Annotated in this window: 109 protein-coding genes, 1 tRNA gene and 1 other RNA gene (2 of these 111 running past the window's edge); 67 read left to right on the top strand and 44 right to left on the bottom strand. The window is 33.2% G+C overall.

Annotated features, from left to right (window positions below):
* The 12 genes from GQ47_RS08835 to GQ47_RS08785 form a co-directional block, all read left to right on the top strand.
* Positions 1–553, top strand: partial view of a hypothetical protein gene (locus GQ47_RS08835; protein ID WP_035647376.1) — the 3' portion only. The gene continues 170 nt to the left of window position 1, outside the view; only the last 553 of its 723 coding nucleotides appear in the window; its start codon lies off the left edge, out of view; the stop codon is at positions 551–553.
* Between the two features lie 3 nt (positions 554–556).
* Positions 557–889, top strand: a complete 333-nt coding sequence (locus GQ47_RS08830) for a hypothetical protein (RefSeq protein WP_152561012.1) — start codon at positions 557–559, stop codon at positions 887–889.
* Positions 855–1,073: a hypothetical protein gene (locus tag GQ47_RS08825; RefSeq protein WP_035647372.1), complete on the top strand. Its 219-nt coding sequence runs from the start codon at positions 855–857 to the stop codon at positions 1,071–1,073. Before GQ47_RS08830 ends, GQ47_RS08825 begins: the two co-directional genes overlap by 35 nt.
* Before the next feature lie 3 nt (positions 1,074–1,076).
* Complete coding sequence (locus tag GQ47_RS22845) at positions 1,077–1,775, top strand: helix-turn-helix domain-containing protein (RefSeq protein WP_051951446.1); 699 nt, start codon at positions 1,077–1,079, stop codon at positions 1,773–1,775.
* A 73-nt stretch (positions 1,776–1,848) separates the two neighbouring features.
* A complete protein-coding gene (gene dnaB, locus GQ47_RS08815; protein WP_371199626.1) occupies positions 1,849–3,339 on the top strand; it encodes a replicative DNA helicase in 1,491 nt (496 codons plus the stop codon).
* 2 nt (positions 3,340–3,341) lie between these two features.
* Positions 3,342–3,647, top strand: coding sequence for an HNH endonuclease (locus GQ47_RS23855; protein WP_051951444.1), 306 nt, complete (start codon positions 3,342–3,344; stop codon positions 3,645–3,647).
* 99 nt (positions 3,648–3,746) lie between these two features.
* Positions 3,747–4,190 carry a P27 family phage terminase small subunit gene (locus tag GQ47_RS08805; RefSeq protein WP_035647369.1) on the top strand — a complete coding sequence of 148 codons (444 nt, stop codon included), beginning with the start codon at positions 3,747–3,749 and terminating at the stop codon, positions 4,188–4,190.
* A 15-nt stretch (positions 4,191–4,205) separates the two neighbouring features.
* Complete coding sequence (locus tag GQ47_RS23620) at positions 4,206–4,364, top strand: hypothetical protein (protein WP_193745218.1); 159 nt, start codon at positions 4,206–4,208, stop codon at positions 4,362–4,364.
* Complete coding sequence (locus GQ47_RS08800; protein WP_035647368.1) at positions 4,361–4,615, top strand: hypothetical protein; 255 nt, start codon at positions 4,361–4,363, stop codon at positions 4,613–4,615. The genes GQ47_RS23620 and GQ47_RS08800 overlap by 4 nt, the downstream gene beginning before the upstream one ends.
* A 1-nt stretch (position 4,616) precedes the next feature.
* Positions 4,617–4,826 carry an AP2 domain-containing protein gene (locus GQ47_RS08795; RefSeq protein ID WP_035647364.1) on the top strand — a complete coding sequence of 70 codons (210 nt, stop codon included), beginning with the start codon at positions 4,617–4,619 and terminating at the stop codon, positions 4,824–4,826.
* Positions 4,823–5,707: a phosphoadenosine phosphosulfate reductase family protein gene (locus GQ47_RS08790; RefSeq protein ID WP_035647362.1), complete on the top strand. Its 885-nt coding sequence runs from the start codon at positions 4,823–4,825 to the stop codon at positions 5,705–5,707. The genes GQ47_RS08795 and GQ47_RS08790 overlap by 4 nt, the downstream gene beginning before the upstream one ends.
* Positions 5,708–5,898: 191 nt before the next feature.
* On the top strand, positions 5,899–6,144 hold the full coding sequence (locus GQ47_RS08785; protein WP_035647357.1) for a hypothetical protein: 246 nt from the start codon (positions 5,899–5,901) through the stop codon (positions 6,142–6,144).
* Between the two features lie 262 nt (positions 6,145–6,406).
* Here GQ47_RS08785 and GQ47_RS08775 read toward each other — a convergent pair whose 3' ends face one another.
* On the bottom strand, positions 6,407–6,622 hold the full coding sequence (locus GQ47_RS08775) for a helix-turn-helix domain-containing protein (protein WP_051951442.1): 216 nt from the start codon (positions 6,620–6,622) through the stop codon (positions 6,407–6,409).
* Between the two features lie 109 nt (positions 6,623–6,731).
* Between GQ47_RS08775 and GQ47_RS08770 the strand changes: the two genes are divergently transcribed.
* The 27 genes from GQ47_RS08770 to GQ47_RS08640 all read left to right on the top strand — a co-directional run bounded on the left by GQ47_RS08770 (position 6,732) and on the right by GQ47_RS08640 (position 27,338).
* Positions 6,732–8,465 carry a terminase large subunit gene (locus tag GQ47_RS08770; RefSeq protein ID WP_035647354.1) on the top strand — a complete coding sequence of 578 codons (1,734 nt, stop codon included), beginning with the start codon at positions 6,732–6,734 and terminating at the stop codon, positions 8,463–8,465.
* Positions 8,466–8,483: 18 nt separating this feature from the next.
* Positions 8,484–8,735, top strand: a complete 252-nt coding sequence (locus tag GQ47_RS08765; RefSeq protein WP_035647352.1) for a hypothetical protein — start codon at positions 8,484–8,486, stop codon at positions 8,733–8,735.
* Between the two features lie 182 nt (positions 8,736–8,917).
* A complete protein-coding gene (locus tag GQ47_RS23615) occupies positions 8,918–9,070 on the top strand; it encodes a hypothetical protein (RefSeq protein WP_193745217.1) in 153 nt (50 codons plus the stop codon).
* 108 nt (positions 9,071–9,178) lie between these two features.
* Positions 9,179–10,411, top strand: a complete 1,233-nt coding sequence (locus GQ47_RS08755; protein ID WP_081909333.1) for a phage portal protein — start codon at positions 9,179–9,181, stop codon at positions 10,409–10,411.
* Complete coding sequence (locus GQ47_RS08750) at positions 10,389–11,009, top strand: HK97 family phage prohead protease (protein ID WP_035647346.1); 621 nt, start codon at positions 10,389–10,391, stop codon at positions 11,007–11,009. The genes GQ47_RS08755 and GQ47_RS08750 overlap by 23 nt, the downstream gene beginning before the upstream one ends.
* A gap of 1 nt (position 11,010) precedes the next feature.
* Positions 11,011–12,309 carry a phage major capsid protein gene (locus tag GQ47_RS08745; RefSeq protein ID WP_035647344.1) on the top strand — a complete coding sequence of 433 codons (1,299 nt, stop codon included), beginning with the start codon at positions 11,011–11,013 and terminating at the stop codon, positions 12,307–12,309.
* A 68-nt stretch (positions 12,310–12,377) separates the two neighbouring features.
* Positions 12,378–12,788, top strand: a complete 411-nt coding sequence (locus GQ47_RS23610; RefSeq protein WP_051951440.1) for a hypothetical protein — start codon at positions 12,378–12,380, stop codon at positions 12,786–12,788.
* A 26-nt stretch (positions 12,789–12,814) separates the two neighbouring features.
* Complete coding sequence (locus GQ47_RS08735) at positions 12,815–13,375, top strand: head-tail connector protein (protein ID WP_035647341.1); 561 nt, start codon at positions 12,815–12,817, stop codon at positions 13,373–13,375.
* 4 nt (positions 13,376–13,379) lie between these two features.
* Entirely contained in the window at positions 13,380–13,715 is a 336-nt protein-coding gene (locus GQ47_RS08730) for a phage head completion protein (protein WP_152561011.1), read from the top strand.
* Positions 13,708–14,217 carry an HK97-gp10 family putative phage morphogenesis protein gene (locus GQ47_RS08725; RefSeq protein ID WP_035647335.1) on the top strand — a complete coding sequence of 170 codons (510 nt, stop codon included), beginning with the start codon at positions 13,708–13,710 and terminating at the stop codon, positions 14,215–14,217. The genes GQ47_RS08730 and GQ47_RS08725 overlap by 8 nt, the downstream gene beginning before the upstream one ends.
* The gene (locus tag GQ47_RS08720) at positions 14,217–14,585 is read left to right on the top strand and encodes a hypothetical protein (protein WP_035647333.1); all 369 of its coding nucleotides are present in this window, start codon (positions 14,217–14,219) and stop codon (positions 14,583–14,585) included. The genes GQ47_RS08725 and GQ47_RS08720 overlap by 1 nt, the downstream gene beginning before the upstream one ends.
* 13 nt (positions 14,586–14,598) lie before the next feature.
* The gene (locus GQ47_RS08715) at positions 14,599–15,018 is read left to right on the top strand and encodes a hypothetical protein (RefSeq protein ID WP_035647331.1); all 420 of its coding nucleotides are present in this window, start codon (positions 14,599–14,601) and stop codon (positions 15,016–15,018) included.
* Complete coding sequence (locus GQ47_RS08710) at positions 15,018–15,383, top strand: hypothetical protein (protein ID WP_035647328.1); 366 nt, start codon at positions 15,018–15,020, stop codon at positions 15,381–15,383. Before GQ47_RS08715 ends, GQ47_RS08710 begins: the two co-directional genes overlap by 1 nt.
* A gap of 86 nt (positions 15,384–15,469) precedes the next feature.
* Positions 15,470–15,754 carry a hypothetical protein gene (locus tag GQ47_RS08705; protein WP_193745216.1) on the top strand — a complete coding sequence of 95 codons (285 nt, stop codon included), beginning with the start codon at positions 15,470–15,472 and terminating at the stop codon, positions 15,752–15,754.
* Positions 15,755–15,885: 131 nt separating this feature from the next.
* On the top strand, positions 15,886–18,510 hold the full coding sequence (locus tag GQ47_RS08700; RefSeq protein WP_035647324.1) for a phage tail tape measure protein: 2,625 nt from the start codon (positions 15,886–15,888) through the stop codon (positions 18,508–18,510).
* Positions 18,510–21,290, top strand: a complete 2,781-nt coding sequence (locus GQ47_RS08695; protein ID WP_035647322.1) for a PKD domain-containing protein — start codon at positions 18,510–18,512, stop codon at positions 21,288–21,290. The genes GQ47_RS08700 and GQ47_RS08695 overlap by 1 nt, the downstream gene beginning before the upstream one ends.
* Before the next feature lie 4 nt (positions 21,291–21,294).
* A complete protein-coding gene (locus GQ47_RS08690; protein ID WP_035647320.1) occupies positions 21,295–21,513 on the top strand; it encodes a hypothetical protein in 219 nt (72 codons plus the stop codon).
* A 4-nt stretch (positions 21,514–21,517) separates the two neighbouring features.
* Positions 21,518–22,033 (top strand): hypothetical protein, encoded by a 516-nt coding sequence (locus GQ47_RS08685; protein WP_035647317.1) that lies wholly within the window; start codon positions 21,518–21,520, stop codon positions 22,031–22,033.
* A 7-nt stretch (positions 22,034–22,040) separates the two neighbouring features.
* The gene (locus tag GQ47_RS08680; RefSeq protein WP_035647315.1) at positions 22,041–23,546 is read left to right on the top strand and encodes a hypothetical protein; all 1,506 of its coding nucleotides are present in this window, start codon (positions 22,041–22,043) and stop codon (positions 23,544–23,546) included.
* Positions 23,547–23,549: 3 nt separating this feature from the next.
* On the top strand, positions 23,550–24,293 hold the full coding sequence (locus GQ47_RS08675) for a LamG-like jellyroll fold domain-containing protein (RefSeq protein WP_035647312.1): 744 nt from the start codon (positions 23,550–23,552) through the stop codon (positions 24,291–24,293).
* 25 nt (positions 24,294–24,318) lie between these two features.
* A complete protein-coding gene (locus tag GQ47_RS08670; protein ID WP_035647309.1) occupies positions 24,319–24,693 on the top strand; it encodes a hypothetical protein in 375 nt (124 codons plus the stop codon).
* Entirely contained in the window at positions 24,687–25,004 is a 318-nt protein-coding gene (locus GQ47_RS08665; protein ID WP_035647307.1) for a hypothetical protein, read from the top strand. The genes GQ47_RS08670 and GQ47_RS08665 overlap by 7 nt, the downstream gene beginning before the upstream one ends.
* A gap of 20 nt (positions 25,005–25,024) precedes the next feature.
* Positions 25,025–25,558 carry a hypothetical protein gene (locus GQ47_RS08660; protein WP_035648104.1) on the top strand — a complete coding sequence of 178 codons (534 nt, stop codon included), beginning with the start codon at positions 25,025–25,027 and terminating at the stop codon, positions 25,556–25,558.
* A 2-nt stretch (positions 25,559–25,560) separates the two neighbouring features.
* Entirely contained in the window at positions 25,561–26,016 is a 456-nt protein-coding gene (locus GQ47_RS08655) for a CHAP domain-containing protein (RefSeq protein WP_035647306.1), read from the top strand.
* Positions 26,017–26,018: 2 nt separating this feature from the next.
* Positions 26,019–26,636: a hypothetical protein gene (locus tag GQ47_RS08650; RefSeq protein ID WP_035647305.1), complete on the top strand. Its 618-nt coding sequence runs from the start codon at positions 26,019–26,021 to the stop codon at positions 26,634–26,636.
* A gap of 47 nt (positions 26,637–26,683) precedes the next feature.
* A complete protein-coding gene (locus GQ47_RS08645) occupies positions 26,684–26,914 on the top strand; it encodes a hypothetical protein (RefSeq protein ID WP_035647304.1) in 231 nt (76 codons plus the stop codon).
* A gap of 139 nt (positions 26,915–27,053) precedes the next feature.
* Positions 27,054–27,338 carry a hypothetical protein gene (locus GQ47_RS08640; RefSeq protein ID WP_035647301.1) on the top strand — a complete coding sequence of 95 codons (285 nt, stop codon included), beginning with the start codon at positions 27,054–27,056 and terminating at the stop codon, positions 27,336–27,338.
* Between the two features lie 16 nt (positions 27,339–27,354).
* Here GQ47_RS08640 and GQ47_RS08635 read toward each other — a convergent pair whose 3' ends face one another.
* The 3 genes from GQ47_RS08635 to GQ47_RS08630 all read right to left on the bottom strand — a co-directional run bounded on the left by GQ47_RS08635 (position 27,355) and on the right by GQ47_RS08630 (position 30,305).
* The gene (locus GQ47_RS08635; RefSeq protein ID WP_035647299.1) at positions 27,355–28,515 is read right to left on the bottom strand and encodes a tyrosine-type recombinase/integrase; all 1,161 of its coding nucleotides are present in this window, start codon (positions 28,513–28,515) and stop codon (positions 27,355–27,357) included.
* A gap of 122 nt (positions 28,516–28,637) precedes the next feature.
* Positions 28,638–29,035: a transfer-messenger RNA gene (ssrA, locus tag GQ47_RS23160) on the bottom strand.
* Between the two features lie 67 nt (positions 29,036–29,102).
* Positions 29,103–30,305, bottom strand: coding sequence for a serine hydrolase domain-containing protein (locus tag GQ47_RS08630; RefSeq protein ID WP_035647297.1), 1,203 nt, complete (start codon positions 30,303–30,305; stop codon positions 29,103–29,105).
* 240 nt (positions 30,306–30,545) lie between these two features.
* Between GQ47_RS08630 and GQ47_RS08625 the strand changes: the two genes are divergently transcribed.
* The gene (locus GQ47_RS08625) at positions 30,546–31,754 is read left to right on the top strand and encodes an NAD(P)-dependent oxidoreductase (protein WP_035647294.1); all 1,209 of its coding nucleotides are present in this window, start codon (positions 30,546–30,548) and stop codon (positions 31,752–31,754) included.
* 105 nt (positions 31,755–31,859) lie between these two features.
* Here the strand turns inward: GQ47_RS08625 and fumC are convergent, their stop codons facing one another.
* The 3 genes from fumC to arsC all read right to left on the bottom strand — a co-directional run bounded on the left by fumC (position 31,860) and on the right by arsC (position 36,789).
* On the bottom strand, positions 31,860–33,245 hold the full coding sequence (gene fumC, locus GQ47_RS08620) for a class II fumarate hydratase (protein ID WP_035647292.1): 1,386 nt from the start codon (positions 33,243–33,245) through the stop codon (positions 31,860–31,862).
* 647 nt (positions 33,246–33,892) lie between these two features.
* The gene (locus GQ47_RS08610; RefSeq protein ID WP_035647289.1) at positions 33,893–36,352 is read right to left on the bottom strand and encodes a TonB-dependent receptor; all 2,460 of its coding nucleotides are present in this window, start codon (positions 36,350–36,352) and stop codon (positions 33,893–33,895) included.
* A 92-nt stretch (positions 36,353–36,444) separates the two neighbouring features.
* A complete protein-coding gene (gene arsC, locus GQ47_RS08605) occupies positions 36,445–36,789 on the bottom strand; it encodes an arsenate reductase (glutaredoxin) (RefSeq protein ID WP_035647288.1) in 345 nt (114 codons plus the stop codon).
* Between the two features lie 112 nt (positions 36,790–36,901).
* Between arsC and GQ47_RS08600 the strand changes: the two genes are divergently transcribed.
* The gene (locus tag GQ47_RS08600; RefSeq protein ID WP_035647287.1) at positions 36,902–37,828 is read left to right on the top strand and encodes a CPBP family intramembrane glutamic endopeptidase; all 927 of its coding nucleotides are present in this window, start codon (positions 36,902–36,904) and stop codon (positions 37,826–37,828) included.
* 10 nt (positions 37,829–37,838) lie between these two features.
* Entirely contained in the window at positions 37,839–38,882 is a 1,044-nt protein-coding gene (locus GQ47_RS08595; protein WP_035647286.1) for an AMP-binding protein, read from the top strand.
* Between the two features lie 75 nt (positions 38,883–38,957).
* Here GQ47_RS08595 and GQ47_RS08590 read toward each other — a convergent pair whose 3' ends face one another.
* The 3 genes from GQ47_RS08590 to GQ47_RS08580 form a co-directional block, all read right to left on the bottom strand.
* Positions 38,958–40,172, bottom strand: coding sequence for an RsmB/NOP family class I SAM-dependent RNA methyltransferase (locus tag GQ47_RS08590; protein WP_035647285.1), 1,215 nt, complete (start codon positions 40,170–40,172; stop codon positions 38,958–38,960).
* Positions 40,173–40,316: 144 nt separating this feature from the next.
* Positions 40,317–42,293 carry a KUP/HAK/KT family potassium transporter gene (locus tag GQ47_RS08585; protein WP_035647284.1) on the bottom strand — a complete coding sequence of 659 codons (1,977 nt, stop codon included), beginning with the start codon at positions 42,291–42,293 and terminating at the stop codon, positions 40,317–40,319.
* Positions 42,294–42,427: 134 nt separating this feature from the next.
* The gene (locus tag GQ47_RS08580) at positions 42,428–43,699 is read right to left on the bottom strand and encodes a hypothetical protein (protein WP_035647281.1); all 1,272 of its coding nucleotides are present in this window, start codon (positions 43,697–43,699) and stop codon (positions 42,428–42,430) included.
* A gap of 236 nt (positions 43,700–43,935) precedes the next feature.
* On the opposite strand from GQ47_RS08580, the gene GQ47_RS08575 reads away from it, so the two are divergent.
* A complete protein-coding gene (locus tag GQ47_RS08575; RefSeq protein ID WP_035647277.1) occupies positions 43,936–44,997 on the top strand; it encodes a WD40/YVTN/BNR-like repeat-containing protein in 1,062 nt (353 codons plus the stop codon).
* 86 nt (positions 44,998–45,083) lie between these two features.
* On the opposite strand, the gene GQ47_RS08570 is transcribed toward GQ47_RS08575, so the two are convergent.
* Genes GQ47_RS08570 through GQ47_RS08555 form a run of 4 tightly spaced genes read right to left on the bottom strand, consistent with a single transcriptional unit; the run spans position 45,084 to position 47,831 of the window.
* On the bottom strand, positions 45,084–45,542 hold the full coding sequence (locus tag GQ47_RS08570) for a sensor of ECF-type sigma factor (protein WP_035647275.1): 459 nt from the start codon (positions 45,540–45,542) through the stop codon (positions 45,084–45,086).
* Between the two features lie 17 nt (positions 45,543–45,559).
* On the bottom strand, positions 45,560–45,973 hold the full coding sequence (locus GQ47_RS08565; RefSeq protein ID WP_035647271.1) for a hypothetical protein: 414 nt from the start codon (positions 45,971–45,973) through the stop codon (positions 45,560–45,562).
* A gap of 33 nt (positions 45,974–46,006) precedes the next feature.
* Positions 46,007–46,549, bottom strand: coding sequence for an RNA polymerase sigma factor (locus tag GQ47_RS08560; protein WP_035647268.1), 543 nt, complete (start codon positions 46,547–46,549; stop codon positions 46,007–46,009).
* Positions 46,550–46,607: 58 nt separating this feature from the next.
* Positions 46,608–47,831, bottom strand: coding sequence for an SRPBCC family protein (locus tag GQ47_RS08555; RefSeq protein ID WP_035647265.1), 1,224 nt, complete (start codon positions 47,829–47,831; stop codon positions 46,608–46,610).
* Positions 47,832–48,289: 458 nt separating this feature from the next.
* On the opposite strand from GQ47_RS08555, the gene GQ47_RS08545 reads away from it, so the two are divergent.
* The gene (locus GQ47_RS08545) at positions 48,290–48,670 is read left to right on the top strand and encodes a pyrophosphohydrolase domain-containing protein (protein WP_035647261.1); all 381 of its coding nucleotides are present in this window, start codon (positions 48,290–48,292) and stop codon (positions 48,668–48,670) included.
* 57 nt (positions 48,671–48,727) lie between these two features.
* On the opposite strand, the gene GQ47_RS08540 is transcribed toward GQ47_RS08545, so the two are convergent.
* Positions 48,728–49,798, bottom strand: coding sequence for a branched-chain amino acid aminotransferase (locus tag GQ47_RS08540; protein ID WP_035647259.1), 1,071 nt, complete (start codon positions 49,796–49,798; stop codon positions 48,728–48,730).
* A 310-nt stretch (positions 49,799–50,108) separates the two neighbouring features.
* Between GQ47_RS08540 and mnmD the strand changes: the two genes are divergently transcribed.
* On the top strand, positions 50,109–50,774 hold the full coding sequence (gene mnmD / locus GQ47_RS08535; protein WP_035647256.1) for a tRNA (5-methylaminomethyl-2-thiouridine)(34)-methyltransferase MnmC2: 666 nt from the start codon (positions 50,109–50,111) through the stop codon (positions 50,772–50,774).
* Positions 50,775–50,940: 166 nt separating this feature from the next.
* Entirely contained in the window at positions 50,941–51,138 is a 198-nt protein-coding gene (locus tag GQ47_RS08530) for a hypothetical protein (RefSeq protein ID WP_026730370.1), read from the top strand.
* 29 nt (positions 51,139–51,167) lie between these two features.
* Here GQ47_RS08530 and GQ47_RS08525 read toward each other — a convergent pair whose 3' ends face one another.
* A complete protein-coding gene (locus GQ47_RS08525) occupies positions 51,168–52,112 on the bottom strand; it encodes a LysR substrate-binding domain-containing protein (RefSeq protein WP_035647253.1) in 945 nt (314 codons plus the stop codon).
* 107 nt (positions 52,113–52,219) lie between these two features.
* Between GQ47_RS08525 and GQ47_RS08520 the strand changes: the two genes are divergently transcribed.
* From GQ47_RS08520 to can, 4 genes are all read left to right on the top strand, one after another.
* Positions 52,220–52,699, top strand: a complete 480-nt coding sequence (locus GQ47_RS08520; RefSeq protein ID WP_035647250.1) for a Dps family protein — start codon at positions 52,220–52,222, stop codon at positions 52,697–52,699.
* A 122-nt stretch (positions 52,700–52,821) separates the two neighbouring features.
* Positions 52,822–53,106 carry a hypothetical protein gene (locus GQ47_RS08515; RefSeq protein WP_035647247.1) on the top strand — a complete coding sequence of 95 codons (285 nt, stop codon included), beginning with the start codon at positions 52,822–52,824 and terminating at the stop codon, positions 53,104–53,106.
* Between the two features lie 80 nt (positions 53,107–53,186).
* Positions 53,187–54,836 carry a SulP family inorganic anion transporter gene (locus tag GQ47_RS08510; RefSeq protein ID WP_035647244.1) on the top strand — a complete coding sequence of 550 codons (1,650 nt, stop codon included), beginning with the start codon at positions 53,187–53,189 and terminating at the stop codon, positions 54,834–54,836.
* A gap of 118 nt (positions 54,837–54,954) precedes the next feature.
* On the top strand, positions 54,955–55,590 hold the full coding sequence (gene can / locus GQ47_RS08505; RefSeq protein ID WP_035647242.1) for a carbonate dehydratase: 636 nt from the start codon (positions 54,955–54,957) through the stop codon (positions 55,588–55,590).
* 38 nt (positions 55,591–55,628) lie between these two features.
* Here can and GQ47_RS08500 read toward each other — a convergent pair whose 3' ends face one another.
* Both GQ47_RS08500 and GQ47_RS08495 read right to left on the bottom strand, forming a co-directional pair.
* Positions 55,629–56,831: an LETM1-related biofilm-associated protein gene (locus GQ47_RS08500; protein ID WP_035647237.1), complete on the bottom strand. Its 1,203-nt coding sequence runs from the start codon at positions 56,829–56,831 to the stop codon at positions 55,629–55,631.
* 111 nt (positions 56,832–56,942) lie between these two features.
* Positions 56,943–57,470 carry a superoxide dismutase family protein gene (locus GQ47_RS08495; protein WP_035647234.1) on the bottom strand — a complete coding sequence of 176 codons (528 nt, stop codon included), beginning with the start codon at positions 57,468–57,470 and terminating at the stop codon, positions 56,943–56,945.
* Positions 57,471–57,683: 213 nt separating this feature from the next.
* Between GQ47_RS08495 and GQ47_RS08490 the strand changes: the two genes are divergently transcribed.
* From GQ47_RS08490 to GQ47_RS08475, 4 genes are all read left to right on the top strand, one after another.
* On the top strand, positions 57,684–58,109 hold the full coding sequence (locus GQ47_RS08490) for an META domain-containing protein (RefSeq protein WP_035647231.1): 426 nt from the start codon (positions 57,684–57,686) through the stop codon (positions 58,107–58,109).
* A gap of 33 nt (positions 58,110–58,142) precedes the next feature.
* Entirely contained in the window at positions 58,143–58,664 is a 522-nt protein-coding gene (locus GQ47_RS08485; protein WP_035647229.1) for a DUF4251 domain-containing protein, read from the top strand.
* A gap of 35 nt (positions 58,665–58,699) precedes the next feature.
* Positions 58,700–59,590, top strand: coding sequence for a transporter (locus tag GQ47_RS08480; protein ID WP_035647227.1), 891 nt, complete (start codon positions 58,700–58,702; stop codon positions 59,588–59,590).
* Between the two features lie 83 nt (positions 59,591–59,673).
* Positions 59,674–60,159, top strand: a complete 486-nt coding sequence (locus tag GQ47_RS08475) for a hypothetical protein (protein ID WP_035647225.1) — start codon at positions 59,674–59,676, stop codon at positions 60,157–60,159.
* 60 nt (positions 60,160–60,219) lie between these two features.
* Here GQ47_RS08475 and GQ47_RS08470 read toward each other — a convergent pair whose 3' ends face one another.
* From GQ47_RS08470 to GQ47_RS08430, 9 genes are all read right to left on the bottom strand, one after another.
* Positions 60,220–62,727: a mechanosensitive ion channel family protein gene (locus GQ47_RS08470; protein WP_035647223.1), complete on the bottom strand. Its 2,508-nt coding sequence runs from the start codon at positions 62,725–62,727 to the stop codon at positions 60,220–60,222.
* A 90-nt stretch (positions 62,728–62,817) separates the two neighbouring features.
* The gene (locus GQ47_RS08465; protein WP_035647222.1) at positions 62,818–63,909 is read right to left on the bottom strand and encodes a glycoside hydrolase family 18 protein; all 1,092 of its coding nucleotides are present in this window, start codon (positions 63,907–63,909) and stop codon (positions 62,818–62,820) included.
* Positions 63,910–64,132: 223 nt separating this feature from the next.
* Positions 64,133–65,938 carry an acyl-CoA dehydrogenase family protein gene (locus GQ47_RS08460; protein ID WP_035647219.1) on the bottom strand — a complete coding sequence of 602 codons (1,806 nt, stop codon included), beginning with the start codon at positions 65,936–65,938 and terminating at the stop codon, positions 64,133–64,135.
* 55 nt (positions 65,939–65,993) lie between these two features.
* Complete coding sequence (locus tag GQ47_RS08455) at positions 65,994–66,344, bottom strand: four helix bundle protein (protein WP_035647217.1); 351 nt, start codon at positions 66,342–66,344, stop codon at positions 65,994–65,996.
* A gap of 151 nt (positions 66,345–66,495) precedes the next feature.
* A complete protein-coding gene (locus tag GQ47_RS08450; protein WP_035647215.1) occupies positions 66,496–67,677 on the bottom strand; it encodes a thiolase family protein in 1,182 nt (393 codons plus the stop codon).
* Between the two features lie 93 nt (positions 67,678–67,770).
* Positions 67,771–70,161: a 3-hydroxyacyl-CoA dehydrogenase/enoyl-CoA hydratase family protein gene (locus GQ47_RS08445; RefSeq protein ID WP_035647212.1), complete on the bottom strand. Its 2,391-nt coding sequence runs from the start codon at positions 70,159–70,161 to the stop codon at positions 67,771–67,773.
* A gap of 55 nt (positions 70,162–70,216) precedes the next feature.
* On the bottom strand, positions 70,217–70,675 hold the full coding sequence (locus GQ47_RS08440; RefSeq protein WP_035647209.1) for a MarR family winged helix-turn-helix transcriptional regulator: 459 nt from the start codon (positions 70,673–70,675) through the stop codon (positions 70,217–70,219).
* A gap of 221 nt (positions 70,676–70,896) precedes the next feature.
* Positions 70,897–71,934 carry a helix-turn-helix transcriptional regulator gene (locus GQ47_RS08435; RefSeq protein ID WP_035648103.1) on the bottom strand — a complete coding sequence of 346 codons (1,038 nt, stop codon included), beginning with the start codon at positions 71,932–71,934 and terminating at the stop codon, positions 70,897–70,899.
* 204 nt (positions 71,935–72,138) lie between these two features.
* Positions 72,139–72,753, bottom strand: coding sequence for an HD domain-containing protein (locus tag GQ47_RS08430; protein ID WP_035647206.1), 615 nt, complete (start codon positions 72,751–72,753; stop codon positions 72,139–72,141).
* Positions 72,754–72,875: 122 nt separating this feature from the next.
* Here GQ47_RS08430 and GQ47_RS08425 point away from each other — a divergent pair, with 122 nt between their 5' ends.
* From GQ47_RS08425 to GQ47_RS08395, 6 genes are all read left to right on the top strand, one after another.
* Positions 72,876–74,393 carry a TROVE domain-containing protein gene (locus GQ47_RS08425; protein WP_035647202.1) on the top strand — a complete coding sequence of 506 codons (1,518 nt, stop codon included), beginning with the start codon at positions 72,876–72,878 and terminating at the stop codon, positions 74,391–74,393.
* 745 nt (positions 74,394–75,138) lie between these two features.
* On the top strand, positions 75,139–76,560 hold the full coding sequence (locus GQ47_RS08420; RefSeq protein ID WP_035647200.1) for an RtcB family protein: 1,422 nt from the start codon (positions 75,139–75,141) through the stop codon (positions 76,558–76,560).
* 217 nt (positions 76,561–76,777) lie between these two features.
* The gene (locus GQ47_RS08415; protein WP_035647197.1) at positions 76,778–77,575 is read left to right on the top strand and encodes a TatD family hydrolase; all 798 of its coding nucleotides are present in this window, start codon (positions 76,778–76,780) and stop codon (positions 77,573–77,575) included.
* 282 nt (positions 77,576–77,857) lie between these two features.
* On the top strand, positions 77,858–81,607 hold the full coding sequence (locus GQ47_RS08410; protein ID WP_035647195.1) for a YobI family P-loop NTPase: 3,750 nt from the start codon (positions 77,858–77,860) through the stop codon (positions 81,605–81,607).
* Positions 81,608–82,891: 1,284 nt separating this feature from the next.
* Positions 82,892–83,377 (top strand): hypothetical protein, encoded by a 486-nt coding sequence (locus GQ47_RS08400; RefSeq protein ID WP_035647190.1) that lies wholly within the window; start codon positions 82,892–82,894, stop codon positions 83,375–83,377.
* Positions 83,378–83,571: 194 nt separating this feature from the next.
* Entirely contained in the window at positions 83,572–84,117 is a 546-nt protein-coding gene (locus GQ47_RS08395) for a 3'-5' exonuclease (protein WP_035647188.1), read from the top strand.
* A gap of 54 nt (positions 84,118–84,171) precedes the next feature.
* On the opposite strand, the gene GQ47_RS08390 is transcribed toward GQ47_RS08395, so the two are convergent.
* From GQ47_RS08390 to GQ47_RS08360, 7 genes are all read right to left on the bottom strand, one after another.
* A complete protein-coding gene (locus GQ47_RS08390; RefSeq protein WP_035647185.1) occupies positions 84,172–85,950 on the bottom strand; it encodes an AMP-dependent synthetase/ligase in 1,779 nt (592 codons plus the stop codon).
* A 183-nt stretch (positions 85,951–86,133) separates the two neighbouring features.
* A complete protein-coding gene (locus GQ47_RS08385) occupies positions 86,134–86,565 on the bottom strand; it encodes a hypothetical protein (protein ID WP_035647183.1) in 432 nt (143 codons plus the stop codon).
* 142 nt (positions 86,566–86,707) lie between these two features.
* On the bottom strand, positions 86,708–89,113 hold the full coding sequence (locus GQ47_RS08380; RefSeq protein WP_035647181.1) for a TonB-dependent receptor domain-containing protein: 2,406 nt from the start codon (positions 89,111–89,113) through the stop codon (positions 86,708–86,710).
* A gap of 205 nt (positions 89,114–89,318) precedes the next feature.
* Complete coding sequence (gene purL, locus GQ47_RS08375; RefSeq protein WP_035647179.1) at positions 89,319–92,972, bottom strand: phosphoribosylformylglycinamidine synthase; 3,654 nt, start codon at positions 92,970–92,972, stop codon at positions 89,319–89,321.
* 309 nt (positions 92,973–93,281) lie between these two features.
* Positions 93,282–95,135, bottom strand: coding sequence for an endonuclease (locus GQ47_RS08370; protein ID WP_035647176.1), 1,854 nt, complete (start codon positions 95,133–95,135; stop codon positions 93,282–93,284).
* A 193-nt stretch (positions 95,136–95,328) separates the two neighbouring features.
* Positions 95,329–95,913 carry an XAC2610-related protein gene (locus GQ47_RS08365; protein ID WP_035647174.1) on the bottom strand — a complete coding sequence of 195 codons (585 nt, stop codon included), beginning with the start codon at positions 95,911–95,913 and terminating at the stop codon, positions 95,329–95,331.
* Positions 95,914–95,925: 12 nt separating this feature from the next.
* On the bottom strand, positions 95,926–97,437 hold the full coding sequence (locus tag GQ47_RS08360; RefSeq protein WP_035647173.1) for a hypothetical protein: 1,512 nt from the start codon (positions 97,435–97,437) through the stop codon (positions 95,926–95,928).
* A gap of 124 nt (positions 97,438–97,561) precedes the next feature.
* Between GQ47_RS08360 and GQ47_RS08355 the strand changes: the two genes are divergently transcribed.
* From GQ47_RS08355 to GQ47_RS08340, 4 genes are all read left to right on the top strand, one after another.
* Positions 97,562–97,993 carry a PaaI family thioesterase gene (locus GQ47_RS08355; RefSeq protein WP_035647170.1) on the top strand — a complete coding sequence of 144 codons (432 nt, stop codon included), beginning with the start codon at positions 97,562–97,564 and terminating at the stop codon, positions 97,991–97,993.
* A gap of 3 nt (positions 97,994–97,996) precedes the next feature.
* The gene (locus GQ47_RS08350; protein ID WP_035647169.1) at positions 97,997–99,061 is read left to right on the top strand and encodes a chorismate-binding protein; all 1,065 of its coding nucleotides are present in this window, start codon (positions 97,997–97,999) and stop codon (positions 99,059–99,061) included.
* A gap of 187 nt (positions 99,062–99,248) precedes the next feature.
* Positions 99,249–99,965, top strand: a complete 717-nt coding sequence (gene bshB1, locus GQ47_RS08345) for a bacillithiol biosynthesis deacetylase BshB1 (RefSeq protein ID WP_035648101.1) — start codon at positions 99,249–99,251, stop codon at positions 99,963–99,965.
* A 77-nt stretch (positions 99,966–100,042) separates the two neighbouring features.
* A tRNA-His gene (locus tag GQ47_RS08340) sits at positions 100,043–100,116 on the top strand.
* 181 nt (positions 100,117–100,297) lie between these two features.
* Here the strand turns inward: GQ47_RS08340 and GQ47_RS08335 are convergent.
* From GQ47_RS08335 to GQ47_RS08300, 8 genes are all read right to left on the bottom strand, one after another.
* Complete coding sequence (locus tag GQ47_RS08335) at positions 100,298–101,146, bottom strand: KPN_02809 family neutral zinc metallopeptidase (protein ID WP_035647167.1); 849 nt, start codon at positions 101,144–101,146, stop codon at positions 100,298–100,300.
* A gap of 93 nt (positions 101,147–101,239) precedes the next feature.
* On the bottom strand, positions 101,240–104,923 hold the full coding sequence (locus tag GQ47_RS08330; protein WP_035647164.1) for a response regulator: 3,684 nt from the start codon (positions 104,921–104,923) through the stop codon (positions 101,240–101,242).
* A 91-nt stretch (positions 104,924–105,014) separates the two neighbouring features.
* Positions 105,015–105,806: a hypothetical protein gene (locus GQ47_RS08325; protein WP_035647163.1), complete on the bottom strand. Its 792-nt coding sequence runs from the start codon at positions 105,804–105,806 to the stop codon at positions 105,015–105,017.
* 120 nt (positions 105,807–105,926) lie between these two features.
* Positions 105,927–107,255 carry an aldehyde dehydrogenase gene (locus GQ47_RS08320; RefSeq protein ID WP_035647162.1) on the bottom strand — a complete coding sequence of 443 codons (1,329 nt, stop codon included), beginning with the start codon at positions 107,253–107,255 and terminating at the stop codon, positions 105,927–105,929.
* A gap of 78 nt (positions 107,256–107,333) precedes the next feature.
* The gene (locus GQ47_RS08315) at positions 107,334–108,023 is read right to left on the bottom strand and encodes an RluA family pseudouridine synthase (protein ID WP_035647160.1); all 690 of its coding nucleotides are present in this window, start codon (positions 108,021–108,023) and stop codon (positions 107,334–107,336) included.
* A 52-nt stretch (positions 108,024–108,075) separates the two neighbouring features.
* Positions 108,076–108,426: a four helix bundle protein gene (locus GQ47_RS08310; protein ID WP_035647159.1), complete on the bottom strand. Its 351-nt coding sequence runs from the start codon at positions 108,424–108,426 to the stop codon at positions 108,076–108,078.
* A gap of 147 nt (positions 108,427–108,573) precedes the next feature.
* Positions 108,574–109,392: a 3-methyl-2-oxobutanoate hydroxymethyltransferase gene (gene panB, locus GQ47_RS08305; RefSeq protein WP_035647158.1), complete on the bottom strand. Its 819-nt coding sequence runs from the start codon at positions 109,390–109,392 to the stop codon at positions 108,574–108,576.
* A gap of 90 nt (positions 109,393–109,482) precedes the next feature.
* On the bottom strand, positions 109,483–110,910 hold the full coding sequence (locus GQ47_RS08300; protein WP_035647157.1) for an L-serine ammonia-lyase: 1,428 nt from the start codon (positions 110,908–110,910) through the stop codon (positions 109,483–109,485).
* A 301-nt stretch (positions 110,911–111,211) separates the two neighbouring features.
* On the opposite strand from GQ47_RS08300, the gene GQ47_RS08295 reads away from it, so the two are divergent.
* Genes GQ47_RS08295 through GQ47_RS08285 form a run of 3 tightly spaced genes read left to right on the top strand, consistent with a single transcriptional unit; the run spans position 111,212 to position 114,301 of the window.
* Positions 111,212–113,359, top strand: coding sequence for a cation:proton antiporter (locus GQ47_RS08295; protein WP_035647156.1), 2,148 nt, complete (start codon positions 111,212–111,214; stop codon positions 113,357–113,359).
* 6 nt (positions 113,360–113,365) lie between these two features.
* Positions 113,366–113,920 (top strand): hypothetical protein, encoded by a 555-nt coding sequence (locus GQ47_RS08290; protein ID WP_035647155.1) that lies wholly within the window; start codon positions 113,366–113,368, stop codon positions 113,918–113,920.
* 18 nt (positions 113,921–113,938) lie between these two features.
* On the top strand, positions 113,939–114,301 hold the full coding sequence (locus GQ47_RS08285; RefSeq protein WP_035647153.1) for a VOC family protein: 363 nt from the start codon (positions 113,939–113,941) through the stop codon (positions 114,299–114,301).
* Here the strand turns inward: GQ47_RS08285 and GQ47_RS08280 are convergent, their stop codons facing one another.
* Complete coding sequence (locus GQ47_RS08280; RefSeq protein ID WP_035647151.1) at positions 114,302–114,985, bottom strand: 2'-5' RNA ligase family protein; 684 nt, start codon at positions 114,983–114,985, stop codon at positions 114,302–114,304.
* 8 nt (positions 114,986–114,993) lie between these two features.
* Positions 114,994–115,343: the 3' portion of an iron chaperone gene (locus GQ47_RS08275; protein ID WP_035647149.1), read on the bottom strand. 19 nt of this gene lie beyond the right edge of the window; the window shows 350 of its 369 coding nt (coding positions 20–369); its start codon lies beyond the right edge, outside the window; the stop codon is at positions 114,994–114,996.

The raw sequence follows: 115,343 nt of genomic DNA, 5'->3' as shown, positions 1-115,343 counted from the left end.
TTTGATTGATAGTAAGGTGTTGTCTGAATTAAATTTTTATCTGCAAAGTGGAGATATAATAGATGTTTTAGTGAGTAATCAAAAAAGAACTGGGATTCCGGTTAAAGGTTCTACATCTGTGTATTGTGTGACTGTTCTTGACGGTGGTAAAAAACGTAATTATTATTTATATGCAAATTCAGTTGATTTGGCAATGAAGATAATTACTGATTTTCTCGAGCAAAAAGTTGAAGGTTCTTTTTCATTTGTCGCAATTAAAGAAGTTGGATATAGTAATCTGATTCCGTTGGAAGATGATGATGTTGACAAGGATTTTTATAAAGTAGAAATAGAATTGGCGTATGAGGAAGATGAGCCGTATAATCAAGTCTATATTTTGCAAGCTCATGATGCTGAGGATGCAAAGGATTTGATTATAAAATTCATATCTCTAAAGCAAATAGAAGAAAACAAAGAAAAACCATTTGAAACAACTATTGTTTCAGCGCGAACAATTCCATGTAATAATATTGTGGATTATCATTTTGTGAAAGAGTATTACGATAATAATTAAATGATGAAAACAATCGCTTTTGACAACGAAAAAGCTAAAGTTGTGGAAGATGCAGTGTCAAAAATATTTGATTGCCGAGTGTCTGAAATAGTGAGTTTGAAAGACACTCTCGTTAAAAAAGTGGTTGTTTTTATTTTGTTTACATCTGAAAATTATTGTGCTCGTGCATTAGCGGTTAACTATCAAATATCTTATTTGTACGTACCAACTGTTGTTGCTGAATTGGAGTATATGAAAAAAGTTGTTCCTGGGTTTGAATTAAAAATTGAAAGTGTTTATAAAGAATTAAAATTAAAGTGCAATGACAACTATTCAATTAGAGAAAATGGGTATTAAAGTGGTTCAGGATAGGAATCCTAGGGTTTTGGATGTTCCTGGTGTTGGGGAGATAAAAGTAGGGATTGGGGAGACTTATGCAGATATTTTTGAAGCATTGTACGAATTTGGTTTTAAAGATGGTGTTTTAAAAGGTAAAAATGAAAAAGTATTGGAGATTAAAAGTTGCTTAAATATTTTATAAGATATGGATCAGCCAAATTTTTATGCTCTCATTCCGGCTAATGTCCGTTATGATCAGAATTTAAAACCTAACGCAAAATTGCTGTACGGTGAAATAACTGCTTTGTGCAATACTTCGGGTTTTTGCTGGGCTGGAAACGAATATTTTGCTAAGCTGTATAAAGTAGATCAAAAGACGGTTTCTCGTTGGATTTCTGACCTCGAAAAAGGGGGATATATTTCTGTTGAAGTTATTAAAAAGGATGGTAATAAAAGGAAGCTTTTTCTTTCAGGTTCTTTGGATCAAGTAGTGACAAAAAAATCACGAGGTAGTGACAAAAAAATCACTAGCCTATTGACAAAAAAATCACAACCTAGTGACGAAAAAATCACTCCTTATATAAGGAATAATAATACATCTAATAATACAATTAAAAATACAGAGAATAAAGAACAAACTGCTCTCGCTTTTTTTGAAGAAAATTATCCAAGTCGATTTGAGACTATGATGGTGCAGTATAGAAAACAAATTATCGATTATGACAAATTTGTGCAATTGTTTGAAGCTACTGTGTTGCAAGAAAAGTTAGAGTATGATGGTGATGTTCTTGAAGGTCGTTTCAGAAAGTTTGCAATAAACTGGATTTCAAATCAGGATAAGTATGACGGAAAAGTGATTGAGTTAAAAGCTGAAGTTAAAAAAGAAAAATTTGGAGGTTTTTAAAATGGAAAACTTTAAAAATGTAAAAGCTGTCAAAGTGGAAAAAACTAAGATAATCGATTTGGAAAAGGGAAAGTTGCCGCCACAATGTGTTGATGTTGAATGTGCTGTTTTGGGTGCTATGCTTATTGATCCTAAAGGTGTTGATGAAGCTTTGTCAATTATTTCAAAACCTGATGTTTTTTATAAAGATGCTCACAAACATATTTTCGAAGCTATTTTAAGTTTATACAATGCTGGTAATCCAATTGATTTGTTAACTGTAGGGTCTGAGCTTAGAAAATTAGGAAAATCTGATTTAGCTGGCGGTGAATTTTATTTAATCGAGCTAATGCAAAAAATTGCATCTGCAGCACACATTGATTATCACTGTAGATTGATTATTCAAAAGTTTATGGCTCGCCAAACGATTGCTTTTTCGAGTACGATTATAGCATTAGCATACAATGATACGACTGATATTTTTGAATTGATGCAACGTTGGCAATCAGAGTTTGATAAAGTTCAGGATTTTATTTCTACTGGTCGTGAAACAATGTCATTGCCAACTGCTTTACAAAGTCTTAAGCAATCTATTGAGCTTTTAACGGCTAATAAGGAAGAGGTTAAAATGGTTGGTATTCCAACTGGTTACAGGCGAATTGATAAGTACACAGCTGGTTATCGTGAACAAGATTTAGTGATTATAGCAGCTCGTCCTGGAATGGGTAAGACGGCTTATGTTTTGAAAACGGCAATTGAAAACTGTAAGGTTGGTAATCCTGTTGGAATGATTTCTTTGGAAATGTCTATGATGCAGTTGACGGCTAGAGTTGTGGCGATTGATACTCAATTTCACATGAATCAATTATTGAAAAAAGGATTTGATAAACCTGAGTATTTTATTACTTACAACGGGCATCAAGACAGGATTAAGAATTATCCTTTTTATGCTGATGATTCAGGAAAAACGGATATAAGTGATATTGTAATTCAGGCTAAAACATGGAAGCGTAAGTACGGAATTAAGTTGCTTGTGATTGATTATTTGCAGCTTATGACTGACAGATCAATTAAGGGAAATAATCGTGAGAATGAGATTAGTTCTATTTCAAGAAGATTGAAAAGATTGGCTAAAGAACTTGATATTCCTGTAATTGCTTTATCTCAGTTGTCGAGAGCGGTTGAAACTCGTGGCTCAAGTAAACGACCTATGTTGTCTGATTTGCGTGAGAGTGGAGCGATTGAACAAGATGCGGATATTGTACAGTTCTTATACCGTCCGGCTTATTATAAAATTGATGTTGATGCAAGTGATTACGATGATTCAATGAGAGCGGTTATTGAAGCTGGTGCAGATTCTGAAGTGATCTTTGCAAAGTATCGAGGCGGTGCGACAAATATGACAATGCTTAAATGGGTTGGTGATAAGACAAAATATGTTGATGTTGAATGTCCTGAAGATATGAAAGATGATGGTATTGATGATGAAGAGACTAAAGCATTGCCTGTTGTTTCGCCTAACGAAGCGTTTGATGTAGCTAGTGATTCGGTCTCGGATGAGGAAGATAAAGATACACCGTTTTAATCATGGCAAGATCTGCAAAGAAAGTAAATCGTAGCTGGGTGAGGCCTAGTGTTGCATTTGGTAGAGAAGATAAAGATGATGAATTTTATAACTCGAGACGTTGGAGAAACTTTCGTAAGTCTTACTTAGAAAGGAATCCTCTGTGTGTTCATTGTGAGAGAGATGGTTATGTGACTGCGGCAACAGTGGCAGATCATAAGGTACGAATGAAAGCGGGCGGTGAAGCGTTCGAAGAAAGCAATATTCAAGCATTATGTGAAAAATGCCATAATAGAAAATCTGCGGCTGAAAGCAGGGGTATGGGGTGAAATCTCACGAGGCTGTACATGGCGTACATCGCTGTTCAGTCAAGATTTTACTCGGAGTTAAAAAAGTGAGGGGGGGTTAAAGTTTAAAATAGTTAAGTTATGGATAATCTAGAAGTTGTATCGATTGGAAAAGGAAAAGACACTTTAATGCAAGTGCCTACACCGCCAAAATATCTAACGGATTCGGCTAAAAAACATTACAAGTTTATGGGAAATGTTTTAGCTAAAAATGACCGTATGAAAGAAACATATTTGAATGCTTTAGAAATTTATGCTGAAGCAATGGCGCAATTTCAATTCGCTCTCGAGCGTATGAAAGAAAAAAACAAAAAAGAATTTGGAACAGGTTATATCCAAACTTTTAAATCCGGTGCAAGTAATATTTCGGTTGAGCTTACTTTAAAAAATGATGCAGCCGACACTTTAATGAAATGTTTCAAGCTTTTTGGTTTAGATCCAAAATCTGACAAAGAATTAAAGTTAACGGGTGATCCGGCTCAAACTGATTTGTTCGATGCTTTCTTAAAAGCAAGTCACGGATAATAAAAAATTTCGGTCATGGAAATCGATAAAAAAACCAAGGCAAAGATTATTCTAAAATGGCGTTTCAGCAAATTAAACTCGATTCCGTCTATTGCTCAGCAATTCAATTTATCTCAGCAAAAAGTAAATAAAATTATAAATGACTATTTATCACCTAAAAACAAAAATTTATGAAAACAGTATTTGTGTCAGAAGGTAAGCCTGTCGATCCGTTAACAATGGCTGAAAGCGCTAAAGTTATGTCAAATGCTTTCGGACGCTTAAGTGATGGTTTTAGTGGTACAACTGAATATTCACGAGAACTTCACGAACAATTAAAAAGGTTAGCGACTAAAAAATCACATTTCGAAAGATTCTACGATTCAGTATCAAACTTTCTTAGTAAAGGAAAATCTTTCCTTCCAAAAGAACTAAAATCATATTAGTATGAAAAGACAAAGCTCAAGAGTTTCAAAATACACGGGTGTAGGTTGGAACAGAAGCATGCAAAAATGGCGATCAAGTGTTTCAGGACAAGGAGTAAAATACGATTGTGGTTACTTCGACAATGAACGTGATGCGGCTAAAGCTAGAGACATGAAAATCCTTGCTTTAGGATTAAAGAAACCTTTGCAAATTTTAAAACCAGCGGCATGAGGTTCATAATTCCGATTTCAGGAAAAGATAGTTTAGCTACTGCAATTCTACAAAAGGAATTAGAACCTGATTTACCATATGAATACGTGTTTAATCCCACTGGATCTGAATTACCCGAAGTTTTTAAGTGGATGCAGAACGTTGAAAAATATTTAGGTAAAAAAATTGTTCACGTTGGTGAGAATCTAGAAGCAATTATTGAAATGTATAATTACTTTTTACCAAATCAAAAAGCAAGATATTGTACAAGAAAATCTAAAATTGAGCCTTTTGTTAAATGGATTAATGGTGAAGAATGTACGGTTTATTATGGTATTAGAGCTGATGAAAATCGTGCAGGATTTAATAACACAACATCACCAAATATTCATTCTAAAATGCCTTTGTTGGAAAAAGGAATTGATTTAAAAGGAGTGTATTTAATTATCAATTCAAAAGGATTAAAGCCTCCGGTCTTTTTTTGGGAAAGTGTTTATAAAGAAGTTTGTAGAATTTTAAATTTTGATGTAAAAATACTTTTGACAGAGTATGAATTTGATATTCTTTTCGCTGGACGTTCAAGAGCAAACTGTTTTATATGTTTTAATCAGATACTTTACGAACTGGTTTGGATGCTTGAAACTTATCCTATGTTGTTTGATAAAATGGAATGGTATGAATCTCAAGGAGGAGAATATGAATATACATGGAAAAGAGATTACCCTATGCGAAAAATACGTGAAAATGCAGAACGTATCAAAACGAAAAGAATTTATTCAATCAGTAAATATATCGCAAAGAAAGTTCAGTTGGATTTATTTGTTAATCCATCGGATGAAGATGATGAAGAATTTTATGATGTTCTATCTGTTAAATCCTGCGGGTTGTTTTGTGGAAAATGATATATAAAAATATTTTAAAAATTAATTCAATAAATAATCATGTGGTCAAACGAAGAAATTGAAGCTAGAAAATTAGCAGCTTATGAAAGGGCTGAAGCATTCGAACAAAACGGAGGTGCAACCAAAAAAAATAGGCGAAAATTTCCGAGCAATTTAATACCAAAAAAGAAAAAACGTAAACGAAAATAACTATGGCACTAAAATCAGACAACCCAACAAACGCAAAAATAAATCAAAACTTCATTATACGAGTTTTAGAAAATCCGAAAGAAAAATCTGTCAAAAACACGAAATTGACCTCTGCTAACAAACTTTCGAACTACCTAAAAGATGAAGAACTTAAAATAAAGCTTTTTAAGAAGATATTATTCGGTGAGGCAGATAAATATGTGTTCAACATAAGAAATCGCCTTAGAATTGAAATTCAGTCAAAATAACTTTTAAAACATAAAATCATGATTAAAAGAAAAGAATGGAAGGAGTTTAGAGACGTTGGTCTCTTGTTTGTTATAAATCAATTTTTACACCTTTTCGGCTAGGCAATTGTATTTCGTTTTTCAGAAAAAAATGAAGTTATTGAAGTGTATCCAGCACGTGTTAAATTTAGAGGTTTTGATCAAAAAAGTACTTCGGAAGGTTATGAAAAAATTACAAAGTACCTAAAAGAAAATATTAAGGAATTAGACGAAGAAGTTAATATCAAAACAACTCACGAGGACTAACCTTCAAAGCACCACAAATTTTATGAAGCGTAACAATTTTAGCATTCGTTTCACCTCGTTCAATACGCCCGATTACATTTCTTGGAACGTCAGCTTCCAAAGAAAGATTTTCCTGAGATAAGTTTTTAGACAATCTAATCTCTCGCAATTTGTCACCAACGGACTGAATAAATATTTTTTCGCTTTCTATCACGAGATAAAATTGCGGTAAACTTTTAAAATAAACCGACACTCGTGGGTGTCATTGGAAAGCTTTTTGATGCTATATATGACCAATTAACAATAAAACGATTTAAAAAAGAATGAAAATCACAAACCAAATGCTTGCTTCAGTTCCTTTTCAATACGCAAACGACGTGCGTACAGGGAAAATAGTAACTGGAAAAAAGATAAAACAAGCGGTTGAGCGTTTTTACAGCTGGATTGAAACTGCTGAACAAGACGGTTTTGTGTTAGATCATAACAAGGGAATGCAAATTGTCAACTTTTTCCCTACTTTTTTAAACCATACAAAAGGTAAATTGGCAGGAAAGCCGTTTGTTTTAGAGCCATTTCAAGCTTTTACAATGTACAATGTCTTCGGATGGATGGATAGTACAGGAAAACGACGTATTTCTACAGTTTACGACAAAAGAGCCAAGAAAAACGGTAAATCAGCAGAAATGGCTGGTTTGTCGCTTTTCTGCATGTCTTTTGATATGGAAATGGAAGCTGAGTGTTATGTAGGTGCAACTAAAGAAGATCAAGCAAAAATTTGCTGGAGGCAAGCGGCACAATTTATACAATCGCCTGTAGCGAACAGAAATCTGCAAAAAATGGGCTTTTTTGTCCAGCAAAAAAAGATTGGTTTCACTCGTACAGCTTCTTTTATGTCTCCGTTAGGTGGTGATTCCAGTACTCAGGACGGAATTAACGCGCATCTTTCGATTATCGATGAATACCATGCTCATAAAGATGATTCAGTAAAAGAAAACTTAGAATCGTCATCTGTACAGCGTAAGCAACCTTTGCTTTGGCATATCACTACCGCAGGAAGTAATAAAGGATCAGTATGTAAAAATTACGAAGATTCTGTTATTGAAGTGCTGAACGGTCAAAAAACCGACAATCACCTTTGGATAATGATTCATGATCTTGACGAAGGTGACGACTGGCAAGATCAAAGCGTATGGATCAAGGCGAATCCATTATTAGGAAATGGCTTGGATATTGCTCAAATGCAAAGAGAGTTTATCAAAGCAGTAAATCAACCTTCTAAAATTCCAAATTTCAAAACCAAGCATTTAAATATGTGGGTTGATGGTCTTAGTGCGTGGATTCCTGCTGAAGAATGGACAAAAAACAAAGTTGAAATCGAAGATTACAAAGCATTTGTACTCGAAAAAGCGAAAGAATTTGGCTCAAACGGAGGTTTGGATTTGTCTTCCGTGGCTGATATTACCGCTTTCGATATATTGACAAATCCTGACGATGAAGGTAATCAGTACCTTATAGTATTCTTGTTTTGTCCTGAAGATAACATCGACCGCCGTAGTAAAAATGACGGTGTACCATATCGATATTGGGTAGATGCTGGTTTTATGATTGCAACACCTGGTAACCGTGTCGACTATAATTATTTAAAGCGATATATACGAGACAATTTTGAAACGTTCAATATTCAGAGAATAGATGCTGACCGTTGGAACGCCAGCAGTTTGCTTTCTGAACTTGTGGAAATGGAAATTCCAGTTTCAGAACTTTCACAAATTATGAGCCGCTTAAACCATCCAACAAAAATGCTTGAAAAATTAATCTACGACGGAAAAATCAAACATGACGGTAATCCGGTTATGGACTGGATGTTAGCGGCGTGTGTACCTATCGAAGATTCAAAAGGAAACATAATGCTTTCAAAAAAAGAAAGCCACAAAAACAAAAAACGCATCGACGGTTGGGCGGCATTAGTTAATGCTTTAGCAGCGCATTTATCACCCGACGAAGATGATGCAAACGAAAGTTACTACAATGACCCAAATCACATATTCGAATGCTAATAATTAAACCCAGTAAATATGATGACAGCCGCCGAAGAAAATGTTTTTCGACTTGAAAAAGCAAAACTTGAAAAAAAAATTGAACTAATGCAAAGTCTTTCGACACCTGCTAAATTCTACGATTATTACTTTAGTAAGTTATCTGATTTTCGATCGAATAGTGATTGTTTCAATCATGTAAACGATTTGTATCATGAATTATTTGGAGAATTTAGGTATAGCGATTACGCTTCTTTTAGGGTACAGTTGTCAAAATTTAATAAAAAATAAAATGAAACAAATTATAATAATCGTAACCGTTTTCTTACTAGCCTTTGTAACGTCTATATTGCTTGATTGGCATTTTATCGCTGAAAACACAGTAAGAAAAATCTTGGTAATTATATTGATAATAGTAGAATTTATAATAGGCTTATACATGGTAAAAGCAGAAACCTTTAAAAATAACAGCAATGAGCGATAAATTAAAAGCAAAAAATCTTAAAGCAGCAATTCAAAGATTACCTGATCCAAAAACCTACGGTGCTGATGTGGTTACAGTTGCAGTAGATAAAAATAGTTATACATTCGAGAAAAATAATAAAGAATGGTATTTTAAATTTTAAACTCCTTAACCAAAAACAATCACTTCACCACTGAAAAATAATATTGTTACCTTAGTTAACAATTACCACAAAAGGCACTATCTACTTTTACATAGTAAATTATAAGCTATGTCAATTTTCGATAGTGCCTTTTCTCGAATGTTTAGCTCACCTCAGGAAAGAGGTGTATCAACATTAATGAATGATTTCAGTCCATACTTTTCTTATGGCGGAATAGGTACTTCTAATATTAAAGTTAAAGAATCGCTAAAGTTAGCGGCTGTTTTTAATGCCGTTGAACAGATTTCAAACGACTTGGCGAAAACACCTTTTGCACTCTATCAAGATATTGATGGTAATAAAGAAAGATTGGTTAATCACAGTGCCGATTTTATAGTTTCAAAACAGCCTAATTACCTAATGACACCTTACACTTTTAAAAAGTTGATAGGTGTTTCATTGCCTTTACGCGGTAATTGTCTTTTTGAAATAATATCATATAACAATGGTTATCCTGAATCAGTAAAGTATATTCCGTGGGATGATGTTACGGATGTTGTATTGAGTAAAGGTGAATTATTCTATTATGTAAACGGATACAGTAAACCGTTAATGTCGTCTGAAGTTTTACACTTTAAGCAATTCTCTCTAAATGGTTTGGTTGGTATTTCTACAATCACATTTGCATCTATGCAGTTGGATTTAGCTTTAAAAACACAAGAGTTTGCAACTGTTAATATGAATAGCAAAGGTGTTCGTCAAGGAGTTGTAGAAACTGATAAAGTGATTAAAGATAAGAAAGGAATAACGACTGCATGGCGTAACGCAATGGGTGAAAAATCTGCTGATAGAGTAGTAGTGTTAGATGAAGGAATGAAATTTAATCCAATCACAATTACACCTCAGGAATTGCAAATTATCGAACAGCAAAAATTTAATATCGAAGATATTGCACGCTGGTTCAATATAGCGCCTCATAAAATCAAATCGCTTGAGCAGTCCACGAATAATAATATCGAACAGCAGTCTTTAGATCACGTTAGCGATACAATTCAGCCTTTAGTAACAAATATTGAACAAGAGTTTACTAAAAAACTTTTGAGTTCAAAAGAAAGAACAACTTGTTATTTCAAAGGAAATATCAATGTATTGCTTCGTGCAGATATTAAAAGCCGTGGTGAATATTATTCAAAAATGGGAACGTTGGGAGTTTACAGCCGACAGGAAATCAGAAGAAAAGAAGATGAAAATAACGGTCCTGATTTGTTGAATGAACATTTAACTCCGGCAAATACATATACAGAAAAACAGATCGAGAATAATTTAAGAATTTCTAAAAATGAAAAAAATCCAAGCACCTGATACAGTAATTCGTGAAGCCGTAATACGTGCTTTGAGTGAAGAAAATATTAAAAACAGAGAGGCTGAATTTGTTATTTCGACTGAAGCTGTTGACAGTTATGATACCATATTTAAAATAGATGGTTGGGATTTAAAACGCTATCAAAATAATCCGATTGTCGCTTATGGTCACCGCACATGGTCAGATAATCCTGATATGATTTTAGGAACTTCTGAAGTATGGGTTGAGGGTGAGCAGTTAATCGGAAAAGTGCGTTTCGAGAGCGAAGAAACAAATCCTACAGCTGAGAAAATTTGGAAAAAAGTTAAGGAAGGAACTTTGCGAATGGCATCGGTTGGAGCGAATCCGCTCGAGTGGAGAATGGGAATTGCAGCCGATGGAGAAAACCCTGGTGTATTGTATTTCACAAGAACTGAATTGTTAGAGTGGTCAATTGTTCCGCTAGGTTCAAATCCTGACGCGTTGAAACGTTCTGTCGAAATGATTGAATCGATAAGAGCGGAATTGAATAAAGAAAATAAACCTGAAGAGGTTAGAGAAAATAAAGGGCTATCAACCTTTGAAGCTCAAGTATCAATTAATAAAAATCGTTTGTAAAATGAAAAAATCTGTTGAAATCAGACAAGAGCTTAGTGGATTTGTAAGCTCGCAGGAAGCTCTTTTGGCAACTGCACAAAAAGAAAATCGAGATTTAAATGAAGCGGAAACTAAGTCGTTTAATGATTTGCAAAAGCAAATTGATGAAAAAAGATCTGCTTTAGAAATCGCTGAAAAAATGGAAGAAAACCAGCGTGATTTTGGTATTGTTAAACCTGGTAAATCTGTTAGTTCAGAAGACGGAAAGGATGGTGAGCAAAGAGAAATCGAAAAACTTCAAACACGTTTTAATATCGGTACAGCTATTAGAATGGCTGGATCAGGAAAATGGGAAGGTGCGGAAAAAGAAGTGCATGATTTAGGGGTTTCTGAAATGCGTGCATCTAATAAAGATGTTGCTGATCATTCTTTTATTATGCCTGCTACAATGGTTCGTGCTTCAGCTCAAACAGTTTCTGAAGATAGTGGTAATTATGGAGGTAAATTAGTACAGCCACAAGCTCCAAGAGTAGTAGAATCATTTATTCCTAAATTATTTATTGAGGAATTAGGTGCTACTGTTTTAACAGGGCTTTCAGGTGGGAAATTGCCTTTGCCTGTGCCTGCAAACTATGCTTTTTCATGGTACAATGAAACCGAGGAAGCTACTTCTCAAAAAGCGACTATTACCGGTCCTGAATTAGACCCAAAAAGAGCGGCGGCTGTTGTGTTGATTTCAAACAGATTGCTTAATAATTCTTCTGTTGATGCTCAGACAATGGTTATGAATAATCTTAGAAATGCAGCAGGTAGAGCTTTAAATGATGCTTCAATTAATGGTTTAGGTGTTAAAGATCCTTTAGGGTTATTAAATATGTCAGGTTTAGGTGCTGGAAGTTCTACGGCGGCGGCAACTCCAACGTGGGCGTTAATCAATGAGTTAAAAGGAAAAATTCAAGCAGCAGATTCTACAGAAGTATCTTTAGGTTATTTGCTTGATCCTACATTGATGGCATTATTAGAGACTATTCAAAAAGGAACTGGTGCTGGTTTTATTGCTGAAAATGGTAAAATAGGTGGTATTAAATCAGTAGCAACTTCTTTAGTGAAAACTATTGCAGGAACGCCTGAATTACATACTGCAATTTTTGGAGATTTTAGCCAACTGTTTGTTGGACAATGGGGCGGTATTGCTTTTGTTGTTGATCCATTAACTGCAGCAGGAGCAAACAGCGTAAAAGTTGTTGTTAATATGGAAGCGGATGTTCAAGTGGCAAACAAAAAAGCTTTCGCAGTAAATAGTTTCTTCAAAACAGTTTAATCAGTTTTAAAATAATCTGCATGCGTAAAGTTTGCAGATTATTTGTTAAACATAAAACTTAATAAAAAATGAAAAAAATTTGGTTAATCGCATTGCTTCCTTTGGCAAGATTTGATCTTCCATTTCGTGAAGGTCATGAATTTGAAATTGAAGAAAATAAAGGAAAAGAAATTGTTGACTTAGGCTATGCTAAAGAAAAAGAAGATGCTGAACAGGAAGCTAAAGCAAAGGCAGAAGCAGAAGCTAAATCAAAGGCGGAAGCAGAAGCAAAAGCTAAACAGGAAGCCGAGGAAAAAGCTAAAGCTGAACAGGAAGCTAAAGCAAAGGCAGAAGCAGAAGCTAAATCAAAGGCGGAAGCAGAAGCAAAAGCTAAACAGGAAGCTAAAGCAAAGGCAGAAGCAGAAGCAAAAGCTAAACAGGAAGTCGAGGAAAAAGCTAAAGCTGAACAGGAAGCTAAAGAAACAAAGCCTACGAAGTAATTTAAACCTCTAATTGTTTAAAAAAAATGGTTACCGATAGTTATTATAAAAATCAAGCAGTTACAGTATGTGTAACACTTGCACAGGCGAAAAAACATCTAAAGCTAAGAGTTGGAGAAAGTTCAGAAGATGAATTGATTCAAGGTTATATTGATTCAGCTAAAGAAGACAGACAAAACTACATAAATCGTTCAATCGATACACGTGATTTTGTTATGGAAGTTTCGCAGTTCGAAACTGTAAATTTTGCTGTTAATTATGATAACGACGAAGTAACAAGTGTAAAATACTATAAACAGGGCGAAACCGAACTAACTACGCTTGACGCTGATAGTTATAAAGTTCGTCCTGGAATGGTAGTAGGAACAAAAACAATTACGTTTAAAAACCCGCCTTTAACAGAAAAGCGAGACGATGCAGTGATTATTACTGTAAAACAAGGTTGGGTAACGGCACAAGTTCCAGCACCGTTAAAACAATCAATGTTGTTGCTTATTGGAGATCAATACGAGCGTCGTGAAGATCGTGCAGAAATAGGTTATAACCGTGCGGCTGATGCTTTATGTAGAGCGTACAGAAAATATTAATGTTATGCCAAATAATCCTTTTATCGGTCAAATGGATCGTGAGATTGAGTTGATTGAAAAAAAACCTATACAATCAGCCTCAGGTGCTGAAACTCTAGGTGAACAATCTCTAGGAGCAGATTTTTGGGCGAATATGCAAGAAGTCGGAGGTGGTGAAGACACTGACGGAAAAATAAAGCATTTAGTAAACCGTACATATACAATTCGTTGGGATGAAACGGTACAGCAAAAATCTAATGCTTTAATATTGGTTGATGGTGGTCAACGTTTTGAAGTTTTACATGTTATCGAAATTGGTCGTAAAAAACATTTAGAAATTAGAGTAAAGCGTTATGAATAGTCCGTTGATGCAAGTGACAGGATTTGAAGAGCTGAAAGCTAAAATTAGAGAGCTCGGAAATGATAAGGATAAAAAACGAGAAGTTCTTATTATTCTAAGACAAGTTGCAAGTCCAACTCTGCAAGCGGCAAGAAGTTTTGTTCCGGTTGCTTCAAAAAAGCATAAGGCGAGAGGTAAATTAATTGAACCTGGTAACTTAAAAAAATCATTAGGATATATCACGGGGAAACAGGAAAACCCAACAATTTATGTCGGAGCTCGAGCAAAAGGTGTTAATAATGGCTGGTACGCTCATTTTGTTGAGCATGGAGTAAATAAATACAGTAAAGGTTACAAGCGTAAACGTAAAAGAAGGGCAAACAATCATGCGGCAATTGGTAAAACAAAAGCTACTCCTTTTATGGCAACCGCTTATCAATCAACAAACGGTCAGGTGACTGCTGATGCACAAAGAAAAATGGCGGCATTTATACAACGTAGAATAGATAAATTAAGTAGATAATGTTTGAAAGTATTTCAAAAGAATTGTATAGTTTTTTTTCGGGATTACCCGATTTTAATGCGGTAATGAAAAGAAATGAAGGAGGAACAGAGAAAACGTTTCTTTTTCCGATAGTAGCTTTAGAAGGTAACACGTTGCCACTTTCGACTTATATTTTAGGAGATAGAAACCCTGAAACTAAAGATCGTTCACAAGTTGATATAATCGTCATATTTTGGTTTGATCAAAACAGTTACGATGTATGTTGTGCTTTTACTGATGCAATGGCGCAACATATTGATGAAAGATACAATTTGCTTTCGGCATCAATTGATTATAACGAAGAAAGTTTTACTTATTCGGGAATGGTGAATTTTAACTTATTATAAAAAAAATAAAAAAATGGCAAGCGAAATTTATAACGGGAAATTATTGCGATTCAAATTCAATGCTAAAAAGTTTTTACATGCAACGTCATGTAAGTTAGACTTTTCAACTAAGCTAGAAGAAATCGCAACAAAAGACACAAACGGAACAGTTGTGATTCCGTCAAATTACAGTTGGACGGGTTCTACTGAAGCTTTGTTGGCTAATTTGCCTGTGGGTGATGCCGATCATGTAACTTTTGACGACATCTTAGCATTAAAGCTCTCAGGAACTCAAATTGATGTAGAGTTTACAACTGATGTTACGGGTGATATTATTTATACTGGTAAGGCGTTTATTGAAAATGCTGGTGTCACATCAACAGTTGGTGAATCGGTAAAAGTAACTGTATCGTTTAGAGGTAACGGTGATTTAGACCGAGATACAGTATCGTAATGGATGTTTCAGTAGAAATAAAAGGGAATACTTTTAAAATGACTTTTTCTTTAAAAGTATTCCGTATTTTAGGTAAGGTTTGGAATTTGCCATCTTTACCTGAAGTAATGCAAAAAGTAGCATTAATTGAGCAAATTGAATCAGGAAATTTTGAAATATACGATATTTTGTATGATGTACTTTTTCAATCAATAGATTGTCATCCTGATAATCAGATTAAAATTTCTAAAGAAGAAATCGAAAATTTAGAAATGGAGGAATTAATGTTGTTAGCGCAAGGAATGACGGAAGGAATTTCGGCAGCGTTTCCAGATGCTAAACTTGAAGAAAATCCAAAAAAAAAGACGACAGCTCCGAAGAAATAGTTTCCGAAGAAATTGATGAAACATGGGATGCTTTGGAAGAACTAGCTTTGGGGCAGTTGAGATTAAAAGTTAAATATTTTTATAGTTTGACATATAGGGAATTTGTTAATACAGTTAATGGATTTCAAAAATATGAAGACATTAAAAGTAGGGAACAATGGTCTATGACTCGAAAAATGATGTACGCTTCTGTAGCTCCGTATGCCGATGAAAATTTCAAAGAAACGGATTTCTTTAAATTCCCTGGAGAGGAAGAAATGTTGAAAAAAATTGCAGAGAAACAGTTGCTTGTTGATCTTGAAAGAGAACGTATCAGTAAAGAGTTTTTTGCAAAATACGATGCAAAAAAGGCGGCAATGGGAAAAGCGTAATTTGTTGAGTTGTTTTATATTTTCTGTGTTTTGAATGAGAAAAGCTCTGATTAATTTCAGGGCTTTTTTTGTTACCATAGTTAACAAGTTAGGGTTTTTTGTGGTGGTATTTTTACTGAAATATTACTTCAATGTTTGGTTTAGCTAGTATCAATGTAAAGTTTCAGGTCGACTTAACTCAGTTCTCAACTGGGATGCAAAACGCTTTGCGTGATATAGATAAGTTTGGTCAGAAAATGCAAAAAATGGGGCGAACAATGACAACATTTGTCACTGCTCCACTTTTAGCGGCTGCTGGCGCATCTGTGAAATTTGCTTCAGATTATCAAGAGAGTTTAAATAAGGTTGATGTAGCTTTTGATACGTCCTCGAGTGCTGTTAAAGAGTTTGGAAAAACAGCTTTAGAGACATACGGTATTGCTGAAGGTACGGCTTTAGATATGGCGGCGGCTTATGGTGATATGGGAACATCAATGGGGTTGACAACTGCACAAGCGGCTAAAATGTCAACTGAATTGGTTGGTTTAGCTGGTGATATTTCTTCTTTTAAAAATATAGGAATCGAACAAGCTAATACTGCGTTGTCTTCCATTTTTACAGGTGAAACAGAATCTCTTAAAAAGCTGGGAATCGTAATGACTGAGCAAAATTTGCAGGAATTTGCTTTGTCAAAAGGTATTCGTACGCGAATGAAAGATATGGATCAGGCTTCTAAGGTGAATCTTAGATATGCTTATGTGATGCAAGCGACTTCAAATGCTCATGGTGACTTTGCGAGAACTGGAGGTGGTGCGGCTAATCAATCGAGAATTTTTAGAGAATCTCTTAAAGAGCTTGGTCAAATGTTTGGCACGGTGATTTTGCCATATTTTACTAAAATCATTACTTCTGTTAATGGCTTTATAAAAGGGCTTTTAGGAATGAGTGAAGGTGCAAAGGTGACAATTATAGTTGTAGCAGGATTAGCGGCGGCAATTGGTCCGTTGTTGATGGCTATAGGTGCGATAGCTTCAGGAATTCCGGTCGTAGTTGCTGGTTTTGCTGCGTTAAGAACTGCGATAATGGCAACTTATGCTGTTGTGGCAGCTAATCCTATCGGTGTTTTGGTTTTAGTAGCACAGGCGGCAGCTTTAGCGATGCTGGTTTATTCGGTAAATACAAAAAAAGCGGCTACGGCACAAGATGATTTAAATGAAGCGGTTAGGAAAGGAAATGAAAACGCAGTTACTGAAGTTGGTGTTTTGGATAAATTATATGCATCTGCTACAAATGTAAAATTAGGAACTGAAGAAAGAAAAAAAGCGGTTGATGATATGCAATCGCTTTATCCTGCGTACTTCGGAAATCTTAAAGATGAAATTATATTAAACGGAAAAGCAAAAACTTCATACGAGGAATTGCGCGAAGCCATTTTTAATAAAAGTCGTGCTATTGCGATTGATAATGAATTGCAAAAACGAGCAAATGAACGTGTTGAAAAAGAAATCGAGCTTCGAAATAAAATAGCAGCTACTGAGGCAGAAATTTTAAGATTAAGAAGAAGTACAGGTGATGTGGTTATTCAGGAAGGTAGTGCATCTGAAAGAGTGAACAGGGTGACGGAATCTAGAGCTGAGTTGATTGAAAGACAAACAAAGCTATTAGGTATTCAAAATTCAGAACTTAAAAAATTCAATGAAGATAATTTAAAAGCAGATGAAGTTTTATTTTCTGCTAAAGAAGATTATTTAAAGAAAACGGGGAAACTTGAAGAAAATGAAAAACTTAAACTTCAGGATATTAAAATCGGAACAGATGCGATAAAAGATAGTATCGATACATTAAAGCCTGGTACTATAGCTTATTACGAAAGTCTGATAAAATTACAGCGCCAAGAGCAGGAAAATAATGTAACAAGTAATGCTGAATGGCTTAAAAAGCAAGCAATTATCGATTCTTATCAAAGAAAAATTGACGAGATAATAAAAAAACAGCAAATAAAATTACCACGACCTGAAATGCCGGATGCATCAACTTTTGATGGTGTTGTTCCTGCTTTTTCTTTGGAAGATTTAAAAGGACAGTTGTCATATTTTGAAAAGCTAAGAGAGCAATTTTCAACTACTGCTGAAGAATATCAAAAATTGACCAATCAGATTAATAATACTCAAATTAAGATAAATGAAATTGAAGGTGTTGATGATCTGAATACTAAAATATTAAGTGTTGCTGACAGTCAAAAAAGGATGGCGGAAATTGCTCAGTTGACCAGTCAAAGTGTGAGTGATGCTTTTGCAGGATTAGCGGATAATTTGGTGGCGTCTTTAGGGCTGGCTCAAAATGGTTTTGGCGGTTTTATTTCCGGTATGATTCAAACGGTAACTAAGTTGATTGCAATGATGTTGGCTTCGGCTATTTCGCAATCAATTGCAGGGGCTACAGCTTCGGGTACTGCAACCGGTCCGGCGGCAGTGTTTACAACTCCGGCATTTATCGCTACTGCGGTAGGTGGGGTTTTAGCAGCTTTTGCGGCAATTCCAAAATTTGCAACGGGTGGTATTGTAGGAGGTTCGTCTTTCTATGGTGATAAAATTTTAGCGAGGTTGAATAGTGGTGAAATGATTGCAAATCAGGATCAGCAAAAAGCGTTATATGGAATGCTTTCTAATAATGGACAAACGGTTAATATTACTTTAGGTGGTGGTTTTGTTGTTGATGGAAATAAACTAAGATTAGTTCTTGATAGAACGGATAGTAAAAATTCAAGAATAGGGTAATGAGTTATTATATCGACATAATAGACCAGGAACTTAACGAAAGTAAATTTGTTATAGAAGTAGCTTCAAAGTCGGGAATAACACTTTCTTGGAATGGTGGCGACAATAAAGATGAATTAGCGATAGTGGGTTCTTCGTTAGAATTTGATATTGCACACACAGAAAATGTCGATGCAAAATTTATAAAATTCTTCACAGGAAATGAAATTCGTTTCAAAGCTGAGCTTCGTAATCAAAGTGATGATTCTTTAATTTGGAGCGGTTTTTTGCTTCCTGATACTTATTCTGAGCCTTGGACAAATGGAGTTGTTTTTGTAAAAATAATAGCTTCCTGTGGTTTAGGAAGATTAAAAGGTAAATACCTTTCTGAATCTTATTATCGTGACGAGAAAAGTATAATAGATATTATCTGTGCTTGTTTAAAATTAACAAGTTTAGGTTTAAATCTCTTTTTTAATCCAGCAATAGAAAATTCAGTGCAAAAAGACTGGAATCAAATCTTTATCGATACACTTGATTTTTATACAGATGATAAAAGAACCAAAAAGAAAGACGCTTATTCGATTTTAGAAAAGTTGATGCAGGATATGCTTTGTGTTTGTTTTCAATCTGACAATCGTTGGAATGTTGAAGGAATGAATAAGCGAAATGTTCGAAGCTATGATACCTTTTTGTATGATGAAAACGGTAATTTGATAGGTCGCTCAACTGGAAATAAGTTGTTGAAAAAAGTAACGGCTTATGTTACTCCTAATGTTACAATGATACCTCCATACAATATGATTACGGTATCACATGAAAGAAAACCTCAGACATTTCCAAGCACGATTTCAAAAGAAAGTAATGAAGGTTGGGCAGTTGTATCGGGTGTAAAAGGTGAAGTTTATGCAACTGATTGGAATGGTAATAATGAATATTACTGTAAATCGATTCAGCCGGATTATTATAACTCAGTTAAAAAAGAATATGTTAATCCTGATATTGGCGGTATTTCAGAAATTCAGCCATTTGATGAAACCAAGTTTGTAAATCTGAAAAACAAAATATTCTTATATAAAGATCAGCGAGTTACTATTTCGATGATTTTTAAAATTATTAAGTGGGCAAATGTAATGTCAGGTATTTTGCCTGGAGCATATTACAATCCATTGTTTTATGAAGTGCTTTTGAATGATGTTGTGTTGTATACAAATAGAACTGAAGTAGTTTCTGAAAATCAAGCATTGTCTTTTGATCCTGAAGATTTAACGGCTGAATTGAATTTTGATATAATAGTCCCAAATGAAGGATTGTTAGATGTAAAAATTTGGCGTCCAAGTGGAGAAATTATTGGATCAAATATTTCAGGTTTTGAAATAAGAAAGCTGGGAATAACAGCTATAAATTTTCAAGAAATAATTCAATATGTTGATTTGATAAATGAAGAATTTACAATTGACAAAGAAATTGAATTGAATTATGCCGATGATGACACGGCTTTCAGTAAAGCTTTTAGATTGGCTAAATTAAAAGAAGCTACAGAGTTTTATAATGTTATCGAAGTTCCGGTATTGTACAGATTTGAACAGAATGGACAAAAGTATTCAGTAGTTGATTTAGATGGTGCAAATCTTATAAAAGATAATATCAATACTGTTTATCACGATGGTAGTTTGCTTTCAAATTTAGAAGTTACGTACAATTTTGGAGGTGGTGAGCAAATGGTGGTTAGAACAGATTTTGCTACAACTGCTTCTTTTATGGTTCGAGTTTATAAATTCAATGATTACGAAGAAAGTCGTAAATCGTGGCTGGAGTGGACAGATTCGATTTATAAAATTGAAACTTCTCGATACGGTCAAGTAGTAGCAAATATCATTCGTCGATTGTTTGGTATAGCTTCTGAAAAAATCGATATGATTGTTGTCGGAGCAGTTAAATTTAATGATCTGATTCAGTTTGAATACGTTTATGATAAGCTATTTGTGCCGACAAATTGTTCTTGGAATTTGGATGAAAATAAAACCAGTCTAACATTATCTCGAGCAATCTATAGAGACAGTGGTGATTCAGGTGAAAACCCTGAAAACATACCGCCAATTGTTAATGCTGGTCCCGATATAGTTTTAGATAATGATCAAAATTCTATAGAAATAACAGCAGTTGCTTATGATGTTGATGGTGTTATTGTTTTTCAAAAATGGACAAAATTATTAGGTGATTTTGGTGATATAATTGTTTCGCCAAATGAGCTTAAAACTTTGTTTGAAAACTTGACTGAAGATCAGTATCAATATCAAATCGAAGTTAGAGACAACGATGGCGCAACGGCTACTGATGTTGTTACTTTAATTCGAAAAAAGGATTACGATGTTGCTTTAGATTTGATTTTTATTGAAGGTGAAGATGGCGGTGTTTTTCTGTTTGCTAAATATCAATTTTTAATCGACCCGAATATAGATCCTTCTTATAGTTTGTTGCTGAAAGGTGTTGTGAATGTCTTTTCATATAATCCTGGATTAGAAACTTCTTTTGCAAGATTTAGAATTGTAAAAAATGGAGTTGTTGTTTACAGTGGTGAGTGGAATCATGGCGACGCAATTACAATGTTTCCTTATACAATCAGCTATATATCAACGGATATTATTTTGTTTGAAATCGACCAAAACAGAGATTTTCCTGAAGGGCATTGGGGAAGTTCTTGGATAGATTTAACTAAAGTAGAATTTATAACTGGAGCGGGAAACATAAACGGATTGCCGATTTATGCTCAGCCAGTTCCTGGACCATTTGCACCTTAAAATCATGGCGAAAAATATACAAAGAATAGGAGTTGGAAACAATAGGTTTCCTGGAATCAATGAAGAAGTCGGAATTAATGAACCTGGCACTTTTACTTTCGATAGTACAACTGTGACATTTGACAGCATGGTCGATACGTTTGATTTTGACATAGTGCCGTTGCCTCCAACTGTGAAAAGAGATTATTCAAATATAGATTATTTAGAAACTGATTATAAATAGAGTTATGGCAGATATTACAGAAAGTGAAATAAGAGTGTTTATCGCTGAAAATTTGCCGGATGCTTCTGAAATTCCGGCTGAAGATCATCGTGCGGTTGAAAATAAAATAATTGATTTTTTGATTCAGGAAGTTGGTAAGACTGCAAAATCAAAAGTTTTGCTTTTAGAATCTTTTGTTCTTGATAGAAATTTTACTGTTGATACAGGATTTACAGTTGGCACTGAAATTACAAGTGTAGTTGCGATGTTGGTTTGTAAGACATCGAATAACGGTTTTTTTCCAAATGATGTTGTTACCGCTCCAACACCATATCCACAAGATTCAGGCAGAACAGCGGCGCAGGGAATAGGAGTACAATACACGAATGTAAGTCCTGATTCTATTAAGGTAATGGTGAATGATCAGCTTACTATAATGACGGCTTACAATGCAACTGTAAATGCGCCAGCAAATAATGTTTTGATTTCAGGTGTAGATGCTGCGAAATGGTCAATTAAATTAATTGTAGGATATAAATAGTAAAAAGATGAGTTTATTAAGTTGGATTTTTAAAGGAACAACCGCAAATGATAAAACAGGAACTCCTGCAAGAATAGCGGCTGATATAATCAACCAAAATTTTGCGTATTTAGATGCGAAAGTTAATAATAGTGACCATGTAGTTACGCTTGGAACTTCTGTTTTAGTTGATCAGGATTTGACAATTCACGCAGGCTGGGTTTGGCAAATAAACGGAATTGAATATACAAATCCGGTTGATGTCATTATTAATTTTCCGTTTTGCTCTTCAGGAAAACAAAGGCTTGATAGAATCGTTTTTAATACGTCAAATACCTTCACAAAAGTTGCTGGAACAGAAAGTGTAAGTAATCCGGTGGCAACTCCTGCGCCAGTCGATACAATTGAATTCGGGATTACATTAGTAACTGATGGTACTGTAGGTGATCCTTCAACACCAATTGAGGGTGGTAACTACGTTAAAAAAATGGAATCTCAGGATTTTATAGCTAGTTATGGAGTAATGGCAATAATCGAAAAAATTGATTTAATCGATGACAGAAGCTCAATCCTTTTAACTGGTGCAATCACTGATGTAAAATCGATTCAAATGTCAGGTGAATTTATTCGACCTGGTAAACCTTTCTTTATAAAAAACTCGACTGGACACGATGTAAAATTATGGCAATTAGCGGGAACTGGAAACGTAAAGATTTCTTTTCCGAATGCTTTGGATTTGATTGTAAGGGATAAAGAGGTTATTCAATTCAAACAGAACGCGAATGATTCTAGTGATGTGAGATTGGATTATATAGGTAATATTCTTGATTTATCGGGTAAAGCTGATTTGGTTGCAGGTAAAGTGCCTTCATCACAATTGCCTAGTTATGTTGATGATATATTAGAAGGTTATTTGCTTTCAAATGTGTTTTATGAAGAAATCGGTCATACTACAGTAATTCCGGCTGAAGCGGGTAAGATTTATATTGATATTACTACTGGGCAAAAAAACAAAGAATATCGTTACTCAGGATCTACTTATATTCAAATTACTAACGGTTTGATCGCTTCCGCTGATGATGTTCCTGACGGCTCAACAAATAAGTATTCTACTTTGTCTTTAGTAATGGGTTATTTGTTGACTGGAGTTTCATTTGCAACTGGAACTGCTATTACCGCAGCGGATAATATTTTGACAGCATTCGGAAAACTTCAAAAACAAATTAGCGATAATGTTGCTTCTATTGCTTTGAAGCAAGTTAAGGATGATCAGGTTGAAATTTCAGCAAATAGCAATGTTCAGAACTCATGGCACGGACAAACGATTTTGTTTACTGCTAACTGTACAATTACAGTTCCGTCAACATTGAATAATTCTTTAATGTTTCCTTTTAGAACTTTAGCAGGCGTTACAGTTACATGGGCAATTACTTCTCCGTTCATATGGGAAACAACGCCATTGGCAACAGGTGAAAAAACAGTTGGTTATTTTATGCGAAGAGGGTCAACTAATACGATATTTTTAGATGTATAAGTTATGGGAAATTTAAAAAAGTATTTTTTTGGCAGACAGAAAAACCAAGATTTGAATATTGGTCTTGTAGCTTATTATCAATTTGATACAGATGCCAATGCGTCTGTCGGTGGTGTAAATGGAACTTTAACGAATTCACCGACTTTTACAACTGGAAAAATGGGAAATGCTATAGATTTTCTAAATGATACCACGCTAAGATATTGTCAATTAGCTGATAATAATATTTTTTCATTTACAGATGGTTCTGGAAATGATATACCGTTTTCGATGTCTTTTTGGATTTATGTACATGCGTTTTCTAGTCAGTTCAATACAATAATAGTTAAAAGGTTAAATACGGCCACTGATGATGAGTATCAATGTGACTTTGTATCAACTTCAATTAGTTTCTATAAATTTTCAAGTAATGTAGCATACAAAAGATGTCAAACTAATTATGCTTTTTCTACAAGCACATGGTATCATATAGTGATAACTGATGATGGTACAAAAACCACCGGAGGCATGAGGGTATATATAAATAGTGTGCTGCAAAGTTCAACATTTTCGTTTAATAGTACATATACTGGTATGCCTAACGGTACTGGATCGGTTAGGTTAGGGTCAACAAATGTTAATGGAACAGAGGCTAGGAAGCATAAAGGGAAGCTGGATGCTTTAGGAATTTGGAAAAATAGAATGTTAAATCAAAACGCAGTAAACCTTCTTTACAATTCAGGGACAGGCAGAACCTATCCTTTTTAATAAATAATCATTAATACCACTTAAAATGATAAAATCAAATTTACCGGCTTATTGCGATCTCAGGGGGTCGAAAAAAGCAATTATTCAAATAGAAATTGATTCATTCGAAAGTACACCAGCTGGAACTAATTATGTAGTCAAGGATTATGCATTATCAGATGATGGAAATGGTAATCAAATCAAACAATTGATTAACACAAAAACAGTTTTTTACTCAGCAGAAAAGATCAACGATTTAAACCAAATTCTTGAATCTACTCATGATTATTCAGGAATGACAAAAATCGAAAGAGATTGGACTAAAGTAAAACAAGGTTTGCTGATGGATACTCAAACCAATCTCTACGATGATGATTTGACAATCTACAGATTAAATCCTAATAATTGGGAATTATGCTAGGATTTGTTTTGTTCTTGATAGCTTATTCGTTCTTTCTGCCATTATCGCTTATTAATTTTTGTTTGGTTCGTTCTCGAGGTTATTTCAGGGATTCAGCATTAACATTGGATCGATTGGCAAACAGAGAATTTAGAACACTTTGGAATAAAACATTGATTGAGAATGACGGTTATAAATTCGGAAAAATAGAAGAAACGATTTCCGGTGTTTTAGGGAAAAATGTTCAACTCAAAAAACTATCCAAAACCGGAAAAGTATTAGTTTGGATTCTCACGGAAAAACATTGCTTAGATGCGATAATAAATGTATAAAAATGAAAACTATAAAAATTATGACACTAACACTACTAAGAAAAGTTTTCTGTGGGATTCTTTTGATTTCGGATAAGCATCCAACTTTTGCGGAAAAAGTGCTTTATTATATTTCAATAATTGCAACATTATCTCCTGTGGTTTATGTTGTTGAAGGTCTTAATTGGTGGTTTCTTGGTAATATGCGATTTGTAAGTTTTATTATTTTTTTTGTGACTGCAAATATTGGTGTAGGAGCATGGTTTCATCATAAAAATAATACTTTTTCTTGGGAAAGTCTGCTGAAGAGAAATGCTGTAATGATCGGGATATTAGCTATAACCTATACAGTTTTAGAAATGCTGACATTGACTGCTGGTCAAAATGTGCTTGCAGAATCTTTTAGGGCGGTATTGCAGGTTTCAACATTGCTTTATCCTGGTTCTAAAATTTTGAAAAATGTATATGTGTTAAGCAACAAGAAATTCCCTCCTGCTTTTGTGATGGAAAAACTATACAACTTCGAAAAGACCGGAAATCTCACTGAATTATTAAATACTGAAAATAAAGAATAATTATGAAATTATCTCAAAAAATGCTTGAAATAGCGATTACGCAATTAGGGCAGCAGGAAAAACCTTTGGGTTCAAATTGGGGTGAACCTGTAAAATCTTATTTGGCTAGTGTTGGAGTTGGTTTTCCTGCTAGTTGGTGTATGGCGTTTGTGTATTGGTGTTCAAAAAAAGCTTCTGAAGTTTTGGCTGTTAAAAATACGGCAATGAAAACTGGAGGTGTTTTAAAAGCCTGGAATGATGCACCAAAAGAAATGAAATCTTTAATTCCGTCAATTGGCTCTGTTTTTATTATGGATTTTGGTAAAGGTTTGGGGCATACCGGAATTGTAGAAAAATTCGATGATGTAAATATTTATACTATTGAGGGAAATACAAACGATACGGGAAGCCGTGAAGGAATTGAAGTTTGTAGAAAAATTAGAAAAAGAAGTGCTATCAAAGGATATTTAAATTACTAGATATGCAATTATCAATCATTTTACAGAATTTAAAAAATATAGTATTTGTTGGTTTGTTGGTTTTGGCTGTATGGTTTTACCAGGATTCTAAATTCCAAAAGAAAGAAAAAGAAATTCAAACTGAAAACGCAAGTCAGTTAAGAAAAAGAGATAGTTTGCAATTTTCAAGTCAGTTGTTATCTAAAGATGAAATTAAAGAATATCTACAATATCAAAATTCAGATCTGAAAAAGAAGCTCGCTAATGCTGGAATAAAAGAAAGTCGGATTGAAAATATTGTTTCGCAAACTCTAAAATATAGAGATACGACAAAGCGCGAAACCGATGTTACCGGATTAGTTGATGCAATTAAAAATAGTATACCAAAAGAACAGTCCTGGAGTGATACAACAAAATGCATGACAATAAAAGGAATCGCTTCTTTTGATGGCGCTAAACTTAAGGTTTCGGTGATTGATCGCCAGTTTAAAAATAAATCGGATGCGGTCGCTTATTGGGAACGCCAGCAATGGAGTTTTTTTGGAATCAAAACGCGGTTTTTAGGAAAAAAGGTTTTTACTGCAAAAACATTTGATGAATGCGGAGAAAGTCAAACAATGAAAATTGAGAAAAAGAAGTAGTGGATTCCGAAAAGCTAAAGAGTAGGAAAATTTTAAAATTTATAATCATGTCTAAAGTAAGAGCAAAATTTGTATGTACTGGTGTTCAGGATAATCCTGATTATCAATCAAAATCAATTTCATTATCTCCTGTGATTAATGGTAGTGAGGAAAATAAATCATTTTCAAAATATACACCTTCAGGAAATATAAATTTGAATATCAGTTACGAGACTGAAGCTTCAAATTATTTTCAAGATGGTAAAGAGTATTATGTTGATTTTGATGAAGCGGAATAGTTTGTTTATTTGGTTAGTTAATTGGTTGGAAAAGCGGTTCAGAAATGGATCGCTTTTTTGTTTGTATGTAATGAAAAATGTTACAATTTTTAACGTGTTATAAAGCTGTAAAATTATCGGGTTATATAATTTTGCATTTATGGCATTAAGTAATATTGAAATAAAAATAATAGGTGATTATATATGGAATGAGGATTTGCAGATTTATCATGAAAAAATAAATGATGACTTTGTGTACTATTTTAAAGATTGGTTGGAGAATCTTGTTAGTATTCCAAAAACAATAAATGTAAATATCAATGTTGATTATCATGTCAATCAAGAAAGATTTGTAATTTCATATATAAGTACAAGAGAGAAAGAATTATTGCAAGCTTTAAAAGATGATAATTCTTTCTCTGATAAGTATTTTTTGAAATTATAGCATGTAATGTTTCAGATTAAAAATCGGGTGATTTTTCAAGAATTTGCTGGCGATTAACTTCTTTTACAACGGTTGCATATCTTAAGGTCATCATTTTTGAAGTATGACCGTATAATTCTCTAAGAGCGTCAAGTTCTACGCCTGCAAGGATTTTTTTATTAGCTCCAAGATGTTTTAATGAATACATATCTACATTTATTTCTAATTCTGTTTTGATTAGTTTTCTCCATAATTTAGAAGCGCAGTCTCGGTTTAATTTTCTTGGTCCTGGAACAAAGTCCAATTCTTTTTTTAATCCTCTGTTTGAAAATTCGCGATATGACCCGAAGACGTAAAAAGAGCTATTATATTTGGATAGATTCATTTCTTCAAAATATGTCTTTAAAAACGGGTTTATAGGTACAATTCTTTCGATGTCGGTTTTTGTTATTTCCGGAGGTAGAATTATTTGTGATTTTTTTAAATCAATCATTTTGATTTGAATGTGTAAAAGTTCTTCAGGTCTAATACCGGTGTGGAATATTGATATAATATAAGTGTAAAAACTTGGAAAATCTGTGAGAATCTTTTTTTTAATCAATTTAATTTCTTCATCGGTTGCTGGAGTAAATGCATTGGTTTCACTTACTTTTAATGATTTTATACCGTGAGATGGGTTGTTTTCTATAATATCCCATTGCAATAATTCGGATAGAATAGCTTTTAAGTATCCTAAATTTTTATTGAAAGTTTGATTCGACCAATTTCGGTCTTCCCTTACTTTTTCTAAAATCAATTTTATATGTGCTCTTTTTGTTTCAGAAATTAGAAGGTTTTTCATGTTGCTGCCTAGCAAAACTTTTTTAATAGAATTTACTATACTTATACTAGCGCATAATGTTTTTTTTCCTAGGTATAGGGATTTTTTTTCAATAGCAAAATCTAGTGCCTCGGAGAAGGTCATGTATTTGAAATGATTAACTACATCAGGAATATTTGGATTCCAGCCGTTTTTTAGTTTGTCATGTAAAACATCCTTTATTGAATTAGCTTCAATAAGTCGTTTTTTGTAATTGTTGATGTAGTTGATTCCGAATTTATAACGGAAAAGCTTTTGGTTGTATCTGAAATAGACAAACCAAGGCTTAGAAAGATTGTCATATTTGACAACCTTTGGAATGGTGTAAATTGATTTCATTTTAATTTGTTTTAAAATTAAAATGCTTGCGGGGACATTAAATCAATTACTTACTAAATTTGTTCACTTTTTGTTCACTTTTTTTAACTTACTTAAATAAACCGCTGATAATCAGCGGTTTATAGTGGAGTCGCCGGGAATCGAACCCGGGTCCAAACAAGCAACTAAAGAGCTTTCTACACGTTTATTTCCTGATTGAATTTTCGATGTTAAGCTAGGCCAGAAACAGCCACCGAACACTTATCTTCTTAATTTTCGAAATCTACCCGAAGCTCATAGAAATCTAGGTTTATTTTTACGGTTCCCCTGAACGGAACGCCACAAACCAAGGCTTTCCAGGAGAATCCAGCTTCCCTACCTTGTAGAGACGTGGCGCAATCTTACTATGATTCGGATTATGCAGCTAAAGCGTAATTATTTTCGCCGTGTAAAAGTTCGAGATCTTATATTTACGAGCAAGGTCTCAATGCTCGACGTGCTTACTGTTCAATTCGACTTGCTGTCAAAACCAGTCGACCCCAAAAAATAAGTCTGCAAATTTATACTATTTGAAATTACTTTCTGCTAAAATTTTCAGAAAAATTGTATTATTCTTCGTCCTTGAAATTAAAAGGATAATCGCCAAAAATTGGAGCCAGTTTACGAACCGCATAAGTGTTTCTGGTCATTTTATTTGATAACGCAATTATGGTCACATGTTCTTTCATTAAAGTAATGTAAGATGAGGTATTTCCATGCCACCAACCGTTGTGGAAATAAAAATTCTGTCCTGTTTCCCAATTAATCATTCTGATTCCAAGACCGTAGTTTTTAGTTCCTTTACGCTCGTTGCTGTAACCCGTATAAACTTGTTTTAATAAAGCCGGCTTTAAAAAGTCAGGTGATTGTCTTGCTCTGTCAAATTTCAAAAGATCGCGAACAGTTGAAAAAACATTTTTGTCTCCGTAAACATTGTCTAAATAATCGAAACCAATTTCGGCTCCGTTGCCTTTATAGGAAGGAACAATTGTTTTTCTGTCTTTATCATCATCAAAAATATAAGTATTCGTCATGCCCAATGGCTTGAAAATCATTTCAGCCATTGCTTCTTTATATTTTAAACCGGTGATTTTTTCGATAATCAACGCGAGCATTGCATAATTGGTATTGCAGTAGCCGAAACGTGTTCCGGTTTTTGCTTCTAAGCCAATATCTTTTGTTGCTAAAATATCCAGAATATCTTTATTCGTTAATTGATTATGTCTATCCCAAACCGATTTATCGTGATCTGTGAAATAAGCATAATTACGCATTCCGGTGCGATGGCTTAAAAGCATTCGAACCGTACAGTCTTCGTATGGAAAGGTTTTTAGAATCGTATTGACTTTTTGATCTAAATCAAGTTTTCCAGCATTTACTAGTTTTAAAACCGCAGTTGCCGTCAAAACTTTACTTACTGATGCAATTTGTACAGGAGTTTCGGCAGTGATTTTTGTTCCTTCATTTTTGTTAACGTAACCATTGTATCTTTCAAAAATAATTTGTCCGTTTCTTGCCACTAAAAAACTTCCATTCATGCTATTGTTTGGCCAGTTTTTATTATAAAAGTGATTAATTCTGCCTTTTACGGAATTTATGTAGGCTTGTGATATTCTTTTTTCAGGGCCTAATGGCTTCATCTTTGGCATTGTATCTTCTACTACTGAAGCTGGATCAACGCTAGTCTTTTTATCATTGCCACATGAACTTAAAACTAAAATTAGGAAAAGTATTTGTGGTATCTTTGTCATTTTAAGGAAACTCATTTTCATCATTCTTTAAAAACAAATATATAGAATTCAATATTTATGTTTTTGAAATTTTAGCGACTTCAAAAGGCTATGTTAACATAATTTTAACTAAATTTTTAGTTAGTCGATTGTTATTCAGCATTCAACGGTTTTTAAATATTCTAAATTGTAATTTTTGAACAAAACTTTAACGAAATTTGTTATATTTGAAACAAATACGATGTAAAAAGTTATATTATTAAATGCTTTAAACTTATTTAAATGAAATTTGGAATTATAAAAGAAAGAAAAAACCCACCAGATAGACGTGTAGTATTTGCTCCAGATGCATTAGCAAAATTAAAACAGCAATATCATGATGCTGTAATAGAAGTTGAGAGTTCGGATATAAGGATTTTTTCAGATCTTCAATATAAAAGTATGGGCTTAACGGTGACAGATGATGTTTCTGACTGTGATGTATTATTTGGAGTAAAAGAGGTTCCTATAGAAAATTTAATTCCAAATAAAGCGTATTTCTTTTTTTCGCATACTATAAAAAAACAGCCTCATAACAGAAAATTACTTCAGGCTATTTTAGAAAAAAATATAGACTTATATGACCATGAAACGATAGTTAATGAGTTGGATCATCGTTTAATTGGTTTTGGAAAATACGCCGGAATGGTTGGTGTTTATAACGGAATCAGAGCTTTCGGAATTAAATTCGAATTGTTCAAACTTCCAAAAGCGGAAACACTTTCTGGAAAAGAAGATTTGATAAAGCATTTAAAACGCATAACAATGCCAGCTTTAAAATTTGTTGTGACCGGAACCGGAAAGGTTGGGAGCGGAGCCAAAGAAATTTTGGATGCTATAAAAGTAAAAGAAATTACAGTTGACAATTATCTGACTAAAAAATATGCGCAGGCAGTTTATGTTCAATTGGATGTTTTAGAATATAATAAAAGAAAAGACGGTCAGGTTTTGGATTTTAAAGATTTTGTAACTCATCCTGAAGAATATACTTCTGATTTTGAAAAATTTACGAAAGTTTCGGATATCTATTTTGCTGGACATTTCCACGCCAGTGCAGCACCAATGATTTTGACTAGAGAAATGTTGAATGCTAGCGATTGCAAACTTAAAGTTGTGGCAGATATTTCATGTGACGTTGGCGGGCCAATTGCCTGTACCGTTCGTTCGTCAACCATTGCTGAACCTTTATATGGTTATTTTCCTTTAGAAGATAAAGAAGTTGATTTTTTTCATCCGGCTGCGGTTGCAGTAATGGCGGTTGATAATTTGCCATGCGAAATTCCGAAAGACGCCAGCGAAGGTTTTGGAGAGCAATTCATGGAACATGTAATTCCGGCTTTCTTCAACGGAGATAAAGACGGAATCCTAAAACGTGCTAAAATCACTGAAAATGGAAAATTGACAGAGAGATTTAGTTATTTACAAGACTACGTTGATAATGGTGAATTGTAAATTGTTAATTATAAATTTAAAAAGAGCTTTCTAAATTTTAGAAAGCTCTTTTTATATAACGTTGCAGATTAATTAACCATTAACCATTTATAATTCACAATTAATTTACACCATATCTTCCGGTTTCACCCAAGCATCAAAATCTTCTGGAGAAACGTAGCCTAAACGAACAGCTTCTTCTTTTAAAGTAGTTCCGTTTTTATGAGCAGTTTGGGCGATTTCAGCTGCTTTGTAGTAACCAATTTTAGTATTTAAAGCGGTTACAAGCATAAGAGAATTGTCTACCAATTCTTTAATACGTTTATAATTTGGTTCGATTCCCTGAGCGCAATGTTCGTCGAATGAAACGCAGGCATCTCCTAATAATCTCGCCGATTGTAAAAAGTTTGCAGCCATAACGGGTTTAAAAACATTAAGTTCGTAATGTCCTTGCATACCGCCAACAGCAATTGCCATATCATTTCCAATTACCTGCGCGCAAACCATCGTTAAAGCTTCACATTGCGTCGGATTTACTTTTCCTGGCATGATAGAAGATCCTGGTTCGTTTTCAGGAATATGAATTTCTCCAATTCCAGATCGAGGTCCAGAAGCCAGCATTCTAACATCATTTGCAATTTTGTTTAATGAAACGGCCAATTGTTTCAGGGCTCCGTGAGTTTCTACGATGGCGTCATGTGCTGCTAAAGCTTCAAATTTATTTTCGGCTGTTATAAATGGATGATTGGTGAATTTTGCAATATATTCAGCTACTTTTACGTCGTAACCTTTTGGAGTATTTAATCCGGTTCCCACTGCAGTTCCGCCTAGAGCAATTTCTGACAAATGTGCTAAAGTATTTTTTAAAGCTTTTAATCCGAAGGCCAATTGAGCTGCGTAACCAGAAATTTCTTGTCCGAGTGTTAAAGGAGTTGCGTCCATCAAGTGTGTGCGGCCAATTTTAACAACATCTTTAAATTCGGTTGCTTTTTTGACTAATGTTGCGTGTAGTTTTTCAACGCCCGGAATTGTGGTTTCAACGACCATTTTATAAGCCGCAATGTGCATTCCGGTTGGGAAAGTATCATTTGATGATTGTGATTTGTTTACATCGTCATTTGCTTTTATGAATTGTTCGCCTTCGCCAATTTCAAAACCTTTCAAAACCTGAGCGCGATTGGCAATTACTTCGTTGACGTTCATGTTGCTTTGCGTTCCTGAGCCGGTTTGCCAAATTACCAGCGGAAACTGATCGTCTAATTGTCCTGCCAATATTTCGTCGCAAACTGTTGCAATGGCGTCTCTTTTTTCAATTGGTAAAACCCCTAAATCATAATTAGCGTAAGCGGCTGCTTTTTTTAGATAGGCAAAACCTTCAATGATTTCTTTTGGCATTGAACCGGAGTTTCCTATTTTAAAATTGTTTCGGGAACGTTCTGTTTGCGCACCCCAATATTTATCGGCTGGGACCTGAACTTCACCCATGGTGTCTTTTTCTATTCTGTATTTCATTACGTTGTTTGTAAAATGTTATTTGTAAAATGTGAAATGTTGTCTGTAAAAATGAATTTCTCTTGAAAACGGGTTTCCTAGCCCTGATGGGAGCGGCATCCTTTTGTGCTGGGGTTCAGCACAAAAGATATAGCGGACAGCAGGAATCAGCTCCTGAAAATTATTATGAATTTCGATGAAGTCTTTATTTAAAAGGTTTCGCATTCAAAAAAAAGCTTATTTAAAATGAGTATAAATATACGGATAAATGTTATTTCCCGAAAATTGATTTAGATTTTATTGCAGTGGAAGAATATATAACCTACATTTGTCGTAACATTCAAAAATTCCGGAAAACATGTTTGAATTTTCACAGTACTTAGGCTTTTTACTTTTCTTAACCATACTAACTATAGGGTTTTGGTTAATGTTTTTCTTGGTTGGTTTCGTATCTTATTGGGTTACGGGAGCTAGCTGGGAAATGTTCAAAGAAAAGAGAGCTAAAAAAAGACAAGAAGAACAGTCAATTTAATTATAAATTGATTTCATAAAAAAGGACCACGATTGTGAGTCCTTTTTTTTATTTAAATTCGGATGTAAAAAAAAAATCCAAATTCCAGTTTTTAAACTTGGAATTTGGATTTTTATATATTGGGACTTTTATAGTATTATCCTGGGAAGTCTCCTCCGCCATCACCTTCTTTTGGTGCAGCATTTTTATCTCTTTCACCTTTAGGTTTATTGAAACGGTAAGTGAACGATAAATTGAATTGACGTTTACGGAATTGCATTTCGCTATAAGCGGTTTGGCTTTCAAGTGTTGTAGAATTTTGCAGATATGTATATGATCTCATAATTCTAGAATTGAAAATATCGCTGATGTTGAATGCAATTGTTGCTTTGTCTTTCATGACATCTTTGCTCAATGCTGTATTCATACCAAACATGTCTAAGTTTTTCCCTTGAGCTGTTTTTTGTGAACCATTGTAGTTTGCACTTAACTGCCAGTCAATTTTGTATGGCAAAGTTAACTTTGAGTTGATTCTTGCAAACCAAGTGTTAGCTTGATTGTCAAGATTTTGCACTACAGTATTTCCGTTAAAATCAACATAAGTGTTTTCTCCAGTTGTTTTTACGTTGTAAAAATTGAAGTTACTGTTGATTCTCCAGATTTTGAATGGCGTATAATTCAATGTAAATTCAAATCCGAATTTTTGCTCTTTTCCAAGATTGATTGGTCGGTTTAAAATAACTGGAATGCCATTTACGAAATTACCATTTGGAGTACGTACAAAACTGAAAACATCTTTTGTGTCTTCAAAATAAGCTGATGTATTGAAAGTCAATTTGCTCCAACGTTTAATATATCCAATATCGTATTTATCAGTCAATGAAGGATCTAAGTCTGGATTTCCTTGAAAAATATTGATGTTACTTGAGTAATTTACAGCCGGGTTCATGAAACGCCCTCTTGGTCTAGTTAAACGCTTGCTGTAGCTAGCAGAAAAACTGCTTTGATCTGAGATTTCATAACTAATGAAAGCACTTGGAAACAAGTTGTTGTATTTTTTAGTATTGAAATCGCTTGTCTCCAATAAATTCACATGAATATTTGTATCCTCCCAACGAAGTCCAAATAAGTAAGAGAATTTATTTATTTTGAAACCATATTGTGTGTAAAGTGCGTTGATGTTTTCTTTGTATTCTAATGTATTGGAAAGATTTGGATCTTTTAGTCCATTTTCATCTGTTACAAAATATTCATTGTTCAAATCGCCAAAACTACCTTTATATCCTGCTTCAAACTGACTTCCTTTTCCTAATGGCAAAACATAATCGGCTTGGAATAATACTTGCTTTTGAACTTGATTATTTAATGTAGTATTGTAATTTGGGGAAGCAGTAATAGTACTGTTGCTGTCATCATCGTTTTTAGAAATCGATAAGTCAGCTGTCAGTTTATGCCCTTTGTCGTTGAAGTTTTTAATTAAATTAGAAGTATACTCAACGTTTTGACTTCCAGTTTCACCATCATTTAAACGGAAAGAAGTTCCTGTAAAAGCATGCGATGCATCAAAATTGTTGTAATTGATTAAATCACGTGTATCACCTGAATTTTTTTGATAGTTAATGGCATTTGTCCAATAGGTATTTGGCGCTACAGTCCATTCGATTCCCGCTCTTCCGTTAAAACCATCTGAAGTTCTTTTAGTATCACGATCTTCATCCAAGAAACCTTTAGGAGTTCCGTCAGCATTCAAATATTCAGTGTTGGTTAAACCAGCTCCTTCGTTTGTTCTGTGATTGTATCCTAAAGTTGTGAAATAATTTAATTTTTCAGTTTTGTAGTTCAAATTTCCGCTTAAACCGTAAGTTTCAGGAATTCCCGTTGAAGCTATAAAAGTTCCGTTGAAACCTTGATTTTTACCTTTTTTAAGAATAATATTGATCAAACCAGATCCACCTTCAGCATCGTAACGAGCAGATGGATTGGTAATAACTTCTACTTTGTCAATCGCATCAGCTGGAAGCTGACGTAAAGCTTCAGCAATATTAATAGCGTTTGAAGGTCGTCCGTCAATCAGAATTCTAATATTGTCGCTTCCTCTTAAACTTACATTTCCTTCAGTATCAACAGAAACAGACGGAACATTGTCAAGAACATCACTTACAGTTCCTCCTTTTACCATCATATCCTGACCAACGCTGTATACTTTTTTGTCCAGTTTTATTTCTACAGTCGATTTTTCTGCACGAACGACAACTTCGTTCAATTGTGCTGCATCTTCTGATAAATTCACAACGCCCAAACTCATATCGCCAGAAATAGTTTTTCCTTTGATTTCAGTTGATTTAAACGAAATGAATTCTACTTTAATATCATAAGTTCCAGGTACAACGGCTACTTCAAATTCCCCTTTTGGATTTGTGATTCCGCCGGCAACAACTTTTGTGTCGTTTGGCGCCATAAACGAAATAGTAGCATATTCAAGTGGCTGTTTGCTAACCTTTTCGAAAACTTTTCCAGTAACTTTTACCTTGTTTTTACCAGGAGGCGCCTGTTGTGCATAGTTGTAAAAACTTGTAAAAAAAAGAACAAGCAGTACAGCAAATTTGATTTTCTTCATTTTATTTTTGGTTTCATTTCCTGTTTAGACCGAAAATTTAGCGTTTGGTTTAAAGGGGAAATCACAAAAAAATGTTAATTCGACTTTTAAAATTAATCCAGAAAATCGGCTACCAGATTAAGATCTCTTCCAATAATAGCTTTTCCATCTTTAACAACAATTGGTCTTTCAATTAAAATTGGATTTTCAACCATTGCCTGAATAATTTCGTCGTTAGTAAGGTTTTTTCCTTTGTAATTTTCTATCCAGATATTTTCTTTAATTCGAACTAACTGAATTGGTTCCAGATTTAATTTTGCTAGTAAATCTTTTAATTCTGAGAAACTTGGAGTATCTGTTAAATAAGGAATAATTTCATATTCTTCTTTTGACTGATCAATAAAAGCCAAACAGCTTCTTGATTTTCCGCAGCGTGGATTATGATAAATTTGTATCATTTTGTTATATTTAGGAATTGTAAGATAGTTAACGCAAAAATTAGGTATTTTCGCAGGACCAAAAATACTATTTACTTATTAAATCGAATTCTCATTTTAAAATTATATATAAATGTTTTTAGAACAAGGAATTAAGCCTCACAATAAATTTTTTCTGTATCTGATTGGTTCAATAATTATTATAGTAGCTTCGTTTATTGGCCAGATTCCGCTTTCTGTGGCGGTTCTTTACTCCAGTTTTAAAAATAAAACAGAAATCCCGACTGGTAATGACGCGGTTTTAAAAGTATTTGAACCTAATCTGACTTTGTTTTTGGTTATGATTTCTTTTGTTTTTGCGTTTGCAGGTATTTATTTGGTTGTAAAATATCTTCATCGTCAAACTCTTTTATCAGTAACGACATCACGAAAGAAAGTCGATTGGAACCGAATTTTATTTTCATTTGTACTTTGGGCAGTTTTCTCTACTTTGAGTTTTGGTGTTCTTTATTTGAATGATCCTCAGAATTTTATATGGAATTTTAAATTAGTTCCTTTCTTGATTTTAGTTGTCATAGGAACTTTGCTTATTCCGATACAAACCAGTACCGAAGAATATATTTTTAGAGGATATTTAATGCAGGGTTTTGCAAATTTGGCTAAAAACAGATGGTTTCCTTTAATGATGACTTCTCTTATTTTTGGTTCTATGCATGTTTTTAATCCCGAAGTAGCAAAAATGGGCTATATTATTATGGTTTACTATATCGGAACCGGGTTGTTTTTAGGAATCATAACTCTTATGGATGAAGGAATAGAACTGGCACTTGGTTTTCATGCTGCAAATAATTTGACTGGCGCTTTGTTGGTAACGTCAGATTGGACCGTTTTTCAAACACATTCTATTTTCAAAGATATGTCTGAGCCTTCAGCGGGTCTTGACGTAATATTACCGGTTGTAATTGTATATCCTATTTTGCTTTTTATTTTCAGCAAAAAATATAAATGGACAAATTGGAAAGAAAAATTGACTGGTGAGATAACTCTTAAAAATCTTTAATTTAATAATCATGACACAGTTAACACATAAAAATGTACATAATTATTTTAAAATCAACGGATATCATTTAAATGCGAAAGATTTATGCCGCGTTGGGTACAGTTTCATAAAAGAAGGTGATGTTTATGAGCGTGCAATAGGTGAGTTTCTTCTGGATTGGTTTGATAATAAGGATTATATCGAAATGACGACTTCGGGTACAACCGGACTTCCAAAATTGGTCAGATTAGAAAAACAAGCTATGATTCAGTCGGCTTTGGCAACTGGAGATTTTTTTGGTTTGGAGCCAGGAGACAGAGCGTTGTTGTGTTTGCCGACACAGTTTATTGCCGGAAAAATGATGTTGGTAAGAAGTTTGATTTTAGGACTTGATATTGATGTTAAAGCCCCGAGTACTGAACCATTAGCTTTTAATTCTGAAAAGTATGATTTCGTAGCAATGGTTCCTTTACAAGTTCAGAATTCAATTGAAAAGCTTAAAAATGTAAAGAAATTAATTATTGGCGGAGCAAAAATGGATTCAGCACTTGAAGCAGAATTACTAAAATTAAATGGCGAAATATACGAAACGTATGGAATGACCGAAACCATAACGCATATTGCCGCCAAAAAAGTTGGAGAAAGTGCTTTCTCAATCTTACCAAATGTAAAAATCGAAAAAGACGATCGCGGTTGTCTTGTAATTTATGTTTCGTCTATTTCTGAGGAACCAATTATTACGAATGATTTGGTCGAATTGATAAATGATAAACAATTTGTTTTTTTAGGAAGAATCGACAATGTGATTAATAGTGGAGGAGTGAAGCTGATTCCTGAACAGATTGAAGCAAAATTGGTCGGCAAAATTCCAAATCGATTTTTTGTTACCGGAGTTCCGGATTCAATTTTGGGTGAAAAATTAATTTTGGTTATAGAAGGTGAAAAACAGGAATTTGCACCTGATTTTTTTGATGTTTTAGGAAAATTTGAAAAGCCAAAAGAAATTGTTTTTGTTCCAAAATTTAAAGAAAACGAAAACGGAAAGTTATTGCGAAAGCCAACTTTAGAAGCATAAAACCCTAAAATAAAAAATCCCAAATTTCAATAACTGCGATTGAAATTTGGGATTTTAAATATGTGAATTAAAGTCTTATGCTTTACGCTCTAAAAGTGCCATATAGAATCCGTCGAAACCAGATTCAGAAGCCAGCATTTTGCGATCTTCAATAAATTTAAATTGTTTTCCTATTTCTGTTTTTAGAAATTTCTCTACTTGCTCCTGATTTTCAGAAGGCAATACAGAACAAGTTGCATAAACTAATTTTCCGCCTGGTTTTACAATTTTAGAATAGCTTTCTAAAACCTCACTCTGAACTTTACGAATGTTGTCAATAAATTCAGGCTGTAATTTCCATTTCGAATCTGGATTTCTTTTTAAAACTCCCAATCCGCTGCATGGTGCGTCAATTAAAACACGATCAGCTTTTTCGTGTAATTTTTTGATGACTTTTGTGCTGTCAATAATGCGGTATTCAATATTAAAAGCGCCATTTCTTTTAGCTCTTAATTTTAATTGCTTCAATTTGCTTTCGTACAAATCCATTGCAATCAATTGACCTTTGTTTTCCATCAAAGAAGCCATGTGTAATGTTTTTCCTCCCGCTCCTGCGCAGGTGTCAACAACACGCATTCCTGGTTTTACGTCCAGAAATCCTGCGACCAATTGCGAATTGGCATCCTGAACTTCAAACAAACCTTGTTTAAAAGCATCTGTCAAAAACACATTTGCTCTTTCTTTTAAAACCAAAGCTTCGGGCTGATCTTTCAAATATTCTGTTTCAATATTCAAATCCATCAACGTGTTTCTTAAGTTTTCTTTAGTTCCTTTAAGTGTATTTGTTCTTAAAATAACTTTTGCCGGTTGGTTTTGAGCTGCAATTTCTTTAGACCAAACTTTTTCGCCTAATTCTTTTACACCTAATTCATCCATCCAATCTGGAATAGATTCTTTTAAAGCTCTCACTTTCGAAAGCTCATCAAAACGACCTTTTATTTTTCTTTCAGGAGTTCCTTCTAATTGTCTCCAGTCCGGGATTGGGTATCCTCTTAAAACAGCCCAAACCGCAAACATTCTCCATAAATTATCTCTGTCGTATGGTTCTTTTACTTCCGCAATTTCTGCGTAAAGACGCTTCCAACGAACAATTTCGTATATTGTTTCAGCAACAAACTTCCTGTCAGAACTTCCCCAACGTTTGTCTTTTTTTAATGCTCTTGCTACCACTTTATCTGCATATTCTCCTTCATTGAAAATTGCATTTAAAGAATCGATGGTAGTATAAACTAAATTTCTGTGTAATCTCATTTCTATAATTTGAGTTGCAAAGGTACTATTAATTGATTGAAAGTTAAATTTTTAATGCTGATTGTTCATTTGACTTTCATTTAAAAAGAAAAAAACACTCTGATAAAGTTTTAAAAGAGTGTTTTTTAGAATATTTTGAAAAGGTTAATTTTTTATAATTCGGGTCAATCCGATGTTTTCCGGAGCGTGAAGCACCATTGGGAATTTCTCTATTTTAACCGAACTACTATCTAAACCAAATGCTCTTTCTTCAGACAAACTCAGTTTTTTGATAAAGAAATAAGAGTTCATGATAATATTTTCGTGCCATCTTAAATCATTGTCGTTTGATAAGAATTTCTCAGACAATACAAATTTAAAGTCTCCAATAATATTGTTTTTGTTCAATGATTCATAACGGCTGGTAATATCAACTTCACCACGTTTTACCATATCACGGATTACTTCTCTGAACATTAAATTGATTTTTGTAGGCTCTCTAAATCCTAAGTTAAAATCAATTCTGTAAATGTCATCTCTGGCAATTTCAGTAACTTTATATTCAGTTTTATAAGGCTCAGTAAGAATATTTACGTGTACAAACCAGTAAATATCAGCTCTTTTTGGGCGCTTTTGCAGGATCGAATAAATTACTTTTTCCTCTAATTCATCAACACGATTGGCATTCGTCATATATACCAAATGCGTCGCGTATTTTGGAATTGATAAATCTTTACTCAGTTCTACTAATACCTTTTTATAATCGTCAATTTTGATGATTTTAGTATAGCTTTTGTTAATTTTCTTAGCCAGATACCAAATCGTCATAATTGAAATCAATAAAATTGCAATAATCAAAGTAACATAACCGCCTTCGGCAAATTTTGTAATATTGGCAAAAAGGAAACTGAATTCAATCAATAAATAAATCGTGATCAACGGTACCATAAAATATAGTTTTACACGCTTCATGATCAAATAATAATTCAATAGAATAGTAGTCATGATCATACATAAAATAATGGCAAGACCATAAGCATGCTCCATATTTCCTGATTTTTCGAAGTGAAGTACGATTCCAACACATCCAAAAAACAATAACCAGTTAATTGACGGAATGTATAATTGACCTTTAACTTCTGTCGGATATTTGATTTTTACTTTTGGCCAGAAATTCAGACGCATTGCTTCATTAATCAAAGTAAACGAACCGCTAATTAATGCTTGTGATGCAATTACAGCTGCTAAAGTTGCTACTACAATTCCGAATGGAAGAAACCAGTGTGGCATGATTAAGTAAAATGGGTTTCCATTTTCTCCGCCTAATTGCTGTAAAGTGCTTCCTTCGTGATGTGTTAAATAAGCCGCCTGACCAAAGTAGTTTAATACTAAAGTAGCTTTTACGAAAATCCAGCTGATACGAATGTTTTTTCTTCCGCAGTGCCCCATGTCAGAGTACAAAGCTTCAGCTCCTGTCGTACAAAGGAATACAAAACCAAGAACAAAAAATCCGTCAGGATGAATAGATAATAAATGGTAAGCATAATATGGATTTACCGCTTTGATAACTTCAGGATAGTGAAAAATCTGAATTGCTCCTAAAGTTCCAAGCATTGCAAACCATATCAACATCATTGGTGCGAAAAATTTTCCAACCAATTTTGTTCCAAATTGCTGTATCGTAAATAAAATAAATAGAATGGCAATTACAATAGAAATAATGGTTTCCGTTTCCATTGTAGGATAGAAAGCTCTGATTCCTTCAACTGCAGATGAAATTGAAATTGGAGGTGTGATAATTCCATCGGCCAAAAGTGCACTTCCCCCAATAATGGCGGGCACAATGAGCCATTGAATTTTTGTTTTTTTGACTAAAGCATAAAGAGCAAAAATTCCACCTTCACCATGATTGTCAGCACTTAAAGTAATAAGTACATATTTTATTGTAGTTTGAAGAGTAAGAGTCCAAAAAACACAGGAAATCCCCCCTAAAACAATATCCGAATTTATTGCATATTCACCAAGAATGGCTTTCATTACATACAATGGAGAGGTGCCAATATCTCCATAAATAATTCCTAATGTGATCAATAGACCCCCTATAGACAACTTACTATGTAAGTTTTTATGCGCTGCGCTCATGTTTGATTTTATAAAAGACGGTTGCAAATTTACTGTTTTAAAACAAATTAGAGACAATTATAATTAAAAAGATAAAAAAAAGCACAATCCCCAAATTGTGCTTTTAATTTTAAATAAAAATTGTGATATTTTGATTATCCTCTTCTGCCGCCACCTCTAGATCCGTTTTCTCTTTGTGGTTCACTGCTTCTAGATTCTTGTCTCATTTGTGGAGCTTCAGAACGAGGTGCGCTTTGTGGTCTTGAACTATAAGATCTGTTCTCTGAGTTTCCTCTGTTTTCAGAGTAACTTCTTGATGGCTGCGCTTGTGGTGCAGGAGCAGTTCTTTCAACGCTTGGTCTGTTCATTGAGTTTCCTCTGTTTTCAGAATAACCTCTTGAAGGATTATTGTTTTGAGATGCTGGTCTGTCTGCATAATTTCTGTTTTCTGAATTTCCTCTTGGAACAGAAACAGCGGGATTGTTTCTGCTGTAATCTGGTCTTGAAGGAGTAGCAACAGGTGTGTTATTTTCTCTGTTGTTTACAGCTGGACGGCTTGTATTGTTATAACTTCTGTCTGAATTATAGTTTCTATCTGAAACTCTGTTTTCTCCATATTGAGGTCTTCCAGAATTTGATCTGATTGGATTGTCATTGTTTTGAGAAGCATTATAGTTTCTGCTTGTTGCTCTTCTTTGGTCCAAATCATATCTGTTGCTTGTATTCACGTGTCTGTCTGCAAAGCTGTAATTAGGTCTCATTCTTTCGTATCCATAAGTACGTCTTGATTCGTAAAGAACCGGAGCTCTGTAACTTCTTCTGTAATTTACATAGTTGTAACTGTAGTTTGCGTTGATGCAAATATTTACGTTGTTTCTATATCTGTAAACAGGGTAAGGTCTCCACGCTGTGTAATAAGTTGGATAATACCCCCAATTCCAAGTAGAACAGTATGGTCTGTAATTTGTTACCCAAAACGAACCGTAAATTACTGGAACAACATTGTAAACAGGCTCATAAATATAGTTTGCTCCGTATAAATAAGTGTTTCCTACAACCTGTACAGTTACTTTGTTATAGTTGTCTCTTTCTACATCTATTGTTGCAATGTCTTGGTAAACATCACGATCTAAAACTGCCTGGATAATTACAACGTGAGTTCTGTTTTCTACAGATTCGATTACACGTAAATAATCAACTTGATCATCTCCATTTAAATCAAGATTTGATATTTGATATTTTGGATCATTCAATCTTCTTTCAAAATCCTGAAGATTTGATGATTCTCCAAACATTGAAGCAACAGCTCTTAAATCTAAGTTATCGCTGATGTCTGAATTTTTTGCATAAACAGTGGCTTGATTTTGTGCTGAACAAGAACTAAGTCCGATAGTTAAAAATGCTAGTATAAGTAGGTTCGCTTTCATGGCAAATAATATTGAAAAATTAATTATTGTAGAATATCCAATTACTGTGCCAAAAAAATAATTTGTATGTCTGATTCTATTAAAAAGCTTAGTGTTAAATAGTTGTGTTTTATTGGATTGTTTTTATTTTTGCCTTGACAAAAAATAGTGTTCAAAAATTTTATTATCAAAAAAAACAAAAGCTATTTTATATGTTATAAATAATTGTATTTTAGCAAATACTAAATCTAACCTACATGAGAAAAATTATATTATTTTTTAGTTTATTTGTTTTGTTGGTGTCTTTTAAAGCATTGAAAAATAGTGATAAAGCGCCAGTAACAGGCGGTTTTGTTTCGATGCAGACAGAAATTTTGTTTCAGGATAAAATCAGCATCAGAGCTATTTCAATTGATAATAATAAAGTTTGGTACGGAGCCGATAATTCCCGTTTTGGCTGTTTTGATTTAGATAAGAGAGAGAAATTTGAAGATCATATTTATCGTGATACACTTAATTTAGAGTTTAGAAGTATTGCGCAAAACACAAAAAGCGTGTTTTTGTTAAGTGTAGGAAATCCTGCTTTATTGTATCAGGTTGATAAAAAAACTAGAAAAGTAAAATTAGTTTATAAAGAAGTTAATTCGAAAGTGTTTTACGACAGTATGCAGTTTTGGAATGACAAAGAAGGAATTGCAATTGGTGATCCTACAGAAGATACTTTTTCTATGATTGTTACTCGTGATGGAGGTGAAACTTGGACAAAGCTATTATCTGATAAATTGCCTACAAACACTCAAGGTGAAGCAGCTTTTGCAGCAAGTAACACCAATATTGTAATTAAAGGAAATGATACCTGGCTGGTTTCTGGTGGAAAAAAAGCTCGTGTTTTTTATTCTCCTGATAAAGCAAAAACATGGAAAGTCGTTGATACTCCAATTATGCAGGGCAAAGAAATGACTGGTATTTTTACAGCTGATTTTTATGATGCCAAACATGGTTTTGCAGCAGGCGGAGATTATGAATTTCCAGAGAAAAATGCTGAAAACAAAATTTGTACTAAAGACGGAGGGAAAACATGGGAATTAGTAGGACAGAATCAAGGTTTTGGATATGCGTCATGTGTTCAATATGTTCCAGGAAGTAATGCCAGAGAATTAGTTTGTGTGGGTTCTTCAGGAATCCAGTATTCTCAGGATGGAGGTGCAACATGGAAACAATTATCAGATGATTCTAAGCTTTTTACTATCCGATTCGTTAATAAAAATACTGCAATCGCTGCGGGTTATAATAAGTTAATCCGAATCACTTTTATATAGTCACACAGTATTCTTAAAAATAACAAACCCCCTAAATAATAAAGTAAGTATTATTATATAGGGGGTTTGTCGCTGTTGTACTTTTCTTAATCTTTTGCAGCTTTATCGCGATATTGTTTTAATAATTTTCGGTTAAAGTCGTCTTCAGATTTTTTAAGCTTTAATATCTTTTTGGCTGAAAGTATTTTCTTTAAGTTCGAATTGTATTTTTCGCGTAAAAGATATAATTCCTTATCAGTGCTTTCCATTTGTGCAAGCAGGACTGCAGCTTCTTTTTCTGAAATTGAATTGATATTATCATCATCCAGACGCTCTAGATAGGCTTTCATTTTTTGATGCCTCAATTCAAATTGTCTATCATCATAGGCATTGTAAATGGGCCAGAATTTTTCAGCTTCTGTGGGAGTCAGTTCTAATTCGGTTGTTAAAAAAGAAACTTTATAAGCTTTAATCTTTTCACGTTTTTCATCTGTTTTACCGCTTTGCGCATAAAATGAAAAACTTACCAGGAATAAAATTATCGGCAATATGTTTTTGATTTTCATCTTTTAAGTTTTGTTTTTTATTCAGAAATTAAGTGTTCGATGTTTGGATTTGATGCCAGGATGTCTTCAAGAGTTTCATCTTCAATAGCAACATTTTTATTTAGTTTTTGAATATCTTTTGTGTCCAGATTCTGAATCAGATCATATTGATTCAAATTAGACTGATAAGATAAATAGGTTTCTAAAGTGGCTTCGTCAAGTTCTTTAGAAGTGGCATTGTAATTATTGACTATAGGAATCATAAGTGCAAAAACAATTACTGCGGCCGCAGCGATTGAAATTACATTCTTACGTTTGTAAAACGGTATTACTTTTACTTCTTTTTCGTTAATCTGCTGTAAAACTTTTGCCGATAAATCATCAAAATAATGCTCTGGAGTTTTAAATCCAGATTTGATTTTCGGTTCGTTTTCTAATTTAAATGCTTTCATAATGTCTATAAGATAGTTTTTTTTACAAAAGGTTTAATTTGATGTAACATATAATTCAATTTTTTTTACCGCATGATGATAAGATGCTTTTAATGCGCCTACTGAAGTTCCTAAAATTTCAGCAATTTCTTCATATTTTAATTCTTCAAAATATTTCATTTTGAAGACTAATTGTTGTTTTTCGGGCAGAGTGATTATGGCTTTTTGGAGCTTTATTTGAATTTCATCTCCATTAAAATAGATATCAGATTTTAAATTTTCTATCGTTTTTGTCTGTAAAGCTTCTGATGTTAATCCGCTTAGTTTTGCTTTTTGATTTAAAAAGGTCAAAGCTTCGTTTGTTGCAATGCGATACATCCAGGAAAAAAGCTTGCTTTCGCCTTTAAAATTTTTTAAATACTGAAAAACCTTTACAAAAGTATTTTGCAAAACATCATCTGCATCATCGTGATTCAAAACAATGTTCCGAATATGAGAATACAGCGGTTTTTGATAATCAGACAAGAGTTTTTGAAACGCAGCGTTTTGCGTTTTAGGATTTAATAATTCTTGTATAAATTCCTTCTCGTCTGTCAAACTTTTTCATTTATCGTATTAGAATGAATTTTAAGCTAAAGGTTTAAAAGTCTTTATTTTAGAATTCGTCTTCTTCAGGTTTTGCTGGTGGAGTAGTGACAGGTTTTGGTGCTGCCGGTTTTGGTTTCACTGGTTTTTTTACAACAGGTGTCGTTGCTGTCGGATTTGTTGCAGCAGGATCTGCGGTTGTTGTATTTGTTTCCGTTGGCTCAGGCTGAGAACCGTAAACATCAGTAGTTGGCGCTGTTGTTACAGGAACAACTTTAGGTTTTGTAGGGAAATAAATCTCTGTAAGTAATTTAGACGAACTTTTTGTGTCTAATTTGCTTACAGTTAATATTTCAAGATGCGACCAGCTTAAATCTGGCATAATTTTTTGATTGTTTATATAAGCTGTTGTTTTAGCAATTGCTTCACTTGTATGTGAATAGTCGCCTGTTAAAGTTGTTTTTACAGCTTCAAAGCCATTTAATTTTCCTGATAAGATATCACTTCCTGAACTAATCGAAATTTCTTTATTTATTGGTAAACAGATTGAAATCTTAGCTAATCCTGTTGTCGTATCGTAAGTGTGATAAATAATGAAAGGCTTTCCTGTTGTTTGCAGCGCATTGGTTTCGCTAAAATGAATAAGTTTCGGAATGACAATTCTTGCATTTTTATTTATTTTAGAAATTTCACTTGTAAAAGTCTGTTTAATATAAGGTGTTTCGGTTTTTTGTACTACACCGTCTACTTTTATATTGTAGGTTTTAGTTTCGTAATCCAGATTTTTGTCAATGTTGGCAAGGCTTTTTTCATAAATTGTTCCAATAACCTTGTTTGAACCTCCATTTAGGGCTGTATAGATTTTGAACAAAAAGCTCATTGTCCCTTTTGCTTTCCAGGTAACTTTTGTTTTTCCCGCTAAAGTATCTTTGAAAGTCCAGTTTACGTCGGCCTCTGTACCATCATATTTCATTTTTTGCTGAATGCTTTCTCCATCTTTTGTTTTGAGAGTGATTGCATTTCCAGAACCTTCAGTTCCTGTCCAGTAAAATGATGCGCCGTTTCCAGCTGTTTTATTTGGGAAAGTAAAGTTTAATGACGGATCTTCAAGAGCCCATGATTCAAAATCTTCATAATTTCTAAAATCATTTATATAATTGTAGACAGTAGCTTTTGGTGAATTGATTACTTTGCTTCTTTCTACATCAAAAATTCCTTTTTGAGTAGCAACAAAAACGGTAAGAGCAACTAAGCTTAATAATGCTAAAAGAAATAAATATTTTAGAATCTTCATTTGGGTAGATTGTTTGGTGTCGTAAAGTTATAAATTTTTATTACTAGTAGTACTAAAAATAGCACCACGATAAAAATACACTTTATAAATTATTTTGATCAAAAAATATTCAAATTAAACGATTTTGAAAGCGTTTAATTATAATTTTTGAAATTTATTTTATGAAAGTAAAAATCGGGATTCGTTATCTATCTTTTGAAAAAGATTTTGATCACAAATAAAAGAGCAATGAAGAGTAAAAATACAAGTAAAACTTTGTAATTTCCTTTGTAGAATATTTTATGAAGCGCAAGATCTTTTCGATAAGCAAAAATCATAACGATTACAAAAGCAATAAAAAAACAGACTCCGAATATTAATTGTCCCTGACTAAACATAGTTAAAATTATTTTTGGCAAATTTAGAGAATTGTACACGAATTGTTGCTAATTTGCCAATTCATTTAATCAATTAAAAACATGAAGAAACAACTGGACGCCGTAACGGAATTTCATACGGCTTTTAAAATAGGTCATAGTCAGACTCCAATTGCTGATTTGGGAGCAACTAAAAAACTGCTTCGTTATAATTTGATGAAAGAAGAAAACGAGGAATATCTTGAAGCTGTTCAAAATAATGATTTAGTCGAAATTGCTGACGCTCTTGGAGATATGATGTATATTTTGTGCGGAACAATAATTGAGCATGGATTGCAGGATAAAATTGAAGCCGTTTTTGATGAAATTCAGCGTAGTAATATGAGTAAATTAGGAGAAGACGGACAGCCAATTTACCGTGAAGACGGAAAAGTAATGAAAGGACCAAATTATTTTAAACCTGATTTTTCGAAACTTTTATAAAACTGAAAACCCGATAAATTTTTAAATCTATCGGGTTTTTCTTTTATTGATTTTGGTTTATTGTACTTTAACTGTCCATCCATAAGTATCTTCAGAAAGTTTGTTTTGAAGACTTGTTAATTTTTCTTTTAAGAATGAAGCGTATGAATTCTCGATCGGAGTCATTTCATAATATTCACCTTTATAAGAGAAACCTTTGATTACGCTGATAACCGCTGCAGTTCCAGCTCCAAATATTTCTTTTAAAGATCCGTTTTTAGCAGCTTCAACTAATTCTGAAACAATTACAGGGCGAACTTCAACATTTAATCCTTCTTTTTCTGCCATTGCAATCAAACTTTTTCTGGTAATACCATCTAAAATTCTTTCGCTTGTTGGAGCAGTTAGTAAAGTATCATTAATTCTAAAGAAAACGTTCATTGTTCCGGCTTCTTCAAGTTTAGTGTGCGTTGCATCGTCAGTCCAGATAACTTGCTGGAAACCGTCTTTGTTTGCCAAGTTAGTTGGGTAAAACTGCGCTGCGTAGTTTCCTGCAGCTTTTGCAGCTCCAATACCACCGTTTGCAGCTCTACTATAATGTTCTGCGATAATTACTTTTACTTCACCTCCATAGTATGATTTTGCAGGAGAAAGTAAAATCATAAATTTATATTCATCAGATGGATTTGCGATAACTCCAGGTCCTGTAGCAATCATAAAAGGACGAATGTACATACTAGCACCGTTTCCTCTCTGAATCCATTCCTGGTCGATTTTTAATAATTCATTTAAACCTTCCATAAAAATATCTTCCGGAACTTCTGGCATTGCCATACGAACAGCAGAACTGTTGAAACGTTTGTAGTTTTCATCAGGTCTAAACAACCAAACATCATTGCTTTCGTCTTTATAAGCTTTCATTCCTTCGAAAATCGCTTGTCCATAATGAAAGACTTTAGAAGAAGGATCCATCAAAATAGGAGCATAAGGCTTAATGACCGGAGTCTGCCATTGTCCATTTTTGTAATCACATTCAAATAAATGGTCTGTAAATACAGCACCAAAGCTTAAGTTTTCAAAGTCTACAGAACTTATCTTAGAAGAAGTAGCTTTTCTGATTTCAATTTTGCTTGTTTGAGTTGTACTCATAATTATGTAAAGTTTTATCGAATTGAATTCTTAACAGATGAAAATATAACGTAATGATCTGATGAAGAATAGGTTTTTGTTGAATGCAAAATTACGGAAAAATATGTAATTTACTTGGTAAAACTGCATTAATTCCTGCATTTGACTGAGATTTATTTATCTTATAATAAACCTAAAATTTTGGCTAAGTTTTATAAATTATTTATGAAAAAACTACAGTTTTTTAAGGCTTTACGCATTTGTTTTGATTAATTTTGATCAATAAAACGGACTGAAAATCAGTTAAAGTGCATTGTAAAATTCGAAAATTGTGAAAAGAGAAATAATTAAAACGCTAGATGGCTCAACGACAATTCATTTGGAAGAATGGAATGAAAGTTATCACTCAAAACATGGCGCTATACAGGAAGCGAAGCATGTTTTTATAAAAAATGGACTTTCATTATTTGAAGATAAACCAGTAACAATTTTAGAAATTGGTTTTGGAACTGGTCTTAATGCTTTTATTACTTTTTTAGAGTCAGAAAATAAACAGCAAACTATTGATTATGTTGGAGTAGAAGCATATCCGGTAAATGCGGAAGAAGTTTTGGCGATGAATTATGTTGCCGAATTAGAAGCGTTGGAATTTGACAACATTTTTGAGAAAATGCATAAAAGCGAATGGAATCAGAAAACCGAACTTAGCGAAAAATTCTCGTTAACCAAAAGGAAACAATTTTTTGATGAAATCGATGATTTAGAAATTTTTGATTTGATTTACTTTGATGCCTTCGGATATCGCGTTCAGCCGGAGCTTTGGAGTACTGAAATTTTTCAGAAAATGTACAATAGTTTAAAACCGAATGGCGTTTTAGTAACATATGCCGCCCGCGGAGTTGTTAAAAGAAGTATGATTTCTGTTGGATTTAGAGTCGAAAAATTAGCTGGTCCTCCGGGAAAACGAGAGATGTTTCGCGCCTTTAAAGACGCTTAAAACGAGTTGTTTAGAATGATTCTATATTGAAGTATATATTTTAAGAAAACGTATTCGTTGCTAAAGTTTTTAAAAAAAATAGTTAAAAAGAGTTGTTATAAAGGTTATTTGTTTAAATTTGGTGCGAGTTTAAAAAATTAGATAACCCCAAAAATCTTATTTTATTATGTCAAAAATGATGTTTGATTACACGAAATCAATACTTGAAAGAGTAAGTTTCGATCCGGTACTTTTCTGCAAAGAGTTAGAAAAAGCTATCAAAACACTGTTACCTTATGAAATGGAACAATTACAAGAATGGTTGTTAAGTTTTGTAATAGAAAAACCAGAATTAAAACAAAGTCTACTACTGATAAAAGTATAAAAAAAGGAGCCAAATTGGCTCCTTTTTTATTACGCTTTCTTTTGTAGCGGACTTATGATTTGAACATTCTGAAAAACAATTGCTCCTTTTACAACGCCGGCAATTGTAGATCTGATTGCGTCAATGATTTGCATTTTTAATTCGCTCTTTGGGTAAATCAAACTTACCTCTCGAGCAGGTTTTGGTTCCTTAAAGTTACGGAGTTTCAGTTTATCGGATTCTTTTAAGTCTAAGGTGTGCAAGTACGGAAGTAATGTTGTGCCCAAACCTTCGTCGGCCAATTTAATTAGCGTTTCAAAACTACCGCTTTGAATCTGGAAATTATTTTGATCGGCATCAGAAACGCTTTTGCAAAGATTTAAAATTCCGTCTCTAAAGCAATGTCCGTCTTGTAAAAGCAAAATTTCATTTAGATTTAAATCGGCAACTTCAATTTCTTGTTTTTCAAAAATTGCATGATGCTCTGGGATGTAGGCAACAAATGGCTCAAAATACAAAACGATTTCTTTGATTTTTTCATCTTCAAGCGGAGTTGCCGCAATCGCTGCATCCAAATGTCCGTTTTTTAATTTTAGGATAATTTCTTCCGTATTTAATTCCTCAATTAAGAGTTTAACTTTTGGATATTTTTTAATAAAATTATTCAAAAACATTGGCAAAAGCGTTGGCATGATCGTCGGAATAATTCCTAAACGAAATTCACCGCCAATAAAACCTTTTTGCTGTTCAACAATATCTTTGATTCGGTCAGCTTCGTTTACAATATTTTTGGCCTGGTTTACAATCTTCTGTCCAATATCGGTAAGCTGTATGGGTTTCTTGCTTCTGTCAAAAATTAAAATATTGAGTTCTTCTTCAATTTTCTGAATCTGCATGCTTAAAGTGGGCTGTGTTACAAAACACTTTTCAGCAGCCAGAGTGAAATTTTTATGTTCTGCAACAGCTAATACATATTGCAATTGAGTTATAGTCATATTGATAGTAATTTTTGATGCAAAAATAAGAAAATATAATTTTTATTTATATAATTTTCATGAAACTTACTTTAAATTTGTAGTAAATTAGTGTAAAAAATTAGATTATGAAAACAAATATTTTAGGATTACCAGTTAAAGAATCAGAATTGTTAGTAAAAGAACTGAATATTTTGCTATCCAATTTTCAAGTATATTATCAAAATCTAAGAGGAATTCACTGGAATATTCGCGGAAAGCGTTTCTTTGATCTTCATGTAAAATTTGAAGAGTTATATACAGATTCTCAGCTAAAAATAGATATGATAGCTGAAAGAGTTTTGACTATTGGCGGAACTCCTTTACATACTTTCGAAGATTATATCAAAAACAATAAATTGACAGTTGGAAAAAATATTTCAAATGATGAAAAAGCAGTTCAATTGATTGTTCATTCATTGTCTGATTTATTAAAAATAGAAAGAGAAATCTTAAATAAGTCTGGTGAAATTAATGATGAAGGAACAAATTCTATGATGAGTGACTTCATTGCAGAGCAAGAAAAAACAATCTGGATGATGAATGCATGGCTTGAAGAAACGATTTAAGTATTTGTATTTTAATTTATTAAAAGCAGAACGACATGAAAATTGTGTTCTGCTTTTTTGTTAATGTTAAATTTCTATAAAAAAAACTTTGATTTTATTTCTTTAACGCTATTTTTGCCTCAATGAAATTAGTCGCTCGCATATTATTATTCATATTTATTGCTTTCCTGGCAACGCCAACTGTGGTGACGCTATTAAAGAAAAGTAATGATACGTCTATGTTTTTCAGTTTTTCTGAAGAGGAGCACTCACACAAAGAACTTAAGGCTGCTGTTTATCCGGCAATACTTCAACATGAAGTTGTAATGCCAGTTTATATTGAAAAAAAGACAATAGCGTCTGAAAATATTGTAAAATTAGAGAATATCTCTCCGAGCATATTTGCTCCACCACCCAACTTGGCATAATACTTCCGATTATTTTGAACTGAACTGCATTTACATAAATGCGGTCAATCTTTAATGAATAATTTTTTTAGTATTGTGTTATGACAAAAAAAATCAATCTTTTTGCTAACCTAAAATCTGACTTTGCCTCAGGTTTGGTGGTTTTTTTGGTGGCTCTTCCATTGTGTTTAGGTATAGCAATGGCTTCTGGAGCGCCTTTATTTTCTGGAATTATAGCGGGTGTTATTGGTGGAATAGTAGTAGGTTACTTAAGCCAGTCACATATTAGCGTTTCAGGTCCGGCTGCTGGATTAACAGCAATTATTTTAACCGCTATTACTGATTTTGGTGCTTTTGATGTGTTTTTGCTGTCTGTTTTTATCGCAGGAATAATTCAATTAGCATTGGGATTTTTAAAAGCCGGAAGTATATCAAATTATTTTCCTACCAATGTAATTGAAGGAATGCTGGCAGGTATTGGTATTATTATCATTTTAAAACAGTTACCGCACGCATTTGGTTATGATGCTGATTTTGAAGGTGATCAGGCTTTTATTCAAAATGATGGAAGCAATTCGTTTTCGTTTTTGTTTAATGTCATTAATCATATTCAATTAGGAGCGGTAGTAATATCAGCGATTTCATTGGTTATACTTCTTGCTTGGGATAAAGTTCCATTTTTAAAGAACTTAAAATTAGTTCCAGGTGCATTGGTTGCAGTTGTTGCCGGAGTAGTGCTTAATGAAGTTTTTGTTTCTTCAGGAAGTTCATTGGCAATTGCAAAAGAGCATTTGGTTTCTTTACCTGTTCCAAAATCTTTTGATGATTTCAAATCTATTTTGATTCTTCCAAAATTCAGCGCAGTTACAAATCCTCAGGTTTGGGTTGTTGCTATCACAATTGCCATTGTAGCTTCTATTGAAACATTATTATGTATCGAGGCTTCTGACAGAATGGATGTTCAAAAGCGTTATACTGATACCAATGTTGAGCTTAGAGCACAAGGAATTGGTAATATGATAAGTTCGCTTTTGGGCGGTTTACCAATGACATCTGTAGTGGTTAGATCATCTGCAAATAATAATGCAGGTGCAAAATCAAAAATGTCATCAATTATTCATGGCGTGCTTTTACTGATAAGTGTTTTGTCGATTCCGGCAATTTTAAATAAGATTCCATTAGCAACTTTGGCTACAGTTTTAATTTTAGTAGGTTATAAATTAGCTAAACCAGCAACTTTCATGCATTTCTGGGAAAAGGGGAAATATCAATTTGTGCCTTTTATAGCAACTTTAGTCTTTGTTGTTGCTACAGATTTGCTGAAAGGGGTTGCGTTGGGAATTATCATCAGTATTATTTTTGTGCTGAGAGGTAACTTAAAAAGAGCTTATATTTTCAAAAAAGAAGAATATGAAGATGGTGACATCATTCATATTGACTTAGCTCAGGAGGTTTCATTTTTGAATAAAGCTGCGATTAAGCAAACTTTAAGTGAGATTCCGGAAAATTCTAAAGTAATAATCAATGCTCATGATACAGAGTATATTGCTCATGACGTTTTGGACTTGATTCGTGAGTTTAAAGAAACCCGAGCTATCGACGAAAATATCAAGGTGAAACTGAAAGGTTTTAAAGAAGCATACGAATTGGAGAATACACCAGAGAACAATAATCATGTTACAATTGAACATTATTATGACGTTGCTAAAAGAGCTTTGGTAAAAAAGGAAACTTCAAAAGAACAATTTTAACAAATAAACAATTAAAGTATTTTTAATGTTGTGGGAACCGTCAAAAATTAGGTAACTTTACATAAGTTCTTTTTTGGTGACTTAAACAATAGAAATACCATTCAAAAAATAAAAAAAAATGAAAGAGTTTTATAAGCAGTTATTAGAAAACAATAAAAAATGGGTTGAGACTTCATTAGCAAAAGATCCTAATTATTTTGCTGATCTGGCAAAAGGACAACAACCACCATTATTATGGATTGGATGTTCTGATAGCCGTGTTCCTGCAAACGAAATTGTTGGTGCAAAACCAGGAGAAGTTTTTGTACACAGAAATATTGCAAACATGGTTGTTCACTCTGATATGAACATGCTGAGCGTTTTGGATTACGCAGTAAATGTTTTAAAAATAAAGCATATTATTGTTTGTGGACATTATGGATGTGGTGGTGTAAAAGCTGCAATGGGAAATCAATCAGTTGGAATTATTGATAACTGGATTCGCCATATTAAAGATGAATACCGTTTGCATGATAAATACTTGAACTCAATCGAGGATGAAACAGAGCGTTTTAATGCTTTTGTTGAAATCAATGCTAAAGAACAAGTTTATAATTTAGCTAAAACTTCAATCGTTCAGGGAGCTTGGAAAAGCGGTCAGGATTTGATGCTTCACGGATGGGTTTACGGATTAAATTCTGGTTTTGTAACTGATTTGAATGTTACAATCAGTTCAAATGACGAGCTTGATTCAGTTTATCAGCTGGATTTATAATAGAAAATAAAAAATCGCCTCAAAAGGGCGATTTTTTTTTATTCGTTTTCGTCAAGATTTTCATTAAAAGCTGACGGAAGCATTGTTGGAATAAATTTGATTAAGATTGGCAATAACAAACTTCCTCCTGGAAGCAAAAAGATCGTCAATGACGGAATCGTTTTACAGATATCTAAAAGTTGTTTTTTGACTTTTTTCTTTTCTTTGGCATCCAGATCTCTAGTTGTAGAATAAGCCAAAAGAACCATTAACTCTTTACTCTGAACGATTTCTTTTACCAATCGGTTTTTGTTTCTTATAATCAATTTTACAACAGTGTGTGTCATTTGATCGTAAAAATGCTTTACCGGATTTGAATAATTGAAATACGGAATCTTCTTTTTATGAGTAGTAATAAATGTATTTGTTGTTGCAATACTATTTGTCACAAATTCATCTGAAGTATTCATCATCGAACCTAATGAATACAAGAAATAAGCCTCTTCATTTTCAACAACGCCATCGCTCCATAATGCCATTCCGGCCATATCGATTAAATAGTAATGTTCTAATGTATTGCTATAATAATCCAGAGACAATGTTTCTAACGTTTCAACAGTAACTTTCGAAAATTTAGAATAACGAATTGAAGCTTCAAAAAGTTTTATCAATAAATCGTCGTGTTGTGATTTGACCGTTTTTGTTTTTAACGCAAGTCCTACGATTCCTAAAACAGTTTCTTCAATACGTTTTAAATATTTGTCAGGAATAGCACCGTGTTCCAGATATTGTCTAAAGGCCAAAACATCAATAAATAACAAAGCATTTGTAACTAAATGCGAAAAGTTTTTACTGATAATACTGTCATTTGTCTGAACTCTTTGATCGATTATGTTTTCTAATGAAAGAGAAGGAGTATCTTTTGGAAGTAAAATTTTAAACAAGTTGAAGCCTTCCGGATTCATCTGATTGTAAAATTTTAATGCTTCTGAAATAAAGTTATTGGGTTCAGAGCTTCTTTTTTCCAAACAAAAAACATGATACAAGGTATTTAATAACGCAACTTTAGAAATTTCGGTCTTAAACCAGCCTTTTATCGGAATTGGAATTTGCGAATCTATAGAAATGATGTGTCCATAGATAAAGCCAGTTTCTCTTACTTTATAGTAAAACGAATCTGTAGTTTCAAAAGGAATTGCTTCTGAAAACTTTTGTTCACTAAAAAACTTATCTATCCAGCCTGGTGCCGATGCGTTAATCATTAACTTTAATTTGAGGCTACAAAGCTAATTGTTTTTTCTTGTTTTAGAATTCATTTTAAATGAAATAACCACTAGATTTTGTGAAAAAATAGTGGTTATTATGATTTTTTATTATTTGATGATTCCTGCACAGGCAACTCTACCACCTGCATTTCCAGTAGGTTGTGTTGTAAAGTCATCTGTTCCCTGATGCACGATCAAACCTTTTCCTAAAACATCTTTGTTTGCATCTCCACAGCCAACGCACCATTCGTCAGTAGTTAATGTAATAGTTCCGTTTCCTTTTGCATCGGCAGTAAAGTTCCCGATATCACCTTTATGATATTCGCCAACTCCCCATTTTCCGTGTTTTTTGAAAGTTGGATTCCAGTGTCCACCTGCAGAACTTCCGTCTGCTGCAGAACAATCTGATTTTTCATGAATGTGGATAGCATGAACTCCAGGTTGTAATCCGACAACTTTTGCAACAAAGGTTACTTTTCCGTTTTTTTCGGTAAAAGTTGCAGTACCGCTAACAGTACTGTTACTTTTTGGTTCCAAATTTACAGTCAGAGTTTTGGCATCATTTGATTTTGTATTAGTCTTACAGCCAATAATTAAGGCTGTAATTATAGCGAAAGAAACAAGTGCTTTTTTCATATGTGAGGCATTTAAATTAAAGATTAAGTAAATTTAACATAAAAAAGCCGATATAATTAACTCTAAAAGTTAAATAAATCTAAAACTATTAAGCGTAAATTAATGACACTTTGAGCTCAGAACAAAAAAATATTGCTTAAATTCGTATAGCTTTTTAACGAAAAATTTCCCAAATCGCGTTTTATAATTCATTAATTTTTAATGCTTAACGTTATGATGAAGAGTTTTTTTACCCTTGTTTTCTTTTCTGCAGTGCTAATTTCATGCAAATGCCAAAAAACGGATTCAGTTTCTAAATTAGATGGAAATTGGGAGCTAAATTATATTACCGGCCCAAGAATAGCTTTTGATGGTTTGTATCCCAATAAAAAACCAACAATCAATTTCAATACAAAGGAAAATCAGGTTTCAGGAAACAATAGCTGTAATTCATTTACCGGAAAACTTAACATTACAGGAAGTAAAATTGATTTTACCCAGCCAATGGCAGTTACGAAAATGATGTGTATGGACGGGCAAGGCGAACAGGTTTTTATGAGCACGCTTCAGAAAATAACTTCTTATGACGTTACCGATGACGGAAAAACTTTAAATTTTATTTCAGGCGATATTGCTATGATGCGATTTACCAAAAAATAAAAGCATTCTATTTTAACTCTTAAATTTTATTTTATGTCAGTTAAATTATCCATTTTATTAGTGTTCGTTAGCTTTTTTAGTTTTCCGGCATTTGCTCAGGAAAAAACTAAAAAAGAACTTAAAGCTGAACAAGAATTGAAAAAACAAAAAGAAATCGAAGCTTTAATAGATTCTAAAAATTTTGTTTTTGAAGCGCAAAAAGCTACGCCACAAGGCGGAAGACTTTTGAATCTTGATTACAATACCTATTTTCTAAAATTTAATGAAACTAATACGACTTGCGACCTTCCCTTTTTTGGACGAGCTTATAATGTAGCGTATGGAGGCGATGGCGGAATCAAATTTGAAGGTGTTCCTGAAAATATTAGAATTGAAAAAGCAAAGAAAAAATATACTGTAAGAGCGACAGTGAAAGGCAAAAATGATGTGTATGATCTTTTGTTGAATGTTTTTTTTAATGGAGGTGCTTCTCTGTCAGTAACCAGCAATAACAGAGCGCCAATTTCTTATGATGGTGAAGTAGAAGCACCTAAGACAAAAGAAGTTAAAAATTAATATGTTTAATTGTTTTATTGCCAATTCTTTTATTTATGCCAAAAAAATACTTCTGTGTGACTTTATTTTTGTTTTCGATTTTATGTTATGGACAGGACTTAGAGCCAAGAGCTTATGCCAATGTTCCCAAAAAACTAAATGTAGCGGCGTTCGGATATGTATTTATGGACGGAAATGTAGTAACTGAGCCGTCTCTGCCTATTTCTGATTTTAAAATTCAGAGTCATAATATTGCGGCGAGTTATATCAGGACTTTTGGTTTGGCAAATAAACTGGCACGAATACAGGTTTCCCTCCCGTTTACTTTTATGGATGGTTCTGCATTAGTAGCGGGTGATTTAGTGACAGGTTCAAGAACTGGTTTTGCCGACACAAAAGTGCGCTTTGGTGTTAACTTGCTAGGTTCTCCTGCTCTTGATAAAAGTGAGTTTAGGGCTTTTCAGCAAAAAACAATTTTAGGGGTGAGTCTGGTAACTTCAATTCCGACAGGAAGATATTATGACGATAAGAGAGTTAATATCGGTACAAACCGATGGGGAATAAAACCTGAAATTGGTATTTCAAAACGGTTCGCTCATGTATATGCAGAGGCTTATGGAGGCGTTTGGTTTTATACCGACAATAATGATTTTTTAGGAAAAAAAATGGAGCAAAAACCAACTTATAGTTTACAGGCACATGCTAGTTATTATTTTAAAAATCAGATGTGGGTTGGTTTTAATACGACTTGGTTCTTTGGCGGAAAAACAATAATCGATGGAGTTCCTGAAGCCAGCCAAATTGATAACTGGAGAGTAGGAGGTACATTTTCGACACCTATAGCAAAAGGACAATCTATTAGGTTTCAATATCATGTTGGGGCTTTTACCAATAATGGTTTGGATTATTATGCTTTATCAGCCGTCTATCAGTATTCTTTTTTCTAAAATAGAAATTAAATGTAAAAATATTTAAAATCAGTATATTTAATAGTGCATAATTATTTAAGAACAAATTAAAAATCAAAACTATGAAAAAGTTAAGTCTTATTTTTATTATGGCAATTGCCACGTTTTCAGTTAATGCGCAATCTTCCTTCAAAGAAGATGTGGAAGTTTTACAAAGTGTGTACGGAAAATCGAAAAGTGATTTGGTGAAACAATACATGAATTTATCTGATGAACAGTCAGTTGCTTTTACGAAAGTTTACGACAATTACGAAACACAACGCAAAGCTTTAGGACAGAATAAATTTCAGCTTATCAATGATTATGCAGCTAATTATGCAACTTTAACTGATGCCAAAGCAGATGAATTGGCAAAAGGGACATTGAAAAATCATATTGCATACGAAAAACTATATGAGAAAACCTATGGTCAGGCTAAAAAAGCAATTGGTGCTATAAATGCAGCGAAATTTATTCAGCTTGAGGTTTATCTTCAAACGATTATAAGAAGTGAGATTTTAGAAGCAATTCCGTTTATTGGAGAATTAGATAAGACAAAAGTTCAGTAAACTTTTTTATAATTTATAAAATAGAAAAACGGCAACAGTTAATAAACGGTTGCCGTTTTTTTATTCTTTTTCGGATTCTTTATTCTCTTTTTTTATAATGTGAATATCCTGTTGCGGAAAAGGAATTTCAATATTGTTTTCCCTAAAGTTTTTATCGATAGAAATAATCAAATCGCTCTTTACATCATTTGCGAAGTTGATATGACTTACCCAAAACTTGATCACAATGTCAATTGCACTTGTATTAAAATCTTTAAACCAAATTATTGGTGCAGGATTTTCTAATACTAAATCATGACTTTTTAGGATCTCTTCTAATATTGTTTTTGCTTCTTCCAGATTTGTTCCGTATGCAACACCAATCGTAATATCAGTTCTTTTTTTATTATTTGATAAGGTCCAGTTTGTTAAATGTTGGTTTAATAAATCGCCATTCGGAATAATTACATCGGCACCATCAAAAGTAGCCACAACGCTGCTCCGAATTCCGATAGATTTCATTGTTACGGTTTGTCCTCCAATTTCAATTGTATCATTTATATTTACAGGTTTTTCAAAAGCAATAATAAGTCCGCTTACCAAATTGTTGACTAAAGTCTGGAGTCCAAATCCAATTCCAACTCCTAAGGCACTAATAATGATAGTCAAACGATCAACAGGAATTCCCGAAGATATAAATGCTAAGCTGATGCCAATACTGAAAATTGCAATTTGAATAAGAAGAATCCAGCTTCCAAACCGATTTTTTCGATTAGTACTAAATGAATTTGAAGAACTGCTCGTTAAAAAGGAAACAATTTTAGCAATAAGCACAGAAGTTGTAATAATGAAAAAGAAAACGATTATACTCTGATACGAGTAATTAATGTCTCCGATCGTTCTTGGTTCGTTAAAAAAACTAATAATTGGATCCAGGATTGCATGAAAAAAGTAAGAGTTTTTTACAATTGAAATGAACCAGCCAATTATAAATAAAGTATTGATTAAAGGGCTGTAATGAATGGTTTCAAGTTCGTTTGCTTCCAATGTTTTTCCTTCATTTGTCTCCTTCAAAAAATTAGAATACTTAATAATGTCAAGAATTAAACGATAGGTATTCGTAAAGAGATAGTACATTAGAATCGTAATAATTCCGTTGATCATTAATAATTTCCCCAAATTATAATTGCTGTCAAATAGAATGAAAAATATAGAGCCTAATTCGCAAATAATCATAACAATAAGGCTGTACTTGAAAAAAGGATTTAGAATTTCTTTATTCTTTTTTAGATTGTAAGTGCTGAATAGTGCAGAAGCAGCTGCAATAAACAGAATGAAATAAACTTCAGTTACAGAGTGAATTAAAATATTGTTGTCGTATAAACCAAGAAGAATTAGAAGAACATAAATTTTCCAAACAAATTTTTCTTTTTTGCAAAAATGTTCTCTGTTTACCACGGTTAGTGCGATAGCCGAAATTAGCCAAATTATTGATGTAAAGGCAAATGGCGGAAAAATAAATAGAAAATTAAATACGGTAAACGAAACTAATATAGCACAGCTGACGGGATGTACGAAAATTTGTTTTGATAAATTTATAGTATCATATAAACCTTCTTTTATATATTTATTTTTTAAAAACAGTAAATAGATTATTAAACAGAAAGTTGCCAAAAGCATTAAAATAATTGCATTAAAATGGTTTGTAATGAAAAACAACAGAATGATTAATACCTTGGTCAATGAATAAAAGAAGGCTCCGATAAAAGAATTATTGCCTTCATTTGTATTAAAAATTTCTCCATCAGAATTCAACAGGTTTTGGAATTCATTTTTTCTGATATTATCTGTTTCTATAATATCATTTTGAAGGTCATATTTAAATCGGCTTCCAATAATTTGAAGTTTACTGATGCTGTCTAATGCGTCCTTAAATCGTTTGTTGAGTTGTCCAACATCCGAATTCATCTGTGAATATCTTTCATAATACAATGTTTTTCTAAGGGAATCTTTTGGAAGCGTAAAAAGAGATTTTTTTATGTTTAAAGAGTCAATTATACTTTGCATTTCACTCAATTCTAATCTATTCTTATTGATTTTTGCAAGCTGAATTTCTACTCTTGTCTGAAGTTCTTTCAGCATTATTGATGTAACGGTAATGTTTCTAAGTGTCTGAAAATCATTTTTGTTTTTGATAATACCATCAATTGCTGTTTTTTTGAGCTTAATGACATAATCTAATTCTGAAGTAAAACCTTTATAATCAATTCCGGTTTTTAAGGTAAGATCTGCTTTTTGGATGTTTTTAGAAATGGCATCAAATAATTCTGCGCGCTCTCTGCTTATTTGATTTTCCTTGAAAAGTGTATTGCTTTTTTCTTCATCTAGTTTTAATAAGTTTTCAATTTTATTGTATTTGGAATTTTTATCTTCTGATTTTGCAGAATCAGCAGATGTTTGATTTTGAGAATACGATACATAAAATTGAAAAAGAAAGAAAAATAGAGTCGTAAATGTTTTTGAAATTAAGAACTGTCGTTTTTCAATTTTATAAATAAGACTATTTGCTATAATAGTATAAAATTTCATAACAGTTTGTTTTTGAGAGTTATATCAAAAATACTACAAAAAAAAATAACCTGAAAAAATCTTTTTTCAGGTTACTCTTTTATGATTTAATTATTTGCTTTTAACTTCATAAATGGCATTTACCATTCCGTCACGGGTTTTGTCCAGAGGAAGTTCCCAAAACATAATTCCGCCTAATTTTTTAGTTTTTACATATTCCGTTTTAGCTTTTATTGAAGCTAAATCATCTCCGGTTGCAAAAACTTTTTCTTTTTCATTATACCAATATGGCGCTTTTGCTTTATCATCCCAAAAATATTTCCAGCCATTTGCTTCAGTATAGAAAGTTGAGGAATTTTTAAATTGAACTCCTTCGGTATGTTCACCAGATTGATACAAGCCATTATTTACGTTTTCTACATTTTTCCAAGTTCTGGTATAAAATGCGCCTCCAATAATTAATTTTTCAGCAGGAATTCCTTGATTTAATAAATAAGTAACTGCTCTGTCCGTAGATTCTTCTTTTGGATTTGTGCTATACAGAGGTGTGTGATGTCCAGTAACTTTAGAATAGCCATTTACTAAATCATAACTCATAATATTAATGCGATTTACTAATGGAGTTACGGCTTTCCAATCAATAGATTCATCTAAGTATTTTTGAAAACCGCCTGCAGCAAAACTCAATTCATATTTTTTTCCTAAAGTAGAACGAAGAATTTTAAGTAATTCAGTAAAATTTGGTTTGTCTACTGCTTGATACAAATGTCCCGGAAGTCCTTCTATTGCTGGATATTCCCAGTCTAAATCTAATCCGTCAACTTTAAAATAATCGCTAACTTCTTTTACTGATTTTGCAAATTTTAATCTCCCTTCAGCTGTAGAAAAAGCAGCAGAACAAGGCTCACAACCGCCCCAGCCACCAAGTGAAAGAATAATTTTTAGTTGTGGATTTTTTGCTTTAAGCGTAACCAAATGTTTGATTGTAATAGAATCTTTAGGAGAATCGACGCTCAATTTTCCATCTTTTAAATGACAGAAACTAAAGATAATCTGATTTAGTTTATTGACTTCGTATTCGTCAATTAATTTGGAATCGCCTGTATAATAAGCGATAATGTCCAATTTTTTATTTTTCTGAGCAAAAGTTGAAATAGAAAAAACGCAGAGAAATAAAAATGCAATTAGGTTAATTTGTTTCATTTTTTATTTTTTGAAGTTTTAGAATGTTAAATATAAAGCAATACATTCAATATTTAATCATTTTATAGGTCTGCAAAAGTTGATTTTAACGAATATTTTGCAAATAGTTGCAAAAATATTGCGACGCAATTTGTCTTTTGCAACTGTTATAAAAAAATTAAACCCGCACAGTTTCGGACTTGTGCGGGTTTAAACAAATTAAAAGCTAAAAACTATTTTTACATTAGAAGCAGTAAGTATCTTCTGCTACTAATTTTGCTGCGATTTTTTCTCTTAACGCTACAACATTTGGTAAGTTAGTGTATTTTGTAAAACGTTTTAATCCCATTAACATCATACGTTGTTCGTCACCTTCAGAGAAAGAAGCAATTCCTTCTTTTCCTCTTAAGTTTACGATATCTACCGCTTTGTATAAGTATAATTTTGCCATAGCAATTTGCTCCTGAACTTTATCTTCGCCTTGAGTTTTTGCTAATTTTTCAGTTCTCAAGATTGTGCTTTCAGCCATATAGATTTCGATTAAGATATCAGAAGCAGCCATCAATAATTGTTGGTGAGCATCTAATTCAGGACCATATTTTTGAACAGCGCTACCAGCAACCATCAAGAATACTTTTTTCAGGTTAGCAACGATTACTTTTTCTTCAGCAAATAATTCAGAGAAATCTGGAGTATCAAAAGATGGAATTCCCATTAATTCTTCCTGAACTTTCATTGCTGGTCCAAGTAAATCAACGTGACCTTTCATTGCTTTTTTGATCAACATACCTACAGAAAGCATTCTGTTGATTTCGTTCGTTCCTTCGTAGATACGAGCGATACGCGCATCTCTCCAAGCACTTTCCATTGGAGTATCTTCAGAGAATCCCATTCCACCAAAAATTTGGATACCTTCATCAGAACAAGATTGAACGTCTTCAGAAACTGCTACTTTCAAGATAGAACACTCAATAGCATATTCTTCAACACCTTTCAATTCTGCTTCTTGATGGCTTGTTCCTTCAGCTTCACGAGCAGCGATTCTGTCTTCGATGTCTTTTGCAGCACGGTAAGAAGCACTTTCTCCAGCGTAAGCGTTAGTTGCCATTTCAGCTAATTTAGAACGGATAGCCCCAAAAGATGAAATAGAAGTATTGAACTGAATTCTTTCGTTAGCATATTTAACAGCTCCAGAAGTAACTCTTCTTTGAGCATCTAAACATGCAGCAGCCAATTTAATACGACCAACGTTTAAAGCGTTCATTGCGATTTTGAAACCGTTTCCTCTTTCAGACAACATGTTTTCAACAGGAACTTTTGTGTCGTTGAAGAAAACCTGACGAGTAGAAGAAGCACGGATTCCTAATTTATGCTCTTCCTCATTCATAGAAATTCCGTTTGAAGGATCGTTTTCTACGATGAAACCTGTAATGTTTTTATCATCTCCAATACGAGCAAAAACGATGAAAACGCTGCAGAAACCTGCATTCGAAATCCACATTTTTTGTCCTGTAATTAAATAATGAGTTCCGTCTTCAGATAAAACAGCTTTTGTTTTTCCTGAGTTAGCATCAGATCCTGCGCCTGGCTCAGTTAAACAATAAGCTCCAAACCATTCTCCAGAAGCCAATTTCGGAACGTATTTTTTCTTTTGTTCTTCAGATCCGTAAAGTGTAATTGGCATAGTTCCAATTCCTGTATGCGCACCAAAAGCAGTTGAGAAAGAGCCAGTTGCTCCAGAAATGTAGTCACAAACTAACATTGTAGAAACAAATCCCATTCCTAATCCGCCGTATTCTTCTGGAACTGCAACTCCAAGAAGTCCAAGTTCACCTGCTTTACGCATAGATGATTCTGTATAAGCGTAATCTTTTTTCTCAAAACGATCTTTGTGCGCCCATAATTCTTTGTCAACGAACTCTTTTACAGAGTCACGCATCATTAACTGCTCTTCAGAGAAATCTTCTGGTGTAAAGATATCTTCGCATTTTGTTTCTTTAACTAAAAACTGACCACCACGAGTCACGTTTTTTTCGATTGTATCTGCCATTTTGTTTTTGTTTTTTATGAAAGAAAATAGAAAATAGAGTATAGAAAATAGACTTTTACTTTAGCCCGTTTTGGAAACTCATTGTCATTCTTTGGAATTCTTCTATTTTAATTTCTAATTGGTTAAATTGTATCTCGTTTATATATTTTCTATGTTTAGCAATCAATAATTGTGTAACTAGTTCAAATGAAGAACCAAGAGAAATGTCTATAAAATGACTAAAAGACTTATCGGTTCTTGAAGATCCTTCCGCAATATTACTAGGCATCGAAACTGAACATCTGCTTATTTGAGAGCTCAAATCGTATCGTTCGTGTTTAGGAAATTCTATTAATACATCTGAAATTTCATTAGCAATTGAAATTCCGATCTTCCAAATCTTTAAGTTCTTATAATTATGTCTCATATTTTTTTGAGTCAATTTAAGAAATTAAAATAAAAAAGTAGGATTATTACTATTTTATTTGTTTTTAGAACATTTTATTATTCTAAAAAAGTATATCTCTTTATTCTCAAAGAAAACATCTATTCTCTATATTCTATGTTCTATTCTCTTTTTAAAGAACCTCGTAAATACCAGCACTTCCTTGTCCAGTTCCCACACACATCGAAACGATTCCGTATTTGTTACCTCTGCGTTTCATTTCGTCGAATAACTGAACAGAAAGTTTAGCACCTGTACAACCCAGAGGGTGTCCTAAAGAGATAGCTCCACCGTTTACGTTTACGATTTCCGGATTAATGTTTAACTCACGAGTAACTGCTAAAGCCTGTGAAGCAAAAGCCTCGTTTAATTCGATTAATTCGATATCGTTTAATGTTAATCCCGCTTGTTTCAAAGCTTTCGGAATTGCTTTTACAGGACCAATACCCATGATTCTTGGCTCAACACCGGAAGAAGCAAAGTTTACTAAACGTGCGATTGGCTCAAGGTTTAATTCTTTTACCATTTCTTCGCTCATGATTAAAACGAATGCAGCACCGTCACTCATTTGAGAAGAGTTACCAGCAGTTACACTTCCGTCAGCAGCGAAAACTGGTTTTAAACCTGCTAAAGCTTCTTTAGAAGTTCCAGCTCTTGGACCTTCGTCTTTATTTACAACGTATGATTTAGTTTCTTTTTTACCATTTTCATTGATGAAAGTCTGCTCAACAGTAATTGGAACGATTTGTTTGTCAAATTTTCCTTCTGCTTGCGCTTTCAACGCTTTCATATGAGAGTTATAAGCAAACTCATCCTGATCTTCTCTTGAGATTTTGTATTGGTTAGCCACCGCTTCAGCAGTTAAACCCATTCCCCAATAGTAATCTTCGTGACCTGCAGCGGCAACTTTATAATCCGGAGTTGGTTTGTAACCTCCCATCGGAATAAAACTCATACTTTCTGCACCACCAGCGATGATACAATCTGCCATTCCTGATTGGATTTTAGCAGTCGCCATTCCGATAGTTTCTAATCCAGATGCGCAGTAACGGTTAACCGTAACTCCAGGAACATCTTCCACTTTTAGTCCCATTAAAGAGATCAAACGTCCAACGTTTAAACCTTGTTCTGCTTCCGGCATGGCATTTCCTACCATAACGTCGTCGATGCGTTTTTTATCAAAATCAGGCAGTTCATCCATCATAAATTGGATCGTTTCTGCAGCTAATTCATCAGGTCTTTTAAATCTAAAAACACCTTTTGGAGCTTTTCCAACTGCTGTTCTATATGCTTTTACTATATATGCTGTTTTCATTTGTTTTTGTTTTTTAAGAGTATAGAAGATAGAGTATAGAAAATAGACTTTACAAAGTCTTAAATCTATATTCTATTCTCTTTGTTCTATTTTCTAGTTACGAAGCGGTTTTCCTTTAGTTAACATATATTGAATACGCTCCAGAGTTTTTCTTTCTGTACATAAACTCAAGAAAGCTTCACGTTCGATATCTAATAAATATTGTTCAGATACTAAAGTTGCTTCAGATAAATCACCTCCAGCCATTACATAAGCCAGTTTGTTAGCGATTTTCTTGTCGTGCTCAGAAATGTATTTTCCAGCTTCCATTTGATCTGTTCCAACTAAGAACATACCTAAAGCTTGTTTTCCTAATACTTTCACATCAGTTCTTCTGATTGGTTGTGTGTAACCAGCTTCCGCCATTAACAATGCATGTTTTTTAGCTTCAGCAATCTGACGATCTTTGTTTACTACAATAACGTCTTTTCCGTGCTGTAAAAGTCCAGTGTCAAAAGCTTCATAACCAGAAGTCGAAACTTTAGCCATTGCGATTGTCAAGAAATACTCTTGAAGAACATTCAATTCCACATCGTTTTTGCGGAATAAATCTGAAGCTCTTAAAGTCATTTCTTTAGAACCACCACCACCAGGAATTACACCAACACCAAATTCAACTAATCCCATGTACGTTTCTGCAGCAGCAACCACTTTATCAGCGTGTAAGCTCATTTCGCATCCACCACCAAAAGTCATTCCGTGAGGTGCAACTACTACTGGAATAGAAGAGTAACGAACACGCATCATGGTGTCTTGGAACAATTTAATTGCCATGTTCAATTCATCGTATTCCTGTTCAACCGCCATCATGAAAATCATTCCGATATTAGCCCCAACAGAGAAATTCGCTGCCTGGTTTCCAATAACTAAACCTTGATATTCTTTTTCAGATAAGTCGATTGCTTTATTGATTGCAGCAAGAACGTCACCACCAATTGTATTCATTTTAGATTGGAATTCTAAGTTTAAGATTCCGTCTCCTAAATCCTGAATAATTGCACCACTATTGCTCCAAACTTTTTTGCTTTCGCGAATGTTGTTTAGAATAATGAATGAATCTTGTCCAGGAACTTTTACTTGAGATTTTGTTGGAATATTATAGAAATAAGTAGCTCCTTCTTTTACAGTATAGAAACTGTCACTTCCAGAAGCCAACATTTCAGTAACCCATGCAGCAGGCGCTAAACCTTCAGCTTTCATGATTTCAATTCCTTTGGCAACACCAATAGCATCCCAGATTTCGAATGGACCATTTTCCCATCCAAAACCAGCTTTCATGGCATCATCAATTTTGTATAATTCGTCTGAGATTTCAGGAACTCTGTTTGACACATAAGCAAACATTCCAGCGAAACTCTTACGGTAGAATTCTCCCGCTTTATCTGTTCCTTTTACTAAAACTTTAAAACGATTGATTGGTTTATCGATAGTTTTTGTCAACTCAAGAGTTGCAAAATTTGCTTTTTTTGCAGCACGGTATTCTAATGTATTTAAGTCAAGAGAAAGAATATCTTTATCTACTTTTTTGTAGAAACCTTGTCCGGTTTTGCTTCCTAACCAATTATTCTCCATCATTTTGTTGATGAAATCTGGAAGTTTGAACAATTCGTGTTGTTCGTCGTTCGGGCAGTTTTCGTAAATACCGTTAGCAACGTGTACCAAAGTATCCAAACCAACAACGTCAACAGTACGGAAAGTAGCCGATTTTGGACGACCAATAACCGGACCAGTCAATTTATCAACTTCTTCGATAGTTAATCCCATTTCTTTAACTAAATGGAATAAACTCTGGATTCCGTAAATACCAATTCTGTTTCCAATAAACGCCGGAGTATCTTTAGCAACAACAGATGTTTTTCCTAAGAATTTAGATCCGTATTCGTTTAAGAAATCCAATACTTCAGTTGAAGTTTTTGGACCAGGAATAATTTCAAATAATTTTAAGTAACGCGCAGGGTTAAAAAAGTGTGTTCCGCAAAAGTGTTGTTGAAAATCTTCGCTTCTTCCTTCACTCATAAAATGAATTGGAATACCAGAAGTATTAGATGTAACTAAAGTTCCCGGTTTACGGAATTTCTCGATTTGTTCAAAAACTAATTTCTTAATGTCTAAACGCTCTACAACAACCTCGATAATCCAGTCAACATTAGCAATTTTTGCCATATCGTCTGTCGTATTTCCAGTTGTGATTCGGTTTGCAAATTTTTGACTGTAAATAGGAGATGGTTTCGATTTTAATGAATTCGCCAAGTGCTCATTTACCACTCGGTTGCGAACAGCTTTACTTTCAAGAGTTAATCCTTTTTTAGCTTCAGCCTCGGTCAATTCGCGCGGTACGATGTCAAGAAGTAAAACTTCAACACCAATATTGGCAAAATGGCAAGCTATTCCTGAACCCATAATTCCGGATCCAATTACAGCAACTTTTTTAATTGTGCGTTTCATAGTTTGTTAATTTGTTTTGTAAGCTAGAATCTGAATTATCTCCTGAAAAGAAATACTATTCATTTTCTGTATTTTCTGTTTGATTAAATATGTTTTTATCGTGAATCAGTTCGTTTATAATTTCAGAAACTTCGATAAAATGTTTCAGCTTTTCGTCTGATACATGTTTTCTAACGGTCTCATTAAATTTTAGAACGGTATTTTTAGATAAATCTCTTTTTTCTTTTCCAAATTCGGTCAGGTAAATTAAAACACCTCGGCCGTCACTTGGGTTTTTCTTGCGAACAATTAAACCTTTTTCTTCCATAGATTTGAGCGTTCTGGTTAAGCTTGTGGCTTCCATTCCCATTCTTGGGCCTAAAGCGGTCGATGGTGTTCCTTCTTCCTTGTCCATGCTTAAAAGTGCAAATCCTGTCGCCATTGTGGCATCGTATTTTGCAGCTTCTTCATTATACATTCTTGAAACAGCTTGCCATGTCGCTCTCAAAATATAATCTATCGTTTTATCTTTCATAGGTAACTATATCGATTTCAAATATAATTAAAAAATACTATGCATGCATATTATTTTTAAATAAATTTTTGGTTAATTAAAAAATGCCTTTGGTTTCTAGGGTTTTATGGTTAAATTTTAACTGAAATATACTATTCTTTTTTGAAATTTTAACAAAATTCATGCGGTAAAAAAACTTTTTTGATTTTAAAACGCGTTTTAATTCGGTATTATTTAAAAAATTATGCGTTTAAATCTGTTTTATGCTCTGTTTCGTATTTGCACAATGCATTCTGCAGAATCTTTTTCATTCTGTTTCGCAAGTTTTCAGGTCGGAGAATTTCAATAGAATCTCCAAAACCTAATAAAAGGCGTTCCATTTCATAATTGGGCGAAATAAATAAATGCACAATGATGCTTTTATCTTCATTTTCCATAATCAGTCGTTGTGATGGATGCAAGGGTTTTGTGAGCACATAAGGCGCATTACTGGCATCAATCAAAAGTTCAATGGGTCTGGGTTTTAAACCTGCATTAACGGTCACACCAATGATGTCTTTATAATAGGACTCGGCATCAAAATCTTCTTCGAGATATTGAACATTAAAATCATAATCAATACCCATTATACGATCAAGTGCTAAATTGGTAATGGGTTGTGAACTTTTGGTTTTACCAATCAAGAACCAGCGATTATTAAATTCCTTTAATATAAAAGGATGAAAATGGAATTTGGTTTCTTCTCGCGATTTAAAAGATTTATAGGTAATTATAAGTACAACCTTTTTAATAATCGCCTGATAAATTTCATCTAAATAATGTAAGCCTTTTAAATTTTCGTTTTTATCCAAATAGATTACTGGCTTTGTGTGCGATTTTTCGGCGTAGATTTTGTCCTCCAATCGCTGTAGAATATCGGATACATCATTAAAAAGAGAAAAGTCTTTAAACTGTTTCAACATCGAAACCGTTTCGGTCAAAACATTCATATCTGTTTCCGTCAATGGAATATCCGTTATCGAAAAATCTTCGTCTTCATACTTATAATACTTTTTGTCGTAAACAACGATCGGCGCATTATAACCAAGTTTTTCACTTCGCATCAACTGAATATCCATCTGAATCGTTCGCTTGCTAATTGGATTTTGTCGTCCTTCATATTCAAATAAAGCTTCAGAACAACATTCAATTAAATCTTCAAGAGTCCATTGCCGGTATTTATTCTGCAGACATTTATCGATTGTCTTGTACCGAATTAAGGCATTTTTATTTTGTGACATAAGAATGTTTTTTTGGGCGTGTCCCTCCGGGCCGGGCTTTACGTTCCCGCTTTTTTTTAAGGCGAAGAAAAATCGCCTTAAAAAAGAGCTCCACTTCAATCCCTCACGCATTTACGTTAATAATGAAATCTTGTTTTCAATGATTTTTATTTTCGTTACAATTTCCCGTAGAGACGCACTGCAGTGCGTCTCTACAGATATACTTTATATTAAAAATGAAATTTCTTTTTCAATATTAATTCTCGCTTTCTCCTCATATAAACTCCTAAATTCCTCGGTTTGAAAAATAAATTCATTTTCCAGAAAGTGTTTTAAAGCTTTTGCTCTTCCAGGTTTGTATAGAAAATCAGGATAAATGCGATACTCTTTTCGAATTTGTTCGAAATAGATTTTATAATCTTCCCAATCTTTAGCAAGGATTTTCAAATCAAAATCGATTAACCAATTAATATCTTCTATTACATTTTGCTGATGTTGCTGTGTGGCACAGATTGCATCAAAAACCAATTGTTTATTTAGATCAATATTCTCAGTTAAAATAGTCAAAGCATATTCGGCACTTTTGAGTTCATTATCTTTTTTAGAAGCCGAATAAACAAAATCATGATAAAAAATAGAAAATAATATTTCGTTTGGGTTTTCAAGTTTGTCCCGATAGATTTCAAAGCTCTCAATCATTTCTTTTAAATGGTTAAGATTATGATAATGCCTTGATTTTCCTGAATATGCCTTTTCTAAATCTTTCCATTTTTGCTGAATTTCATTTGCTGAAAAGCCAATTTTTGAGAGTAATTCAGAATAGATTTCTTTTAAATTCATCTTGTTTTTTACTCAAATTTAAAATTCTTTTTTTACTGCGCAAAATAATTGCGCAGTAGTTCCGAAATCTTTGCTCAAGAAATAAAACAATAACCATTGTCTAATTTTAAAAACCAGAAATTATGAAATTCAATTTTTTAGCAAAAGAGAAAAACAATATAGTTAATCATGAAAATGCTCCAGCTTTTTCTTTAACATCAGAATATGAATTGTATGCAGCAGTTGTAACTACAAGTTTGAATGCTTCGTTTTATGAAAAGGATAAAGCTCGTTTAGAAAGAATACAAAGCTTAATCAAAAAATGTAATCCGGAATTTGTGGCAAAGCTGGCGGTTTATGCCCGTAACGAAATGCATATGCGTTCTGTGCCATTGGTTTTGGTTGTAGAATTGGCTAAGATTTATTCTGGCGATTCATTAATCAGTAAAATGATAACACACGTAATTCAGCGTGCAGACGAGATAACAGAATTGTTAGCGTATTACCAAATGGCAAACGAACGTAATGGTATTAAAAAATTAAACCGTTTGTCAAAACAAATACAAAAAGGTTTGGCAGTTTCCTTCAATAAATTTGATGAATACCAATTGGCAAAATACAATCGCGATGGCGCGGTTAAATTAAAAGACGCATTGTTTTTGGTTCACCCGAAAGCAAAAGACGAAGCACAGCAAGCAATCTTTAATAAAGTTGCGAGTAACACTTTGCAAACGCCATATACTTGGGAAACGGAGTTGTCGCAATTAGGTCAAATAAAGTTTGGTAATGAATTTGAAAAACAAAAAGCATTCACTCAAAAATGGGAAGAATTAATCGACAGCGGTAAAATAGGTTACATGGCTTTGTTGCGTAACTTACGAAATATCTTAGAAGCGAATGTTTCAGGTTTTCATATGTTGAAAGTATGCGATTATCTTTCTAACGAAAAAGCAGTCGTAAACTCCAAACAATTGCCATTCCGATTTTTATCTGCTTATCGTGAACTGAAAGATTTGAATTTTAAATTCACTTCAATGGTTTTAGATGCTTTGGAAGATGCCGTTACAATCAGTTCACAAAACATAAAAGGTTTTGATGTAAACACATCAGTTGTAATCGCTTGTGACGTTTCAGGTTCAATGCAACAGCCAATTTCGCTAAAAAGTAAAGTATTGCTTTATGATATCGGTTTAATGTTGGGTATGTTGATGCAAAGCCGTTGTAAAAATGTGGTAAGCGGTATGTTTGGTGATCGTTGGAAAATAATCAATATGCCAAAACGAAGTATATTGGCAAATGTCAATGAATATTACAAACGTGAAGGTGAAGTGGGTTACGCTACAAATGGTCATTTGGTTTTGGAAGATTTAATAAGTCGAAAAGAAATTGTAGACAAAGTAATGTTGTTTACAGATGTTCAAATGTGGAACAATGCTTACACAAAAGACTCATTTGCAAACTCCTGGAACCGATACAAAAAGATCGCTCCAAATGCAAAATTGTATTTGTTCGATTTGGCAGGTTACGGTCAGTCGCCAATAAACATCGAAAAAAACGATGTATATTTAATAGCCGGCTGGTCTGATAAAGTATTTGATGTTTTAAATGTTTTAGAGGATAAAAACAGCGCTTTGAATTACATTAACCGAATAGAATTGTAAAAAAAGAATCTTCTGCGCAAAATAATTGCGCAGTATGATTTGAATATTTGTAAAAGAAATAAGTTCATTGAAAATAGAATAAAAAACAAGTGTCGTAGATAAGTGTTACTTCGCATTGATAACGCCCGGGACGTGGGTTCGATCCCCACCAATTCTGTTTAATTACAGAAATGTAGCTCAGTGGTTAGAGCAGGATATGTCACTTATTGCCAGTTGCCTTGTTTTAAAAATAAAAAAAGAATGTCGTAAATAAGAGTTACTTCGTCACCATTTAGGGGAGGAATAGCGAAGTTGTAAAATCAGCAAGGTTATCCAGTTCGACTCTGGCAAGACAAGCCCCGTTTCTCTTATTGCTTTTTACTTCTTTTTAAAACTGAAAAATGTCGTGTATAAGAGCTACTTCGTTTAGATTGAATATTAACTCTTATAAAGTATTGCTTTTTCAAAAAATAAGATGCCGTCTATAAAGCGCTACTTCGTGGCATGATAATATTAGGTTCGAATCCTAAAAGTCGCTTATAGAATATTACTCTTAAAAAAAGAGTGTCGTCAGGAAATGGTTCCTTCGTTCCAAAGAAATTTAAACCATTCCTAAATGTTACCTCTTTTAAAATTATTAATTAAAAAAGAAATTAGAGTATAGAAATTAGATTATAGAATAAAGAGAATAGAATATAGATTTTGAGGCTTTGGATAAGTCTATTTTCTATTCTCTTTATTCTATAATCTTAAAAAAAGAAAAAAAATGAAAACACAAATAAACGGTACAGATATATTAGAATTAGGATTCCCAGAAGGAAAAATAATTGGAATCGCATTAAAAATAAACAGCAAAAGAAACGGATTCACAAGAGACGAAATGATTACCAATTTCAAAAATGTCTTAGAAACTCCAGAAAACTATATAGAAGATAAAATCTTCAGCAAACTGGCTGTGGCTTTGATCGAAAAATCGAATGAAAAGCCAGAAGATTTCATTGCTTTAAATGAAAAACCAAATGCGTATTCGGCTTATGGATTAGATCATATCGAAGACGGAGCCAGAAAACAAATGGAAGTCGCCATGAAACTTCCTGTTACGGTTGCCGGAGCTTTAATGCCAGACGCGCACCAAGGTTACGGATTACCGATTGGCGGAGTTCTTGCTACAAAAAATGCTATTATTCCGTATGGTGTTGGAGTTGATATTGGATGTAGAATGGCATTATCAGTTTATGATATTCCAGAAGATTTTTACTTTGAAAACGAAGCCAAATTCAAAAAAGAATTAATTGCGAATTCCATTTTTGGAGCAGGTCACGGATTTCACGGTCAATACAAATCAGATCATGCGGTTTTGGAGAATGAGACTTTCAATATGAATCCGTTTGTGAAGAATTTGAAAGATAAAGCCTGGTCGCAATTAGGATCTTCGGGTGGTGGAAATCACTTTGTGGAATTCGGAATCATGGAATTTGCGCAAGACGATGCCGTTTTGAATATCCCAAAAGGAAAATACGTCGCTTTGTTAACGCATTCCGGTTCACGCGGAATGGGAGCCACAATTGCGGGACATTATACTAAAATCGCCAAAGACGAATGTAAACTTCCAGAAGTGGCAAAAAACTTAGCGTATTTAGATATGAATTCGCAATTGGGTCAGGAATACTGGATGGCGATGAATTTGGCGGGAGATTATGCTTCGGCTTGTCACGAGATTATCCATAACAAAATGGAACGCGCTTTGGGTGCGACGATTTTAGCCAAAGTCGAAAACCATCATAATTTTGCCTGGAAAGAAATCTGGAATGGCGAAGAAGTGATCGTACATAGAAAAGGAGCAACCCCAGCCGGAAAAGGCGTTATGGGAATCATTCCGGGAAGTATGACCGCACCGGGATTTTTGGTGAGAGGAAAAGGCGAGGAGAACGCCATTAATTCGGCTTCGCATGGAGCAGGAAGACAAATGAGCAGAACCCAAGCGATAAAAAACATCACACCAACCGAGATGAAATCGATCCTGAAAGATCATGGCGTTACGCTTATCGGAGCAGGTCTGGACGAAGCTCCAATGGCGTATAAAGATATCCATCAGGTGATGGAAGCACAACAGGATTTGGTTGATGTTGTAGCGAAGTTTACTCCAAAATTGGTTAGAATGGCAGATGACGGAAGCCGAGAGGACTAAGAAGAAACAAGAAGCAAGAGGCAAGAAGCAAGATTTTTGAGATTTCTTTCTTGCTTCTTTGAATATTTAGAAAAGAAGATACAAGAGCCAAGAAGAAAGATTGAAAAGTCTTGTCTCTTGCTTCTTTCTTCTAAAAATCTTAAAAAAATAACAAAAAGACTCAAAGAGAAGAAACCTTTGTCCCTCTGTCCCTTTGAGCCTTTGTAACTTTAAAAATATGACTTATATAGATATCGGAATTAATTTGACCAACAAACAATTCCAAAACGACATAGACGATGTCGTACAAGACGCGCTCGATGCCGATGTATCGCAAATGATACTCACAGGCACCAGCGTACGAAATAGCGAAGAATCGGCGAAGATTGCGAGACAGTATCCGGGCGTGTTGTACGTTACGGCGGGAATACATCCGCATGATGCGAAAAGTTTTGATGCGCAGAGTATTTCGAAACTCAGGAAATTATTAGAACTGAAATACGTAGTTTCGGTTGGCGAATGCGGACTCGATTTTGATCGTGACTTTTCGCCCCGAAACAAACAGGAAGAATGTTATAAAGCCCAATTAGAATTGGCGATTGAAGTTCAGAAACCTTTGTTTTTGCACGAAAGAAGCGCTTTCAATTCTTTTATGAATATTACCAAAGACTATTTACCGCAATTGCCCAAAGCCGTTGTGCATTGTTTTACGGGCACGATGCAGGAAGCCAAAACCTATCTCGATAACGGATTTTATTTGGGTTTTACGGGAGCGATTTCAGATGCCAAACGTTTCAGTCCTTTAAAAGAAGTCATTCAGTACGTACCGCTAGACCGAATGATGATTGAAACTGATGCGCCGTTTATGCTTCCTAAAAATGTCCCGAACAGTCTCTTAAAGAAATATCACGAACGTCGTTGCGAACCTGCTTTTCTGCCGTATGTAGCCGGAACAATTGCACAGTTTAAAGGGATTACTTTAGCTAAAGTGGCAGAGGAAACGACTAGGAATTCTAAAAGCTTTTTTGGGATTTAGGTTTTAATTAGAAAGATTATTTGTTGGCTTTAAAATCAGGTGTTTGTACTTGGTTTGAAGGCTTTTTGTTTGTATATATTTGGAGAGTAGCAATAACTTAAATGATTGTTTTTATTATGGAAAATCGTAAGGTGTTTATGAATTTTTGTGCATCTTTAATCTTTATTAATGAATAAAGAAAATACAAAAATGAAATGAAACAGAGAGGCTAAATTTTAAACAAAAAATATTATTACTTTTTAAAAGTTTTTGGGATTATAAAGTAAAAAATCAAATGTACTTATGATAGATCAAAACGTAAATCAAAATATTGAAGAAGATGAAAATTCTTCTGAAATAATGAATGATGATCAAAAGAAAGAAATTGAATTAGAAATTCTTTCTCCTTTAGATAAAAAGGATGATCCGAAAGTTAAAAAATATTTGAGGCATTTAAAAAATGCAATTGATAATGAAGATGTTAAAAATCTTGCATTATCAGGTGTATATGGTTCTGGTAAAAGTACAATAATAAAATCTTTCAAATCTCAGTATCCTGATTTGGAAATTTTAAATATTTCACTTGCATCATTTAATGAAACCAATGAATATGATACATTTAAAGATCAAATTCAACTAAATATCCTGCAACAAATTATTTACAGCCAAAAAGCAGAAAAATTACCAGAATCGAGAATAAGTCGAATTAGTGAATTAAATGTATTGGATCCTAAAAACTGGATTAAAGTAACTGCATTTTTATTACTTATAATATCATCGTACTTGTTATTGAGTTTTTACAGTTATCAATTGAATCCTAATAATTGGAAGTTAACAGATGATTTTAATTTTAGTTGTTTTATTTTAATAGTTCTATCTCTTGCATCAATGTCTGTTATAGGTCAAATTTTTATTGAGCTATTAAAAAATTTGAGAATAAATAAAATTAGTCTAAAAGATGCTGAATTTGGAAATAAGGCAGAAAGTAAAGATTTACTAAACAAGCATATTGATGAAATTTTATATTTTTTTGAAAAAATTTCAATTGATATTGTTGTTATAGAAGATTTAGATAGATTTAATACTACAGAAATATATAGGACACTAAGGGAGATTAATTTTATTCTTAATTCCTATTTGTGCAATATTAAACCTAATGATCCTCGTAAAGTTACCTTTTTGTACGCTATAAAAGATGATCTTTTTTTAAATGAATTAGATAGAACAAAATTTTTTGATTTAATTATTCCAGCTATACCGTTTGTTAATTATAGTAATTCAAAAAATGTTTTGAATGAGAAATTAGATAAAATTTTTGTGGGGAAGGATATTTTTAACAAACCTACGAAAGAATTTATAAATACAGTTTCTTCCTTTATAACTGATAATAGAACTCTCAAAAACATTATTAATGAATTCATAGTATATAAAGAACAGCAAAAACTAGAAAAAGAAGAATTAAGCCCCGAAAAGTTATTAGCTCTCATAATTTATAAAAATTTAAGACCGAAAGATTTTTCAAGATTACATGTTAGTAAAAGTAATATTGATTTAATGTTTTTTAATAAGGAACTATTAATTAAAAACTCTTTAGTTGATTTAAAGGAAAAAGTAAATTTAATTAAAGAAGAAATAAAAAATATAAAGAATGATAATATTAAGAAAATAAGTGATTTGAATACAATTTATTTGTATCATATTAAAGAACATATCAATGATTCATCTATTAGAGGATTGATGTATAATTCTGAACGTAAAACTTTTAAAATTATCATTAATAATGGTTTAGATTTAAATAAATTCTATGATAACGAAATAAGATACTTTAACAATGCTTCCGATCATCCAACAGGTTTAAAACTTAATGATATTGATGTCAATACTGGTTATTTGTACTCTGAAAAGCATGATTTGATATTAAATCTCGATAAAAGAATTCTTGAAAAAGAAGATGAAATCAAGGAGAATCGAGATAATCAAAATGATTTAAATAATTGGACATTAAAGGAAATACTTGAAAATAAAGATTTATCAAAAGAAAAATTAAAAAAAGAACTTGATAGTTTTTATGAGGAAATCTCTATAGAAGAAAAAGACAGAATCTACAATGATCCACTATTGATTTTTTTATTATTAAATGGATATATTGACGAACATTATAAAGAATATATTTCGATCTTTCAAAAGGGAGGAATAAACGAAACAGATCAAAAATTTAAAATTAATATTATTTCGAGAATAAGCGAGCCTAAATCTTTTGATTATGAATTATCAAATCTTGATGACATAATAGAAGAATTGCCTCTCAATAATTTTAAGAATGATCGAATTTTAAACGTTGATTTAGTAAGTCATATAACAGCCTTTAAATTAAATTATCAAGAGAAATTTCAAGCTCTATTAGATACAATTGCAAATTGGAATAGTAGAAGAATTTGGGATTTTTTGAGTTATTTTATATATGAAGGAAATCAAAGTAAAGTATTTATAACTGAGTTAGCCAAAAGTTGGGATAAGTTTTGGAACACTATAGAAAAAGATCCTAATTTTATTGATGAGGACAAAAAGCGGATATTATATATATTATTAAGTGTTGCTGATGACGCCACTTTATTATATACAAATAAAAATAAAGAATTAAGTTCATACATAGCTAATGATTTTAGTATTTTGCATGATTTTCATGAACAAAACTCTTTTGATAGAGTTCAAAATATTTTAGGTAAGGAAGTTCTTGATGTTAAATTTAGAGAACTATTATCTTTTAATAATGAATTCAATAAACTGTTTGATATTGTTTATGAAAATAATAGATATGAGATTACATATAACAATCTAAAAACAGTAATGGAATATAAGTTGGGTGCCTCATTTGATTTAGAAAGATTTAATAAATCGAATCTGACTTATATTTACGAAAACAATCTTGATGAAATTATAAAATATTTACAATTAGATAATTATAATTTATATGCTAGGAATATTTATTCACAATTAGAATATGATCAAAATGAAACTGCCCTTTATGTTTTATATATTCTTAATAATATAAATGTAGAAGAAGATACAAAGCTTATATTTTTACAAAAGCAAGTAAATAAGTTGTTAGATTTTAATGAAATTGACAAATTAATTGACTGTGATTTGTTAGTTAAAGAAAATAAAATAAAAGCAAGCTGGATAAATGTATATGATTATTACTGGAATTATGATAATTCTTTTAATGAAATTCTTAATACTTTTCTGAATGAAAATTACCTAATTTTAGCTTCAACAGTTATTAAAGTTGATAAAGAAAAAGAATTACAAAATGAATTTATTTTAAAATTAATAAGTAATGATAGTTTAACAATAGAAGCATATAGTGTTTTTGTGAAAAAAAGCATTCCAAAGCAGTATAAATTAGCTGATGAATTTGATTACAAATTAATTAGTAAAGATAAAGTTGAAAAACTTATTCAATACGATATAATTCCACTCAATGTTTACAGCTTTAAGGAAATAAAATCAGTTTATCCAGGAGTACAAATAAAATTGTTAATAAGAAATTGGGCTAGTTATCTAGACTTTTATAAAAAATATAAAAAAGAATTAGAAGTTGAGGATTTTATTCTGCTTTTAAAAGATTTTACTCTTAAAGAAGAATTGAAGAATTATATTATCAAAGATCAAATTTTGGATGACTATTTATTAAATGAAGAATTAGCAATCGAAGTTTCTCAGTTATTAATTAATAGTAAAAACAAGATTAAAAATTTCGATTTATGGTTGAATTTTAATAGATTAAAAAATATTTTCTCTAATAAATTGGAAACTAGTATGAAAGTTAAGCTAATAAATTCAGTTGGCAATAAACTGACTAAAGAAGAGATTCTAATTTTAAAAGATTTAATGGAAAAACCATATAAAGATATTCGTTCTAAATCTCAAATACTTTTTGAAGAGAATGAAATCAATTGGCAATTTATTGAAATTTTACAAGCAAAAAAGATTGCAGGAGAGGCTAAATCAAATAATAAAAATAAAATAAGAGTTTGGCTAAATAACTTTTAATTGAAATTTATAGAGCTAAAATACCCTGCTGGGCTGAGCGTCCCGCTCGTACACATGATGAAAATTATTCAAACCTTAATAATCAGAGAACAATTACATCAATAAATCCTGCAAATATCAACTCGTAGTATTTGTTATAAAAATTTTATTTTTATTAATATTTGTTAAATTATCACAAAATATACTACATTTGTATCTGTAATTAAAAACATAAAAAAACACAATGATACTATCAATAAGCAAAAATTTTGAAACTTTAGCCGGAGATTCTCCAGCTGTAAGCTCAGGATGCGTATGTATTTTTTGTGAAATTGAAATGTAAGATTTAGAATCAAACTCATCATAAAATAGAAAAGCGTCCACATTGTAGGACGCTTTTTTTGTTTTAGAGCAATTTGAATTTGTTCAACATGACAAGAAAGAGGCTTAAAATGATAGAAAAACAAACCAGAACTAAAAAAAACTAAAAAAATAATTGACCAAAATGTTTAATGATTAATAAAAATAGGAAGATATAGTCTTGGAAAGTAATCTGATGAGTAACAGTCATTTGATGTAAAGGTAAGATCTGCACCAGTTTGCGGACAGGAATTTCTTTGTTTAAATTTTGAATATAACTAATTGATAATCAGAAAATTAATCTTAAAAAAGATTTGGAAATATGATTTTTTCTATCCTATCTTTGCCAAACAAAATTGAAACATAGCGTTTCATAAAACAACAACAACAATTATAAAAAATAAATAAAATGAGTTTTAAATTATACATACACAACCCAGGATTAGCAGCCTCGATTTCGGATCGTGAAAGCTTTTACATGTCGGTGCATCAATATAAGCAATAGGATAGTTATATCGTATTTGTTATGAAGCACCTTTAATTGGGTGCTTTTTTTATGCCTTAAAGGCAAGGAACAAAGGAACAAAGAAACAAAGTGACAAAGGTTCGGAGTACTAAAAGAAAAAACTTAGTATCTCAGCATCTTAGTCTCTCAGAAACTAAAAAAAAATTTAAGGATGAATCAAAAAATAGGACTTAGGTCAGACTATAGTGGTCAAACAGATAAAGTGGAATTTAGTGAGTCGCCATTTGCCTCGAGTAGAGAGATGGATTTAGAACTTATTAACCTATGGAAGGAAAAGGTGAATTTTAGGAAAATTATATATATCATGTAGAGATATTTCTCTGGTAAAGCAATGGTGCTTTTGAACTTATGTGATATTGGATTTCTTAGAAAAGCCTTCGATTTCCTGAGATTCCCAAGAATTACAAAATCAAAATACCATGCAAAACAATACATTACAACAATATAAAAACGCAATTAGAAAAAAATACGAAATCGAAAAAGAAGGGAAATACTTTGATTATTTGTACCAACCTTCTCGTGGAAAACTTCGTGATTTGTGCTGGTTGATTTTCGAAAATAACCCAACAAAAGAAGATTTGAATGTTTTCAGTAACCTTTTGGGTTTAGATTTCGATCACACCAAAAAGAATAAGTTTAAGGAGAAGAAAGATAAGTTCAGACCGATCGAAACGTTCTTTAAAGGTGAAACAGATCCGTCAAACATTGACGCTATCAATATGGCTGCGATTTTGGTTGATTTTGAATTGCGTCCTTTCAAAAAGTTTTACGAAAATTCTAAAACGGAGAAAGCAAAACCAATCGAAAAAATTGAGAAAGCGAAAGCAATTTTTGAAAAGAAGAGCGCTGAAAAAAAGTCTAAGAAAAGAAGTTTCTTCCGAGATTTTAAAAGTTTCTTTTTCTAGGGCTTTTGCCACTATCCCGATAGCTATCGGGACTAGTAGACAAAGTTTTTTTGCCACAGATTATAAAGATTAAAAGGATTTTTAAAATCTGCTCAAATTTGCTGAATCTGCGTGAAACAAATCTTAGCGCTCCTTTGCGTAAACCTTTGCGTTCTTTGCGGTTAAATACACACAATTATTAAAATTAAAAAAAAATGAAAACAACAGATAAAATTATTATTATCGATTTAGAAGCCACATGTTGGCAAGGCGCAGTTCCGAGCGGACAGGAAAATGAAATTATTGAAATCGGATTAGCGGTCTTAGATACTGCGACAGGCGAAATTTCCAAGAATAAAGGAATTTTGATAAAACCGCAACGTTCTAGCGTTAGTCCGTTTTGTACAGAATTGACAACGATAACTCAGGATTTACTGGATGAAAATGGTGTCAGTTTTGAAGAAGCGATTAATGAGTTGATAGACGAATACAATCCCGATTTATATACTTGGGCAAGTTACGGCCAATACGATTTGAATATGCTTAAAAAGCAGTGTAAATCGTTCGATATTTCTTATCCAATGGCAGATGAACATATTAATGTTAAAGAGCATTTTGCCGAAAAATTTGGTTTGGTAAAACCAACCGGAATGAATGGTGCTTTGGCACTGCTTAATATTCCGTTAGAAGGAACGCATCACCGTGGGATTGATGATGCTAAAAACATCGCAAAGATTTTGCATTGGTGTCTGCAAAATTAAAAAAGGCTGTCTCAATAAAGACAGCCTTTTTCTTTGGTTAACTATTTTGGAATTTTAATTATGACCATAGATTTTAGCGTAAAGATCTTTGTAAATTTCTTTAATGATTTTACGTTTTAATTTTAGAGTAGGAGTAAGTTGTCCGCCGTCGATAGACCAAACATCTGGAGTTAACTCAAAACGTTTGATTTTTTCCCAGTTTCCAAATTTCTCATTGATGCTTTCAACTTCTTCGTCGATGCGTTTGATTACATCTGGATTTTCACTGATTTCTTTATCTGTTTTTCCTAAAGTAATTTTATGGATTTTTGCCCATTCTTTTACGAATTCAAAATTTGGCTGAATAAAAGCGCCTGGCATTTTTTCGCCATCACCAATCACCATAATCTGCTCAATAAAACGAGATTGTTTCATGGCATTTTCAATGATTTGTGGTGCAATATATTTACCTCCCGAAGTTTTGAACATTTCTTTTTTACGATCGGTGATTTTCAAGAAGCCTTCACTGTCGATTTCTCCAATATCTCCGGTGTGGAAATAACCATCTTGTAAAGCTTCAGCCGTTTTTTCAGGATCTTTAAAATAACCTAACATAACGTTTGGTCCTTTGCAAAGAATTTCTCCGTCTTCTGCAATTTTAACTTCTACATTGCGAATTACTTTTCCAACAGTTCCAATCTTGAAACCTTTGTTTCTTTGATCGTTAACCGCAATTACCGGAGAAGTTTCAGATAATCCGTAACCTTCCATAACTGGAATTTCTGCAGCTGCAAAAACTCTAGTCAAACGTGGCTGTAAAGCGGCACTTCCAGAAACCATTAAATCTAAATTTCCACCCAAACCTTCTTTCCATTTGCTGAAAATCAATTTGCGGGCAATTTTTAATTGAAATTCATACCAAGCACCATTTGCTCCGTATGGTTCGTATTTTAAACCTAAATCAATCGCCCAGAAAAACAGTTTTTTCTTGATGCCAGTTAATTCAGTTCCTTTTGCATAAATTTTATCGTAAACTTTCTCTAAAAGTCTTGGTACAGCTGTAATTACAGTAGGACGAACTTCTTTTAAGTTATCACTGATTTTGTCAATTGATTCTCCAAAATAAACCGAAACTCCATAATATTGATAAATGTACAAGATCATTCTTTCAAAAATATGACAGATAGGCAAGAAGCTCAATGCAGTGCTTTTTCCCGGATCAAACGGAATTCTAGGCGCACTGTCTAAAACATTTGAAACAATGTTTTTGTGCGAAAGCATAACGCCTTTTGGTCTTCCTGTTGTTCCGGAAGTATAAATAATAGTCGCTAAATCAACTGTTTGAATGCTGTCTTTTCTGGCTTCAACTTCGCTTTGATTGCTTTCGTCTTCGCCTGACAACAATAAATCGCTCCAGTGTTTACAACCTGGAATTTCATTGAAAGAATAAACCTCTTTTAAAGTCGGTACATTTGCTTTGATAAGATTTACTTTATGAAGCACTTCTTCATCAGACACAAAGCAGTACATACTGCCACTGTGATTCAATATATATTCGTAATCTTCTTCAGATATTGTTGGATAAATTGGAACCGTCTGCGCACCTGTTTGCAGAATACCAATATCCATGATATTCCATTCGGTACGGTTATTTGATGTAATCAGGGCAATTTTGTCATCTTTTTGAATGCCCATTCGTAATAATGCTCTCGAAATTGCATTTGCTTTTGCAATATATTCCTGGCTAGATGTTTTTTCCCAGACTCCGTTTTTTTTTGTTGCTAAAGCAACCGGAAGGTTATAAGTTTCTTGTTGATAATAGGGAAAATCAAAAAGGCGTGTGATTGAAACCATGTTTAATATATTGAATTTTATCGCAAATTAAATAAAAAATAGGTATAATTTTTAATTTTGTGGAATTTTATGGGAAAATTTATAGGGACTCTTAAAAATCAACGAAAACGTTTTCTTTTTTGTAGTAAATTTTCGAAAAAACAAGAAATTATCAAATTAAAAAAAATAGTATTTTTTTAGAGATTATTGCACATTAAAATCTTCATATTCTTTGACTCTTTCTCCCATCAGAAACATTTTTTTCTTCGCAAAATGGATAGAAAATTGAGAATACGACCATTCGTCGCTGTCATTTGGTCTGTACCAAAAAGTGTACGATTTACTATTGAACCCTTCCTTGAAAACAGGAATTCCCTCTTCTGTACATTCAATTCCCCAGTTAATTTTCTTTTTGCTCATATCAACAGATTGAATAAATCCTGTTCCATCTGGATTTAATTGGCTAATTGGCTCTTTTTGGCCAATTGGCGCATAAGTTCCGGAAACTGGAAAACCAATCGTGGTTGTAATATAGCGTTCTTTAGAATTATGAGTGATTTGATTTACTTCAACTTGCGAATAAGATTTCGCAACAACAAAAAATAGAGCAATAAGCAATACGTGTACAGATTTCATTCTATAGTAGGTTTAAGTGTTTTTAGTCTTTTATAAAAATCAGTGGCTGATTTTCAAGGCGAATATACTTTAAATTTCCATAGAAAAAATAAATCCCAATTACAAGAATGAAAAAATTATCAGATTTTTATTTTGCGAATTATTATTCTGTCGAAAACTGATTTTCTAGTAGTTTTTCTTTAAAATCAGATTTAAAGGTATACGCAAACGTAAGCATCAAAGCGCGAGTGTCTGATTTGTTGGTTCTGTTATTACTGAACAATGCGGTATTGTTTTTATAACCACTTTCAAGCGTATTAAACATATCGGTGACAACCAAACCTAAACGAGCATTTCCTTTTCCGAGTTTTTGCTGAAATCCCATATCGACATTATAAATCGGAATTCTTTTTCCCTGTGCAGTTGCTAAAGCCGAATTATAATTTCCAATAATCTGCAGCTTTCCGCCTTTCCAAGGAACAAAATTATTGATGATTTTTCCATACCAGCTAAAAGCATTATTTACAACATCTTCGCCTAAATTCGATGCATTAATATTTTGCTGAAAAGCAGTCAAGCTGATGTTCGCATCATAAAAACCAATTGGTTTCAGACTGAAAATAGTTTCTAAACCATAAGTAACAGTGCTTCCAATGTTTCTTGGTTGGAGAAAAATTACACCATTATCTAGTAATTCAGCATATTGTCTGATTGCGTCTGTTGTATTTCTGTAAAATGCATTGGCTGATAACGAATAATTTTGCCAGTCTTTATTGTAACTCATTTCGGCAATATGAATAATCTCAGGTTTCAAATACGGATTTCCACCATGTGGATTTAACGCATCTGTAATATCAATAAACGGATTTAAATCGTCTAAATCTGGGCGATTGATACGTTTGCTATAGCCGATTTTGAAAAATTCATCTGCTTTTAAATTCAATTGCAACGAAGCCGATGGAAAAAGTTTCAAATAATTATTACTAAAGCGATCGCTATTATTTTGCGTTGCTCCAGTGTTTGAAACATTTTCTGCACGCAAACCTAAATTGTATTTCCATTTTGGATTTTCGCTTTCGCCAATAAATGAATTCAGCATTCCGTAAACAGCGTTTATTTGTTCATTAAATTCGAAAGTATTGCTAGCAATAGGATTTACAACATAATCACCATTAACTAAATCAGCGCTTTCAAAATCAGAATTAAAAAAGCGAAATGTTCCTTTGTAACCTGTTTCTACAGTTGTTTTTTCTGAAACTGGAAAAGCATAATTTACAATTGCATTAGAGATATTTTGGTTTTCATAATTGTGCGTGCGCTGTAATTTAGCTTCGCCAATTTGTTGTTGATATTCATCGTAATTATAAGTGTCGATATCAGTGTTTTCTCTGTGTTTCCCGAATGACGAAGTGATTGAAGTATTTAAACTTTTTCGTTCATCAGAAAATTTCCGTTCATAATTAAAAGACAATTCCCCAACTTTTGAGCGTTCCAATTCTAAAGAATGCCTTCTGTTACTTGAGAAGAATGCATTTGTACTTGTATTTACCTGCGTGTACAAAGTTTCGTCGTTATCCTGAGTTTCAATGTTTCCTAAAGCTTCAAATGAAAATGAATTTTTGTCGTTTGGAGTAAAATCAACATTGAATTTTAGATTTTGTAAACCTTCCGTGCGGGCGTCATCTCTGTGCTGATGAATGTAATGTTCATCATCAATAAAATAGTTTGTTCGGTCAGCGTTAATCTTTTTAGTTCTTCCGGCAAAACGATTGTCGTATCCTAAACCAATGTTCCATTTTTCTGTTTTATTATTTAAAAGAACCGAGCTATTCACTCTGCCTTTTGCGCCAAAACCGCCTCCTAAAACCACAGCGCCATTAAGACCGTTTTGATTGTTTTTCTTCAATTTAATATTAATAATACCGCTTTCGGCATTAGCATCATATTTCGCGGTTGGATTACTTATTATTTCGATGCTTTCAATACTGCTTGCCGCAATCTGATCCATATTGGTAATGGCCGAATTTTTTCCGTTAATCAAAATCATGGGCGATTTTCCTCTTAATGTAATTCCGCCTTCCGCATCTACAGCAACTGTCGGAATGCTTTTCAGCATATCTGTCGCAGTTCCGCCGGATTGTGAAATATTCGAAACAGCATTAAAAATAAAACCTTCGTTCGTTTTCTGAATTTGTTTTTTCTGAGATTGTACAACAACGTCATTCAGTAAATTAGCATCGTTTTGCAATTTGATTGTTCCAATGGAAATTGGACTCTCAGCAACTTTTATCTTTTGAGAAATAGTTTTAAAACCAATTAATTTAAATTGAAGCTGATAATCGCCAGAAGGAACATTCTCTAAAGCAAAATTTCCCATAACATCGGTTACAGCATAATTGGCTATTTTGGTAGAATCGCTGGCTTTTTTTAAAACAACATCAACAAATTCGACAGGAAGTTTTCCGTCAGTGATATTTCCTTTTATGGCAGTCGTTTTTTGAGCAAAGGAAAATTGGCTTATAGTGAATAAGAGAATTGGAAGGTATATTTTGCGTATCATATTTTTCATGAGACAAAGATATTTACCAGAATGTTTACGCTTGCTTAAGCTGTCTTAAGATACTATTAAATTAATCTTAGAATAGTTTTAAATAGTTTTTATAGCCACGAATTCACGAATTTTCTTGATTCTATTTTTGAAAATAAAAATTCGTGAATTCGTGGCTATAAAAAAACGCCCGATAAAATTCGGGCGTTTTAATAAAATATATTTCTTAGTTTTTCTCAATCCATTTTCTGGCATTAACAAAAGCTTCGTGCCAAGGCGAAACCTCGTCATTTCTGTCTTTTGGATAATGAGCCCAGTTCCATTGGAAAGTCGAACGCTCAATATGAGGCATCATAACCAAATGTCTTCCAGTTTTATCACACATCATTGCTGTGTTATAATCAGAGCCGTTAGGGTTTGCAGGATAACCTTCGTAAGCATATTTAGAAACAATGTTGTATTGGTCTTCTGAATATGGCAATTTGAATTTACCTTCTCCGTGAGAAACCCAAACTCCTAAAGTACTTCCAGCCAAAGTCGATAACATAACCGAGTTATTCTCTTGTACTTTTACAGAAGTAAAGATACTTTCGTGTTTGTTACTTTCGTTATGGTGCATTTTTCCGTGAACTTCGTGTTCTGGATTAATCACTTCCAATTCCATAAACAACTGGCATCCATTACAAATTCCAACAGATAAAGTATCTTCTCTTTTGAAGAATTTATCTAAAGCTGTTTTTGCTTTTTCGTTGTATAAGAAAGCTCCCGCCCAACCTTTAGCAGAACCTAAAACATCTGAATTAGAGAATCCACCAACAGCTCCAATAAATTGAATGTCTTCAAGCGTTTCACGACCAGAAATTAAATCGGTCATGTGAACGTCTTTTACATCAAATCCAGCTAAGTACATTGCATTTGCCATTTCACGCTCAGAATTACTTCCTTTTTCACGAATAATAGCCGCTTTTGGTCTTGGTTTAGAATTGTCGATTTCTGGTTTCTTTCCTGTAAAATGTTCAGGGAAAGTATAATTTAAAACTTGGTTTTTATAATTTTCAAAACGTGCTTGAGCTCTTCCGTTTTTAGATTGTTTTTGGTCTAATAAATAAGAAGTTTCGAACCAAACGTCTCTGTAAGTTGGAATGTCTAAATTCCAATTTCCAATTTCCAAAGTAGCTGTAGAAGTTACAGAACCAATTTTGAAGAATTCGATATTATTAGCTTTCAATTTAGCTTCAACAGCTGCGTCAGATTTTGCTTGGAAAACGATTCCGATGTTTTCAGCGAAAAGGATTTTCAATAAGTCTTTTTCCGCGAAAGCAGAGAAATCAATTTTAGCTCCCAAATTCACATCAGCAAAACACAATTCTAATAAAGTAGTAATTAAACCACCGCTTCCGATATCGTGTCCGGCTAAAATTTGGCTTTCGCCGATTAATTCCTGGATTGTGTTAAATACATTTTTGAAGAAAGAAGCGTCTTTAATTGTAGACGTTTCGTTTCCGATTGTATTTCTGATTTGTGCAAAAGAAGAACCTCCTAATTTGAAATCATCCTGAGACAAATTGATATAATAAATAGAATCTCCGTTTTTCTGTAAAACAGGTTCAACTACTTTTCTAATATCTGTACAGTTTCCTCCAGCCGAAATAATAACCGTTCCCGGTGCAATTACTTCGTCGTTTGGATATTTTTGTTTCATCGAAAGTGAATCTTTTCCTGTCGGAATATTGATTCCCAATTCGATTGCAAATTCTGAACAACCTTCAACAGCAGCGTACAAACGAGCATCTTCACCTTCGTTTTTACAAGCCCACATCCAGTTTGCAGATAATGAAATACCTTTTAATTGATCTTTAATTGGAGCCCAGATAATGTTTGATAATGATTCTGCAATAGCATTTCGAGATCCTGCAACAGGATCAATCAAAGCAGCAATAGGAGCGTGGCCAATAGAAGTTGCAATACCTTCTTTTCCTAAATAATCCAGAGCCATAACCCCAACATTATTTAAAGGCAATTGTAACGGACCTGCATTTTGCTGTTTAGCTACTTTTCCACCAACACAACGGTCCACTTTATTAGTCAACCAGTCTTTTGAAGCAACAGCTTCTAAACGTAAAACGTCTTTTAAATAACTTTCGAAATCATTTGCAGAATACGAAACTTCAGCATATTTTCTGTCAACAGTTTTATCTGTCATAACCGTTTTTGGAGAACTTCCGAAGAAATCTTCTAAAGCGTAATCCATCGGTTTTGAACCATTTGATTTTGATTCGAATGTAAAACGATGATCTCCCGTTACATCTCCAACCTGATACATTGGCGAACGCTCTCTGTCAGCAATTCTTTGTAAGGTATCAATATCTTTTTGACCAATAACCAATCCCATTCTTTCCTGAGATTCGTTACCAATAATTTCTTTTGCAGAAAGCGTTGGGTCTCCAACAGGTAATTTATCCAAATCGATTAAACCTCCAGTTTCTTCCACCAATTCCGAAAGACAGTTTAAGTGTCCTCCAGCTCCGTGATCGTGAATTGAAACAATTGGATTGTTGTCGCTTTCTACCAAACCACGAATGGCGTTAGCAGCACGTTTTTGCATTTCAGGATTTGAACGCTGAATCGCATTTAACTCGATTCCTGATCCGAAAGCTCCAGTATCTGCAGAAGAAACTGCAGCACCACCCATTCCGATTCTATAATTTTCTCCTCCAAGAATTACGATTTTATCGCCTTCTTGTGGTTTCTTTTTAATTGATTGATCTAGTTTTCCGTATCCAATTCCTCCCGCTTGCATGATTACTTTATCATAACCAATTTTACGGTCGTTTTCTGAATGTTCGAAAGTTAAAACAGAACCTGTAATAAGCGGCTGACCAAATTTATTTCCGAAATCAGAAGCTCCGTTTGAAGCTTTGATTAAAATATCCATTGGAGTTTGGTACAACCATTTTCTTTCTTCAACGGCATTTTCCCATTTTCTGTCGTTGTTCAAACGAGAATACGAAGTCATGTAAACCGCAGTTCCTGCTAATGGTAACGAACCTTGACCTCCAGCTAAACGGTCACGAATTTCTCCTCCAGAACCTGTTGCGGCTCCGTTGAAAGGTTCCACTGTTGTTGGGAAATTGTGTGTTTCGGCTTTTAATGAGATAACCGAATCAAATTCTTTTATTTCGTAAAAATCAGGTTTGTCAGCCGATTTTGGTGCAAATTGCTGCACTTTTGGTCCTTTTACAAAAGCAACGTTGTCTTTGTAAGCAGAAACAATATCGTTAGGATTTTCCTGAGATGTTTTTTTGATTAATTTAAAAAGAGAGGTTTCTTTTTCTTCACCATCAATTACAAATGTTCCATTGAAAATTTTGTGACGACAGTGTTCTGAATTCGCTTGCGAGAAAGCAAAAATTTCAGAATCAGTTAATTTTCTTCCAAGTTTAGTCGAAAGATTATTTAAGTATTCTACTTCTTCTTCGCTTAAAGCTAAACCTTCAACTTTATTGTAAGTGGCAATATCATCAATTTCCAGAATTGGTTCCGGCTGAATGTTGATAGTAAAAATCTCCTGATCTAATTCATTGAATTTTTGGAAAAGCATCGGATCAAAATCAGTAAAATCTTCCGTTGCTGGATGAAATTCTTCAATTCTGATAATGCCCGGAACACCCATGTTTTGAGTGATTTCTACAGCATTTGTACTCCAAGGTGTGATCATAGTGGCACGGGGACCAACAAAAAAACCCGTCAGTGCGGATTTTTCGATCTTATTAGAGTCGGCAAAAAGCCAGTTTAATTTTGAAATGTCTTGAGCTGAAATTTCGTTTTGCGTCTGTACGGCAAAAACAGTTTTGCTTTGGTTTTCAAAGAAATGGATCATTGTGATGTGTAGTTTGTTGTATTGAGCTGCAAATTTAGTTTAAATAAATAGTAAGCGCAAATTTGATAACAAACTCTTTACAAAAAAATGTAATGACCTTTTTTGCCATCTGTAGAGGCGCACAGCAGTGCGTCTTCTCATATTGAAGGTTTTCTCGCAAAAAAGGTATTTAATCTCGCAAAGTCGCAAAGTTTTTTTGTTTCTCGCAGATTTAGCAGATTGTGCAGATTTAATTTATTTGAATATCAATAAATCTGTGTCGATAATTATTTAAGATTTCTTAATCTGCTAAATCTGCGAGAAAAAAAATTACTTGATTACTATTTTTTTAATTGTAGTTTTTGAATCTTTCACGATTTTAACAACATAAATTCCTCTTGAAAGATGACTTACAGCTATTACAGGATCTGTTGTGTTTTGTTTTTCGAAAACTTTTTGTCCGGTAAAAGAAAGAATTTCTATCGAATAAGGAGAATCTGAATTGCCTAAAACAATATTGAAAACTCCGTTTGAAGGATTTGGGAAAACCACAATTTCATCTGAAAGTTCTACAATTTCTTCTTTTTCTTCTTCAATTGGTTTAGCCATTTTGCTTGCTAAATTGTTGCAGGTATCTTGTGTAAATGAATCCCATTGCGAACTTAAATTAAAAGTAGCACTTGGAGAAGTTACAGTTGATTTTCTTCTTAAAGTAACATCGACAGCAAAATTTGCAGTTCCGCCGTTAAAAGTTCCGATGATGTCTATTAAAACTCCATTTTTGAATAAACCTACAGCATCATTTCCGTTGAAAGTTAATTCAGTTGCCGTTGTTGAAATGTTGGCTGAACTTGGAGAAAAACATGTTGAAGAAATCGAGCTGTTTACAATAACAAATTTGCTTCCTGTAGTTAATGTTCCGCTTAAAGCTAAACCTGTGCTCCATGCGCCAGCACCATTAGTTTGTTTTTTAATTGTATAAGCAGCTAAGCTTACTGAACTTCCGGTATTGTTGGCAATTTCCAATGCTTTGTTATTTCCTGAACCTTCAATATATTCAGAGAAAAGCAAATCTGTTGCAGTTCCCGTTCCGCTGCTGTTCGTTGTAACCGAAATAGTATTGCTTGATGCAGAAGCATTTCCAGCTGCATCTTTTGCTTTTACATAAATAGAATAAGCTATAGAAGCAGTTAAACCTGTAATTGTTGTTGTAACTCCAGAAACGGTAGTTTTTAAAACACTATTCGCATAAACATCATAACCCGTTACGGCTACATTATCTGTAGATGCTGTCCATGAAAGTGAAATTGAAGTTGCTGTTTTTGAAGTCGAAGCCAAACTTGTTGGAGTAGTTGGCGCCTGAGTATCTCCAGAAGGAGTTCCGCCCCAAATTTGATTTACATATTCCGGATGATCAATAAATGGATTACGATTATTTTGACGCGCATAAATTGCATTGTTTCTTGCAATTTCTCTTGCGCTTACAGGATCTTGTGCGTGCCAAGCCAAAAGCATATTTAAGAAAGCTGTTGTGAAAACTTGATTGCTTGAACCATTAAACATGGCGTAAGAATAACCCGCAACCGTATTTTCATATCGTGTTGCGAAGTAAAAATACATTCTGGCAATATCACCTTTAAAGTCGTTGATAGGTTCGAAAACAGTTCCTGAATATCCAGAAACAGAACTTGATCCTAATTTACCTCCATTTTGAGAAGTATAGGTTGCAGAAGCTACAGTTCCATGTGGATAATTAGAACGCATTCCGTTTACTTTTCCATCGGTTGGTGTTATGAAATGCGCATCGGCAACCATTGGAGATTGTTCATTAAAAACAGATTGCGGGATAATATGTTCTCTGTTGTAGCAATCGCCTTCAACAGAGTAATTTCCGCATCGTTGTGTGCTTCCTGTGCTATAATTGTAAGGATCTGTTCCGGATGGATTTTCGGAATACATGTCTAAAACGGTTCCGTCATTTTCATAAAAATTATCGACATCTGAAGTTTGATAGGTTGTGTACAAACCTGCATAACCATTGTCTGTATGGCCTTTAATAATGTTGTACAATTGTGTTTTTAAAGTATAACCAGTTCCGGTAGCAGTGCTGTAATATCCAGATGGAATTTGGGCAAAACCAATTGTGGTAAGAAGCAATAACAGTAAAAAGTAGTTTTTTTTCATAAAAGTAGTTTAAGATTTGGTTTGAAATACTAAAAATTTACTAATTTAAAATATTGATTTTAAATGTTTTAAATTTTAATATGTAACAAAACTACTACTTTTTAAGATGCAAAACGTTACGGTAAGTTTAAATTTAGATAGATTTTCTTACGAGTGATTTTTTAACTACCGCGAAGGCACTAAGGCTTGAAGTTTATTTTATTGAAGTTATTTTTTTAATGGCTTTTCTATATTCTTTTTCAGATTTAGAACTACCGTCATCAGTTATGACGATATTAAAATCAATTACTTTATTGTTTTTTATTTTATAAAAGGAAGCCCAATTGGTCCCGGAAACTACGTGACTTTCAATAATATTATATTTAGTATTTAATATTGGGTTTTTGATTTCTTCAAAACCAACTACTTTTTTGAAATTATTTGTTTTGGAATTATATAGATATAAGCTATAAGTCCAATTGCTTCGAACATCTGAATAATTTTGAACTAAAAGATCTTTTATTTTATCGTTATTAAAATCTCTAAATTCAATTTCCTGATTACTACTATGAAGATTTTCTTTTAATAATATTGTTTTTTTGCCGTTTAATTGCTGAGTGATTGTCAGAGTCGCATTTTTTTCGTCATCTTCGATATCTTCTCTGTCGTTGAAAGTTGCAAGTTTTATCGCAATTCCTTTATTTTTATAAATAGAATCACACTTAATTATAGTTGTATTTTGAGAAAATGCATTGCTAAAGAATAAATGACAAATGACAAGCGAAAAAAATAATTTCATAAATCTTTAAATTTATTTCGGAAAATCTTGACTCTGATAAGCGCCTAAATCCGGAGGTAAAGTTCTTGTAATTCCTAAAATATCTTTCGGAATTATAAACGCCTGATTCCCTTTCGCGAAAGCGGATGAAGTTTTATCAATGTTGAATTTGTTCTGACTAACATTATAAAACTTCGGATTTTCATTCAAAATGATGTTGTTATAATGTTGTGTATCTGTTTTAAATTGATAATCAGGATTTGTAGACGAACTACTGAATTTTAGAAGACAGTTATTTAATTGATAAACAAATGCGGTATTGGTATTTTTACTTAAATTAAACTCGTTTGTGCCTGAGCCATAAATAATACAGTTATTGAAAGTCGCTTGTGTAAGCGGATTTGTTTCCGGCGTTGCGCCTGCCAAACTATTACTCAAGTTAACTGCAAAATGAGAACTGTTTTGCCAATTGTTATTGAATGTACAATGCACAAAACTGTAATTACCGCCATAAAGACAAGATAAACTCGCAATTCCGGCATAATTTATAACTAAATTTTCTGCATTTATTCGGGCATTTTTAGTTAGAATTCCATATTCCACAAAATTATAAAACTGACTACTTTTAATCGGAATAATATTCGTTGTATTTCTTATTTCTAAACCAGTTACGGCATTTTTTAAGGTAAGATGATTGATGGAATGATTGGCGTTTCCGTTTTCAAGAATAACCGAATTCCATTGTCCTGGAATATCAGAATAAAGTGATTCTAAACGATCGCCTTCAAAAATAACTTCGTTTTCTAGTTTTTCGGTTGTTGAAACAGTTCCGTTAATTTGAAGAGAAGCATTTTTTGCAATATACAAACCAGAATTAGCATGAAAGTGAACTCTTGCACCTGCTTCAAAAGTTATGGTTTTATTTTCTGGAACACCCGCGTATCCATAAATAACATAAGGTTTTTGTTTGGTAAAAAGAAGTTCGTTTCCGTTTACGGCATCATTTTCATTCAGATAAAATCCATCAACTTCTTTGCCGTCAATTTTGATTTTCTCTTTTGTGCCGTCAGGATTTTGATTCGGATAAAGAAATATGGCATCCTGAATTAAGGTAACTAGTGCTACTTTTTGAAGATTGGCTCCGCTGTCAAACTGAATTTCATCGGTATATAAAAAATCAGTTGGATTAGCATCGGTAACGTCTGCAGTAGTTTCTATAAAAATGTAAAGACTATCTTTTGCTAAAAGCGTAACATCTTTAAAAATCTTTCCATTTGTTCCGCTCATTCCGTCAACGGTCATTCTGTATTTTGAATTCAATCCATTTTTCAACTGAATAATCGGAATTGAAATATCATTTTTACTGCGGTTATACACTTTCAATTGATAAGTGCTTGAACCAATGTTTTTAAAAACAGTATCCAAATAAACAGTGTCTTTTGAGAACTTTAAATCTCCAGTGCTGGCAACAGTGTCAAAATCAGTACGGCAGGAACTGAAAGCTAAAATTAAACCAATGATGAAAAGTGTAAAGTATTGACGCATTTGAATTCTTTTTGTAAAAATAGCAAAAAACCTACAGGTTTGAAGTTGAATTTTAAATTTTAGAATCGGTTTTTAGATTTATGTCTTATCTTTCTTTAATTTTACGATTTTAAAGTCCATTTTAATGAATTATACAAAAGAGCAGATTTTGGCGCGCTGTAATGAGTTTTCTAAAAACACATTAATGGAAACGCTGAAAATTGAATATATCGACGCGGGAGAAGATTTTTTAACTGCAAAAATGCCAGTAAATCCAAGCGTTCATCAGCCAATGGGATTATTGCACGGCGGCGCTTCTGTTGCTTTGGCGGAAAGTGTCGGAAGTGCAGCTTCTTTCTTTTTTATTAATCCGAAAGAGCAGGAGGTAAGAGGCATTGAAATTTCGGCAAATCATTTAAAAAGCATCCGTGAAGGTTATGTTTTTGGTACTGCAAGAATTATTCACAAAGGAAGAACTGTTCATTTGTGGGAAATCAAAATTACAGATGAAGCTGGAAATTTAGTTTCGCTCTGCAAATTGACGAATATGGTTTTGGATAGAAAGAAAAGTGAATAAACTATGAATCCATTTTTCTCAAAAATTAAAAATCATAAAGAACAGAATTTACCTTTTGTACTTTATTCAAAACCCAACACAGCAAACCTAGTTGGAATTTTACAACAAAATAACACATTATTCACCGTTTCAGATTACAGCGAAAAAGGATTTGTTTTTGCTTCGTTTGATGAGAAACAATTAATCTTAATTCCCGAAAATGAATCGGAAATTATTATTGCAGAAAAAGAAACAACTTCATTTGAACCAATAGAAATTGACGATTTGAGTTTTGATTCTGAAGCTAAATTTCAATACGAATATTTGGTAGCGCAGGGAATTCAGGCGATAAAAAACGAAGAATTCAAAAAAGTAGTTTTATCAAGAAGCGAAGAAGTGTCTTTGTCTGAATTTGATTTTATCGAAACTTTTCAGCATTTGGTTCAATTGTATCCTGCGACTTTTTGTTATTGTTTTTTTCATCCAAAAATTGGACTTTGGATGGGAGCAACGCCTGAAAAATTGTTAAAAGCAAACGGAAATGCTTTTGAAACTATGGCTTTGGCGGGAACGCAAAAAGATAATCTACAAACAGAAATCGTTTGGCAGCAAAAAGAGAAAGACGAACAGCAATTTGTAACTGATTTTATTGTAAAAAGGTTGAGAGAATTTACGGCTTCGGTTGTGGTTTCTGAACCTTACAGTTTAAAAGCGGGTTCAATCTGGCATATTAAAACGGATATTTCTGGAGTTTTAAAAGATAATTCAACGCTGGGAGAAGTTGTTGATACATTGCATCCAACGCCTGCGGTCTGCGGACTTCCAAAAAAGAAATCAAAAGCTTTTATTTTAGAAAATGAGAAGTATGACAGAACTTTTTATACGGGTTTTTTAGGTGAATTAAACAGCAGTTTTACCGGGAATAAGGCAAGTTCTGATTTATTCGTAAATTTACGCTGCATGCAGATTCAGGATAATAAAGCCATTTTATATATGGGCTGCGGTATTACAAAAGAAAGCAATCCCGAAAAAGAATGGGAGGAAAGCGTCAATAAATCAATGACGATGAAGAGAGTTTTGAGAAAATAAGTTTCAAGTTTAAAGTTTCAAGTTTTAGCATGTATATTTAACCGCAAAGTTCGCAAAGATTTACGCTATGAACGCTAATTTTTTTTGCGAACCTTGCGCTAAACCTTTGCGAACTTTGCGGTTAAAATTATGTTCAAAGTCAAGCAACTTGAAACCTGAAACAAAACAAACAAAAAACAAAAAACAAATGAAATTAGACATATTAGCCTTTGGCGCACATCCAGACGATGTAGAATTGGGTTGTGCTGGAACCATTTTAAAAGAAGTTTCCTTAGGGAAAAAAGTAGGTATTGTTGATTTGACTCGTGGTGAATTAGGAACGCGCGGAACTGCAGAAATTAGAGATCAGGAGGCAAAAGATGCAGCAAAGATTTTAGGCGTTCTTGTGAGAGAAAATTTAGCAATGCGTGATGGTTTTTTTACGAATGATGAAAAGCATCAATTAGAAGTTATTAAAATGATCCGAAAATATAAACCTGAGATTGTATTGTGCAATGCAATTGACGATCGTCATATTGACCACGGAAAAGGAAGCAAATTAGTTTCAGACGCTTGTTTTTTATCGGGCTTGATGAAAATTGAAACTATTGTTGACGGAGCGAAACAAGAAGCATGGAGACCAAAGGTCGTGTATCATTATATTCAGTGGAAAAACATCGTTCCCGATTTTGTAGTTGATATTACCGGCTTCGAAAAAAAGAAAGTGGAAGCAATTTCTGCCTATAAAACGCAATTTTACGATCCAAATTCAGAGGAACCTGCAACGCCTATTACAAGTAAAAACTTCTTTGAAAGCTTAAATTACCGTGCGCAGGACTTAGGAAGATTGGTTGGGAAAGATTTTGCTGAAGGTTTTACCGTTGAAAGGTGTTTGGCAGTCAATAGCTTAGAAAATTTGATTTAATTTTTATAAAAATTTTTCATTTTTTTCTTTGTAGAACTGAACCTTTGTTCTATATTTGCACTCGCTAAGCAAAAATGGTGGTTGTAGCTCAGCTGGTTAGAGTAGCGGTTTGTGGTGCCGCGGGTCGCCGGTTCGAACCCGGTCAGCCACCCAGATTTAAAGCCTTGAAGAAATTCAAGGCTTTTTTTGTTTTCAGTCGAAAACAAATTTCAATTTAGAAATTCCAAATTCCAACTCACAAGATTTGGAATTTGGAATTTTTATTTTGGAAATTAAAAAAGCACAACTGCTAAGTTGTGCTTTTCTAGTGGTTATTATATTTGGTTTCTGTATTATTCAATTTCTTCAAAGGTTGTACCTTGTTTGATGTCTCCGGTTTTAAAACCTTTTTTAAACCAGTACATTCTTTGTTCAGATGATCCGTGAGTAAAGGAATCAGGAACAACATGACCTTGCATTTTGCTTTGAATTGCGTCATCACCAACTGCATTTGCAGCACTCAACGCTTCATCAATATCGCCAATATCTAAGTTTTGCTGATTGTAATGTGCCCAAACTCCTGCATAAAAATCGGCCTGAAGTTCTAAAGCAACGGAAAGTTTATTGGCTTCTGCTTCACTTTTTCCTTCCTGTGCCTGACGCATTTTTACCGATGTGCCTAGTAAAGTCTGAATGTGGTGACCAATTTCGTGCGCTATAACATATGCAATTGCAAAATCTCCTCCTTTGGCCCCAAATTTACTTTGAAGCTCCTCAAAGAAACCTAAATCCATATAGACTTTTTGATCTCCCGGACAATAAAAAGGCCCAGATGCTGAAGATGCTCCACCACAAGCTGTTTGTACAGATCCTCTAAAAAGAACTAATTTTGGCTTTTTATAAGTCATTCCATTTTCTTCGAATATTTTGCTCCAAATATCTTCGGTATCTGCCAAAGTAACTCTCACAAAATTCCCCATTTCTTCATCTTCTTTGCTTAATGGAGCTGCTGCTTCAGTTTGTTGCTGTCCGCCTTGCATTTGTTCTAAAACTGGTGCTATTTGTTTGCCAGTTTCTCCGCCAAAAACATTCAGCAGCAAAACAATGATTCCAATAACACCTCCACCAATAGCGACTTTCCCGCCTGAGATGCCTCTTCGGTCTTCAACATTATCGCTTTGTCTTCTGCCTTGCCATTTCATAGTGTGCTAGATTTAAACTTATTATGTTTTTATTAATACGAATTTATATATTTTTCAGGAATATTGTGACAATATGAATCAATTAGTTTTGAACTATTTTAACCATTTTCGCAATGCTTCTTCTACAGTGCCTCTAATAATAGGTTTTGAGATATAATCGTTCATTCCAGCCGCAATACATTTGTTCTTTTCTTCTTTTTCTGCTCCGGCCGTTACTGCGATAATAGGGATGTTTTTGCCAATTTCTGTAACCCTTATGGCTTTTGTAGCTTCGTAACCATTCATGATTGGCATTTGTATGTCCATAAACACAAGATCGGGATTTATATTTTCGATTTGTTTTACGGCTTCATAACCATTTTCACATTCAAAAATAATCGAATTCATGTTGATATTTTTGACAATCGTTTTCAAAAGAAGCATATTTACTTTATTGTCTTCTACAATCAGAATATTTATTTTTTCCATATTCGAATTGTAGCTTAATGCATATTCTGGCTCAACTCCGTTTGAAAGCGCTTTTAGTTTTTCACTTACTGTGTTTTGGCTAGTTTTAAGACTCAGATCAAAATAAAAAGTACTTCCAACGTCAATTTTGCTTTTAAGCTGAAGACGACTTTCCATTAAAGCCAATAACTGATTTGAGATAGTCAAACCTAAACCGGTTCCTCCAAATTTTCGGGTTGTTGAACTATCTTCTTGCGAAAAAGCTTTGAAAATTTTCTTCTGATTTTTTTCTAATATTCCGATTCCGGTATCAATAACTGAAAAACGAATAACATGAAAGTCGTCGCATTTTTTATCTAGTACAGAAACATTCAATTTTATGGAGCCTTCATTGGTAAATTTGATGGCATTTGATAAAAGATTGATCAAGATTTGCTTTAAACGTACAATATCTGTCCAGATGTATTTTGGAACATTTGGATCTACATTCAATTCAAGCAAAAGATTTTTTTGATTTGATTCATATATAATCAAGTCAAATATTTGTCCGAGTATTTTTTGAAGATCGTATAAGTCAATATAAAGTTCGAGTTTTCCTGCTTCAATTTTTGAAAAATCAAGGATGTCATTAATAATTTCAAGCAACGAATGTGCCGACTGATTAATGGTTGTCATGTATTTTTCCTGAATTTCTTCAAGATTTGTTTTCATTAATAAGTGCGTAAATCCGATGATTCCATTCAATGGAGTCCTGATTTCATGTGACATATTGGCTAAGAAATCAGATTTTGATTTATTTGCCGCTTCCGCAAGTTCTTTTGCTTTAATAGCATCTTCACTTTCTTTAATTTTCGCCTGATTTCTATGTCGGTCTAAAGCTGAAGATATATTGTTGGCCAATGTCTGATAGATGTAAATTTCATCATCTGTCCATTTTCTTTCTTTTGTACAATCATCAAAACCAATAAAACCGGAGAAAACATTATTTGAAAATAAAGGAAGAATCAAAATGGATTTAATATCATTTGCAATAAGCAAATTTTTGAAAAATGTATCTTCAAGGTTTTTTGTCAGGGTGCTTAAAACTCTTTTGTTTTGTGAGTGAAAAATAATTTCCTTCAAATCTTCATCAGTAAATTTTTGAAGTTCTGTTATTTGGTGAACAACTCCTTCTCTTGACCATTTATATTGCTGACTAATTGTATTGGTTTCAAAATCTTTTTCATAATAAAAAATATGATCCGCTTTTGAAGCTTTTCCAATAATATCATACGTTTCCTCAAACATTTTTTGAGGTCCTTTGCTTGATAGAAACTTTTCTGTACAAAGTGCCATTGCTGAAAGCAAATCTGTTTTTAGTTCCAGTTTTTTCTCGGCTTTAAGTCTCATTTGTGAAGAAATAGCGAGCGAAATAACATCGGCTATCGTTCTGGCGTAGTTTATATCTTCATTATCCCATTCTCTTTTTTCGCCTGTACTTTCAAAACAGGCAACTCCGGCCAATTGTCCATTTAAGAAAATCGGAACATCAAGCATTGACTTGATTTTGTTTTTGGTAAAATAAATTTTTTGGAATTCAGATGTTTCTAATTTATCAAAAACATCAGGCGCGTTTATTATGGCTTTGTTTTTCAGCGTTTCAAAATAAATAGGATAGGATTCTTTATCGAGGACATTTTTATCACTTAAGGATTGATTGTCCCGGCTAAATAAATTCTTGCAGGTAATGACATCATTTGAAAATTTCCAGAAACTTACACGGTTCGCTTTTGATACAATTGCTCCTTCTTTGATGATATAATCAATCACAGTTTGCATATTGTCGTAATCACTAAAATTTGTTGTCGAAAGCTTTTTAGTTGAGTTGTTGTACGATTCGATTTTTTCTAAACGTCTCTTTTTCTCGTTTTCAACATTTTTTAGTTCGGTTATATCTCTTGCAATTCCTGCAAAACCAGTAGTGATTCCTAAGTCGTTTTTGCGAACGATTACTTTTTGGGAAATCCACAATTCTTCACCGTTTTTCTTTAAAATCGGAATTTCGATTGTTGGATAATTGAGTTCGTTTTGTTCCAGATTTTCATAAAAATCAACAGCATTCTGGATATAATCTTCATGAATAAAATTTGAATAATGCTGTAAAAGCACTTCATTTTCAGTATATCCTAAAATGGAATAACCAAATTCATTGATAAAGGTAAAATGACCTTCAATACTTATTTCAAAAATAATATCGGTGGCAGTCTGTATAAGGTTTTTATATTGATCCTGAACTATAATTTGCTCTGTGACATCTTGACCAATACTAATAATTAGGTCTTCTGAAAACTTTTTATCTTTCCATTGAATGTATTTGTATTCTCCGTTTTTACTTTTTAATTTTCTGATATACAGTTTATTGTCAATATAATTTTTATAATAATTGTCTTTGTTGAATTCTGAATCTTCGGTAAGTTTCCAAAATTGAAACGCCATAACTTCGTCTGGATGATAACCTAAAATCGAAGTAATTGTTTCGCTGCAGAATAATAGTTCGCCATTATCATTTGTTGCAATGGTAAGCGAATTTCCTTTGTGTACAATTTCATTCGTAAACCTATAATTGTCTTTGTTGTTTTGCAAAACAGCAAATTTTACCTGATTTATGATAAAAATGACGATCGTAAAATCGATTAAAAGGACTGAAGATTTTATGGGAATTAATTGAAAAGCAACAGTGGTAAGCAGGAAAATAAAGGTAATTGCAACAAAAGACCAATATATTTTTATAGGTCTTAGAACGCTATAAGAAAAGAAAAAAGAAATCAGAAAAGTAATTATTGGCAAAACATCACCTTCTAGATAAATAATATTTCGCGCTACATATGAAATGTAAAAAAAGAAAGAAACAATAAATATAGTCTGAATTCTATCGCGCAGGTATTTTATTTTGTCCGTAAGAAAATAGATAACTAAAACGCTGGAGCCTATAATCAGGTTTATGACAAGAAGACTTACCGGCCTTATTTTAAAAATTTCATTAATAATCTCGATGACAATAACAGCGATACCAAAAAACAGAATATAAAGCTGGTATTCTTTGGTAATTGTTTCATTTTCTTTCTTCTTCTGAATAAAGTAACCGATTTTCTTTTTAATTCTGAAAAACTGATACACCAAAATACCCAAAAAACCAAAGAGAGAAAGTCCTAAAATAATGAGTTTAGGATTGTTGTAGAAAATGACATCGGAGCTAAAAACAAACCAATTTGTTATAGTTGATTTCAAAGAATTGCCAATAAAAGCAATTCCTGAAAATAATGTACTATAAAAACTGTAGTTTTCTACCATATGATTTGGGAATGTACGGTTTAATCAATAGCATTTTATGAATTTCTAAAAGAGTTGGCCAGACTCTGTTTTAATTAGAAAGACGGTTTTATTATAAATCCGATTGACCAATTGTGTCAATTGAATCTTCTTCTTGTTCCTTACTGAAAATTCCAAAATAAGCTGCATAAATCAAAGATGTATTGAAAACCATTGTAAAAAGAAGGCCCACAACACAAGCAAAAACACCAATAACAGAACCTAAAATTCCAATAATAAATAATCCAAAAATGATTAACGGATTTTTAGTAACAAGTGTAATGCTTCCTTTAATTGCATCTAATGCTTTTAAGTTTCCAAATATGATTAACGGAACTGTGAAATACATGAAAAAGTTAATAAAGATGGATATGGTCACTCCAATTAATACAAAACCAGCACTCTCAAGTGTGTTTGCAATTGCATTATTAACTATAGTTATAATTAAAGTTGCAGTAAATAACTGCGCAAAATAAGGTGCTTTATAGTAACTAAACATATTTGATACCTTAAATTCCTCATCTCTATCGGCAGAATCAGCCATTTTGAAGAAACCAGCGCCAAAAGGAGCGAAAAGAGCAGTCAAAAGAGAAATGCCAATTGTTGAAATTAAAGCATCTTCTAAAGTTAATTTTGAAGGTTTTAGGCTTTCTTCGATTACTTTGGGTGCGTTTTCAAGACCATAAATATAGCCCAGAACTCCAAGTGCCGCAATTCCGATTATAAATGAAAAAACCAGAATAATCAAAGCGGAATAAAGTGTTATTTTTTTAAAATTTTCTATGGCATGGTCAAAAACCCTCGAAAAATCTATAGTGTAGCCATTATTTTTTATGTTTTCGATTTGGGCAAGAGTAGATTTCATTTTTATTATGGAATTGTTTGTACTTTTAGAATTTACGTTGATTATTGAAACGTAAATATAGTATTTTTAATCAATTACATATTATAATCTACAAAATTAACCAAGACATTTTTTATTTGCTTAAAGCCAGTCTAATAGTCGTTTAAGGGAAGTTAATTTATCTTTATATGGAGCATATCGCATTGGCAGATCGAGCCAATTGGCTTTTTTTACGATAGCTTTATGATGTGAGAAAATATCAAAGCTTAGTTGTCCGTGATAAGCACCTATACCGCTGTGCCCAACACCGCCAAAAGGAAGTCTTTTATTCGAAAAATGAACAACTGTATCGTTGATACATCCACCGCCGAAAGAATATGTTGTAATTAGTTTTTTAGCAAAATTTTTGTTTTCGCTAAAAACATAAAATGCTAAAGGTTTTTCATATTGATTGATCACATTTTCAATATCAGCTTCGTTTTCATAAACAAGAATAGGTAAAATAGGTCCAAAGATTTCTTCTCTCATTACAGGACTATCTAACGCTGGTTCTTCAATTAAAGTAGGTGAGATGTATAATTTTTCAGCATCGGTTTCTCCACCAAAAATTACTTTTTCGCGTTCAATCATACTATCAAGACGTAACCAGTTTTTTGTATTAATGATGCGTGCAAAATCGGGAGACTTGTCTATTTTTTTTCCATATGCTTTTAATATTTCATCAATTAAAAAAGTGATGAAATTGACTTTCATGTTTTTCTGAATCAAAATATAATCAGGCGCAATGCAAGTTTGCCCAGCATTCATGAATTTCCCCCAGACGATTCGTTTTGCGGCCAGTTTTAAATTAGCAGTTTCATCAATAATACACGGATTTTTGCCTCCTAATTCTAAAGTAACCGGTGTTAGATTCTCCGCTGCTGCTTTAGCAACAATTTTTCCGACCGAAACACTTCCTGTGAAAAATATATAATCCCAGCGTTTTGCCAGTAATTTGTTTGAAATTTCGACACCTCCTTCAATAACTTCTACATGTTTGACATGAAAAGTTTTAGCAATGATTTTAGCAATTATAGCTGAAGTGTGCGGTGTAAGTTCCGATGGTTTTAAAACAACTCTGTTTCCGGCAGCAACAGCGGCAATTAAGGGACAAAGTGCAAGTTGAAAAGGATAATTCCAAGGTGCAATAACTAAAACTTTTCCGTAAGGTTCTTTGTAGATATAATCGGTAGAAGGGAAATTGAGAAGTGACGGAAAAATGTTTTTAGGTTTAGCCCAGGAATTAATGTTTTTGATGGTATCTTTTAATTCCGAAATGACATAATTTGTTTCGGTTAAAACAGCTTCAAATTCTGGCTTTTTAAAATCATCGTACAAAGCTTTTACAATTAAATCTTCGCTTTTTTGAATGTTATACAACAATTTTTTCAGCGTTTCTTTTCTGTATCCGATGTCGTTTTTGTAGTCCATTTTATGATTAGCTTGTTTTCTTTGACTATGCAAGTTAATCGATAATAATTAAAAAATTAACAATTATATCATAAAAAATCAAACGGCATTCCAAATTGTCTCGTCTGGAACTGGCGCTATAATTGTGATGTTTTCTTTAGAAACGGGATGAACAAAAACCAGCTTTCTAGCGTGAAGATGAATTCCGCCGTCAGGATTGCTGCGATCAGCGCCGTATTTTAAATCTCCTTTGATTGGAGAACCAATTGCCGACAACTGCGCTCTAATTTGATGATGACGACCTGTATGAAGATTAATTTCTAAAGCTGTATAATTTTGAAGTTCTTTGATGATTTTGTAGTCCAGACTTGCGAGTTTGCTGTCGGGAACTTCTTTTAAATGCGCTTTTGAAGTATTGTTTTTTTCGTTTCTTTTTAAATAGTGAACTAATTTGGCGCTAGCTTCCAATGGTTTGTTTTTTACAACCGCCCAATATGTTTTTTTAGTTTCACGATTGCTAAAAAGTTCGTTCATTCGAGATAAAGCTTTACTTGTTCTCGCAAAAACTACAATTCCGGTTGTAGGTCGATCCAAACGATGAATTACACCCAAAAAAACATCACCTGGTTTATTATATTTGGCTTTAATATATTCCTTCACAACATCAGATAAAGGTTTGTCTCCCGTTTTATCTCCCTGCACAATATCGCCCACACGCTTGTTGACCACAATAATGTGATTGTCTTCATGCAAGATTTGGAGATTGTTTTTATCTGAAATAATTTTCATTTTAGACTTGCTTAGATTTTAGACTGACTTAGACTTCTTAGAATTTTTAGATTTATAATAGAGTTGCTCTAAATCTTGATGTCATTTTAGTTATTTCTTCCAACATGTTGATTAATTCAGATGTGTTTTCTTCATTCATAAAACCTAGATCTGATGAAATTAGAAGTTGTGTTTCAACTTCATAAGCTGATCCAATTGCAATTTCTAAAAATCTTGCAAAATCTTTATTTGAGTTTCTTGAAGAGCCTTCAGCTATATTTGAAGGAATTGAAACAGCCGCTCTCCTTAACTGATTGGTTATTCCAAATTTTTCTTCATTAGGAAAACCAGCTGTTATAGAATAAATTTTAGAACAAAATAATCTGCTTTTTTTCCAAATTAAAAGCTCTTTAAATTGATGCATTTTTTAAGATTATTTAGGTTTTTTGACTGACTTAGAGTTCTTAGATTTTTCATTTAGACTTGACATCGACTTAAGGTTTTTAGATTTAAAAAATAAAGCACAAGTCTAAGGAGTCTAATATCTAAGAAGTCTAAGAAAGTCTAAAAATTAATATTGTTCCCCAGCGTTAGGAAAATCTTTCGACTTAACATCAGTAGCATATTGACCGATTGCTTTTGTCATTAATTCGTATAAATTTAAGTAACGACGCAAGAAACGCGGACTAAATTCATTGTTCATACCTAACATATCGTGAATTACTAAAACCTGACCATCAACACCACCTCCGGCACCAATTCCGATAACAGGAATCGAAATACTGTCAGCCACTTTTTTAGCAAGATCAGCAGGAATTTTTTCTAAAACTACAGCAAAACAACCAATTTTTTCAAGCAGTTTAGCATCTTCAATTAATTTTTCTGCTTCTTCCTCTTCTTTAGCTCTCACACTGTAAGTTCCAAATTTATAGATCGACTGAGGCGTTAAACCCAAATGTCCCATAACTGGAATTCCAGCGTTTAATATTTTTTTGATAGATTCTTTAATTTCTTTTCCGCCTTCTAATTTTACAGCATGTCCGCCGCTTTCTTTCATGATTCTGATCGAAGAACGCAAAGCTTCCTTTGGATCTGACTGGTAACTTCCAAAAGGTAAATCAACTACAACTAAAGCTCTTTCGACAGCGCGAACTACAGATGAAGCATGATAAATCATCTGATCTAAAGTAATTGGCAAAGTTGTTTCGTGACCCGCCATTACATTTGAAGCAGAATCACCCACTAAAATAACATCAACACCAGCAGTATCAACAATTTTAGCCATTGTATAATCGTACGCAGTAAGCATAGAGATTTTTTCTCCATTGCTTTTCATTTCAATTAATGATTTGGTAGTGATTCTTTTATAATCTTTTTTAGCAACTGACATTATGAGTAAGTTTTAGTTTTTGTAATGATTTTAAAAGCAATTTATACTTTTAAAAAGTGATTTTTAGTTTGCAAAATTAAGTAATATATTCTAACAATCAGCCATATTTACGGCAATTGCCAATCCGCCTTCAGAGGTTTCTTTGTATTTAGAATTCATGTCTTTAGCAGTTTGCCACATGGTATTGATTACTTTGTCTAAAGGCACTTTTGCATTTTTTGAGTCGGTTTCAAGAGCTAATTCGGCAGCATTTATGGCCTTTATGGCGCCCATTGTATTTCTTTCGATACACGGAATCTGAACCAAACCACCAATTGGGTCGCAGGTTAAACCTAAATGATGTTCCATTGCGATTTCAGCCGCCATCAAAACCTGAGCAGGAGTTCCGCCCATTAATTCGCAAAGTGCGGCCGCCGCCATTGATGATGAAACGCCAATTTCAGCCTGACAGCCTCCCATTGCAGCCGAAATTGTTGATCCTTTTTTAAAGATACTTCCAATTTCTCCGGCAACCATCAAAAATTGTTTGATTTCTTTTTCGCCTGCATTATGGTTTTCGATTACCATATAATACATTAAAACAGCAGGAATTACACCAGCACTTCCGTTTGTTGGTGCAGTAACGACGCGTCCTAAAGAAGCATTTACTTCGTTAACGGCAAGTGCAAAGCAGCTTACCCATTTCAAAATTTGACGAAATTTAACTTCGGTTTTTCTGATTTCTTCCAACCAAGATTGTGGATCAGTATAATTTGAAAGACCAATTAAATTTTGATGCATATCAAAAGCTCTTCTACGAACATGAAGTCCGCCAGGAAGAATTCCTTCAGAATGACAGCCAATGTACATGCATTCCAGCATTGTGTTCCAAATACGCATTAATTCGGAATGGATTTCATCTTCAGAACGCATTGACTTTTCATTTTCATAAACAATTTCAGAAATTGATTTATTTTCTGAAACGGTATAATTCAAAAGCTCGACAGCGTTTTGAATCGGGAAAGGAAAAGCACACTTTATAACTTCTTTTATTTTGGCATTTTCTCGTTCTTCTTTGACAACAAAACCACCACCAATTGAATAAAAAGTCGATTCATATTCTGAATCATCATTTTTATAAGCAGTAAATTTCAAGCCATTAGCATGAAAAGGAAGAAAGTCTTTATTGAAAACAATATCCTGAAGAAAGTAAAATGGAATCGTATATTGATTTGCCAAAACGATTTCATTTTTGTTTTCGATCGTTTTAATAATTCCGGCAATATTATCAACCGGAATATATTCAGGATCTTGCCCGCTCAAGCCCAACATTACAGCCAAATCTGTAGCGTGCCCTTTTCCAGTTAACGAAAGTGAGCCATATAAATCAACTTTTACGCGCTTGATCTGATCTAAAATAGATTCGTTTTTTAGCTCTTCTAAAAAACGTTCTGCGGCTCTCCAAGGACCCAAAGTATGTGAGGATGAAGGTCCAACACCAATTTTAAGCATATCAAAAACAGAGATACATTCTTCCATTGTTTCAATTTTGTTATTACAAAGATAATTGAATAATGCAATGATGATTCGCTTTTGATTGTTAATGTTGCATTTTTGTTAAAAAAGGTATTAAAAATTAATAATTTGGCAACAAAATAAATTTAATTGTTTAATATGCAGTTTGCGTAGAAAGTTAGCGTTTTTTCGGTATTTTTGTAAAGAGCCTTACACTAAAACAGCTTAAATTGTTTGGTATAATTAAAAATTACTTCAAAGAATTTTTTTGAATTCTGAAAATGTCTTTTTGCGATTAGAATACCACAAAGCATAAAATTACAATATGATAGAATTTTTCAGGCATTTCATACACGAATTCGAATTACCACTCACTAATCCAGTATTGATTTTTTCTTTAATACTTTTCATAATCCTGCTTTCGCCGATTTTATTAAAAAAAATCAATATTCCGGGAATTATCGGACTTATTATTTCGGGAGTCATTATTGGACCTCACGGTCTTCATCTTTTGGAGAAGAACTCGGCTGTAAATTTATTTTCAACCATCGGACTTTTATATATCATGTTTATTGCAGGTTTAGAGCTGGACATGAATGAGTTTAAAGCCAATAGAAACAAAAGCTTATTATTTGGATTTTTCACTTTTATAATTCCGCTTTCGATCGGTTTTCCTGTGTGTTATTATTTGCTTCAATATGGGTTCAATGCTAGTTTTTTAACAGCGAGCATGTTTGCAACGCATACTTTGGTAGCATATCCAATTGTGAGTAAATTGGGAATTGCTAAAAATCAAGCAGTTGCAATTACTGTTGGAGGAACCATTTTGACAGACACTGCAGTTTTGATTATTCTGGCTGTAATTATGGGAAGTAGCCAGGGGAGCTTAAATCAGGCTTTTTGGATAAAATTGACTGTTTCATTAGCGATTTTCTCAGCGATTATGTTTTTAGTAATTCCGAGAATAGCCAAATGGTTTTTTAAGAAATTGGAAAGTGAAAAACATGCGCATTATATTTTTGTACTTTCAGTTGTTTTCTTTGCGGCTTTCTTAGCCGAAGTAGCAGGAGTAGAGCCTATTATTGGCGCTTTCGTTGCTGGTTTAGCATTAAATCCTTTGATTCCGCATTCTTCTGCTTTGATGAACCGAATTGAATTTATTGGGAATTCATTATTTATTCCGTTTTTCCTGATTTCTGTTGGGATGCTGGTTGACGTAAGTGTAATTTTAAGCGGACCAACAGCATTAATTGTAGCAGCAACATTGAGTGTTGTGGCTATTTTTGGAAAATGGACAGCAGCCTTTTTTACGCAGATTGTTTTTAGATATACTAAAACCGAAAGACAATTAATTTTCGGATTGAGCAGTGCGCACGCCGCAGCAACTTTGGCCGTAATTTTAGTTGGTTTTAAAGCTAAAATTCTGGATGAAAATATCTTAAACGGAACTATTATTCTGATTTTGATTACTTGTATTGTGGCTTCGTTTGCTACGGAAAAAGCAGCAAAAAAAATCGCTATTTGTGAAGAAGAAATTTCGCATGAAGATGCCAGCCATGATCAAATTTTAGATGAACATATTTTAATTCCGCTGGCAAAAACTTCTGCAACAGCAAGTTTATTGGATTTTGCACTTTTGATTAAAGATAAAAAATCACCAAATCCGGTTACATTATTGACGATTGTTCCGAATAATGATCAGGCCGAAAAGAATATTTTAAAATATCGAAAAGCCGTAGATAAATTTGTTATTCAAGGTTCAGCTTCAGAAGTGAAAATAAATACAATTGCGAGAATTGATCATAATCCAGCGAGTGGAATTGCCAGAACTTCTAAAGAAATCATGTCGGATATCGTGATTATTGGCTGGCCTAAAAAGACAGGATTTTTAGATAAAATTTTTGGAGAAAATGTAGATTCTATAATCAACAATGTTGATAAAAGTTTATTCATCTGCCGATTTCCAACTAACTTTATAGAAGAAAAAAGACTCGTTTTTGTTTGTCCGCCATTTTCTGAAAGAGGAATTGGTTTTCATCTTTTATTGCAGAAAATCTGTAGATTATCTCAGGAATTAAGCATCTCAATCGTAATTTATGCCGATTACAAAACGCATCAAGCCATTCAAGGAATTGCAAATAACTTAAGATTAAATGCAAAATTCGGATTTAAAAGTGTTATTGAATGGGATAATTTCGAATCGATTTCAGATGAAATGAAACCAACTGATTTGATTGTTTTCAATTTATCGAGAAAAGGCTCCGTTTCCTATCAATCTATTTTTGAAAGACTTCCGCAGAAATTTGAGAAGTCCTTTGGAGAGAATAATATTATTTTGGTTTATCCGCAAGACGATCGAAAAGAAAGTGCTATGGATGCCTATGAAGATTTCACCGCAACGCCTTTAACAAAAGGTCTTGAAGCGATTGAACAGATTGGTAGAGGTTTGGGAAGTATTTTGAAAAAAGGATAAAGTTTCATGAAGAAAACGAAAAAGACTAAAATAGAAGAGATTTCAAAAGAAAAAAAGAAATGGAAAATATTCTATTATTTCATTTTTATTTTAGGTATTACGTTGTTATTTTTTGAGATATTAATTTTCAGAAAAACACTTGTAAGTGTATATGTACCAATTTTCATTATTTTAATTGTTGGGTTTCTAGCTTTTTATTTAAGTAAGAAACATTTAAAAGAGATATATCCAATTTCAAGTAATTTTATTCTTATTGTTCAAAATTTAGGTTCTTGGGGTTTTATTTCCTGTTATCTATTTATGGCCGCTAATTATTATTTATCAGATACTATTACGAAAGAATTTAAGACAGTGATAAAAGAAAAAAGTTCAATGCCAGGGCCAAAAGGCAGCCGAGATAAAAGAGATCCTTTAGTTAGATTTAATTATTTTGGTTCTGAAAAAGAACTAGTTTTTAAATTTAAAGAAACAGAAAAAGTTAACTCAGCGGATAGTGTAAAAGTCATTATAAAAAAAGGTGGAGTTGGTTTTGATGTTTTAGAAAGTTATGATGTGTTCTAATATTTAATTTAAGTTGTTATGAATCACAATATCAAATCAATTCGTCCCTTTATCGGCGCCAAAAATTTCGAAATATCGAGAAGTTTTTATCGCGATTTAGGATTTGAGGAAGGCGTTTTAGAATCCAATTTTTCTGTTTTTAAAAGCGGAGAAACTGCCTTTTATCTTCAGGATTATTATGCCAAAGAATGGATTGAAAATACCATGATTTTTCTCGAAGTTGATGATACTGAAAGATATTACAACGAGCTTTTAGCATTAAATCTTCCCGAAAAATACGAAGGTGTAAAACTAACTCCGGTAAGATATTTAGATTGGGGAAGTGAATGTTTTCTTCACGATCCATCTGGAGTTTTATGGCATTTTGGGAAATTTAAATAATTATCTCAAACCAAAGTTCCCCAAAACTCGCGTAGTATTTTTGCGCTGATACCAATCATTATAAACCAATTCCAGATTTTTCACATCAAATTCCCCAAAATCATAATCACGAAATTTATCGGCGATTTCGATTAATTTCTTAGGATCATGAAGCGGTTCCTGAAAACGCATAACCGTTGCATGTGCTGTCGAAATCGTATAACGACTGTCAATTGTTTGTAACAAATCCGAACTTTTAAAGTTTTCACGAAGTTTATTTCTGAAATTATTCAAAGTTTCATCAGTTGGAAAACCCTGAATCATTAGGGCAGAAGATGAAGCTGTAATACCTTTAAAATGAATTTTAATTTTATCGGCATCAACCATGCTTTTGCATATTAATTGAATATAGTCATTTGGCGCAATCTGGTTTAGTTGAAATTCCTCTGAACAGGAAATAATCGACATAACCGTAATGTGAATATCTGAATCAGGATAATAATATTGCTCTGGTTCAGCTTTTTTAAATTCGTTTATAAAAAGCTGAATATTTGCTTTTATTTCGTCGCTCGGACGAATTAAAAGCGTTATTCCAAACCTTGAATCAGCTTCTTTTTTTAGGTCTGAATCAATCGCATATTTTCCTGCTGAAATAGCTTCAGAAGAGGTTTTATAAAGTTGGTTGTAGTGTTCGGTTAAATTCATTTAAAATTTTATTTCTTTTTGGCCTTTTCAAGATTTTCTTTCACTCGAAATTTCACAATTTTAGTGATTAAATCATAGGGCATTTTATCTTTTAAGGGAAACTGAACTGAACCTTTTCCCGATTTGTATTTTGAAAGCTCGTCTGCAAATTCTTTATGTCCGCTTGGCAAAGCATAAAGTCCGATATGGTTTTTAAAAGCAGCAAAATATACTACGATTCCGTTTTGCTCAAAAGCCGGCATTGAATAACTGATTTTTTCCTTCGCATCAGGCGCAGCTTTCTGAATCGTCATTCTTACTTTCTCCAAAACTTCCTGTACATCATTTGGAAATCCTCCGATGTATTCGTCAATGTTTT

It is taken from the genome of Flavobacterium sp. ASV13 (genome assembly GCF_000745775.1).
GTDB lineage: Bacteria > Bacteroidota > Bacteroidia > Flavobacteriales > Flavobacteriaceae > Flavobacterium.
Note: the sequence above shows the minus strand (reverse complement) of the source record. Positions and strands in the feature narration are given on the sequence as shown.

Coding starts and splice junctions, on each gene's coding strand:
- GQ47_RS08830 (WP_152561012.1), top strand. CDS start 557: ATGAAAACAATCGCTTTTGACAACGAAAAAGCTAAAGTTGTGGAAGAT.
- GQ47_RS08825 (WP_035647372.1), top strand. CDS start 855: ATGACAACTATTCAATTAGAGAAAATGGGTATTAAAGTGGTTCAGGAT.
- GQ47_RS22845 (WP_051951446.1), top strand. CDS start 1,077: ATGGATCAGCCAAATTTTTATGCTCTCATTCCGGCTAATGTCCGTTAT.
- GQ47_RS23855 (WP_051951444.1), top strand. CDS start 3,342: ATGGCAAGATCTGCAAAGAAAGTAAATCGTAGCTGGGTGAGGCCTAGT.
- GQ47_RS08805 (WP_035647369.1), top strand. CDS start 3,747: ATGGATAATCTAGAAGTTGTATCGATTGGAAAAGGAAAAGACACTTTA.
- GQ47_RS23620 (WP_193745218.1), top strand. CDS start 4,206: ATGGAAATCGATAAAAAAACCAAGGCAAAGATTATTCTAAAATGGCGT.
- GQ47_RS08800 (WP_035647368.1), top strand. CDS start 4,361: ATGAAAACAGTATTTGTGTCAGAAGGTAAGCCTGTCGATCCGTTAACA.
- GQ47_RS08795 (WP_035647364.1), top strand. CDS start 4,617: ATGAAAAGACAAAGCTCAAGAGTTTCAAAATACACGGGTGTAGGTTGG.
- GQ47_RS08790 (WP_035647362.1), top strand. CDS start 4,823: ATGAGGTTCATAATTCCGATTTCAGGAAAAGATAGTTTAGCTACTGCA.
- GQ47_RS08785 (WP_035647357.1), top strand. CDS start 5,899: ATGGCACTAAAATCAGACAACCCAACAAACGCAAAAATAAATCAAAAC.
- GQ47_RS08770 (WP_035647354.1), top strand. CDS start 6,732: ATGAAAATCACAAACCAAATGCTTGCTTCAGTTCCTTTTCAATACGCA.
- GQ47_RS08765 (WP_035647352.1), top strand. CDS start 8,484: ATGATGACAGCCGCCGAAGAAAATGTTTTTCGACTTGAAAAAGCAAAA.
- GQ47_RS23615 (WP_193745217.1), top strand. CDS start 8,918: ATGAGCGATAAATTAAAAGCAAAAAATCTTAAAGCAGCAATTCAAAGA.
- GQ47_RS08755 (WP_081909333.1), top strand. CDS start 9,179: ATGTCAATTTTCGATAGTGCCTTTTCTCGAATGTTTAGCTCACCTCAG.
- GQ47_RS08750 (WP_035647346.1), top strand. CDS start 10,389: ATGAAAAAAATCCAAGCACCTGATACAGTAATTCGTGAAGCCGTAATA.
- GQ47_RS08745 (WP_035647344.1), top strand. CDS start 11,011: ATGAAAAAATCTGTTGAAATCAGACAAGAGCTTAGTGGATTTGTAAGC.
- GQ47_RS23610 (WP_051951440.1), top strand. CDS start 12,378: ATGAAAAAAATTTGGTTAATCGCATTGCTTCCTTTGGCAAGATTTGAT.
- GQ47_RS08735 (WP_035647341.1), top strand. CDS start 12,815: ATGGTTACCGATAGTTATTATAAAAATCAAGCAGTTACAGTATGTGTA.
- GQ47_RS08730 (WP_152561011.1), top strand. CDS start 13,380: ATGCCAAATAATCCTTTTATCGGTCAAATGGATCGTGAGATTGAGTTG.
- GQ47_RS08725 (WP_035647335.1), top strand. CDS start 13,708: ATGAATAGTCCGTTGATGCAAGTGACAGGATTTGAAGAGCTGAAAGCT.
- GQ47_RS08720 (WP_035647333.1), top strand. CDS start 14,217: ATGTTTGAAAGTATTTCAAAAGAATTGTATAGTTTTTTTTCGGGATTA.
- GQ47_RS08715 (WP_035647331.1), top strand. CDS start 14,599: ATGGCAAGCGAAATTTATAACGGGAAATTATTGCGATTCAAATTCAAT.
- GQ47_RS08710 (WP_035647328.1), top strand. CDS start 15,018: ATGGATGTTTCAGTAGAAATAAAAGGGAATACTTTTAAAATGACTTTT.
- GQ47_RS08700 (WP_035647324.1), top strand. CDS start 15,886: ATGTTTGGTTTAGCTAGTATCAATGTAAAGTTTCAGGTCGACTTAACT.
- GQ47_RS08695 (WP_035647322.1), top strand. CDS start 18,510: ATGAGTTATTATATCGACATAATAGACCAGGAACTTAACGAAAGTAAA.
- GQ47_RS08690 (WP_035647320.1), top strand. CDS start 21,295: ATGGCGAAAAATATACAAAGAATAGGAGTTGGAAACAATAGGTTTCCT.
- GQ47_RS08685 (WP_035647317.1), top strand. CDS start 21,518: ATGGCAGATATTACAGAAAGTGAAATAAGAGTGTTTATCGCTGAAAAT.
- GQ47_RS08680 (WP_035647315.1), top strand. CDS start 22,041: ATGAGTTTATTAAGTTGGATTTTTAAAGGAACAACCGCAAATGATAAA.
- GQ47_RS08675 (WP_035647312.1), top strand. CDS start 23,550: ATGGGAAATTTAAAAAAGTATTTTTTTGGCAGACAGAAAAACCAAGAT.
- GQ47_RS08670 (WP_035647309.1), top strand. CDS start 24,319: ATGATAAAATCAAATTTACCGGCTTATTGCGATCTCAGGGGGTCGAAA.
- GQ47_RS08665 (WP_035647307.1), top strand. CDS start 24,687: ATGCTAGGATTTGTTTTGTTCTTGATAGCTTATTCGTTCTTTCTGCCA.
- GQ47_RS08660 (WP_035648104.1), top strand. CDS start 25,025: ATGACACTAACACTACTAAGAAAAGTTTTCTGTGGGATTCTTTTGATT.
- GQ47_RS08655 (WP_035647306.1), top strand. CDS start 25,561: ATGAAATTATCTCAAAAAATGCTTGAAATAGCGATTACGCAATTAGGG.
- GQ47_RS08650 (WP_035647305.1), top strand. CDS start 26,019: ATGCAATTATCAATCATTTTACAGAATTTAAAAAATATAGTATTTGTT.
- GQ47_RS08645 (WP_035647304.1), top strand. CDS start 26,684: ATGTCTAAAGTAAGAGCAAAATTTGTATGTACTGGTGTTCAGGATAAT.
- GQ47_RS08640 (WP_035647301.1), top strand. CDS start 27,054: ATGGCATTAAGTAATATTGAAATAAAAATAATAGGTGATTATATATGG.
- GQ47_RS08635 (WP_035647299.1), bottom strand. CDS start 28,515: ATGAAATCAATTTACACCATTCCAAAGGTTGTCAAATATGACAATCTT.
- GQ47_RS08630 (WP_035647297.1), bottom strand. CDS start 30,305: ATGAAAATGAGTTTCCTTAAAATGACAAAGATACCACAAATACTTTTC.
- GQ47_RS08625 (WP_035647294.1), top strand. CDS start 30,546: ATGAAATTTGGAATTATAAAAGAAAGAAAAAACCCACCAGATAGACGT.
- fumC (WP_035647292.1), bottom strand. CDS start 33,245: ATGAAATACAGAATAGAAAAAGACACCATGGGTGAAGTTCAGGTCCCA.
- GQ47_RS08610 (WP_035647289.1), bottom strand. CDS start 36,352: ATGAAGAAAATCAAATTTGCTGTACTGCTTGTTCTTTTTTTTACAAGT.
- arsC (WP_035647288.1), bottom strand. CDS start 36,789: ATGATACAAATTTATCATAATCCACGCTGCGGAAAATCAAGAAGCTGT.
- GQ47_RS08600 (WP_035647287.1), top strand. CDS start 36,902: ATGTTTTTAGAACAAGGAATTAAGCCTCACAATAAATTTTTTCTGTAT.
- GQ47_RS08595 (WP_035647286.1), top strand. CDS start 37,839: ATGACACAGTTAACACATAAAAATGTACATAATTATTTTAAAATCAAC.
- GQ47_RS08590 (WP_035647285.1), bottom strand. CDS start 40,172: ATGAGATTACACAGAAATTTAGTTTATACTACCATCGATTCTTTAAAT.
- GQ47_RS08585 (WP_035647284.1), bottom strand. CDS start 42,293: ATGAGCGCAGCGCATAAAAACTTACATAGTAAGTTGTCTATAGGGGGT.
- GQ47_RS08580 (WP_035647281.1), bottom strand. CDS start 43,699: ATGAAAGCGAACCTACTTATACTAGCATTTTTAACTATCGGACTTAGT.
- GQ47_RS08575 (WP_035647277.1), top strand. CDS start 43,936: ATGAGAAAAATTATATTATTTTTTAGTTTATTTGTTTTGTTGGTGTCT.
- GQ47_RS08570 (WP_035647275.1), bottom strand. CDS start 45,542: ATGAAAATCAAAAACATATTGCCGATAATTTTATTCCTGGTAAGTTTT.
- GQ47_RS08565 (WP_035647271.1), bottom strand. CDS start 45,973: ATGAAAGCATTTAAATTAGAAAACGAACCGAAAATCAAATCTGGATTT.
- GQ47_RS08555 (WP_035647265.1), bottom strand. CDS start 47,831: ATGAAGATTCTAAAATATTTATTTCTTTTAGCATTATTAAGCTTAGTT.
- GQ47_RS08545 (WP_035647261.1), top strand. CDS start 48,290: ATGAAGAAACAACTGGACGCCGTAACGGAATTTCATACGGCTTTTAAA.
- GQ47_RS08540 (WP_035647259.1), bottom strand. CDS start 49,798: ATGAGTACAACTCAAACAAGCAAAATTGAAATCAGAAAAGCTACTTCT.
- GQ47_RS08530 (WP_026730370.1), top strand. CDS start 50,941: ATGTCAAAAATGATGTTTGATTACACGAAATCAATACTTGAAAGAGTA.
- GQ47_RS08525 (WP_035647253.1), bottom strand. CDS start 52,112: ATGACTATAACTCAATTGCAATATGTATTAGCTGTTGCAGAACATAAA.
- GQ47_RS08520 (WP_035647250.1), top strand. CDS start 52,220: ATGAAAACAAATATTTTAGGATTACCAGTTAAAGAATCAGAATTGTTA.
- GQ47_RS08515 (WP_035647247.1), top strand. CDS start 52,822: ATGAAATTAGTCGCTCGCATATTATTATTCATATTTATTGCTTTCCTG.
- GQ47_RS08510 (WP_035647244.1), top strand. CDS start 53,187: ATGACAAAAAAAATCAATCTTTTTGCTAACCTAAAATCTGACTTTGCC.
- can (WP_035647242.1), top strand. CDS start 54,955: ATGAAAGAGTTTTATAAGCAGTTATTAGAAAACAATAAAAAATGGGTT.
- GQ47_RS08500 (WP_035647237.1), bottom strand. CDS start 56,831: ATGATTAACGCATCGGCACCAGGCTGGATAGATAAGTTTTTTAGTGAA.
- GQ47_RS08495 (WP_035647234.1), bottom strand. CDS start 57,470: ATGAAAAAAGCACTTGTTTCTTTCGCTATAATTACAGCCTTAATTATT.
- GQ47_RS08490 (WP_035647231.1), top strand. CDS start 57,684: ATGATGAAGAGTTTTTTTACCCTTGTTTTCTTTTCTGCAGTGCTAATT.
- GQ47_RS08485 (WP_035647229.1), top strand. CDS start 58,143: ATGTCAGTTAAATTATCCATTTTATTAGTGTTCGTTAGCTTTTTTAGT.
- GQ47_RS08480 (WP_035647227.1), top strand. CDS start 58,700: ATGCCAAAAAAATACTTCTGTGTGACTTTATTTTTGTTTTCGATTTTA.
- GQ47_RS08475 (WP_035647225.1), top strand. CDS start 59,674: ATGAAAAAGTTAAGTCTTATTTTTATTATGGCAATTGCCACGTTTTCA.
- GQ47_RS08470 (WP_035647223.1), bottom strand. CDS start 62,727: ATGAAATTTTATACTATTATAGCAAATAGTCTTATTTATAAAATTGAA.
- GQ47_RS08465 (WP_035647222.1), bottom strand. CDS start 63,909: ATGAAACAAATTAACCTAATTGCATTTTTATTTCTCTGCGTTTTTTCT.
- GQ47_RS08460 (WP_035647219.1), bottom strand. CDS start 65,938: ATGGCAGATACAATCGAAAAAAACGTGACTCGTGGTGGTCAGTTTTTA.
- GQ47_RS08455 (WP_035647217.1), bottom strand. CDS start 66,344: ATGAGACATAATTATAAGAACTTAAAGATTTGGAAGATCGGAATTTCA.
- GQ47_RS08450 (WP_035647215.1), bottom strand. CDS start 67,677: ATGAAAACAGCATATATAGTAAAAGCATATAGAACAGCAGTTGGAAAA.
- GQ47_RS08445 (WP_035647212.1), bottom strand. CDS start 70,161: ATGAAACGCACAATTAAAAAAGTTGCTGTAATTGGATCCGGAATTATG.
- GQ47_RS08440 (WP_035647209.1), bottom strand. CDS start 70,675: ATGAAAGATAAAACGATAGATTATATTTTGAGAGCGACATGGCAAGCT.
- GQ47_RS08435 (WP_035648103.1), bottom strand. CDS start 71,934: ATGTCACAAAATAAAAATGCCTTAATTCGGTACAAGACAATCGATAAA.
- GQ47_RS08430 (WP_035647206.1), bottom strand. CDS start 72,753: ATGAATTTAAAAGAAATCTATTCTGAATTACTCTCAAAAATTGGCTTT.
- GQ47_RS08425 (WP_035647202.1), top strand. CDS start 72,876: ATGAAATTCAATTTTTTAGCAAAAGAGAAAAACAATATAGTTAATCAT.
- GQ47_RS08420 (WP_035647200.1), top strand. CDS start 75,139: ATGAAAACACAAATAAACGGTACAGATATATTAGAATTAGGATTCCCA.
- GQ47_RS08415 (WP_035647197.1), top strand. CDS start 76,778: ATGACTTATATAGATATCGGAATTAATTTGACCAACAAACAATTCCAA.
- GQ47_RS08410 (WP_035647195.1), top strand. CDS start 77,858: ATGATAGATCAAAACGTAAATCAAAATATTGAAGAAGATGAAAATTCT.
- GQ47_RS08400 (WP_035647190.1), top strand. CDS start 82,892: ATGCAAAACAATACATTACAACAATATAAAAACGCAATTAGAAAAAAA.
- GQ47_RS08395 (WP_035647188.1), top strand. CDS start 83,572: ATGAAAACAACAGATAAAATTATTATTATCGATTTAGAAGCCACATGT.
- GQ47_RS08390 (WP_035647185.1), bottom strand. CDS start 85,950: ATGGTTTCAATCACACGCCTTTTTGATTTTCCCTATTATCAACAAGAA.
- GQ47_RS08385 (WP_035647183.1), bottom strand. CDS start 86,565: ATGAAATCTGTACACGTATTGCTTATTGCTCTATTTTTTGTTGTTGCG.
- GQ47_RS08380 (WP_035647181.1), bottom strand. CDS start 89,113: ATGAAAAATATGATACGCAAAATATACCTTCCAATTCTCTTATTCACT.
- purL (WP_035647179.1), bottom strand. CDS start 92,972: ATGATCCATTTCTTTGAAAACCAAAGCAAAACTGTTTTTGCCGTACAG.
- GQ47_RS08370 (WP_035647176.1), bottom strand. CDS start 95,135: ATGAAAAAAAACTACTTTTTACTGTTATTGCTTCTTACCACAATTGGT.
- GQ47_RS08365 (WP_035647174.1), bottom strand. CDS start 95,913: ATGAAATTATTTTTTTCGCTTGTCATTTGTCATTTATTCTTTAGCAAT.
- GQ47_RS08360 (WP_035647173.1), bottom strand. CDS start 97,437: ATGCGTCAATACTTTACACTTTTCATCATTGGTTTAATTTTAGCTTTC.
- GQ47_RS08355 (WP_035647170.1), top strand. CDS start 97,562: ATGAATTATACAAAAGAGCAGATTTTGGCGCGCTGTAATGAGTTTTCT.
- GQ47_RS08350 (WP_035647169.1), top strand. CDS start 97,997: ATGAATCCATTTTTCTCAAAAATTAAAAATCATAAAGAACAGAATTTA.
- bshB1 (WP_035648101.1), top strand. CDS start 99,249: ATGAAATTAGACATATTAGCCTTTGGCGCACATCCAGACGATGTAGAA.
- GQ47_RS08335 (WP_035647167.1), bottom strand. CDS start 101,146: ATGAAATGGCAAGGCAGAAGACAAAGCGATAATGTTGAAGACCGAAGA.
- GQ47_RS08330 (WP_035647164.1), bottom strand. CDS start 104,923: ATGGTAGAAAACTACAGTTTTTATAGTACATTATTTTCAGGAATTGCT.
- GQ47_RS08325 (WP_035647163.1), bottom strand. CDS start 105,806: ATGAAATCTACTCTTGCCCAAATCGAAAACATAAAAAATAATGGCTAC.
- GQ47_RS08320 (WP_035647162.1), bottom strand. CDS start 107,255: ATGGACTACAAAAACGACATCGGATACAGAAAAGAAACGCTGAAAAAA.
- GQ47_RS08315 (WP_035647160.1), bottom strand. CDS start 108,023: ATGAAAATTATTTCAGATAAAAACAATCTCCAAATCTTGCATGAAGAC.
- GQ47_RS08310 (WP_035647159.1), bottom strand. CDS start 108,426: ATGCATCAATTTAAAGAGCTTTTAATTTGGAAAAAAAGCAGATTATTT.
- panB (WP_035647158.1), bottom strand. CDS start 109,392: ATGTCAGTTGCTAAAAAAGATTATAAAAGAATCACTACCAAATCATTA.
- GQ47_RS08300 (WP_035647157.1), bottom strand. CDS start 110,910: ATGGAAGAATGTATCTCTGTTTTTGATATGCTTAAAATTGGTGTTGGA.
- GQ47_RS08295 (WP_035647156.1), top strand. CDS start 111,212: ATGATAGAATTTTTCAGGCATTTCATACACGAATTCGAATTACCACTC.
- GQ47_RS08290 (WP_035647155.1), top strand. CDS start 113,366: ATGAAGAAAACGAAAAAGACTAAAATAGAAGAGATTTCAAAAGAAAAA.
- GQ47_RS08285 (WP_035647153.1), top strand. CDS start 113,939: ATGAATCACAATATCAAATCAATTCGTCCCTTTATCGGCGCCAAAAAT.
- GQ47_RS08280 (WP_035647151.1), bottom strand. CDS start 114,985: ATGAATTTAACCGAACACTACAACCAACTTTATAAAACCTCTTCTGAA.